The following is a 91,347-nucleotide window of genomic DNA, read 5'->3' on the forward strand; positions in this document are numbered from 1 at the left end:
GGCACAATTTAAGTTGGAGGGAAAACGTGAGCGAAGTTATCCGAGGTGTTTAAAAGCGTCTAAAAATCGATATCCAGTGGCGAAAAGTAAATATGCCGTTCACCTTAAGTGAACGGCATTAACTAAAAAGTCGCTTTTTTACATTCTAAAATAGGAAAGAGCTTAGCCCATGCCGTATTTTTTTAATTTTTTACGTAAAGTACCACGGTTAATACCTAGCATGGTTGCCGCGCGAGTTTGGTTACCACGAGTGTATTGCATGATGATATCTAACATCGGTGCTTCAACTTCTGCTAATACTAATTCGTATAATTCAGTGGTGTCTTGTCCGTTCAATTTTGCCACATAGCCAGATACAGCTTGACGTACTGAGTCACGTAGGGGACGTTGAGTTATTTGCCCTGTAGCTGGAATACTAGTGGTTGTTGTCAGTGCTTCTTGAGAAATATTTTGTTCAAACATGGGTATTAACTCTTTTAATTACAATTGATTTAAATAATTTTCTAATGCGTTTAATTGCTCGTGAGCACTTTCTATCGCATTAAAATTACGCTTAAAGTTGCCTAACTTGTCTTGTTCTTGCAAATACCACCCGACGTGCTTCCTAGCGATTCGAGGTCCCATTACATCACCGTAAAAAACATGCAAAGCTTGCACATGCTTCAATAGTATTTTTGTAATTTCCATTTGTGCTAAACCTTGAGCATGCTGCCCTGTGTTTAGAAAGTGGTTAATGTCATTAAATATCCAAGGTGCACCTTGTGCGCCTCGTCCAATCATGATGGCGTCTGCTCCTGTATGGTCCAGCACGTACTTAGCTTTTTCAACAGAAGTAATATCGCCATTTGCAATCACAGGGATTGTTATATTTTCTTTAATTGTTTTTATTGTGTCGTATTCTGCTTCGCCTTTAAAAAGGCATTGGCGTGTACGACCATGCACGGTTAGTGCTTGGATACCTGCTTGTTCAGCGATCTGTGCAATCTCTAATCCATTTCTACTTTCTGGATCCCAACCAGTGCGAATTTTCAAAGTGACAGGCACATCCACTGCATCAACAACACTTTCTAAAATAGCCTTCACTAGATCAGGATGTGGTAATAATGCTGAGCCTGCTTTCTTCTTATTCACTTTTTTGGCGGGACAACCCATATTTATATCAACGATCTGAGCGCCTAACTCCACGGTTAATCGTGCAGCATTGGCCATTTCCAGCGGTTCTGCGCCAGCAATTTGTACAGAGCGGATACCTGATTCATCATGGTAGTCCATTCGTAACTTAGATTTAGTACTATTCCAAACACGAGGATTGGATGACAACATCTCTGATACCGCTAATCCAGCGCCTTGCTCACGGCAAAGCTCTCTGAAAGGTCGATCAGTGACGCCCGCCATAGGTGCTAAAATAAGATTATTGTCTAATTGATACTGTCCAATGCGCATATTCTAAGCGTTCTCTAAGTTAAGGCGGCGTAGTCTACGCATTTTTTCATCCAGAATAAAGGTTAATAATTAACCATTTTGCAATTATTTAGCTTGCAAATTAAGCAACACTTTGTTCTCAGTAATTTATAACCGCTTTAAGCGTGCTTAATTCCTGATAAACGAGCCCATTCTTCCTTGATTTTTGCTGCATCCATATCAAACCATTGGCCATAAACTGCAATCAATTCTTCAGCCTGTTGTTCCAAAATGCCAGAAAGTGCTAACGCACCTTTTTCTTTAACTAAACATTCAATGCTTGTTGAAAGCTCACGTAACGGACCTGCTAAGATATTAGCGACTAATACGTCAGCCAAAATGCCTTCAGGTAAATCTTCTGGTAAATATAGCTCTAACTGGTCTGATACTTGGTTACGCTCTGCGTTATCACGGCTAGCGGTGATTGCTTGTGGATCAATATCAATACCAATCACACGTTTTGCGCCAAGTTTTAAAGCTGCGATGGCTAAAATGCCAGAGCCACAACCAAAATCGATAACTACTTTATCCTGTAAGTCTTGTGCGTCTAACCATGCTAAACATAATGCAGTTGTTGGGTGAGTACCTGTGCCAAAAGCTAGGCCTGGATCTAACATCACATTAACTGCATTTTCGTCAGGTACTGGTTTCCAACTTGGGCAAATCCATAGGCGTTCACCAAATTGCATAGGGTGGAAGTTATCCATCCATTCGCGTACCCAGTCTTTATCTTCTAGTTGTTCGATTTTGAAGGCAAAGTCATCGGGTAATAATGAACTTGTTTTTAATAGAGCAATGACAGGCAGTAAATCTACATCTGCTTCATATAGACCTGTTACATCAGTATCTCCCCATAGGCGTGTTTCGCCGGGCATGGGTTCAAAAATTGGTGTATCTTGAGAGTCGGTAAAGGTTGCAGACAGAGCGCCATTGTCCATTAACAGTTCACCAATTTCTTCTGCATTAACATTATTGGCATTTAATTTTAGCTGGATCCAAGGCATGACTTTTCTCTTTTAATTGAGGTAATAGATAAGGCGCAAGAATACAGGGATTTAATAAATTAATATACCCGTTAGCATTTAAGTGTCTTTATTCAATAATTAGTGAGCAGCAATAATTAAGAGCTATACTGCTCAATTTACCTCGGTATTTCAAATTGTGCGCGTAAGTTCAAAAAATATTGTTTATAATCTATTTGATATAGCAATTTCACATTGTTTTGCTTGCAAAAGAATACGTTAGCGTGAAAATGGCTAGGTATTGCAGAAAGGATGTATCGATGAACAAGATTGTGATTATTGATGATCATCAATTATTTTTATACGGTCTTAAACTGACGTTAGAAAATGAAGGTAATTTAGTAACTACTTTTGATAGTCCACTAAAAGCTTTAACTGAAATAAAAGATATTAACCCCGATTTAATCTTAATAGATTTATATATGTCTGAGATGAGCGGAATTGCCATGCTTGAAGCTTTAATGAAAGCTAAGATGGCTTCCCCCGTTGTCGTGCTGTCTGCAAGTGAATGTTATAGTGACGTTTATCATGCACTACAAAATGGTGCTATGGGTTTTATTCCTAAGTCTTATTCTCCACAGGAGCTAATCTATGCATTAGATAGAGTTTTTGCTGGCGATTTATTTGTACCTGAAGATATTATGGTTGAAATTGAATCTGTTGCTCAATTAGAAGAAAAGAGCAAACAAGATTACCACTTATCAGATAGACAAATACAAATTCTCAGATTGCTTCAAGATGGTAAAAAGAACCGAGAGATAGCTGACGCGTTATGTATTTCACAAGATACTGTGAAGTTTCATCAGAAAGGCTTATATCTAGCTTTAGACGTATCTGGTGCTTCTAGTCGCTTACAAGCCGTTGAAAAAGCAATTTCAATCGGCCTGCTTAAAGCTTAATTTTGCGTAACAACAATTAAAGCAACTGTTTCAACATGGATCTTAATGAAGCGGGTTTAACGGGCTTATTGAGGATCATATAATCTAGCGATTTACTCGACTCTTTAACTTCTTTTAGCTTTTCAGGATCGGCTTCACCTGTGAGTAAAATAGAAGGAGTACCATTTTTAATCTTTTTAAGTACATCCAATCCAGTCTTTTGATTGGGCAAGCGGAAGTCCGAAATAACTAAATCATATTCTGCTGCTGAATACTTGGCTAACCCTTCTTCCGCAGTATCTGCACAATCGACGTTATAACCCCAGCTCTCAAGTAGCATGCTCAATGCCATCAAAATACCTTGATCATCATCTATAAGCAGTATTTTACAATTAAGACATTGATTGGATAGCTCTTTTAACTCTTTGCGTTTCTGCGGTTTGAGCCCCGTATCTAGCATTAAACTAAAGCAGCTCCCTTTTTTATTCGTTTTAGCTTCAATACTTGTATTGCATAAATGCGCTTTGCGTTGTGCAATCGCAAGCCCCAAGCCAATCCCTTTGGTTTTATTGTTTAAAGGGTTTTCTGCTTGTGCAACTTCATCAAATAAGGTTTCAAAAATAGAACTCTCTATTTCTTCTCCTTGATTCCAAACCTGTATTTTTGCTTGTTTTTGATAATGGCGAGCACTTAATAAAATATGCGCATTTTTATCTTGGCTACCGTGCACCATTGCATTGCTTAACAACACATCAATGATGCTGGTGATTAATCGAATATCACCTTTTACTGTAATATCTGGTAAACGTGTAGAAAAGTTAATGCCTTTTAATAACGCTTGCTGTTGGTATTTTTGAATGATTGGCACTAAAGCAGAAGACAGCTTAAATTCAGTGATTGTAGGGGTGATTGCATTACTATCTAAACGAGAAAGATCTAATAAGCTTGATATCCAGCGTTCTAATTCTTCCGAAGAATGTTTAATACTTTGTGCTAACTGAAGATGTTGTGTATCAGTTAATTTCTTTTCTAATAAATGGCTATATAAAGATAAGCTACTAAGCGGTTGTCTAATATCATGAACGATACTATTTAGATAACGACTACTTTTTTTACTCATAATACTATTTTTTTCAAAATTACTAAGCGATTGGTTATTATGAGATTTATTCGCTCTGAATTGAGTGTAAATAGTAAGGTAACAAAGTGTGAGTAAAAATGCGCTGTTAAATAGGAACACTAAAGGATCGGTATTACCTAGTATTGATGCAAAAATATAACACAGTAATAAAAACACATTATTGGCGATTAAATAGCGAGTGTTATAAGCCAATAAATAAGAGTAAAAAAGTGGTAACAGTAAAACTAAATATAAAAAACTATTAAGGTAAGTTTGTTCTTGGAAGTGACTGTTAATGGTTACAAACAAGGTGAGCACAACCGTTGTGATAGGAGCGATACGGTGAGCTAAATCATCCATTTCTTTAACGATGACATATAAAGTTGCAGTGCATAATAATAAAACTAGAACAGGAACGACTATAGGTGCTGTAAAAGTAGGAGATGAGTCAAACAGAGTATAGCTTTGAGCAATACCAATCAGGAAGAAAAAAACAAATGAAGAAACGATGGTAATATTAAAAGAGCGTAATGATTGCCATCTTATTTGTTGTTTTAGTAATTCTTGGTGAGCATCCATATTCAAATCCGCTATTGATTAATCTTGTAGTATATCCGTATGTAATAAATAGATAAAGTTTACCTTTATCTTATTGTTTTTTATAGTGATTGTCTAAAGTAGAACCGTTGCTTATTATGATTGGTATAAAGTCTATTTACTGGTTTGTTAAAATCAAGGCAAAAAAAAAGCCTAACAAAGTTAGGCTTGCCTTTAACAGGTATTCTTATTACAAAGTAAATAAAAAACTTATTTATATGGCATCAAAATTAGGGTCACTACTATGTCTTAATTTCTTAGGACCCAGATAGAGTGCCTTAAGTTTTTAAAAAAAGTAACTACCCGCATGGGTAGTTTTGACATTTTCTTGCACATTTCGGCATAAGTATGCATAAATAATGAATTATTATTGCATTGTAAGTTATGTTTTAGTCGTTATTTAGGTGTTGTAAATTGTTTTGCGCTTTGTAAGGCGAATGAGTATCCCTGCGCTCCCATGCCACAAATTACAGCGCAAGCTACATCTGATAAGTAAGAATGATGTCTAAATTTTTCACGTTTATGGATATTAGATAAATGCACTTCTACAAATGGAATAGCGACACCTAATAAAGCATCGCGCAAAGCAACACTGGTATGTGTAAATGCTGCTGGGTTGATAATAATGAAATCAATTTCGCCGGCGCTAGCGTGAATTTTTTCTAGCAACTCGTATTCACGATTAGATTGTAGGTGCGATAATTCGATATTCAATTGTTCTGCTTCAGACTGTAATGACACAATAATATCGTCGAGTGTTTGACTGCCATAAACTTCAGGCTCTCGTTTACCCAGTAAATTAAGGTTCGGTCCATTTAATACCAATACTTTCACTTTCTACTCCTTTTAAATATAGGGCTCATAAAAAACTCCTCGAGAACAAATCTGTTAACGAGGAGTTTAGCGATAAAGCAGTCAATTGGCTATCTCTACACTGTAAGCAATTCTAATATTGCAGTGATAGCTATTGTTTAGATTAACTAATTTCTTGATTTTCTTTAATTAATTTATCCACCACACTTGGATCCGCAAGGGTAGATGTATCACCTAATTGGTCACTTTCACCGGTAGCAATCTTACGTAAAATACGACGCATGATTTTTCCTGAACGTGTTTTAGGTAGTCCTTCGGCCCAATGTAAAATATCTGGTGTTGCAATTGCACCAATTTCTTTGCGTACCCATTGTTTTACTTCTGCATATAACTCTGGTGAAGAAAACTCACCTGAATTTAAGGTGACGTAAGCGTAAATGCCTTGCCCTTTAATTTCATGTGGAACACCTACTACCGCAGCTTCTGCAATTTTAGGGTGTGATACTAGTGCGCTTTCAATCTCTGCTGTGCCCATACGGTGACCTGATACATTCAGAACATCATCAACTCGGCCTGTGATCCAATAGTAACCATCTTCATCACGACGAGCGCCATCACCCGTAAAGTACATGTTCTGGAAAGTTGAGAAATAAGTTTGTTCAAAACGCTCGTGGTTGCCATAAAGTGTACGCATTTGACCCGGCCAGCTATCAAGCATAACTAAATTTCCTTCAACTGCTCCTTCTAAAATAGCACCTTCATTATCGACTAAAGCGGGTTTAACACCAAAAAATGGGCGTGTTGCAGAGCCTGGTTTTAGATCCGTGGCACCAGGTAGTGGCGTAATTAAAATGCCACCTGTTTCTGTTTGCCACCATGTATCGACAATAGGGCAAGACTTATTACCAATCTTATCGTAATACCATTGCCATGCTTCTGGATTGATGGGTTCACCTACAGAACCGAGGATTCGTAATGAACTGCGATCAGTACCTTGAATTGCTTCATCACCTTTTGCCATCAATGCGCGGATTGCTGTAGGTGCAGTGTACAGTAGAGTTACTTTGTGTTTATCAACAACTTCACTCATACGTGCTGGTGTTGGGTAGTTGGGCACGCCTTCAAATAAAAGAGTGGTTGCGCCATTGGCGAGTGGGCCGTAAACCAAATAACTATGACCTGTGATCCAACCTACATCGGCGGTACACCAATAAATATCTCCTTCTTGATAATCAAATACATATTTGAAGGTCATTGCGGCATAAACCAAATAACCACCTGTAGTATGTAATACGCCTTTAGGTGTACCTGTTGAACCTGAAGTGTAAAGAATGAAAAGTGGATCTTCTGCGTTCATTGCTTCAGGTTCACAATCCGTTGCTTGTGATTGTGTTACTTCAGTCCAATCTAAATCACGACCTTTAACCCAATTCACATCACCGCCTGTATTTTTAAATACAATGACATGTTCTACGCAATCTGTTCCATCTCGAGTTAAGGCTTCATCAACGTTTGCTTTTAATGGAACCGTTCTTCCGCCACGGCGACCTTCATCGGCAGTGATCACTAACTTCGCACTACTATCGATAACACGGCCAGCAATCGCATCAGGAGAGAAACCACCAAAAACAATAGAGTGAACCGCACCGATACGTGTACAAGCTAACATCGCAACGGCCGCTTCTGGTGTCATTGGCATATATAAACAAACTACATCACCTTTTTTAATGCCTTGTTGTTTTAATGCATTCGCGAATTGACATACTTGTGTGTATAACTCTTGGTAAGTTATTTTTGCATCTTGGTCTGGTGAATCACCTTCCCACAGTAAAGCGACTTGATTTGCTCTTGTTGCTAAATGGCGATCAATACAGTTAACTGAAACATTTAACTCACCATCTTCAAACCATTTAATATTTACATTGCCTAGTTCATATGAGCTGTTTTTTACTTTAGTGTAAGGTTTTATCCAGTCTAAAATTTTACCTTTTTCGCCCCAAAATAGATCAGGATTATCAATTGATGCTTTGTAATCAGATAAATACTGTTCGTTAGTTAATAAGCTTTTTTGTGCTAGCTCAGGTGAAACCGGGTAAATATTATTTCCGCTCATCTTTAACTCCATTTATAGTTCGATTGCTTATAAATTCCATTTTGTTTATTTAAAAAATAACGAATTTATCGTAGTCGACAAACTAAATAGATATTGTGAGGAAGGGCAATGTTGTTAAATAAATGTTAATTATGGCTAATATGGCAACGAATTTTGAGATCAATATCATACCAATGAGGTGGGAAATAAAATCAATAAAGGTTAAATAAGAATAAATTTAAGCCATCATTTATGCCTCCCTTTTTTTGATTTTCAATCTAAACTTTAAGCTCTTGTTCTTATTTTTTTAACTTATGACTTGAGTTCATAAATATATTTAACTGAGTTTGTTAAGTTAAAAATTTTGTCATGATGTTGGTGATAAAATGGAAAAGTCGATTCAACATTTTAAGCAAAAAGGGTTTGCTGTATTAACAACTGTCGTGATACTAAGTGCAGCTGGGATCCTATATACCCTGAATATGGCTCAATCTCAGTTAATTGATAATCGAATCTTAGGCAATGTTTTTCGTAATAATGAAGCCTTAGCAAATGCAGAATCTGGTGTGAATTTGATACTGAATAAACTAAGCCATATAGACACCGCAGAGCAAGTTATTAACCAGCTTCCTTTTACTTATCCAGAACAATTAACAGAAGCGCATTATTACCTAGTGAATGTTAAAAGTATTAAAGATGATCAATTACAAATTACTTCGACAGGTTATTCTCAGGATAAAAGTGCCACAAAAATGGTTTCATTAAAGGTTGAACGTATTGAAGTTTTTGATATTCCTGTCACCACTCTCTCTGCTAATGGGCAACTTAAAATAAATTCAAAGGGCAATATTAATACTGGGTGTGAAGGACTGAGTAAAGAAGACTGTCGTTCTCCTGGAAACATTGCCGAACAAGCGGTTATAAGTGGCGTCTCTTCTCAAAGTAGCGAGCTTTGCTCAAGTGATTCAACAGAATCGTTATTAAATGATCAAATTGAAAATATTGCAGATCAACAATGGGGAAATGCAACTTCATTTGCTGGTACTGTTTTCGATAATGTCGATGCAATTGATGATATGAAACAAGCGACTTCCTTATTTGAAAGCACTTTTGGTATTCGCTTAAATGATGCAAAAGAAGCGTTAGCTTCTTCGGATCTGGTTGCTAATATTGATATGACAGAGTCTTCAGCGTTAAGTTGCTCGGAACAACTTAACGCAATAGATGAATCCATTAGTATTATTTACATTAAAGGTGATTGTAATATCGATGTAAATGACCCTGCATATCAAGCTTATCCAGAGACAGAGCGTTTTACTATTGGAACGATAGATAAACCTAAAATGGTGTTTTTTGAAGGAGGGACTTTTGTAACACAGCCCGAGTCAGGCGTTTCAATTAATGGTTTACTTTATTTTATACCAGCTTCCGAAGCCTTATTGGATGAGAATGGAAATGTGCTTTATAGCGATGGCGTTATACAAACCGTTGATCAACAAATTGTCGATATGAGTGGTGTGAGAGTTAATGGCGCTCTTTTAAGTGAATATAATTGTTCACACAATGAAACCGATAAAAACAAAAGCGCAAGTATGCAGCGTTTTTCGGTTCGTTACGATAAAACCGTGTTAAATCATTTATACGGTCAGCTAAATATGCAACCTTCGGCAATGCGTTATCAATTTGTTGTTGGATCGTGGAGGGACTTTAATGGTTCCTTGTAGAGTCAGGTGTTTAAAATATTTATCTCCAATAAAGAGAAAAGGATTTTCACTGATAGAGGTCTTGGTGTCATTAGTCATCATTAGCTTAACTGCAGTGAATATTACCGGACTGCAGAATAAAATTGCACAACAACAGCGTGATAATATTAGCCATGCCGCCGCGCTTTCAATGGCAATTGAAAAAATGGAAGAAGCATTAAGTTTTACCACGGTTGATAAATTAATGGCCATGAATAATGTGTCAGAAACAGTCATTCATGACACTATTGGCGAATTAACAATCCGTTGGCAAGTGACTGATGTTGAGGAAGATAGTTTGTTGACTGATGACTTCAAACGAATCTCGCTAACTATCACTTGGCTAGGGCGTGCAGCACAAACACAATCTTTTACTTATTCATCACAAGTTAACTTTGGAACCTTATTATCTACTGCTTCAACATTTGAACAGATCACAGAAATTGAACAAACATCGGGTATTATTGTCTCAGCTTTAAATAATAGTGACGTGATCTATTTCGAAGCCAATACAAGCTATCGAGCAGGGACCTTTGTTATTTTTGATAGTTATTTGTATCAAGCAACACAAGATTATCAGCTAGGAGATGAGTTACCTCATACAGCTCGAAACCCTGAATCAGGAAGCATTGAACTAGGAGAAGGATGGCAAAGTTTTGGGCCCATTAGCAACTCTGAATTAGCTAATATAGAAGGTTTGGCAACAATATTTTAGTTATTTATTTGATTAATAACGTAATAACGACTTTACTTAATAGGCCTTGGGGCCAAGATTTATTAGATACCGATGTTACTAAATTGTGATAAGTACTGTGACAAAATATGTTATTCTGCACAGATAATATACAAATACATACACTTAATACGTAAACACTTTTAATGCCAATTCCTTTAAGTAGCTGATTTTATATAACGTAATACATATAGAGTTAGACGAATCGATTATTTAATGGAATTAGTATCAAATTATTCAAGGAACAAATGGCAATGATTAAAAGCCAAATTATTATATTACAACAGGCACAACAGTATTTAGAGTCTGTGACTGAAGAGCAGTATACGGAAGTTATTGCGCCATTTTTTATGAGCTCTGCCGGTGCCCATATGCGCCATATTCTCGATCATTATTATTCAATCATAAATGGTTTAAAAGAAGGGCTTATTGATTACGATAAACGTAGCCGTGGTGGCACAATAGAAACAAAATTAACGGCAGCGAAAGGTGCAATCAGCGAAATTAGTGATTTCTTAAACAAGCTTTCTAATGATGATCTTCAACAAACCGTGAAATTATCAACGGAAATATCAGTTGAAGATAAAAACGTTGCTATTGTTGATACCACTGTTGCGCGAGAAATTATCTTTGCCGGTAGCCATACCGTACATCATTTAGCAACGATTAAACACATTGCACAAATGCAGGATATTGAAGTAGATAAAGGTTTAGGTATTGCACCTGCAACCGCTACCTTCTTGCGTGCAGGTTAAGTTGTTATGTGCACATTAACTTACCGATTAACTGAGCAGGGTTACCAGCTTTTTTTTAATCGAGATGAGCAAAGAACACGACCACAAGCAATTCAACCCACAGTTAATACATTATTGAATGCAATTTATCCCATTGACCCTAGTGGCGGTGGTACATGGATTGCAGCCCATCAAAGTGGCGTAAGTTTAGCATTATTAAACTATTATCAAGCCCAGATTGACCCAAGCCTTAAAAGTTTCACTAGCCGCGGCATCATCATTCCTCATTTATTGGCGCATTATGAAGATATTCACAAGCAACTAATGGGGATGGATTTAAGTGTCTTTCAAGCTTTTCAACTATGTGTTTTTGCTAGTGATTTATCCGCACAAAAAGGCAAACAAACACAAGCTACGCAATATGTATGGGATGGTAGAAAGTTAACTTACTCAACATTAGCGGTAGAAAGTGCATTGCCTATTACGTCATCGGGTGTTGATTATCCAACCGTATTGGCTGCACGGCAACAACAGTTCAACATCATGATTTCTGAACAATCTACAACAAGTGATTATGTTGCTTACCATAACCATCAAGGTGAATCGGGTAAATGCTCTGTGAAGATGTTTCGGGATGATGCACATACGGTGAGCTTTACGCAGATCAGTGTTGATCAAAGCAAAGCATTAGGTGAAAAAGTGAGTGTTGAGTATGTGGATCATCTTCTTGATGAAAACAATACGGCAACATTTCAACTTTAAATATTACCGCCTATAAAGAAAGTGGGTTTGACTTAATAATGCGGAGGACGCATCTCTTCTTTTTCAGAAGCTAATTGATTTGGTTCACTTTCTTTTAACTTAACTGCTAACAAAGCAACTTGCTCCGTTAATTGCTGTGTGCGACGTTGTTGCTCAAAAATCTCTTTATTTAACGTATCGATATTATCTTCCTGAAAGGCAACTTTCATCTCTAACTGTTCAATACGTTCTTCTAACTGTTGTTGGCTATCCATGGTTTCTCTTATAAAGGCGCTAATGGCCAAATCTCTAATAATCCAGCAGAACTTTCAGTGACAATCTCTGAATCGCTCCATAATGTTGCCGAGTATACTACAGCTGTTTTAGGACGTGTTTCTTTTCTTGGGGTAACTGACCAATGTTGCACCGCTAAACCTGTTTTTGACTCCCATAGCACCACTCTTTTAGAAGCGTTACCTGTTAATAAAAATTGTCCGTCTTTAATAAAGCGCACTGAAGAAAAGATTGATTGGCGTGCTTTATAAACTAAAGAACTCATTAATTTACCTGTTTCTAAGTCCCAAATTTGTGCCGCTTTTTGACTATCTGCTATAAAGGCAAAGCGACCACTTTTTTCTAGCCTTACCATGCTCACTCGCTCTGTAAATTGAAAGCTTTGTACTACTTGTGCGGTTTGTGTATCCCACAAAAATGCTTGATGATCATTACCACCAGATAACACATAGCGGCCATTACTAGACATATCAAGAGAACTTACTTTAGTTGTGTGTAGTGGCGCTTCTAAGCGGCGTCCCGTTTTTAGGTTAATATGAACTAACTTACCGTTAACTTGTCCATAAACCACATAGTCGCCATTACTTGAGACTTGAATATCAGTGATCGGAGATTCAGTCACCTTGTAAAAGCCTAATGATTTTCCTGTTTGGGTATCCCACAACACAAATTCATGGCTACTTGCTGATAGAGCAACACTATTATTTGCAGACAAGCGCACAATAAAAACATCGTTATTTTTGTTATTGTAGTGATGCCAATTAAACAGCAACTTATTGTTTCGATTATCCCACAGGCTGAGCCCGTGATAGATAGATGAAATAAAGGAATAATCGCCATTTTGCGAGATTTCAGAAGCGAACGCGCCATCAATAGCATGTTCGAATTGTTGAAGAGGTTGTGGCGAACGTTCGCAGGCACTCAGTAGAAGAGCGCTTGATAGCAAAAGAAATTTGAGCGTGTTAGTTAATCGCATAATTAAATTATCTTTGTTGATGAACAGCTTTAAGGTTAGTATAAACAAACTATTTAAGATACTCAGTTAAGTCTTTTTTGAGGCAAAAGTGAGATTATCTATTCAATTTATTATTTGGAGTAACAATGAAAAACGTTTTTAAAGTTTCTTTATTAGCAGCAACCGTTGCAATCACAGTTGGCTGTAATCAAACAGGGGCTGTTGAAGTCGATTTCGATAATGAAAACCAAAAAACAGCTTACGCAATTGGCTCTTCACTTTCTCAATACGTTGAAAACACATTAACAAAACAAGCGGAATACGGCGTAGAGTTAGATAAAGAAGTTATTTTACAAGGTTTCTCTGATGCAATTCGTGAAAAAGGCCATTTAACACAAGAAGAAGTGTTAACAACATTAAAAGCTTACGACACGAAAATGCAAGAAGTTGCACAAAAAATGCAAATTGAAAAAGCTGAAAAAGCGGCAGCAGAATCAAAAAAATACTTAGAAGATAACGCAAAACTAGATGGCGTGACAGTCACTGATTCTGGTTTACAATATTCGGTGATCACTAAAGCGTCTGGTCCTAAACCAAAAGCAACTGATACTGTAACTGTACATTACGTGGGTACATTAACAGATGGTACTGTGTTTGATAGTTCAGTTGAACGTGGTTCTCCTGCAACTTTCCCACTAGATCGTGTTATTCCTGGTTGGACTGAAGGTGTTCAATTAATGAGTGTTGGCGAGAAGTATAAATTCGTTATCCCTTCTGATTTAGCTTACGGCGATCAAGGTGCTGGTGAGAAAATTCCAGCTGGCGCAACACTTGTATTTGAAGTTGAACTGCTAGAAATCGCAGCAGCAGAATAAAACTTTTATATGAGATAAAAAGGTCGTCTTTACGGCCTTTTTTTGTGCCTTTATTTTTTGGTATCGCTACGTTCAATACTTTGCAACATCCAATTACCTTCGTTAAAAGATAAATGACAAACACTAGCATTGTGAATATTAAACATACGTGGCGCATCCACTGGAATATGTAAAACTTGCTTAATTAACATCGCAATAGACAAACCATGCGTCATGACGGCCACCGCTTCTCCACTATGTGCAGCTTCAATTTCAGTTATTTTATCAAATAAACGAGTTTGCACTTCTGCAAGTGTTTCACCTTCACCAATACGATAATTTAATTCACCTGAAAATAAGCGTTTTAGCTTTAGTTTATCGTCTTCAGACAAATCTTTTCTAGGTTGACCATCTAAATGATCATAACTGATTTCACGTAAGCGAGGACAAATTTGCAAAGGTAGCTGCTTCGATTGCACAAGCGGCGTTGCTGTCACAACAGCTCGACCTAAGTCACTGCTATAAATGTGTTGTAACGGGATATCCTGAAAATAATCCACTAAATTCAAGGCTTGTTGTTGCCCCTGTTCGGTCAAAGGACTATCGGAATGGCCTTGGAAACAATATTGTAAATTAGATAAAGTTTCACCATGGCGAATTAAATACAAATCAGTCATCAAAATCCTTTATTTTTAAAAACACAAATAGTGTATCCTTAGCGCTTGTTTTTGGATAGATATTTCAACAATCGCTTTCAATTAAGGTAACTCATGTTTGATGTAATTATTATTGGTGCTGGTGCATCTGGTTTGATGTGCGCAATCGAAGCAGGTAAGCGCGGACGCAAAGTACTTGTGATTGAGCATGCTAAACGTGTTGGACAAAAAATAATAATGAGCGGTGGTGGGCGTTGTAATTTCACTAACCTCTACGTCGAGCCTAGCAATTTTTTATGTAGCAACCCCCACTTTGTAAAATCAGCATTAAGTCGTTACACACAATGGGATTTTATTGCGCTGGTGGACAAACACAATATTGCTTGGCATGAACGCGATCACGGACAACTCTTTTGCGATGACAGCGCAAAACAAATTGTCGCGATGTTATTAGACGAAGCGAAAGCCGTAAATGTCACCATCAAAACACAATGTGAAGTGCTGGATCATCAAAAACTAGCCGATGATCATTTTGCAGTACAAACTTCACAAGGCGACTTTGAGTGTCAATCATTAGTGGTGGCAACTGGTGGGCTTTCATTACCTAAATTAGGCGCAACGCCTTTTGCTTACCAATTAGCTGAAAAATATAACTTACCTGTGAAACCAACGCGCGCAGGTTTAGTACCGTTTACCTTACAACCGGTATTAAAAGATAAATTGGTTGAACTCTCAGGTATTAGTTTTCCTGCAACAGCAACAAGCATTAGAAAAGATGCGAGTAAAAAAGAAACGCCAATGAGTTTTAGTGAAGCATTATTATTTACTCATCGTGGTTTAAGTGGCCCGGTTATTTTGCAGATATCTAACTATTGGCAAGCAGGCGATACCATTGTTATTGATTTATTACCTAGCCAAGATTTACACATTTTATTAAACCAAACACAGCAAGATCGCCCTGAATTAGCACTTAAAACACTATTGTCACAACACCTTCCTAAACGAGTGGTGGAATGTTTATTAGGCTTAGCTGAAATTGAAAGCCGTCCATTAAAACAATTTAATGAGAAAGAGCTTCAACAGGTCGTTGAGTTATTTCACCAATGGCAACCACAAATTAATGGCACTGAAGGTTACAGAACAGCGGAAGTCACACTCGGTGGTGTTGATACTGACGTACTGTCATCTAAAACCATGGAATGTAAATCCGTTAAAGGGCTTTATTTTGTCGGTGAAGCGATGGATGTAACTGGTTGGCTCGGAGGGTTTAATTTTGCATGGTGTTGGAGTTGTGGCTGGGCAGCAGGACAAGCGGTTTAGTTTTTTGTTATTGGGTCGAATTAACTCGTCTGCGCTCGTCGAGTTAGTTAGGTGTTTATTTATTGTGTTTTCGCGCTGTCGGTGACTTTACTTTCTCTCAACAGCAAGACCTTTTACCCACAACATGCAAAGAGACTGTCACCGACTCGCTTTCTAAGCCAAGCGTCCTATTTGGGGTTGCTTACCTCAATGAGTCGGTGTTCAGCACTTCATTCTGGCTTGTTTATTAAGCGTATTCACTTGGGTGCACAAATTCAACGTTTTTGTATTTCCCTAAACCTTCTATATAGTCTTTCAGCTCTTGTGATACAAGGATAGAAGACATTTTTCCAGCAGGTCTGAACAAATGATGACCTCCCGCTTTACTTTCGTTGATCACAATATCATCAAATAATAAGGCCACTTCAGGAGATGAACCGTCATTCAATGTAGAGGCTTGCATATCAAAAACATCTAACAAACCGATAATGTTACACAATTTGTAATTCGTCCAAACTTTCCCCGACTCACCATCGATAAGATGGCATTCATAAGCATCTATATTATCTATCCCGAAATTAAGAAGATCAGCAAGGAATTCATCACTGATTAACAGTGGGCTTTGAAAAATTTCAGGCATTACATCTTCGGGGTATCTTAAATCAACTAAGATGGGCTCTTCCACTTGATCGGTACGTAATTTCGCACCATCAATAAAATCTCCCCAACAGAGTCCATTATCCTGCTTATTCATTGAGGCGTCACATAATTGATAGTGGCCGCCTGGCCTTTCCATTAAAAAAAAGTGGGACATTATTCTTCCTAATATTAGCTATTTCGTCATTCAGCGGGAGGCTCATTCTGCATACTATCTAATTCAACCTTCGCTTTGAATCATCAAGCAACTTGAACCGCTATTAATTTAAGCCTCAAAAAACAAAGCTATTTTCGTAAATAAAAATAATAACGAAAATAGCTTATAAATTCGAACAACATCTTTTTATCACGACCAACGAATGAACGCCAATTTTCTGCTTATATGAGAATTAACGTCTTTAAGTTTACGTAGGTCTGGGCTCACCCTATCAGTTTGAATTTTATAGGCAGTGTTTTCGTTCTGTCGGCGACTTTACTTTCTCTGAACAGCAGATACTTTTTATTCACAACACGCAAAGAGAGTGTCACCGAATCGCTTCCTAATTCAACCAATGGCTATACATTAAAATTCAGTTTCTTAACACACCAGTTCATATGACACGTCTGTGTGTCGGATGAACTTACAGCAAGGAGGTTATCCATTGTTTGTGAAAACTCAACGGTGAGCGTTATCGTTCTGTATTGAGCATTGCTTATGTTCTTATTATCGTTATTGTTGTTATTTGGGGACGTGGCTTTTAAGCCACCTTTGGTAAGCAAAATTCTTCGTTCCTAAATAGATACTTTAGTATTTACTCTTTTTGCAGAAAATATAGGCTCGTCTTCGCTCGTCGTAGCGGTTTGGTATTCATTAGCTTTGGTTTCGCCCTGTCGGCGACTCAACTTTTTCTTGGTCAGAAGAAACCTTTTACCCACAACACGCAAAAAGACTGACACCGAATCGCTTTCTTGATCCAATCAACAAATACCTTCCTTAACGCACCAGTTCATAGGTTGCGTCCATGCGCCGAATGAACTTACAGCAAACGTCCTGTTTGTTGTTGCTGGAAGTTATTCATTGTTTGGGAAAGCTCAACGGTGAGCGTTGTTGTAGCCGCGTTGGGTATTGGTTTGATTGTTAACTAATTGATGAGTAGAGGTAAAAGGCAAGACCTTGCTCTCGAATTTTTACTACCGTTTCTATATAGTTAAGCAATGACCGTAAGTGTAATCTATGCTTTTGATATTATTTATTATTTCATGAGTCAGCTCAAAGTTGATTTAAATACATAACATTTTTGGGGAAATATGTGAATATTATATTATTAAGTAAACTGCTTTGTGATGAATTTGTAAAACTGAATATAGAAGAAAGTCTTTTTGATATATCTAACCACACTCAATTAAATGGTCTTTTATTAACAATCCAGAAAATACAGAATAAGTTGATTGAAGAACAGAATATAGAGGACCTTGATTTAGTTTCACGTTTAATGGCTGAACAAATTTTCAAAGAAAAAAATGATTCAAACCATTCAACAATTAACTTTATTATTCACTTTATAAGTTATATACCATTCAATTATTATTGCTGCATTGGAAACCATAATAAAGCCTTATCATATGTTTCATATTCTTTTTCTGACAATTTTAATGACGAACAATCGAAAGAGTTCAATTTAAATAGACCTTCTGATTTTATTAATAACTATTATGTCGCAAATAATGAGTCATTAGGTGAGCTATTCAACTGGATTGGTAACTTCTATTTTATATGCAGAAGGATTTCAGCTTATGAAAATATTGCAAATGAAATGCTTGATCTTTTTTATCTGGTTGTCAAAAATAGAATTAATGTAATTAGTTTCGGTTGGGCAATTGGAAGCATTGCTTGTTGGGCCAATTCGATAAACCATAAGCAAACGCCTGAAATTGTTTTATACATTCAAAACTTAGTCAAATCAGACGTATGTAATGGAGACACTACCATTGATCTATTATTGTCTCTTTCAACGGAGCTTGCTAAATACACTAAAGAACCAGCTCATTATTGGGCTAACATTGCTCTTAGATATTATGAGAAGTATTGTAAAAACCATCAAAAATTACACTTTTTATTTAATGTTATATCGCGAGATTTTGAAAACTTAGACAGGAATTCATTAAAAGAAATTTTATTAGAAATAACGGATATAAATAATAGTCATGATATCGACAGTGGCTATTCAAGTATCATAATGCAGAAAGACCGATTATTTGAAATGATAAAGCCAGCTATTTTAGCCTTGGCTGCCACTGGCAATATTAATGAGGTACTTCAAATTTTATCGACATGGTATGAAGTTGAAGAGCAGAATTTAATTGATGAGGAAGATGTATTCTTTATAGATCCTACGTATAAAGATTATTATAGGCTTTCATCATTAGAGTATAGTTTTCATTGCAAAAGAGATGTAACGCAAATTATTACCAATGTGACTAGAGGTTTCAGTGAGTTTAATCAAGTATCACATTCAGTTCGAGGAGTTTCTGGTTTTGAAGTCATTCCGAAAAATAAAGATAGATTTGGCGTTCCGAAACAGGAGCTGTCAGATGATTTCGAGTTACTCCTGAAGGAGTTCTATAACGTAAAGGGAATAAAACGCAGTATTAAGGAACTTAAAAAAAACATGTCATCAATAGTCATTCCATCAGACCATTACCCAATGCAATATATTTTTCAAAAATATTTAGGGAAATGCTATCCTCAGCTAGTTAGCCTTGAAGCTCCTCAAAAAGATAGAAGTATTGTCAAAGTGTGTATTTGGTCTGGTTCTAGTTCTTTAACAGAAGAAGTTGAGTATAAAGCTTTAAACAGCATTTTTAATCGAGAAAACGTTCAAGTCGATTATTTTTCATCAGTTAAAGCTAACAAGGCAAAGTTTCTGGATTGCTATCAAGATAATTCTTATGATGTTATCTGGATAATGTCTCATGGCATATATGATCATTGGAAACCATTAGGAGCTGAGATAGTTATAGGAAATGATGAAACTATTTCTTTAGATGAATTAAAGTCTATCTTTGTACCACAATTTAAGCGGAGGCTTTTATTTTTAAATGTTTGTGATGGAGCTGCCCATACAAGTTTTGATGGTTTACCTAAACTAGGCTTTGCTCCTGCTTTAACTAATAGAAATCAATGTTCAATATCGCATTTGTGGCCAGTAAATCCTTGGGTAGCATCATTATTCGGTGTTGTTTTTGCTGAAAATATATTAAAAACTAAAGATTTTTTTCAAGCCTATTCCAACACTTTAGGTATTTTATCGCTATCAAATGATAAAATTATTGATTACCTGTTTAATATTTCAAATTTAGATCCTGACTTTATCGATAGAATTAAAAATCAACGGATTAACTATAGTTTACTCGCACATTCTGGATCCGCTGCATTTTATCAATAATGTGAATTGTAAAGTAGTGGACATCCAATTGTTAAAGTCAATTGTTTAAAAATAAAATGAATACTCAACGTGCTTATACTAATCTAGGAAACTATCCCGTTGAGTTTTTTTATTAATGAGTGACAGTCTTATTCATAATATAGCTAAATTAGTCTGCATTAGTCCAAACGGTAAGGTAATACTCAAATAGTTTCAATATCGATCTGCCACCTTCCATTTAAATAAACAGGCTGGAAATGAAAAGTTCTACAGCTTCGTTATGTGCCGTAATGGTATCGCAGTTGAGCAATTAGCATTGTGTCATCTTTATGCTTGTAAACAATTCGATGTTCATCATTAATACGACGCGACCAATATCCTGATAGACCGTGTTTTAAAGGTTCAGGTTTTCCTATACCTTCGGTTGGATTTCGTTGAATATCTTTAATTAGCAAATTTATTCGTTTCAATATTTTTTTATCGGTTGTTTGCCAATATAAGTATTGTTCCCAAGCCTTAGTTGAAAAGGTGAGTTTCATTCAATGAGATCTCTTTCTGTCCCATTTCCTGATTCAAGTTCGGCAATGGAATCAAGTAGATGTCTTGCATTAGCAGGGGATCTTAGTAAATAAGTGGTTTCTTCCATTGCGTTATAGTCTTCTAAAGACATCATCACAACGGGAGCTTCACTTTTGCGAGTTATGATTACTGGGGCATGATCATTACAAACATGCGCCATTGTCTTTGCTAAATTTGCTCTAGCTGCTGTATAGCTTATTGCATCCATGTTGAACTCCAATATGTTCGTGTACGTTTATCTGTACAGTTTAGCGTGGTGGCACATGACAAGCAATTTAAAATGAAAGTAATAGATGTCTACTTATTAAAGTTACTAATATCAACGAGTTAAAAATAAAATCGATACTCAACGTGCTTATGCGAATCTAGGAAAGCTATCTCGTTGAGTTTTTCATTAATGAATCATAGTATTCTTCATAATATCGATAAATTATAAATAGTCTCAACGTTAATTTTCCACCTTCCATTTATGTTTAAATCTGAATACTTATCAATGAAAATAGAAACAACTTATTTAATCTTATTTAAATGTAAGTTAATGTGGCTTTCATTTAAATAAACTGGCTGGTAAATGAGGAATTGTACAGCCTTGTTAAATTTTACGGAGATTTTACATGAATGAAGATAATGTGATTTATTCTTTCGCGTGGTTTCAACCTAAAGAATGGCAACTATTAAAAGAGTCTGTAGATGATCCTACTAGCTTGGATAATTCATATGACGAATGGCGCAGGCAGGCGGAAAGTGCAATCGGAGAGTTTAGGGCAAATGGAAAGAAAGTTAAAAAAGTATCTATTAACGTTTCTGAGTTGTTGACTTGGTGTGAATCGAAAGGTCTTAAGCCTGATAGCAAAGCCAGATCTGAATTTACTGCTTTTAAAGCTGAGCAGAGAGCAAAGTAAATACTAATGTGCGAGATAGAGACTTCCAATTAACATCCAGTTTATGCATTGACATGCTTAATTTCTACAAACTTAATGTTTAAAATGAAACAACTGATTTTACTCTAAAGCTTTGACTGGTAATGATTTAATTATTGTTGGTGTTAATTTTTAACCATAATTCGTTACTATCGTGAATTATGGATAATATACTGTTATAAGTACTGAAAATGAAAAGTATCGAAACATTGCCTCTGCATGACGCAATTTTAAACACTATTAATATTGACTGGAAAAATCGAAGTGTAATATTTAACCTAAATGTTTTTATTGTTAAAGGTGGTGATGCATTAAGTCATCAACTTACATTTGAAAACATTTCGAATATTGAAGTTCCACATAATTCACCGTGGGGAGATTCAATTTTTATAAATGGTGTTTCAATAATTGAAGATAATTATGAAATTGAAATACAAAGTGGTGATGTAATAAAAATTACAGCTGAAAAGCATAGTTTTTCGCCTGTTGCCTCATAACAAAACTAATTAAAACCGACGCAAAACACTACGCTTTCATTGTGTTTCGCGTCGCGAATTATACACAATGAAAGCTCCGCGTTTTCTCGCGGCTTATTAGAGCGTTAGGTAACAATGATTATATTTGATGAGTATGATGACCGATTTGAAAAAAATCTATTCATAGATGGTGTTGATGTTTGCATTTCAATGGATAAGCCAACAACTAAATTAGCCCTTTCTACTTTCGGCAGTTTTGTTGATGAAACTGCATCTGATTTACTTACTAAATCCGTTGATTATATAAACCAATTAAAAGCTGAAAGTGGAATTGAATATATTGATGATTTATCAGATCCACAAATCATTGGTAATGAAGACACAATTTCTGTTTATTGGTCATCGGATAAAGGTGAGCCGAATGGTGAATCAGTTATTGGAGTGGATTTTAGAGTTACTGATTTAACTCCATATGATTTAACGATCGGCGATTAAAGTTAACATACAAGGCACTCAAACGAATAATGGATACAGAAGAACAACTCAAAGATAGTGAAAGGCTGAAGCGCTATATCTTTCTCGGTAAATTATGATGCTTCTATTGCTGATGAGCTTGGAGAAATATTCTGGCCTAATTGAACGCGGTCTTTAAAAGTAAGCATTCTATCATCGCGCTCAATCCTGATGGTTCTGTGCTTAAAATATGAATGCATGTAACAAGATAATAAATTGTGATTCACTTTACTTTGTCATTGTTAGTTGCAAATACCACAATAAAACTGTCAAACTAGTTTACACATTATTTAGGCGTTATGCCGCAAGAGGAATCTAAATGAGTTATCAACTATATTTTTGGAAACAAAGTGCAAATGTGAACGCTACGCCATTAGAAATAGTAGAGGCTATTTCTAATGGCGAAGAGCCTCAGTATTTGGAAAGAATCAATATTGAAGCATTATTAATCGATATTTTTGAGCAATGGCCTGAGCATGAAAAGAGCTTTGGCAACGATGGGCAGTTAAGTCAAGTATTGATCGAATTTAAAGATTCGAAAAGTTGTGTAGTATTAGATTGGAGTCTAAAACACTTGTTCGTTGAATCGCATAGCGCCCCTGGGGAGGAACTGAATACATTTATTGATCTAGCTGCAAAATACGAATGCCCTCTATTCGACCCTCAAACCAATCAAAGGTATGTAGGGTGAAGCATAACAAGTTTGTGAATTTGACTTATTTACGCTATCCAAAGATAAAAAGTAATGGACATCCACTTGTTGAAGTCAATCATATCAATGAGTTAAATATTAAATCGATACTCAACGTGCTTATGCGAATCTAGGAAAGCTATCCCGTTGAGTTTTTCATTAATGAATCACAGTATTATTCAGAATATAGATAAATTATAAATAGTCTCAATGTTAATCTGCCACCTTCCATTTATGGTTCAATTTGAATACTTATCAATGAAAATAAAAATAATTTATTTAATCTCAAGTAAATGTAAGTTAATGTGGTTTTTATTTAAATAAGTAGGCTGAAAATGAGAAATTCTACAGCCTCGTTAGTCATAAATGAGGTATCCATGAAATTTATAGACGCTTTCTCACCAACAGAAGAAGAGTTGCGCATATGGGCATCAAATCCTGAAGCCGAATACCCTGTGGAAATGAGTCAGGATTGGGACTTAATTTTGGCAGACATTAATTATGCAGAAATATTAATTAAATTAGCTTGTGAAGAAAGCCCAAATAAAGACTTCTTCCTCTCTTGTTTGTATATATTATCTGGTGCATCTCGCTCAGATGAGAAGGCAATTAGTGAATTAAAGGTAATGTTAAAATTAGTGCCTTTTAATGCGTCAGAAGATGTAAAACTTTGGGTGAAAAGATCAGAGAACTTGTTTAATAATCCAGCTCTATACAATTATGATGGGTGGGGTTGGGGTGATTTAGCCCAAGATAAAGGTGCCTAACAAGTCGTTGCATCGGAAAAGAGCACCCATCCACTTTTTACTTCAATGATTAGCTGTTTGGAGCTATCGAATCATTCAAAAGAAGGGCCATTATTTAATTGTTGCTCTATACCACTTCAATTGTCTCAAGGTTTAAATTGGTAACATTTGGCAACCTTCTTTTAATTTCATCCACAAGGCGTTGGTTGATAAAATACTTTTTTTCACTTTCTTTCACTCTGAAGATATCGGGCAATGTTGCCATTTTTTTCTGATCAAATACAAAATGCCTTACTGCAATGACTTTGCCTTCAGAATTATATTTTATAACTGATTCTTCTTTATCTAAGCAATCAAAGCTTCCTAAAGGGTTTATATAAAAATAGTTTTTCTTCTCAATTCGCTCACGGTGATTTGAATTTTAACCGGTAAATATTCACAACTTTCGCCACAGAACTCCTGAATAATCTCTTTTATTTCAGACACTACAATTAAACTTAATTCTGAATTTGCAATAATATCGCTAGGGTAAATTCCACCTTCTTCAGAGCTCATTTTAGCCATAACATCTTCGGGGTATCGTGATGTCGCTGATATACCTTTCACAATGTAAGAAGAGAGTAAGTTGATTTTTTCTGGTGGGCGAGTTAAAAAACAAAAGTCTTCGTCTTCTCTTCTGTACACATTAATTCGATAATAATTCATTAATACCTCATTTTGATTTAACTTCGTCAAATTGTTCAAAGAGTTATTTTTACCTTTTGATAAACCTTACGTTATTGATACTTATCTATTTTTTATATTACAGTTTTCATTTTCTAATTATTAAAATATTATCTTGTTAATTAATGCGCTATACCACTTCAATTGGCTCAAGGTTTAAATTGGTAAGATTTGGCAACCTTCTTTTAATTTCATCCACAAGGCGTTGGTTGATAAAATACTTTTTTTCACTTTCTTTCACTCTGAATATATCGGGCAATGTTGCCATTTTTTTCTGATCAAACACAAAATGCTCTACTACAATGACTTTACCTTCAGAATTGTATTCTATAACTGATTTTTCTTTATCTAAGCAATCAAAGCTCCCTAAAGGGTTTATATAAAAATAGTTTTTCTTCTCAATTCGCTCACGGTGATTTTGAATTTTAACCGGTAAATATTCACAACTTTCGCCACAGAATTCCTGAATAATCTCTTTTATTTCAGAGACTACAATTAAGCACAGATTTCTATTCGAAATAATATCACTAGGGTAAATCCCACCTCTATCTGCAGGCATCTTAGCCACAACATCTTCGGGGTATCGTGATGTCGCTGATATACCTTTCACAATGTAAGAAGAGAGTAAGTTGATTTTTTCTGGCGGGCGAGTTAAAAAACAAAAGTCTTCGTCTTCTCTTTTATGTACATTAATTCGATAATAATTCATTCTATTCCTTATCAGTGTATTCGAGTGAACGGTAGGATTCACAAGATCGCCAAGCTCCTTCAGCTAAAGGTGTCGTTTGACAAACTTGCATCGCTGAATCTGGCGCTAGCGCATATTTACTACCCAAGTCTATATTTTGAAAGCGAGCAAACCATAACCAAGCCATCACTTCTGTTGATACATCAGAAAGTATTGATGCTTCTTCTAATGTTCCTTCATATAAATCGCCCCCCTTGGCATAGCGGCCCAAACGTTCGTTTGTTAACAACTCAAGGCTATTGTGAAATGCTTTATCGTTTTTATCTAGTAAGGCAATGATGAGGTTGAAGCGTTCATCTGGATAGTCGTTATGAAATTTTTCATATTCATCAAGCATGATTTGTACATCTTGTCGTGTTTTTTCTAAGCCAAAAAAATCCATGAGAATACGCATATAAAGAAAATCTTCATCGTATTCTTTACGAGGGTTTAATTGTTGTGGTGCAAGCTGTGCGAGCTTTTCCATAGCAGTTTTATTTTGACAACAAACAGCATCAAAAAACACAGCAGTCTTTGATATCGCTTTTTCACTGTCTTCGGCTTTTTCTAAAAACTCAATATATGATTGAATACCGAGTTCAAGCATATCAAACATAGCTTGGGCATTATCCGTAATTAGATATGCACCAACGCCTATCTGGCGGTAAAGGCTAGAAATTTTATCGTAATACAAAAATTTATATTCTGCTCCTGAAATATGGCTTAAAATATCCTCTAAAGTGAGTCCGACATTTTTTACTGCCATGGGTAAGTACATTTCCATAATAGAACTTTCTCTCAAAATTGTTTATTAGTAATAAGTTGCGTACACCTCTCTACCGTTTATTTTACTTTGTACGCGCTGCTATAAAGTCTGTTTCAATCGGTTTATATACTTGAACCTACTTTCATTTCGACATTATAGATTATTAATTAATTTTGCGGTACTGGTCTGTCCTTTATGATGCAGTGTTAAATAATGGTCAGAGAAGTCATTTTAATTTACTGTCAGTTCTAGAAAAACAATGATTGCGTCTTACTTTTTGCCATTATTACGTTATTTATATTAAACAGAGACAGGTTTACGCGTACTCATAAATACGGTTGCCATGGCAATAAAAATAGCTGGAAGCATTAATATATTGAGCATTTCCCATCCTAAAACACTTTGCCAATAACCTGCCAATACACTTGCAACGGCGGCACTACCAAAGACTAAGAAATCATTAAGCCCTTGGATTTTAGCTTTATCAGCAGGTTGATAGGTGGTGGTTAATAAGTTGGTTGCGGCAATAAAGGTGAAATTCCAACCAATACCTAACAAGAGCAAGGCAGTCCAAAAATGCCAATAATCGACGCCAAATTGATTAAGCAAGGCACAAGCAATTAATAATAAACAACCTACTTGAATAATGATGTTGGTACCGAATTTAGCAATTAAACGACCTGTAAAAAATGAAGGCGCAAACATACCTAGCACATGCCACTGGATCACACTGGCTGTATGTCCAAAATGAAAGCCATGATGATGCATAGCAAGTGGTGTTGCGGTCATGATCAATACCATCACGCCATATCCGATAGAGCCTGAAACAATAGCTGCAATTAATGCAGGTTGTTTTAGTAACGTGGCATAACTTCTTGCCGTACCTGTTTGTTCTTCAATATCGTTATCTTGTAATGGCAATGAAGCAATTAATGGCATGGTGAAAATATATAACCCTAAAAGCGCAATAAAAGCACCTAAATAGTTAATGTCATAATTAAACCTTTCTGCCCATACTGCTAAGTTTGGACCTAGAACAGCAGCTAAAACACCACCGCCCATAATTAAACTAATAGCTTGGGGCGCTTTACCTTTAGGGCAATTTTCAACAGCAGCAAAACGATATTGTTGACCAATACCAATCGCCATACCTAATAAAAAAGTAGATAAAGAAAACAACCAAAAATTATTCTGGAACAACGCATAACAGGCGAGGCCTGCACCGATAATGCCAATCAGGTTGCCTAATAAAAATACTTTTTTTCTGTTTAATTTTTTTACTAATAAAGCTGCGGGTAGAGTGACACCCATTAGCCCAAGAAATTGTAAGGCAACCGGTAAGGTTGCAAGATCGGGAGTAGGGCTGATGTTCAAACCGATTAATGCCGTCACAGAAACTAATAAAATATTGCCTGTTATTAATAGCGCTTGCCCTAAAGCAAGCCCCCAAACCGTAACTCCTAACATCATGTATTCCTTAAACAAACTTTGTTGTTTTAATTATTGCGTTTAAAAAGTCATCATATAGGTGTTTCGTTGTTTCTGCACTTGCTTAGCGCCTCATATAACAATTTCCCTCAAAATATTTTCATTAATTTAAGAGGAAAAACATGAGTGAGAATAGCCAAAGAAATGCTTACTCAAGGTGCATCTTGCAATGAGAATGTGCATCAACACGATTTATCTACATGAACTTTATAAATATTAAAGAAGAAATGATGGTAAGCGTTTGAATCTATTTGTTTATTTTTGAAAATTAAAATATTGTCTCGATGGCATTAATATTGCTAAATTAATGTTACTAAGCTGTTAAGATGAGCGTGTTTAAATCGCTTAATCGTAATAAGTTTAAATAATACTGTTAAGTATCGTAATGGTAAATTTTTATTAAACAGCTTTTAAATACAACTTTTTATAAAGGTAAACTATAAAATGAACGTTTCACTCCTATGGCGATTAACGACTGAGCTGGTTTTAGAAGCTTGGTACAACATCGACTATAAAATTTCTTTTCTACTTTCTTCAGAATAAAAATTCCTAAAGTGCTTTATGCACTCATCTTCATTCATTATTTTTCGGGCCTTATATTACAACTTCATTTGAGCTTGTTTTTGTGTAAAAACCGTTAAATATTCGAATTAAAATCCTGTTGTATTAAAGTCATTGGCTTTATATACACAATAAAAAATGAGGTGCTTTCTTAATATAAGAATGACTCCTATTAACTTTAAAATTAAACATACCTAGCAACCTTAGTAAGTAGAGCGTTTCACTTTTTAATTAATGTCATCGCATTATGTAAAAAGAGAAAGCGAGATAATTGAAATCTAATAAAGATTGTTTAGTTGTGTTTAAAATAATTAACAATTTAAGGAAACATATATGGCATTGGCAAAAACATTAATAAACCACCGTTGGTTTGAAGATGCGATGGCCTTATTAATTGGTACCAGTTTGGTATCATTTGGAGTGGTTTTTTTAAAGCTCGCCGGCCTTTTAACTGGAGGCACTGCAGGGTTATCTCTTTTTGTCCATTACAAGACGGAATTAGAATTCGGATTAATATTCTTTCTCATTAATTTACCGTTTTATTATTTCGCAATACGCCGCATGGGGTGGGTGTTCACTGCGAAAACTTTTACCGCTGTTTTTTTAGTATCGGCTTTTTCTTCTTTGCATGAAAGGTTTATTGATATTCAAGCGCTTAACCCTATTTACGCTGCTGTATTTGGTGCTTTCCTTTTTGGTGTCGGCTTTATAATTTTGTTTCGTCATAAAGCGAGTTTAGGTGGTTTCAATATTTTAGCGCTTTATTTGCAAGACAAATTTGCCATTAAAGCGGGCTGGTTATTAATGGGAGCTGATTTGACTGTGATGTTGATTTCATTGTCCGTTGTATCGCCGTATCAACTCGTTTTATCAATTTGTTGTGGTGTTGTACTTAACTTGATCATCGCGTTAAATCATCGCAATGACAGATATACTGTTTAACAGGAGAATTTTTATGCTTACACATGTAACCCCTTACGCTGGCGATCCTATTTTATCGCTGATGGAGAAGTTCATGAAAGACGATCGCGCCGATAAAGTTAATTTAAGTATTGGCCTTTATTACGATGAAGCGGGAAAAATCCCAACATTAGAGTGTGTTAAATCTGCCGAGAAAAGCAATTATGAAGCGCCTAAAGCGCCGTGTTTGTATTTACCAATGGAAGGATTAGCGCCTTTCCGTGAAGCAGTACAAACCTTAGTATTTGGTAATAATCATTCAGCGTTAGTTGAGAAGCGCGTTGCCACTATTCAAACATTAGGTGGCTCTGGCGCATTAATGATTGGTGGTGATTTCTTAAAAAAATATTTTCCCACTGCAACGGTTTGGGTGAGTGATCCAACATGGGAAAATCACAATGCCATTTTTGCTGGCGCTGGTTTTGAGGTAAAGCATTACCCTTATTTTGATAGTCAAACTTGCGCATTAGATTTTGAAGGTATGTTGGCTAAACTGTCTTCTTTGCCTGAACAAGATATTGTACTGTTGCATCCTTGTTGTCATAACCCGACTGGGATTGATTTAACAGAAGCGCAATGGGATATTGTATTAGATCTACTTGAAAAAAATAAACTGATCCCATTTTTTGATATGGCTTACCAAGGCTTTGGTGAAAGTATCGAACAAGATGCCTATGTGATCAGAGCTTTGGCTAAACGCGCTTCGATGACTTTCTTTGTAAGTAATTCATTCTCAAAAATATTCTCGCTTTATGGTGAGCGTGTTGGTGGTCTCTCTTTAGTTTGTGAAAATGAAGAAACGGCAACGCGTGTGTTAGGACAATTGAAAGCAACGGTACGTCGTAACTATTCAAGCCCTGCGAAGCATGGTGCAGTGTTAGTTTCATCTGTACTTAATGATGACTTGTTGAATGAGAAGTGGTTGTCTGAAGTGGAAGGTATGCGCTCTCGTATTGACTTTATGCGCCATAGTTTGCATGACAAATTAACTGTTTTAGCGGGTGATAAAAACTTCGATTTTCTGATCACGCAAAAAGGCATGTTTAGTTACACTGGGTTTACTGAACAACAAGTTGATCAGCTTCGAGATGAGCATGGTATTTACTTGATTGCTAGCGGTCGTATGTGTTTAGCTGGTTTAAATCAAGCTAACTTAGACAAAGTTGCGATGGCATTTGCTGCATTGTAAGTAAGTGTTAAGTTTATCTTTTAATGGGCGTCACAGCTTTAACGTGGCGCCTTTTTTATGTCATCATTTTAATTCGGCTTTAAAACGTATGCTTAAAAACTACTATGTTATGGTATAACGTTTTATTGTAGCTAGACTTTACCTGCAAATAAAAGATCCTAAGAAGAGGCTTTGAATTAGAAGTGCTCTGTCAACGCGCTATTAATCAATGATAAAAATGGTTTTACGTTATGAAAGATATAAAAAATATTTTCCGAAATTTAGAAAAGTTATTACGAAATGCCAATTGGTTTGACGATGGTTGGGAGATATACAACCGCGGTCCTTATCTACAACTTTATAAATCAAGTTGGCATAATCATAATCAAGGGGGAGTTCATTTTGAGACTTATATTGAAGCGCCTCAAATTAAGTAGAAATCTTTTCCAATTTGTATGCATGCAGAGGAAGATTGCCCACAACAATCTGAGTTTATTGATAAATTTTTAGAGCGAGAAAGTGGGCGCATCAAAAGCTGGAAGGGATATCAAACTATTGGCAAAGGCTACAGTATTTGCGAGCGTACTTTACCGCTTAATTTTAAGAACTTAGAGCAACGTATTTTTGAGGAACTCAATCGTCTACGCCAATTGCAAGAGAGTGTCGAGCAAACCTTAGATGAATTATAAACTTGCTAACGACTATTAACTGAGAGTGAAATAGAGTGAAAAAGCACAAAAGCCCTTGTATAGAACGCTGTGATTTTTCTGGACCGAAAGGCTGGTGCTTAGGTTGCGCTCGTACTCGGCCGGAGTGTCAAACATGGAAAAATATGAAACCCTATGATCGTAATAAGGCTGAAAAAGAGCTTCAAAAACGAATGAATCAAATTAGTAAAATGTAATCAGTATAAGTTTCTTTTTAATAAAGTATCACAAACGTGTTTTCTAAAACAAAAAAAGTGACTATCAGCTTTATTCGTTTATTATTTTTACTTCGCATCATTTACTTTTAATGAATACTTATTAGAAGTGTTATCAAAAGTGTTTTTGAAGTGATCGCCCAGAAAAATAATTTAAAACATTACTTGAAGGTCAACATGGAAAATTTAATTAAATTTAAACAAACCTGCTTATTAGTTATTTTTGTTGCTGCTAATCTATTTGCTCAAAGTGTTTATGCACAATCTTCAGTTTGGAAGGTGAGTAAGGGAGGAAGTTATTTTTATCTTGGTGGTACTATTCATGTATTAACTGCGAGCGATCACCCTTTACCTGATGAGTTTATGACAGCTTATAATGATGCCGATTCCGTGATCTTTGAAACAGATCTCGCAGAAGTAGGAACGCCGCAATACCAATCTAAAATGCTACAAACCATGACTTATAATGATGGTCGAACTTTGGCGAGTGAGCTAACGCCTGAAACCTATGCTGAATTAGAAAAGTTTCTGGCAACACGTGATATTGCGATTGCTAATTTCTCAACATTTCAACCTTGGGGCGTGGCTTTAGTGTTATCTATTATGGAATATCAGCGGTTAGGCATGACTGGTGAGTTTGGTGTAGATATGCACTTTAACCACCGTGCGTTACAGGATAAAAAAGCTATTGCTAGTTTAGAAACGCCCGATGAGCAGTTAACAGCGTTAGCCTCTATGTCTTTACTGGAGCCTAACCAAGCGATTGCGATGGCGCTAAAAGATATTGAACGTTTACCTGATTTTATTAACACAATGAAAACGACATGGCGAAATGGCGATCTTAATGCGTTATTGAATATTCCATTAGTCTCGCAAATGAAAGTAGATACTCCTGCTATGTATAAAGCTTTAGTGGTTGATAGAAATAATAATTGGATGCAAGTACTGCCTAGTTTAATGAGCAGTGAAAGCATTGAGTTTGTGATGGTTGGTGCGATGCACTTGGGTGGGAAAGAAGGGCTATTATATTTATTGAAACAACAAGGCTTTAAGGTTGAACAACTCTAAAGCCTGTGGTTAAGAGGGAGTTGTTCTTTTTACTTCTTCCCTTTAATTCTATTTATAATTGCTCGGCGCTCTTCGTCCATAGGCTCGATGACAATGCCACCAAAACGGTATTCTGTTGCCCAGCATTCAACCCCTTGTATATAACAAATATGGCCATAAGCAATGTGGTTTTCACTGACTTCTTTTGTGTCTGCATATTTTGCTTCAAATCCACCAGATAAGTCTATGTTTGAAAAAAGTAAACCTCTGCCATTTTCATCTACTGGATTTTTATTGCATGAGCGACAAACATAATTAGGGTGTCGCTGGTTGTATTCAGTTTCGTTATTGCAGATTGGGCAGTATTGTTTCGGTTGCATGTTAATGGCTCCAATAATCAATGTGTTAATGTTTTATTCTAATCGTGTTCATTTATAAATAGTGAAAGTGCTAGTTGTTCAATTTCTTTTGCCATCGTGATTTGATTTCGCCATTCTTTTGGGATTTCAGTGAAACCATAATATGCCCCTGCAATTTGCCCACAAATTGCGGCGGTGGTATCTGCATCATTGCCTATGTTCGCAGCTAATAAAATACATTCTTTAAATGAATTGCCATTAATAAAACACCAAAGTGCCGATATTAATGACTCTACAACATAACCACTTCCTGTTAATTGGTCGTAGTCTAGCGTTATAAATTCTCTGTTTTTAATTGCGATAATTTTTTCACAATGAGGTTCATATTGATTGTTTTCAAAAATAGCTGATTTAGTCTCAGCGGTGAAGGCATTAAAGATCAAGCTTGCAAATAATTTTGAAGCATCAATACATTCAGCTGAAGCATGAGTCGTGCGCGAGCTTTCACCTGCATATTTAATACAGTCATCATAGTTGTGATGATAGAAAATAGGGATCGGGGCTAAGCGCATGATTGACCCGTTACCCGAAGAGTAAGGGTCGGTAGAACCACTAAAAGGATTACCGTTATTTATATAATCTTGTAAAGCTTGTGAAACGGTAATGCCAATATCAAAGCAATCTCCGTTACTGCTCATATAACCATCTTGATACCAACGACAATAACGATCCATTTGGTCTACCGGATCAAACTCCTGTTGTTCAACTAAACTATAGGCAAGGCATAAAGCCATAGACATATCGTCTGTCCATTGGCCTACCTTTAAATTAAATGGACCTCCACCCACCATATCGGTAAGTGGCTCAAAGGTGCCTTTTGCTTTGAATTCTAATGTAGTGCCTACTGCATCACCGCAGGCTAATCCAACGAGTGCGCCTTTGATTCTATCTTCCATTTTGTTATGCCATTTTCTAATTTTTTTGGCGTGAGCTTCTAAATATTGTAAAATTTCTAAACGTGATGCATGTGTTTCTTTTTGCCATTGTGAAAGGTAAATGCTGCCTTCTAATTTCTCACCAAATACAGCTTCAAGATAAAATTGATAGAGCTTACTATTTGATTCTTCTGACAATAAGACATCGAGCATTGATTCTACGCTATAAGCAGATAAGAACATCTTTTTTATTTTTGATAATAATGTCGCGTTTAATTCTGAAAATATTTTGGGTTGCATAAATGGATTCTTTATTCGTCTAGAGGAAGGTAATTTGCGGATGCGGCTTAAGTAAATTTAAAATACATTGAAACAATAACGTTTAACTTTTGAACTGTCAAAAACTCCTTTCTTGAATCTGCCTAGATTCGCATAATAGGTATAAATTTTTAAATAAATAAACTTGGCTTTATTTCTTTACTGTTTCTTTATATATAACTTAATAAATACTTGGTTCAATTAATTTAGTCGAGATAGCGGTTTATGTATCAGGCTTTTATTTTATGTTGATTGATGTAATATCTGTTAATAATTTACATGATGAGAAAGTGAATAAATGATTCCTAAAATAATAGAAAAACGAACGATTAAATTTTTTATTCGATGGAAGTGACTTTTCTTGGACAGCAGAGGCAGATATACGAACAGCTCGGTACTATGAAGAAGAAACTATTTTATTGGTGATATTGGAAGAAGGAGAGCAGCAATGGTTAATTGGATTAACACCTCAAGCTGAACAAATTTTCAAGGTGAAGCCACCTGAAAATTGGTCTTTTTATTATCTATCAAAACACACTAATATAAATACGGCTGTTGTATGTATTTCTGAATTGGAACGGTTTGATTGGTTTTTTGGTATCGATCCTAAAGATGGAGCATTGGCGCCATTGAATCGTGCTTATTAAAATGAATGATCGTATTGAATTGAAATAGATAATATTATTGATTTTTAATATGGCACAATCGTTTAAATAGAAATTGCACCGTTGTTAGTACTTGTTTGAGATAGGTATCTGAATGTTATATTTTTTATAGTAGAGCTAAAGTGATAGCAAAATTATGTATCACTTTAGCTTTATTTGAATTTTTATTCAAAAATTGGAATCCTTTGACCTTGTACTTTTAACTGAGTAGTTACTCCATTTGAATCGTTTATCACTTCAGGTAAAGTCATGGTATTTCGAATACAGCATACAACTAAGTTATGTTCTTTGCTTGGTGGTAACTCCCAATCAAAATGAGAGATCTCTTTGTTTGCATCAGATTCTATTGCTCTTTCTGGTAGGCTTAGTTCTCCTTCGTATCCATGCTCTATGGTTATGTCTACATTAGAATAGTTTAATAAATTACATTGGTATTGTTCTATGTCAGAGTTTGTATCAGACAGTAATACTGTATTTTTTCCTTCATTTAATGTTGTTGTTAATGGGCTATGTAAACGCCAATTCACTCTTTTATTTTCAGTTAATACGATTGAGTCAACAATGATCAGTCCGTACTCTTTAATTAATATTAATGTTCTATAAAAACATTTAAGGGGGGGGGAGTAAGATTGGCTTAAATCTAAAGTAACAAGTTGATAGTTTGATCTGTTTTTATTTTGAATCACTTGAGCGATCGCTCTTTGATCATCAAGTTTTTGCCCTTTCCCATCGACCAATGGGAGATTATGAGCCGTGGTTTGGCGTGTCCATTGACTATGATGTTTACTGCCAAAACGATATCCATAACTTCCTGTTGGTATTAGGATGCCAGTGCCTTTATCAAAAAAACCAAGATTACCTTGATCTGCATGACGGTGAGAACTATTGCCAAACGCACTTGCTCGATAGTAAAGCGACATCTGTTGTTGAACTGATTTTCCCAGACCAGCATGGGCATAATAATGGTCAAGAGAGTGTTGTTCTGCTTGTTTTTTCTTCGTTAAACTTTTACTTTGAACTGCTTTATTAAATTCGATTTGTTTAATCGTTGGTACTATGTCCAGCAGGTGTAATCGATAATCTGTGATCGCATTTTCTAGGGCAATGGATTGTTGAAAATCTTCTTTATCACCAAATCTTGCTGCATAAATTCTCAATGGATTTTGTGAAAAAAATCCAGGCCATTCTTTACCGTCTCTACGGCACCAAAACCCATCGCCAAAAGGGTGGATATTTTGCTCTGATATTATGAAGTCACGAGCAAAATGAACAAAATTTTTATAGAAAGGATGCTCGTAAAATGAGAAATTAGATAATCGTTCGATACTTAAAAATAATGGGTGAAACCATTTACTATAAGTCGATGCATAAAATGCACCTTCTACCCAACTACCATCAATTCCCCCATAAAATGGGAAAATGCCTCGGTATATTGTTAACGTTTCAGTTAACCATTGCTCGCACTCTTTTCTATCATGTTCACGGTAAAGCGCTAATGCAGCAAGCCCTAAATATGCGGGTAATCGTGATGTGTGAGAGTGTCCCGGATATTGTTTGAAGTTATCCTGTTCAAGCCGAATAACAATTTGTCGAGCAATTCTAACTAACATGGGTTTTATAAAAAAGTCTTTCTCATTCTCGTTTAATAGTGGACTTAACCAGTGGTACGCAAGAAATAGGTTACGTGCTAACGAGCAGCCCACTTCATCCCCCCATGTACAAGGTCGCAGTAAAGAAGCCGGACCTTCAGGACTCCATTCTGCGAGTAATAAAAGTCTGTTTATGGCTTCTTTACCATGCGACTCCTCTCCCCATATTTTATATAGGAGAGTATGAGTCATTAAATCACGGTCAATCCATAATCTTGCGTTGGCTATTGCTTCACGCTTTCCTTCTTCTTGGCCGCGTTGGTAATGTTTTGGATAACCGATTTTAGACAACGGAATAGAAAGGGATGCTGTTTGTTTTAGTTTGTTGTAACTCTCTTTGGAATTTTCTTGGATCGTTTCAATATCTTCATCAAAATACATCAGCCATTGTTCACGGCCATCGCAAAGTTCAAACAATTCTTCTGCAGTAGGAGGCACGTAATTTGAATGTTGTACTGTTATCTTAAAGTCAATCCATTCAGAAGTTTCTTCTTCGTTTGGTAAAGTGACTAAACGCCATTGATAATTTCCTTTTGGAAGCTGATAAGGAAGTTGCATAGGGGAATTTACATGCGTCCAATTCCATTTCTCTCCACTTGAAATGTTTTTTAATTCTAATTTGTATTGTTGAGATTCGATGTTCTCAGGCCAATTAAAGCTAGGTGGATTTACCGCTGCAGGGTAGTGTGGGCTAGGCGATAAATGAACTTGAAAGTCATGCGTTCTAGCAAGATTAAGCATTTTTATCTCCTTTCTTAAACCATTGATATTCACCTGTTTTAGGATCAATGTAACCAATAATTTTCGCTGGCGTTCCTGCTGCTATTGAGTAAGCTGGAATATCTTTAGTAACAACTGAATTTGCGCAGATCAATGAACATTTTCCAATACGACAACCAGGTGTAACCGTTACTCCACCTGTTAACCAAACTCCATCCTCGATGATCACTCTACCTGTAATTTCATCTGTTCTTCCACTGAAAAAATTGTCTTCGGATCTGAATAAGTGATTTGAGCCAACAATATTAGCATGGGGCCCAATTAATACATTTTCTCCTATGCGGATATCTCCATTGATATAACTGTATAATCCTACGTAGGACTTTTTACCAATTTGATTCCCTTTAATCCGAACAATGGCTCCTGGAGATATTCTGACGTCTTCTCCGTTTTGCCCAAGTATTTGTGCTCGTTTCGTATCATCATGATAATTGTTGCTTTGATTGCAATAGAGTGTGAACTTTCGAAATTCTTCATCACTTAATTCGCCACCATGCTTTTTTTGAACTGACATTTATCGACTCCAAAAGTTAATAGTAATTCCAGTAAATACATTATTAATTATTCGCTAATATACTTATTGGAATTATTATTTTTTAAAAAAGGGAGCTTACTCAATATAGAATAAGCTCATGGTTTTCCTTTGTTTATTCTGATATATAGTACTGCTCTTTATTGTGATAGAACGGACTTTTGTAAACAGAGTAAAGTTTTTTAGGGACATTTTTCATACGGTTACTAACAACTGCAGGAGAAGCTGTATAACGTAATAAACCAATTGCCCATAAGTTTTCAGCATGTAGTTTCATTACTTCATTTACTTTTTTCGCAAACACTTTTTTATCAGCTTCATTCAATAGCTCTTCATAATACTTAGCTAACGTCGCCATCTCAGGCGTTAGTTTTACACCACTTTGACCACTTGAAAGATAGTAGGCAGATTGTTTAGGTGCAAAGTTATTTGCAGACATAACAGGGAAGTAGTTATTTGCTCCAAATAATGGGTTTAAACCAGAGGTATTGTTGTGCAATACCATTTGATAATCACCACCACGACGAATTTGCTCAAAGTAACTCTTTTCATCTGATCGCATGATAAAACGAAGGCCTAGTTTGTCCATGTCAGCTTTGAGAAGAATTGCCCCCTCTTCACTGATCTTACGTCCTGCTTGAAAATGGACTAAGAAAGTTAAATTTTTTCCGTCTTTTCCTAAACGATATTTTTCATTATCTCGCTCTGTTAAACCTAATGCATCTAGCATTTCATTGGCTTTAGCTAAATCAGTTTTAGTATAAGCAGAGCTTGTTTCAACGCTACCACCAGGAGATGATGGTAAAATAACAGACTGAGCAGGTGTTGATAAACCAATGCCAAGAATCTGGTTTAAAGTATCGCGATCAATACCAATGGACAGTGCCTGACGGAAAGTTTTAGACCTCATTAAGCGTTGAACTTCTTTATCTTCACCATCATAATCTTGGTTTGGAAAAAGCACTAACATGTTTGCGTGATCATCTAATTCCATCATACGAGTTTTGTATTTACCTTGCTTTTCGCCTTTCTTTAATGCGGTGAAATCACTTGTTAATTTTGAAATGCGATCCATATCTACTTCACCAGCAAGCGCTTTTAAGATCCTAACTTGTGGCTCTGCAGTGAGGGGCCAAGACATGCCATTAATATAAGGTAATTGATTTCCTGCAGTATCAACTTTCCAGTAGTATGGGTTACGTATTGCTTGTTGTTGTAGTTCTTGAGGATCGGTATTGTAAACCCAAGTATAAAGAACGGGTAAATCAGGATTGGTATTCGCACGTGTATTCCAACGGTTGTGGAATAATTGACGCCAGTCAGTCATGCCTGCATCTGACACTTTTTTCTCAAGTTCACTGTCTGACACAAAACCAGGCAAGTAGTCCTTTAGGTAGTGTTTAGGGCTTTGTGGAAGACGGAATTCCATTGTTGAGCGTAAATGCATTTCGATAAAATTTGGGTTCGCTTCTTTGTAAGTTAATTCAAAAGTTTGCTTATCTATGATTTTCAGTTTTGCTGGTTCACCACCAGATGAAAATAATGACTTAACACTAGGTTCAAGGTCTGAATTTAATTCTAGATTGTTATACCAGAAGTCAACATCTTCGGTATCAAATGGTTCGCCATCAGACCATTTCATACCTTTACGTAATGTGAAACGATAAGTGCGTTTATCTGCGGATAACTCGAATGACTCTGCCAAGTTTGGTACATATTCTTGTTTGTCATCCAGTGTAACAAGTGGTTCATTACTCCATTCATGGAATTGATAGTTAGGCTCTATACGACGCCAAATACCACCATATTTTCCTACTTCATTAAGTGGTGTAATGACCATTGGGTTATCTGGTAATCGTTTGTCTACAGAGGGAAGTTCACCTTTATTAACTAAAGTTGTTAATGATGGGGCCTCTTGGTAAGCCCATGTGTTGAGTGAGCCCATTAATAGGCCCATTGCTATAAGTTTACGTTTCATCTGATTTCCTTATCATTATTTGTAGTATATCTCTTCAACAAAGTGACAAGCACTTTGTCTGAAGATCTCTTTACCATTGAAAGTGTCTGTAAACTCCCGCAGTTTTGGTGTTTCACTTTGACACTTATCTTTGGCGTATTTACAGCGATTATGGAAGGCACAGCCAGATGGTGGGTTGGCTGCATCAGGAATTTCTCCTGCCAGGATGTCGCTACGAATTTGTCGTTCGTTAATGTCAGGTATTGCATGCATTAACGCTTCGGTATAGGGATGTAAAGGTGTTTTAAATAGAATATCTGTTGGTGCGACTTCTACAATTCGTCCTAAATACATTACACCTACTCGGTCGCAAAGGTATTTCACAACACTTAAATCATGTGAAATGAATAAATAAGACAAATTAAATTTATTTTTAAGCTCAGCTAAAATTTCTAAAATCTGTGCTTGAACAGACACATCTAATGCACTGACGGCCTCGTCTGCCACAATGAATCGAGGGCGGGTTATCAATGAGCGGGCAATGCCAATTCGTTGACGTTGTCCACCTGAAAATGCATGTGGGTAACGCATTAAATGTGAGCTTCTCAATCCAACTTGTTGGATCATTTCTTTTGCTTGCTCATATAAATACTCTTTATCGGCATGGCCAGCTAATCTGAGTGGTTCTTCTAAAATTTGTTGAACCGTCATTCGTGGTGAAAGCGATGAATAGGGGTCTTGAAATATCATTTGTATTTCTTGGCGAAATGGACGAAGCTCCTTATTTGTCATCGGCACAAGATCAATTTTCCCACCGTTTTTACTGTTGTAAATTACTTTTCCTGATGTTGGTTGCATTGCTTTTAAAATGGCTCGGCCTACAGTGGTTTTACCGCAGCCAGATTCACCAACTAAACCAAATGTTTCATTAGGAAATATTTTAAAATCTACTCCATCAACGGCTTTGATGACACCTGCACGACGACTAAATGCGCCTCCTTTCATACTGAAGTGCATTTGTAGCCCTTCAACTTCAACTAATGGTGTTGTGTTATCGTTCATGATTTATGCCTCGAAACATCTGACTTTATGGTCATTTTCATGTGAAAAAAAAGGAGGGACTTCTTGACGACATTGATCTGTCGCTTTGTCACAACGCATCCAAAATGGGCAGCCTGTAATTTTAGTATAAGGGTCTGGTATGCTACCTTTGATTGGTTTTAGCGCTTCGCTGGTATGAAGCGTTGGAATTGAATCAATTAATGCTTTGGTGTAAGGATGTTTAGGTGTTTTTAACACCTGATCGGTTGTGCCTTGTTCGACAATATAACCAAGATAAAATACGGCGATTTCATCAACCATATTCGCCACGACTGCAAGATCATGAGTGATCAGCACTAATGCCATGTTTTCTTCGCGTTGTATATCTTTGATTAAACCTAATATTTGCGCTTGAATAGTCACATCTAATGCTGTTGTAGGCTCATCTGCAAAGAGTAGACGAGGGCTACAACTTACCCCCATCGCAATCATAACGCGTTGGCGCATACCTCCAGATAATTGGAAGGTATAATCATCGTAAACTTCTCGGGCACGAGGTACGCGTGCTCGTTCTAGCATATTGATAGCATGTTCTTTAGCTTGCTCTTTACTCATATCGGAATGTTGCATGATTAATTCACGCATTTGACTACCGACTGTATGAATAGGGCTTAAGCTACTCATTGGCTCTTGAAAAATCATGGATATTTCTTTACCACGGATTCTATTAATCTCTTTACCATTTTGTTTTACGCTAAGTACGTCAAATGGTTTATCGTCGCGATGATAAATTACGTCGCCATTAGTTATTTTAAACATTGGCTCTGGTAGTAAACGAATAGGGAGGCGTGCGGTCACACTTTTACCACAGCCTGATTCACCAACAATACCAAGACTCATGCCTTCATAAATGGTGAGGTCAATATCATTTAGTGTATTGGTTTGTCCCTCAATAGTATTGAACTGAGCGGCAACGTTTTTATATTCAAGTAGTTTTTTACGCATAATTTAAGCTCTATTCATGTATGGATCAGCAGCGTCACGTAGACCGTCACCAAGGAAGTTAAAAAATAATACAACTGCAATCACAAATAAGGCGGGATAAAGTACCCAAGGATTATTAGCAATAACAGTTACACTTTGTGCTTCTTGTAATAATACCCCCCAGCTTACAACCGGCGGGCGCAGGCCTATGCCTAAAAAGCTTAATGATGTTTCCGCAATGATCATGGCCGGAATACTTAATGTTGCTTGTGCAATAATGAAACTTGTTGCCCCTGGGAGTAAATGTTTACGAATAATATAAAAGTTACTTGCACCTGAAAGTAGTGCTGCTTCGGTATATTTTTCTTCTTTCAAACGCATCACGATACCGCGTACGACCCGTGCAATACCAGTCCATCCAATGAGTGATAAAATTAAAGTGATCATGAAATATACAACCAATGGAGACCATTGAGGAGGGAGAGATGCTGCGAGTGCCATCCATAATGGAATCGATGGGAAAGACATTAGTATTTCAATGACTCGTTGAATTAATGTATCGGTTCTTCCGCCGTAGAACCCTGAAATTCCACCTAAAATTGTCCCAAATATCAAACTCAGAAATACACCAATTAAACCAATTGAAAGTGAAATTCTTGCTCCATGGACGACCTTACTAAATATATCTCGGCCTAATTTGTCGGATCCCATTAGGAATAAAACACCTCCATCATCAACACCAATTAAGTGAAGGTTACTTTCAAAAAGCCCTAGAAACATATAAGAGTAACCTCGGTGAAAAAGTTTAATCGGATAAGTTTCTTCGCCAGTAGTATATTCAAACTCAAGCGTCTCCATATTTAATCTACGAGTGATATTTTTAATATAAGGCCAAGTGAAGTCACCTTCATTATCAACAAAATGAATCTCAGTAGGAGATACATATGTGTACTTTGCGCTAAATTTATTAATGTCTTGTACGCTAAAAAAGTGAGCGAAAATGGCAACAAAGTAGAATAATATGATCATGATCGCGCTAAATAACGCAACTTTATGTTGTTTGAATCTAAGCCACATCAAACGTTTTTTAGAAGCATAGAAAATGTCATTACCTTTTTGTTGTTTTTCTAAATCTGCTTCAGAGAAATCAGGAACAGTAGTATTTGTAGATGTCATGGTAATTCCTTAAGAAAGACGAATACGTGGATCTAACAACGCAAGAATAATGTCAGAAAGCAGCGTACCAATGATTGTCAGTACTGCTAACATCATTAAAAAAGTACCTGCTAAATACATGTCTTGACCTTGAAGAGCTTGTAATAAATAAGGTCCAGTTGTTGGCAAACTGAGTACAATCGCGACGATCGCACTACCCGATACAAGTTCTGGAAGCTGCCAACCAATGGTTGATGCAAGTGGCGTTACCGCATGTCTAACTGGATATTTGAGAATGACTTTGTAGGTTGGTAAGCCTTTCGAACGCGCTGTATCTACATAAGGCTTGTGTAATTCATCCATCATGGTTGCACGCATAATTCGTATTTGGCTTGCTGTACCTGCTGTGCCTACAACAATAACAGGAATCCATATATGGCTGAGCGCATCCCATAATTTGTCCATGCTCCAAGGAGCATTAAGATATTCTGGAGAGAATAGCCCTGAAAAAGGAGTTCCGAACCAATCAAGTGAAAGATACATTAATAATAATGCGAGCAGGAAATTTGGTACGGCTAGTCCTAAGAAACCAAAAAAACTGACAATATAGTCAAAAAGCGTATAGGGCTTCATTGCTGAGATGATACCAGTAATAAATGCTGTTATTAATGTAAAAACAAGTGTTACAAATGTAATTAAAAAGGTGAGGCCTAATTTTCCCCAAATTAAATCACTAACTGGTTTTTGGTGTTGAAATGAATAACCAAAATCGCCCTTTGGAAAACCGCTGATCCAGTTAAAATAGTTGACTATCATACTGTCACTAATCCCTAGTTCAGCTTGAATACTTGCTCTTAGTGCATCTACATCATTGATTGAACCATCAACAATTAATCTTTCAGAAATATAGGCATCAACAAAATCACCAGGGGGAAGCTGAATGAGTATGAATGACACAATCGATATAATGATGAGTGTCGGTATCGATATTAAACAACGTCGTAATATATATTGGAGCACGGGTTTCTCCTTAAAAAATAATTAAAATAACTTCTGCTTTATCTAATGAGTTCAATGTATTTTTAAATAGGTTTATATTTATAGTCATATGCACAAATATAAACTTATTACAGGCTTCGGGTTTACTCTTAATTCATCACTTTAGACTGAATAAATTTTAAGGTCTTTATTGTTGTCTTGATTTAATTACTAGGCTCTCTATTTTTACAAAGTTACGACTTGTGTTTGAGACTTAACCCACAAGAAAGATATAGTGAATTGAATAACTTGAGAAATGAGATTAACGTATAACCATAATACATAGTTTGTATAGGTTGCCTTTTGGAAATCAAAACACTTAAAAGCTTTATTGCAGTCGCAACGCTTAAGAACTTTTCTTTGGCTGCTAAGCAATTACATTCCACTCAACCGACAGTGAGTAGACAGATTTCTGAATTGGAAAGGTGCGTTGGCGTAAAACTTTTAGTGCGTACCACACATGGAGTGGAGTTAACGGAAGCCGGAAAGTGCCTGTTAATCGAAGGTACTAAAATCATTAATAATGATGTAAAGGTTATCGAGCAATTAAGATCAATTAGTGGAATTAATACTAAGTCTATTAACATTGGTTATCTCGCATCCGCATGTGCTGAGTTTTTACCTCGAATGATTAAAATATATTCAAGTTTATATCCAGATGTAAAATTAGAATTATTGGAAATGACCACCCCACAACAATTTGATGCGCTACAAAATAATAAAATAGATATTGCTTTTTGTAGGCAGTTAGCGGATATAGAGCCGCATGCTTTATTTGAGCGACATCTCTATACGGATAAAATGGTCGCTATGGTGCCAAGCCAGCATTCATTAGCAAATCGCTCTTCACTTGTTTTATCAGATCTTATTCAAGAAAAAATAATATTATTTAAGAGACAGGATGCAGCAGAGCTTTATGATAAAATTATTTTAAGTTGTAAAAGCAGCGGTTTTATCCCTATTATTAATGGGCATGCTGAAAATATGCGCAATCTAATTACCTTGGTTGCATCTGGTTTAGGTGTGTCAATTGTGCCTGAACTGACTCGTTATATTTGCCCTGCAGAATGCAAATATATTCCGATTTCTGATCTTTCTATTTCTTTGGAACTTAATATGTATTTTAAAAACAGAGCGTCTAAAAGACACATTAAGCAATTTACAGAAGTGTGTATTAAAGAGATGGCTATAGATAAAAAAATTGAATTGTTAAATGTTTGCTAAGTTGCATTTACTACGTGAATTTAAGAATTAATTAAGGGATTGTTAATTAACAATCCCTTAATTAAAAGTACTTATGCGTTCATTTTATAAAGATAAACGGCGCCAGCAATCACTATTGCAGAAACAATAACGGCGGCTGTAATTTTAAACACGGAATAAGGTCTTGTACCTTGAACTTCACCGGTTCTCGCATTCACCATAAACTGATAAACCTTACCTTTAAAGTTGTAGGCGCTCATCCATACCGGCAATAAAATATGTTTAAATTTTACATCATGGTAAGCGGTTTGCTCAGATATAATTCTCTGTTCATCTCCACCAATATCGCGGCGTATTGTTGAATTTATTGTTGGATCCATTTTTTTCTTCGCAACAACAAAACCACCTTCTAAACCGACAGAATAACTTTCAACCTGAAAGCCTGCTACATATGAGCTATTAAACACTTCAAGGTTATCAAGATCCCACGGCTCTAGCTTATCAACGTATTTCTCTTCCATACGCTCTGATGCATGCACAAGTAAATCATCAAAGTTATTTCGAACATGACCAGATGCACTGCGCCACCTTGTATGTCTGACTTGTCGAGTTTTAGTCACTGATTTACCATCTACAGTTTCCGTATAAGACTCGGTCGTGTAGTAGTAATCACCACGTTGTCCTCGATAATAAGTTTCAGTGTTTGCATCAAAGGTCCAAAAAGGAGTGTAAATACCTTTTAAACCATCCATTCGTGCATATTCTTTTAACTTATTAGGTGCAAACCAAAGCTTTTTAAGCCAAAGTTTAAAGTTGCTTGCGGCTTCATTCTTGTTAATTTTGAAAGGTAATAACGATTCTGGCTTGAGTACTTTTGCTGATTTACCAACCGCCACAATTGCAGACCCACAGAAAGCACATTCGCCACTGGTTTGGTTTTCTTCTAAGGCGACTTCTGCTGCACAGGTGTTACACTTTGTAATAATCATATCAACAGTTTCACCTGCTGATTCTTGTTCTTGTAAGCGTTTAATCGCTTTATTAAAGTCTTTTTCTTTGATCTCTATATTATCTATTGGTGCATCAATGATATTTTCAGTATCGCAGTAGGGACAAGTTAAATGCGACGTCCCAGGTTTAAATGTTAAATCAGCACCACAGTTACTACATGGAAATTTATCTACTTCGTTACTCATACTTTATTCGACCTTGTTCTGATAAACAGTATTGCTGACTACATTGGAATTGGTGGTGGAACTTGAGCAAAAAGATTGCTTAATTCTGCAACTTCGCCTGCTGCAGTCCATGCTGCCATGCCTTCTTTCCACACTAAGGTTTCACGCTTAAGTTCACCTGAAGTGGCCTTTTGTGAAAGAGTATTGGTGTCAAAAGGACCCGTTTGTGCTCCGTTTACAGCCATAAAGAAAGTCACTGAAGAGGGAAGTGGTGGAGGTGTTGCTGTTTGTTGTGCTGGAGCTTGCTGAGTTTGTTGCCCTCCCATGGATTGTCCCATTTGATTTGCCATTGCAAAACCCATTCCCATTCCCATTCCACCGGCTGCTGTACCTCCGGGATTATTTGCTGCCGCTTCCATTGAGTTGGCTGCTTGAAATTGTGTGTATTTGTTTAAATCTCCTATTACACCCATTGACGATCTTTTATCAATTGCTTCCTCTACGGCTTTTGGTAATGAAATGTTTTCAACTAATAGCTTAGAAAGCTCTAAGCCGTACTCTTGAAATTCAGGGGCGATTTTGTTGTTAATAAAATCGCCTAATTCATCATAATTAGAGGCTAAATCTAATACTGGAATTTTTGCTTCACCTAATGCATCTGAAAATCTTGCTACAACGATATTACGAAGTTGGCTAGCGATTTCATCCGAGCTGAAGTCACCGTCTGTACCAACAATTTCTTTAAGAAAAAGAGGGGCATCGGAGACTTTAAGGCAATATGAACCAAAAGCTCTGAGTCTTACTGGTCCAAAATCAGCATCTCTCAACATGATTGGGTTTTTAGTTCCCCATTTAAAATCGGTGAAGCGTTTTGTATTTACAAAATAAACTTCTGCCTTGAAGGGAGAGCTAAAACCGTATTTCCAGCCTTGTAATGTAGAGAGTACTGGTAAATTTGCGGTTTCAAGTTTATATCTTCCTGGTTGGAAAACATCAGCAATTTTACCTTCATTAACAAATACAGCTACTTGTGACTCTCGAACGGTCAGTTGAGCGCCATTTTTTATTTCATTCCCGTAACGTTCAAAACGGTGAACCATAGTATCGTTTGAGTCATCTAACCATTCGATGATATCTATAAATTCGCCAACTAATTTGTCAAAAAATCCCATGTACTTCTCCTTAAATAATTGCGGTCATCATATTTCATTTAAATGGAATTATCCATTTTTGATAAAACGATAAGTTTTAATTTGTAGTGTTCACGATAAGAAATTATATATATTTCTAATAGAATGGTGCCCTTATTGTGAGAATCTAAGTATAAATTTAGATGACTAAATAAGTATTTATTCGCTTTTAACCTGTTTTGAATTTTCGTAAAACTTCAAACGGTTTGCTAGGGTTTTTCTGAAAGGCTGCCATTTTAATACTTCATCAAATAACATGATTCCAAATACAACATATAGAGGTGCATCAAGGTAAATCATTAACGCACATAAAGGTAACGAAATGATCCATTGTGTAATGATGTTGATACGGACAATTAAATAACTATCGCCCATTGCCCGTATCATATTGCCGCAGAACATATTATTAGTGCGAACTAGTGGAAGAATGATATAAACAGGTGCAATAGTCGCCAATGCAATAATGGTTGCTTCAGATAAATTAGGATAGATCGCTGGCGCTAATTCACTAAAAGTATAGAAAATAAGTAATATAAAAAACGATATTATTCGCGCAACAAAGAGTGATTGGTAAACAAAAGGGGGAATAGCAGTGAATTCTTTTTTTCCTATTTGTTGGCTAACAATAATAGTACTTGCTTGCGTCCATGTATTTGCAAACATAGAGCCTATTTTTATCCAAGGTAACACTAATGTAATTGCCGCATAAGCAGGAACTGGAAGTTGTGCAAATAACATTTGGAATAATAATGCACCCGTCAATAATACGATGAAGTTAGCGACGATGGGGACCACTTCTTGAATATGTTCAATCACTGATGCTTTATTGACGACACTAAAACCTTCAACTTTGCCTCGTTGCTTTTCTTGGTTAAAGCGATAAGCGAGATAAGTAAAACGGATCACAATTGCAATTACACTTCCCCATGCTGCCCCTGCAAGCCCTAATTCTGGTGCTCCCCATAACCCGTGAATAAGAATAATACTGCAGATAACATTACAAGGAATTTCAATCATAAAACCATAAAGCGGAATACGTGTATTACGAGTAGAGTTAAAATAAACAACGACAACCTGTGAGGCAGATGAAAACAGCAGTAAAAGTAATGCGACTTGTACATAACTTTTGGCTTCTGCTGCTACTAACGGATCATGACTGATAAAGTCGATTAGTGGAGAACCAACGAGTAGTAATGTAATTAATGCTAATACAGAAAAACTGAGATTGGTGACCCAAGCAGACGCCATGACTAAGCCAATATGCTTTTTATTACCTGCGCCAACGGTTCTTGAAAGTACCAATTGTGTGCCATTAGCAATGGCAAATTGAATACCGATAAGGAAAGCGATAATTGCACCAGCGATACCAAAGGCGGCGACTTGTGTTTCACCTAGTGAAGCGATTAATAACAAATCGATAATGGTGACAGATTGCATCAATATTGCATTGCAGGTCATTGGCCATGCAAGCGATACATTTTGTAACAGTGTTTCTTTTGAGAATGTTATATTTGAGAACTTCATAAACCTTCGCATATTCTTTTAAATTGGTAAGTTGAAGAGGTTAATATTTTTAATAGTGCCGTCATTTTTATTGGCTAGTGTGTTTTTATAGTCAAAATTTGAGGAACGTTTAGTGAGTTTGGTTGTTCACTTTATTTGTTAAGCCATTAATTATATGAGGTAAAATATGCAGTGGAGTTTAAGCTAGAAAATGTTTTATGTCCGTGAGCATTCCGACAAAATGCTTGGCTAGTTTATTAGCTAAAACATTGCATCATTATTCATCTCGAGTTAGGAGTTGAAGCACTATAGTGTTAGAAACCCAATCACCATTAACCACTTGTATAGTATATTCAGAAGTTTCCCATTGTAAATTTAGCTTACTTCTAAGATTTAGAACTTCTATTGTATAGTGATGGCTTGCTGTTACAGCTGCTACTGGCTGTGGTATTTGTGCTGGTGGAATTTTATTCTTAATGGTATCAAATAATGGGGTTTCATTATATTGATTAGCGTTTATATTCTTCCATCTTATAAGTGCATTTTCGAACAAAGGTGTCGCAGATAGAGATTCTTCATCTAGCCCAATCAACACAAGCAAAGGGGCTGAATCGTATTGGGTAATATTAATTGGCGAATGGGCTTTTAGTGCAATCCCTTCTATCCTCTGCATTGGTAAATTTGCCGAAACTGCCGCTTTAAGTGTTTTTTCTTCTAATAATAATTGTGGATTAATACTATCAAGTACTTCCATTAATATTGTATTAGACACTATTGAATCTCCAACCTTTGATTTTATTAGATTTATATTATTTATTGCCGAGGCATAAGCGGAATAGCTTAGTAGTATCAAGGTGGCAATACGTATTATATTAACAGTAACATTAAATTTAACTTTAATTTTTTTATTTAAAAGTCAAAGTAGGCTCTTATTTTTTTATTTTATTGTGCTTATTTTGTTGACAGTAGGTAGGTGTTTGTCAATATTTTGTTTCCTTGTGGTGTTTGTTAATTTGCTTTTAGTTGATTGAGGCTTCTTAAGTTACTGTTTTTATATTGATTGTTTTGTTTTTGTGATTACATGCAAGCAAACTTTCATCGACAGGTTTATCTTGCTGAACTTGCTGAGTTAGCGCAATTGAGCGAGTATCATTTTTGTCGTATGTTTAAAGAAAGTTTGGCGCAAACTCCTCAAGCTTATTTACTTTCAGTTAGAATTGAACAGGTTAAATTACGTATAAGTAAGGTGGCGGATCAGGAAAGTTTATCGGATATTGCTTTACAGTGTGGTTTTTCAAATCAAAGCCATATGGGGCGTTATTTCAAAAAATTGGTAGGAATATCTCCTAGAGAGTATCGTTATTTAAGCGCAAGTTAAAAGCTCTTTAAACCGTATTGAAAACATATTCTCAATACGGTTTATCTTTATTATTTCAATTTAAAGTAACTGACTGAATTCAATAATTTATGGCTCAGTTCTGAAAGAGAAGAAGCTGATGCCATTGATACATGAGCACGATTAGTACTTTCTTTAGAAACTTGGTTTACATCATTCACGTTAGTTTGTATCTCATCTAATGTGTTTTTCTGTAATATTGCAGCTGATGATGTTTCTTTTGAAATCTCTTTGATCTGTTCAATAGACATATTGATTTCATCTATCACATTACCTGTATCGGATACGTGAGCCACACTTTCTAATGATTTACTGTGGCTATGGTTGATCATTGATACCGCTGATAATGTACTCTTCTTAAGTGTTTCGATGGTTGATTGAATTTCACCTGTAGAGTCTTGTGTACGTTGTGCTAGGTTTCTTACTTCATCTGCTACAACAGAGAAACCACGTCCATATTCGCCTGCTCGTGCTGCTTCAATCGCTGCATTGAGTGCGAGTAGGTTGGTTTGATCTGCAATGCTTTTAATAACTTCAAGAATACTTGCGATATTATCTGCTTCAGTATCTAGCTTTTTAATGGCTTGTACTGAAGTATCTATTTCATCGGCAAGCTCTTCAATAGAGGCGATGGTGATATCTACAATCTCTTTACCTTTGTGTGCGGATTCAATGGCATTGTCTGATTTAGCGACTGTGCTCTCGGCATGTTCAGATAATTGTGTTGAAACAGTATAAAGTTCATCAACAGAGCTTGATAGTTTCGCCATTTCTATATGTTGAAACTCGGCATCATCAATTCGTTGCTTATTATCATTAAGCAGACCATCTGTAGATTTATCTAGATTACTAGCTAATGATGTCACGGATTTAAATATTTTGTTCAGATTATCTGTCATGCTGAAAACAGAGCGTTTGATTTCACTTATCTCGTCGTTGTTTTTTCCAACGTCAATGCTTTTACTGAGGTCACCTTCAGCTAGAGAATGGGTTACAGATACAATGGACTGTAAATCTTTCTTCAAACGAGTCAGCATAAAGAATGAGAAAATAATGACGATAAAGAAGATGCTTGTGGCTAGAATGGTCGATTGAACCACAATTTTATTTTCTGCTTCAATGATTCCTTTTGAGCGTATATCAACTACTTGATCATGCATTAAGTTAATATCGTTAATGCTTTGTATAACGGGTTCAAAAGCTTGTCCTGCGGCTTTTTCTGCTTTTTTACGGTGTACAAATGTCGCTTGCGTTAACCAAACGTCAGTTAATGATGCCAGTGCTGAATTTAAATGTTCTGCTTGCTCTATTAGTAAATCTCTTTTAAAAAGAATGCCTTCTTCTTTTGGAAGTTGAAGTGCTGAATTCCATTCTTTTTCAAGGGCTGGGCTGGTGTCTTTTAAATCTTCAATATATTGACTAAGTAGGGTTTCAACTTTTTGAGTCGCATTTTCTAGATCTTTCTTTTCCACAGCCCTTGCTGAAAACCTCATTCCCATGTCTTCTGTGAATTGATATGCCTTTAAGATATCTTTCCATTCGTTATTGATATTGGAATAGAACTGTCTAATTTCAGAATCTAAAACAACATCGTTAACAACGGTTCTACTATTGGTGACGAGGTTAATGGAAACAAAAAGCAAGGAACACATTAATACAACAACAAGACTTGAAATCTTAAAAGATAGCGTTAAATTTCTGAATAGATTCATACTAAATACCTACTTTATTATTGTTTTTAAAAGGCGATTGATGAATGAGTGTCGAGATAATTCTCTCTGTATATTTTGTTTAGCGCGATTTCTTATACCCATTTTCATTTAATATTTACTCGCTTATTTCTCAGTTGATATTTGAATTTAAACTGAGTTAATAGTAGTTACTATTTGTAATACAGCTAGTAATAAAAAATACTACCTTAGATATAGAAAAAGTAGAAGTTATGACTGAAAAATATAAAATTTTCCAAGACTTCATTACCTTCGGTTACGTTTTGTTACTTTGTTTTTGTTGAAAATGGCTTTTTTAAAAAAAGAGGGGAGAAGATAGAGGAAAAACCTCTATCTTTTTATAAAGTTTGTAATTTAAATTGCTCAATAATATCTTTGTGTTTTTGAGCTAATGCTCCTGCTTGAACCGTTGGAATACGTTTTAAGTCAACTTCTTGATTGGTTTTTGAAAATTCGCTGGCAAAGTGTGCTGCTAATTCATGTTTACGTGTTTGTTGAGAAAGATCGGCAATGTCGATAGCAGGATCAAAACGATGAAAGCCTTGATAGCTAAAATGTTGATCAACATGTAAATCACTAAGACGAACAAACTCTTGCATTAAAGCGCGGCTAATTCCGTTAAGCGTTAATGATTCTACTTGTAGATAAAGCACTCTATTTTCCATTTCAGGTAATGTGCTACGTTCTGTTTGGTTGACTTTAATATCAACTAGCCACAATCCATTGCTTCTTTGTTGTACTTCCTGAAGGCTTACTGTGCTGTGATCATAAGTAATCAATGGTAAAATTTTCGCTATTTTCTCCTCTGGTGAGGTGTCAATATCAGGCGCAGGAGTGCATTGTTTTTTATCATAAAACTCAGCCATTAAAGGCAAATCTATATGAGTATTAAAAGGTGTTGTAATGCTTTCTTCTAGCGTTAGTTTAAAAAGCTCGCGGATTTCATGCTCTCGGGATTTTTTAATTGCTAAAAAAACGCTTTGAATAACTTCAGATGTAGGTAATTCAGATTCAACACGCCATTTTCGACCAAATAATAATTTTAAATCATTAGGTTTTTGAGTAGATTTTTTATGGTAATTATCATGGCCTACGACACCAATTTGAATGTAAATACCGCCTTGATCTTGAGTGGCAAAAACAACATACCTTGGATCATACTCAATATCACAGATAAGCGCTTCAACACTTTCTAAAGTATGGTGATAAGTTAAATAATGTTGTGGGATGCAGTAATCACCATTACTAAGCTGCACTTTGGGTGCTTTTGGCATTACTTTTTCCCCTAAACGTAGCGGAATTTCTTGGACCATCTGATCAACCTTATCATCGTAATTTAAACTATATACCCGTTATCATTCAGATTGTTGTGTTTTGCAATTGAATGATGATGGGTATATACGTGACTCGTTCTGTTTAAGTTCACTGAGTTAACTAAAAGTAGGAACAAGCGCAAATTTAGTCAATAAATATAGCACTTTGGCCTTTAATGTTTGCTCATTATAAAATCAATATTTATCTGTTTTCTGTGTGAAATGTATGTGATAAGTCATTAATTTTAATGCATTTAATAAAGCGTTTTGATACTTACATATTAAGCTATTTTGATGATAATAGTCGACAATCATTTGTCCTTTTATTATGCGTTGTTAAGTTTACTCATTTAATTTTTTATTAACGCCAAGTTTTTAGCATGAAATTTCAAATGTGAATCGATATAAGTACTAATGAAATAGTAACTATGGTCATAACCCTCGCGCATATTAAGCGTAAATTGGCCTTGCTTTGAACTTGCAATTGTAGATAGATTTTCAGGTTTTAATTGTTCTTGCAAAAAGGAGTCGTTGCTACCTTGATCTATTAAAATTGGTTGGTGATGAGCGAGTTTCGATAATATTTCGCAGCTGTCATAAGCTTTCCAATCTGCTTTGTTTTTACCTAAATAGGCTGAAAAGGCTTTCTCTCCCCAAGGGCAATTAACAGGATTACAAATAGGGCTAAATGCACTAATTGATTGATACAATTCAGGATTACGTAAACCAATCGTTAATGCGCCATGACCACCCATAGAATGACCACTGATCATTCGTTGTGTTGTCACTGGAAAGTTGGCTTCTATTAAAGCAGGTAATTCACTCACAATATAGTCATACATTTGATAATGCTTCTTCCATGGTTCTTGTGTTGAATTAACGTAAAACCCTGCGCCTAATCCTAGGTCATAGGCTTTATTCTCATCATCTGCAACACCTTCACCGCGTGGGCTTGTATCGGGAGCTACAATAGCAATACCCAGTTGAGCTGCTAATTTCTGTGCGCCTGCTTTTTGCATGAAATTTTCATCGCTACAAGTTAATCCTGATAACCAATACATTACAGGGACGGGTGTTTTGCTCGAAGCTTGAGGAGGCAGATAAATAGCAAAGCGCATTTCACAATTAAGTATTTCAGATTTGTGGCTGTATTGCTTATGCCAACCTTCGAATAGTTTGTTACCACTAATATTATTAAGGATCATAATTATTACCTATAGAAACAGTAAAGCAGCTTTTGAAGGCTGCTTTTAAATTTAATCATTTATTTACATGGGTTATTTATCGAAGTGAATAACACTTCGAATACTCTCACCGCTATGCATTAGATCGAATGATTTATTAATATCTTCAAGTGGCATTGTATGTGTAATGAAATCGTCTAATTTAAATTCACCTGCCATATAACGTTCTACTATTGCAGGTAATTCTGAACGGCCTTTAACACCACCAAATGCGGTTCCTCGCCATACTCGGCCTGTTACTAATTGGAATGGGCGGATCGAAATCTCTTGACCTGCACCTGCAACGCCAATGATCACTGATTCACCCCAACCTTTATGGCAACACTCTAAAGCGCTACGCATGACATCAACGTTGCCGATACATTCAAATGAATATTCAACACCACCATCTGTCATTTCTACAATTACATCTTGAATAGGTTTGTCGTAATCTTTTGGATTAATACAATCTGTTGCACCCAGTTGTTTAGCGAGTTCAAATTTACTTTCATTAATATCAATACCAATGATTTTATTAGCACCCGCCATTTTGGCGCCGATAATTGCTGATAGGCCAATTCCACCTAATCCAAAGACAGCGACATTATCGCCTTTTTCTACTTTCGCTGTATTTAATACCGCGCCCATACCTGTTGTTACACCACAACCTAATAAACAAACTTCTTCAAGTGGCGCTTCTTTGTTTACTTTAGCTAAAGAAATTTCAGGTAAGACTGTGTATTCAGAGAAAGTTGAACACCCCATGTAATGGAAAATAGGTTGGCCGTCTTTATAAAATCGAGTGGTGCCATCTGGCATGACACCACGGCCTTGAGTTTCGCGCACGGCACTACAGAGGTTGGTTTTACCTGATAGACAAAATTTGCATTCGCCACATTCTGCTGTGTAAAGTGGAATAACATGATCGCCAACACTAACGCTGGTGACGCTTTCACCGATTTTCTCAACAATACCGCCACCTTCATGACCTAAAATAACAGGGAATAAGCCTTCTGGATCTTCGCCTGATAACGTAAATGCATCGGTATGGCATACACCTGAAGCAACAACTTTAACTAAAACTTCACCTTTTCTAGGTAGCATTACATCAACTTCTTCAACAACAAGCGGTTGATTTGGGCCCCAAGCGATAGCGGCTTTTGATTTAATAAATTGATCTGTCATGTCGACTCCATTTGTTAGTTTTATAGCATTATTTAACTCTATTATATTTGTTTCTGTATTAATGATAATCTAGTTAAAATGAAAATTACTTTTACTGAGTGGTAACAATGAATTGGCAAGGTATTAATGAATTTGTAGCTGTTGCTGAAACACAGAGCTTTTCTTTAGCGGCTAAAAATCTTGCGATCTCAACGGCGCAAGTAAGCCGTCAAGTGAGTGCGTTAGAAAAACGGTTACAAGTAAAACTTTTCTATCGTACGACGCGTAAGGTTTCTTTAACTCAGGAAGCGCAACTGTTTTATCAGCATTGCCGCCATCTATTGGATGGATTAGAAACGGCAGAGCAAGCTATTACTAATCTACAACGCAACCCTCAAGGGAAAATTAAACTTTCTGTTCCCGTGACTTACGGAGAGCAAAAAATATTGCCGTTAGTTAATGATTTCGTAGCTTTATATAATGAAATCGAAGTAACTACTGAGTTGAATAATAATCGAGTTGATCTTGTTGATGGTGGATTTGACTTAGCTATTCGGTTAGGCCAATTACAAGACTCAAGTTTGATAGCAAAACAACTTAGTCAGCGTTCAAATTATGTTTGTGTTTCTGAAGGCTATATAAAGAAACATGGACAGCCGCATTCATTGTCAGAATTAAAGCACCATAATTGTTTATTAGGAACCAGAGATTATTGGCGTTTCAAAGAGCAGGACAAAGAAAAGAATATTAGAGTTAAAGGTAATATACGTTGCAATAGTGGGGTGGCATTAGTAGATGCTGCTATAAAAGGGATTGGGATTGTTCAGTTGCCTGATTATTATCTTCACTCCTATATTGAGTCAGGGAAATTAGTTACTATTTTGGATCAATTCAGAGAGCCCGCTGAAGGGATTTGGGCCGTTTATCCACAAAATAGATACTTATCGCCAAAGATTCGGTTATTAATTGAATACCTTGCAGAGCATTTGTAAGCAGTGTTTATTCAGTATTGAATAGAAGTTAATCTACTAAGGTTAATGTAAAACGTAGAAGTAGGTTTATATTTCTACGATTACTTTACCCATTCCAACGCCACTTGAAAAACGTGAGTAAACTTCGTCTAATACTAGTGTTAAACCGCCAGCTTCAGCTATTTCTGCTAATTTACATAGGATGATTGTATGTTGTTCATGTTTTTGATTGTTCAACATTGGAATAAGTAAGTTATTGAGTCTTATGTTATTGAATAAGATAAGAAAATGCCCAATGAATAAATCCATCGGGCATTTTTATTTTATAGGGAAATAAAATTTAATTCACTTGTATCGGGCAAGTGTTTATATTTTGTTACTGATCTAAATAACTGTCGTTGTTGATCATCTGCGTCATATCCATGTAAGTATTTCTATGTAGCAGAATAGGAATTATAAAGTTGAATTGTGTGAAAAATATGGAGAAACGATGGAGATTACACTTTTATGTTGTTTTTAAGGACTTTTTATTAACAGAGTTTTAACAAAGGCGGGGAAAATGGCGGAAATATAAAAAGAAGAATGAGCTTGATAAAACTTATCTTATTATTGGAAATTTATTTTCTATTCATTTAAAGACTTTAAAAGTAATTATGCTGTTTTAAAGTTAGTATAAAAATATATATCATGACTAAAACTGCATAATTACTCTATAAAAAAGTTAGGTTGCTACCATTCTACTTAAGTACTTTTTGAATCCAATCTGTAATATCACCTAATTGCTCTGCGATTAAGGTATGAGGCATTGGGTAGCTCTCCCACTCTGCTTGGTAACCATTTTCTAATAATAATCGGTTAGCCATTTGCCCTGCATCAAAGGGGACAACTTCATCTTGTTCTCCGTGATGTTGTAAAATGGGGGTTTGTTTATTGGCTATAGAGAGTTGTGGAGGTAATTGATCGCCATTAGGTAGATAACATGACATCGCCAGAATACCTGCTAATTTATGTGGGTATCTTAAGCCTGTAAATAGGCTCATTACGCCACCCTGACTAAAACCTGCCAATATTATTTTTTCGCTAGCAATCCCATTATCAAGTTGCTCTTGAATTAAATGATGGATCATTTCTTCTGAAACAAGCACATCTTTAAGATCGGCTCGATTATGCAAATCCATACTTTTAATGTCATACCATGAACGCATTACCGCACCTTGGTTAATCGTCACTGCTTGTTCTGGAGCATGAGGAAAAACAAAGCGTATTGTATGTCCTTGAGGTAGAGATAACACTGGAACAATGGGAGAAAATCCAGCGCCTGAATCACCTAATCCATGCAACCAAATAATACAACTTGTTGCTTCTGAACTTGGCTCTACGGTGATTCTTTCTAGTTTTTTTGTTGTCATTGCTCATGCCTTTATAGATTATTTTTGATTATGGACACTCTGTTTATTTATGAGGTGTTAATCTAAGGGTAATGCTGTTTTTTTAACAACTTCCCGTAAAACAAAGCTTGAGTGTACACCGGTTACACCTTCTAACTTAGTAAGATGACCCAATAAGAATTGTTCGTAATGTTGCATATCTCGTACGACCACCTTTAATAAGAAGTCTGCTGACTGACCTGTGACTATTGAACACTCAAGTACTTCTGGTAATGACGCGATAGCAGCTTCAAAATGGTCAAAACGTTCAGGCGTATGCCTATCCATGGTAATGCCAATCATAGCGGTTAAATTTAAACCTAATGCAGATGGTTTTAATAAGGTAACATGTTTATCAATAATATTAGATTCTTCTAAGCGCTTAACGCGTCGAGAACAGGGCGTTGGAGATAATCCAATACTATCAGCTAGTTCTAAATTACTAATACGCGCATTCTCTTGCATTAACTGCAATATTTTCTTGTCAGTTCTATCTAATTTGATGGCAGCTTGCATATAAAACTCCATTGTTGGTTTATATCTCTACATTATTTGTTTTATGTAGCTATTTATTGCATTACTTTGCCTTTTTGTCTGTTAATTTGCAACCATTCGCTACATAAAAAAGCTTATAGTTACAACATGAATAGCGAGCGATATTTCTTACCGGAAATGGGTGGCAATACTCTTACCATGATGAGCCAACTCGCTAATTCCTTACTTCTCCTATATAGAATTGTAGTTATCCCAAGGATTGCCTGATGCCAAGTAACAATATCCCTTCATCAAACTTTAACCATAAAAAATACCGTGCTTTTACGCCTATTCAAAAAAGCGATAGACGTTGGCCGAATCATGTAATCAACAAAGCGCCTGAATGGTGTAGTGTTGATTTAAGGGATGGTAATCAAGCACTGATAGAACCGATGACGCCAAGTCAAAAGTTAGAAATGTTTAAGCTATTAGTTGATGTCGGTTTTAAAGAAATTGAAGTTGGCTTCCCAGCGGCATCTGCACCTGACTTTGATTTCGTTCGTCAGCTAATTGAAGACAATTTAATTCCAGATGATGTGACTATTCAAGTATTAACACAAGCTAGAGAGCCGTTAATCGCACGTAGTTTTGAAGCACTTAAAGGTGCTAAAAAAGCGATTGTTCACCTATACAATTCAACTTCGACTGTGCAGCGCGAGCAAGTATTCAAAAAATCTAAACAAGAAATTAAAGCGATAGCAGTACAAGGCGCAGAATGGGTTCGTGATATGGCCGCAGCTGCGCCTGAAACTCGTTGGTCTTTTCAGTATTCTCCTGAGAGCTTTACAGGAACAGAAATGGATTACGCATTAGAAGTGTGTAACGCAGTGATCGATGTTTGGAAACCAACGTCAGACAATAAAGTAATTATTAACTTACCTGCAACGGTTGAAGTGTCAACACCTAACGTTTATGCAGATCAAATCGAATGGATCAACGATAATATTAACTCGCGTGAAGCAGTAAGAATTAGCTTACATACGCATAATGATAGAGGTTGTGGTGTTGCTGCTGCGGAGTTAGGTGTATTAGCTGGCGCAGATAGAATTGAAGGTACATTATTAGGTAATGGTGAACGTACTGGTAATATGGATATTGTAACCATGGCAATGAATATATACAGCCAAGGTATCGATCCTGAATTAGTTTTATCTGATATGGACCGTATTATTGCAACCGTCGAGCGTTGTACACAGTTAGCAGTTCATCCTCGCCATGCTTATGCAGGTGAATTAGTATTTGCTGCTTTTTCTGGTAGCCATCAAGATGCGATTAATAAATGTATGGCCATCGATGCGGAACAGCGCAAAGATGATCCTAATGCACATTGGCAAGTTGCTTATTTGCCGATTGACCCTCGTGATTTAGGCCGCTCTTACCAGCAGGTGATTCGTATTAATAGTCAATCAGGTAAAGGCGGTGTTGCTTATGTACTTGAGCAAGATTACGGTATTCAAATGCCGCGTTGGATGCAAGTTGATTTTAGTCCTCATATCCAAGCCTTTGCTGAAAAAAGTGAATCTGAAGTAGGCTCTGAAGCCATTCAAAGTATATTTGTAGATACTTATTTAAAACCACAAAATGCGGCTGTTATTGGTGGTTATCAACTTAATCGTGAAGGCTGTGTTGATACCTTGCAAGCCGAATTAAAAGCAGATAATGCGGTTGTTGAAATTGATGGTAAAGGTAAAGGTGTATTAGATGCCTTTGTTAGAGGATTAAGCAGCAAGATCGGACGTGATATTGTATTGCTTGATTATAGTGAGCATGCCTTACCAAGTAAAAAAGGTGCTGAAAATGAACAAGCTGAAGCGATGGCTTATGTTCAAATCAGTATTAATGGTAGCCGATACTGTGCTGCTGCACTTTGTGATGACATCGTAACGGCATCAATGCAAGCGGTATTAAATGCGTTAGGGCGTAGTTCAGTTAATTTATAATAAATTATTATTGAATGAGTAAAATCAAAAAGGAGGCTATATTGCCTCCTTTTTGATTGTTCTAACACGTAAATTATATCCCTACAGGCGTTTTTTTATATGTAATAAAGAACGTAGCTTAGATTGACGTGGCTGATCTGCTTTATCTTTGATCTTCGCTTCTCCTGCTTTTTCTATCTCAATAATCCCTGAACGATTTAAAGTCACTCTATAGCGTTCAAATTGAGCGAGGTATTGCCCTTGGTCTAAAGCCACAATAATATTAATTTGATAACGTCGCTCAATAGACGTCGTTTGGATCTTTTCTTTATTTGAGGTTTTTTCCAAACGTTCGAATATTTTTTCAGTACCGCCTTCAACAAAACGCGTTAATGGCCGTAAACTAAAAATAATATTTTCTTCCATCGTATCGTAACCGGCTTGAAAGCCATTTTTACTAACACGCGTTTCAATACGGTAATGTAACAACTCTGCACTTTGTTTATTTTGAGTATGACGCTCGGCTAATAAGTCGCGGCTTTGTTGTGGCAGTCTTTGTGTTTTAGTGTAATCCAGCCACACTTTTTGTTTAGCAATTTCATGTTGATTGGTTGAATCTAACAGTGTTCGAGACCATTTAGGCTTACCTCTGCGGATCCAACGCCATAAAATATTCTTAAAGTCATCTTTAAAAACTTCACGAACACCATAAATAATCGCAAGTAAAAAAACCATCACAGCGGTTAATTGGCTAAATGCACCTTGGGTTTTAATAATCAAAACCAGTATCACGCTCATTAATAAAGCGGTTGCTATGCCAGTAACAAATTTACGGGTGATATTCCCTAAGACTATAGTTCTACTTTTAAATATCACACCGTATTCAATTAAACGACGTAAAAGACGCATTTTATTAGCGATACGGTTTGCATCTTTTAAGGTGGCCTCTGAGTTATAAATATTCTTTTTACGGTATTGTTCTTCTTCATCACAAATTGCTAACAATGCTAAACGGTTTTCAGAAAACTCTGATTGGCGCGGTTTATTTGCCAGCATGCGCATTATGGTTTGCTCTGTATACCAAGAAAGATAGTTATCAACACTTTCATAGATAGCTAATAATTTAGGGCTAGTAGGTTTATGGCTACGGTGCTTTTTAAGGATATCTAAACAGTGTTCGGTGAGCTCATTCATTGCTACATAGAAATCAGCTAGACTTTCACTATCATCAATAGCGAGTACGTCATTTGCATCGGTATCTAGTGCAGAGATATATTGGTATGCGAAAAGGTTGAGGTTGCTTCGATATTCAGTTGTTGAACGTTTCATTCGACTTGCAAAACGACGGTGTAACAAGGGTAAATGTAATCCCTTCGTATGATAAGCACGCTTACCATTAATACCGGCATTAAAATAATCTGTTTCGCTTAAGGTGTTTTTATTGATCCCCATCTCTTTTGGTAGCGAGAAATATAAGTCAATGCGCCTAAAATCACCTTTCTTCATATGGTGAGTTAGCTTGATTGATAATTTATCGTCCTGCTTGAGAGTGAAGTTGGGCAATGATTCCTCCTTAGTGAATAATGAGTATATCTCTATTACTTTGAATTGTAATGATTTTGTATAGCAAAAATAGAAAATATACTTAATTTATTTAAAGCTCAATAAGTTGTTGAGAAAGCCTTTAAATTTGCGCTAAATGAGTGCTTGAATGCTTTTCTGAACACGATTAGTTTCTTTGTTTTTATACTTATTATTTGTAAGGTCATATAAAAACAATGACTTAACAATAAAATTAAAGGATAAACTAATACTTTAAGATTGGACTAAATTTGGCTATATTAACCATGCTTTTGGTGATTTTCGGTTGTTATTAATAAACTGTTGGAACAAGGACTTAGCTTTTTGCTAGTCAAAAATCATAGTTGGAACTTAACTTATTTAATTAAAAAACTATGGAGCCCCTTGTGAAACAAGACTTAAATACTACTGTGCCTGCAGTTAAAAAATCTAATCTACGTGCTATTCGTTCAAGCTTTCTACATTTCCTTAATGATCCTTCAAAAGTAGACGATAGTGCTCAAGCTTATCAATATATTGAAGACGGTTTAATGGTGATTGAAAATGGAAAAATACAATCATTACAAGTCTTTAATGAACAAGCGGCGAGTTTATATTCTCACGTTGAAGATAAAAGAGGGCAGTTAATTATGCCTGGCTTTATTGATACTCATATCCATTATCCACAAACAGAGATGATTGCTTCTTACGGAGAGCAATTATTAGAGTGGTTAGAAACCTATACTTTCCCCACTGAAAAACAATTTTTAGATAAAGATTACGCCCAGAAAATATCTCAATTTTTCATTAATGAACTACTAAAAAACGGCACAACAAGCGCATTAGTTTATGGCACGGTTCACCCCGAATCGGTTGATGCATTATTTGAACAAGCACAAAAAGTAGATATGCGGTTAATTGCGGGTAAAGTGATGATGGATCGCAATGCGCCTGATGACTTATTAGATACTGCGCAATCAAGTTACCATGATTCAAAAATGTTAATTGAAAAATGGCATAATAATGGTCGCTTACAATATGCGATTACTCCCCGCTTTGCACCCACCTCGACACCAGAGCAATTAACTCTTGCTGGTAAATTAAAATCTGAATATCCAGATGTTTATGTACAAACTCATTTATCTGAAAATAAAGATGAGATTGAATGGGTTAAATCGCTTTACCCTGAACGCGCTGGATATTTTGATGTGTATGAACATTATGGATTAACGGGAAGCAAATCTATCTTTGGCCATTCTATTCATTTAACTGAAGAGGAATGGGCATCTTTTACTCGTACTGAATCTGTGATTTCATTTTGTCCGACTTCGAATCTCTTTTTAGGTAGTGGATTATTTGATTTAAATAAAGCAGAAAAAAATAATATTCGTGTTGGTGTTGGGACGGATGTAGGGGCTGGCACAAGTTTTTCTCAATTATCGTCATTAAATGAAGCCTATAAAATAATGCAGTTACAAGGTAAGAAATTATCGCCATTTAAAGGATTTTATTTAGCGACATTAGGTGGCGCAGAATCACTTAGCTTAGAAGATAAAATTGGTAACTTTGAAGCAGGTAAAGAAGCGGATTTTGTGGTGTTAAATTGGGCGGCAACAGAGTTGCAAACATTACGTTATAAAGAAACTGCAAGTTTGGAAGATAAGTTATTTGCATTGATGATGTTGGGTGACGATCGTAATATTCATTCTACTTATGTTGCCGGAAAATTAGTTTATACTGCTAAGGCTTAATTTAACATTCATTATTAGAAAGGAACAACCATGAAACTAACTCAGCTAACAACGGCTATTTATGATCATTTATATAGTGATATTAGTCAGTTTAGAGAGACCTTTGATCTACCTTGCAATGCACCTGAAACCTTAGATGAAAAAGCAGATGCATTACATACTTCATTAATTATTGAAGAGCTCACTGAGTTAGCAGAAGCACCTTGTAAAGTAGAACAAGCCGATGCGATTGTGGATAGTGTTTATGTATTAATGGGGCGTTTAGTTCATTTAGGTAATAAAAATGTCGCTGATAATATTGCAATTAGTTATTTGATTGATTTGTTTTTAAATGTCGCTAAACAACGTGATATTGACTTTATGAGTTGTTGGAATGAAGTGCATTCAAGCAATATGAGTAAAGTTTGCCGCAATCAAAAAGAATATGCAGAAACAGAAGCTTTTTATGCGCAACAAGGCGTTAAATTAGTGGATAGCGTGAAAGGTGAGTTTATTATCGCTAAGTGTGCTGAAGATGTACAATTAGAAGGTAAGTTAGTCAGACAGGGGAAAGTGTTAAAATCAGTTTATTATCGTCCTGCGGACTTAGCGCCTTTAGTTGATAAGTAATTAATTGCTTCAATTATTATAAAACCCTCAATTGAGGGTTTTAATAAAAGTTAATTTCTACATAATGCCCTTTGCTTATACTTTCATTTTTATATTGCCATCCATAATGTTCAACCAAGCGTTCCGTTAACTCTAAGCCTAACCCAAATCCTAATGCTTCTTTTGTTTCATCTTCTGTTAAATTTTGATTAATGATAGTTAAGCTTGCGTCAGATTGTTTGACAGTAATAGATCCATCGTGAGTATGCTGTAATGCATTTCTAATTAAATTGGTGATCACTATTTGGCAAAGCGCTTCAGGTAATGAATGAGTACTTTGATCGGTTTTTATGGCAACCTCAACTGTTTTACCATTTAATAAATAGTTTAATTCTTGTAATAGTCTCTCTGTCATCAAGCCAATTGAAACGGGTTTGATAGGGATTGATTTATCCGATTGGCGATTTAACCAAAGTAAGGTTTCAGTCAAATCGGTCATGGTTAAGCTGGCACGTTCGATGCGGTCAACGACTTCAAGCTGTTTCTTGGTACTAATTCCTTTTATCATCATTTTTCGTAGAAGCTCTGTATTTGTGCGAGTCACGGCAATAGGCGTACGGAGTTCATGACTTGCATAGCCTAAAAATCGCTGTTCACGATCTAGACTTTCTTGTACCGATTGCAAACTGGATTGAACTATTTTGGCGAGGCTATTGAATTCGCTGTAATAAAAGTCTGGTGTTGGTTGTGAAAGTTGTTCTTTATTAAGTTGTTTTGTCCAAGCTGTTAATTTTTCAATCGGGTTAGCGACTTTGCGTAAAATAAAATAAGGCACTAAAGAGAATAACCCCATCGCGACTAATGCAATAAGCAGGATATAAGCAAAAGGAGGGATTTTATCTTCCTTTGGTGCTTGTGCGTCATTAACAAACATTGAGGCGATGTAACGTTTTTCTCCACCTCTGTTCACTAACATGACAAAGTAACCGGCTTTAGGCTGAGCAAATAGCGGATTTCCATCTACATTTTTAAGTAACTCTTCCTCTACAAGATTTTGTTCATCTAGATTTTCTCTAATATCTTTAGGTAAGTCTTGCCATCTACTGGCAACAAAGTAATCGTTAATGATTCGTGGTTGACCATCAACAATCGGATATTTATAAGCTTGCTCTCGCATAGAGTGGCTCATGGAAAAATCGAGGCCGGTAAAAAAATAATTAAAACTCACTAGAGACATAATAGAGATCGTGGTAAAGCCAGTGATAATCATCATGGCTAAAAAGTAGATCTTTAAGCTCGGTCTTATCTTCATGATTGAGACTCGTCTTTTAGTACAAAACCATGTCCTACAATCGTATGAATTAATTTTTGTTTGATGCCGTTATGATTACTTTCAATGACTTTTCTTAAATTAAACATATGTACTTTTAAACTATTGCTGTCTGGCTGTTCATCACCCCAAACACTTTGCATTAAGTTTTCTCTGCTAACTGGATTTGGGTAAGCTCGCATTAATGTTTCTAAAATTTTAAAGCTAATAGGGGAGAGTTTTAATGCTGTTGAATTTTTACTAATGGTCTTCTGTTTCGTGTTTAATTCTAAATCGTAGACTTTTAAGGTAGTGATTTCACCGCTACGTCTTCTTGATAACACCTGAACTCTTACAATTAATTCTTCCATGGCAAAAGGTTTGATTAAGTAATCATCTGCCCCTTTTGAAAAACCGATTAGTTTGTCATCAAGCGTGTCTTTTGCGGTTAACATTAATATAGGTACATCAATACCTAGCTCTCGAAGTTTTTCACAGACTTCTAAGCCGTTCATTTTAGGCATATTTAAATCGAGGATCACCACATCATAGTGATTTGTTTTAATCAAATTAAACCCTGATAGCCCATTGCTTGCATGTTCACAGTGAATATTTTCAAGATCAAAGTAATCAATCACAGCAGTTGCTAAGTCAATATCATCTTCTACTAATAATAACTGTAACTTATCTGAATCCATGATCTTCTCTCTTTGATTTGTTGATAACACTGTACTTGAGCAGACTAAAATAACAATAGCTAGGTTAATAGATGGTTAAGGTGTTCATTTTTTTTAACTAAAATAGCACTTATTATGTCAATTTAGCGCTCTATCAAATTACTCCATAAAATAAATAAGGTTTTTTGTTTTTATAGCTATTTCTTAACTACGTCTTAACCTCCTACTTGTTAATTTACTGACTATCTTATTTGGGCTACTGAGAGAATCCAAAGTATGGAAAATGTAAGCAAGTTAACTTTAATGTCAAATCGAATCACTTCATTTCGTTTAACGCATCAGAACATTCTGACGTTAGGTTATTTTATTTTATTGTTGTTACCTTTTGTCATCGCTGAAAGTTTAGGCATGTTATCGGAAGGGTTATATACGACTGTGCTAAGTGTATTGAACTTGATTGCCATGATGGCTTTTTTTGTTCAGTTTCCACTTGCAGGTCGTCTTAAACGTTTACCTCTATTCGCTAATATTGATTGGGGAATGACTAAACATAAACAGTTAGGTAAGTATTTAGGGATTTTTTTCTTCCTGCATCCATTATTGATTCTAGCCCCTAAATTCTTCGTTTCTTTTGATTATTTAACGGTAAGTATCATGGATGCGATCACGTCGCCACAGCTGCTGACTGGATTAATCGCATGGGCCGTGATGTCGGTTTGGGTAATGATGTCTATCTATAAAGATAAACTCTGTATGAGTTACGAAACTTGGCGTTTATTGCATGTAATTGGATTTGTTGTGATTGCTACTTTAGCGACATTGCATATCACCACAGTAGGCAGTCACGGGCAATATAATCAAACGTTCAATTTTGTTTGGTGGTCTTTGTATTTGCTCTCCATGAGTCTAGTTACTTATAACTATTTCATTAAACCGAGATTCATAAAAGGTAAACCATTCACTATCAGTTCACTAAAAAAAATCAGTGATGTCGATTGGCAATTAGATATTGAAGCTAAATCAAAACAAAGCTTTGCCTTTGAGGCGGGGCAGTTCGTTTGGCTGAATACCAGTGGCTCGGCTTATAACTTTGAACAACATCCATTCTCTATCGTTTCTGAGCAGAATAACAAAGGCAAGTTGTCTTTTATTATTCGTGAGTTAGGCGATTACACCAAAGCGCTTCATAAACTTAATATTGGGCAAACTATTTTTGTTGATGGTCCTTACGGCAGTATGAGTTTAGAGCGTAGTCGCACAGCACAAGGGATCACCTTAATTGCTGGTGGAGCTGGAATTGCACCCATGATGGGCTTGTTAAGAGAGCTTGCAAAACAAGGTGACCCCCGACCAATTCGTTTGCTTTATGGCAATCAAACCATACAAAAAATGGTTTGTTTAGATGAATTAATGTCATTAGAAAAAAGCATGAAGAATTTTAAATTAGTGTTGTTATGCGAGCAAACAGAAAGCTGCCCTGAAACATTACAGCCTTTTGTAAAACAAGGTTTTATTGGGAAGGAAGAAATACAACAGTCGATTGATTTTGATCTTACTCATCAACCATTAACGCAAGATTGGACTGTTTATCTTTCTGGCCCTCAAGGCATGATCAGTGCAACCAATCAACATCTTAAAGAGATTGGTATCACCGCTAATCATATCCATTTCGAACAACTTTCATTTTAATTAGGAGCTGAGACTATGCCTATTGCAGAAATATCCGGTTGTATTGGTTGCGAAGCTTGTGTGAAAAGCTGCCCAACCGATGTGATCCAAATGAATAAAGTGACCAATAAAGCGGAAATCGTTTATGCAGAAGATTGCCAAATATGTCACTTATGCCGTTTATATTGCCCCGTTGGAGCGATAACAATCACCCCTGAAAAAAGTATTCCAGTAATGGTTTCTTGGAGATAATGATGGACTCAAAAATGAATTTATCACGCCGTCAATTTATAGGTGTAGCTGGTGGCATTGCAGGAGCTGCAGCCATCGCAAGTATTGCATTCGATGCGCCTGCTGTTGTTAATAAGCCAGATATCGATGGATCAAAGTTCGCACAAGAAAAGCGTGAGTTGGATGTGTTAGTGATTGGTGGTGGAATGGCAGGACTGTTTGCTGCGGTCAAAGCACATGATGCGGGTGCAAAAGTATTAATGGTTTCAAAGGGGCGCTTGGGCAGTTCTGGTTTAACTCCCTTTGCGAAAGGGATTTTTAGTTACGATAAACAAAATGCATCAATGAGTATCGATGAGTTTGTGGCTAAAGTATCTGAGTCTGCTATTCAAACTAATAATCCTGTTTTTACTCGTCAACTTGCCGAGCACTCTCAAGCGCGTGTAGAAGAATTAAAAGAGTGGGGCTTCTTTGATTCACCACTTTACAATCATAGTTTTATGCGTCCAATGAATGAACGAAAAATTCCGCTTGAAGAACGTATTATGATCACGCATTTATTGAAACAAGATGGGCGGATTGTTGGCGCTTCTGGTTTTAGTTTAGATGAAAATAAAGTGATTCATTATCAAGCTAAATCAGTGATCTTGTGTACTGGCTCTGGTGGTTTTAAACCTAATGGTTTCCCGATGTGCGATTTAACCCATGACGGTACAATTATGGCTTATAAAGCGGGAGCAAAAGTCACAGGGAAAGAGTGGAATGATGGTCACCCAGGTTCAGCAGTTAACTCTGGATCTAGTTATGATAATTGGCATGGACAAGTAGAAGAAAAACCTTCAACAACCACTATTACCATCAATCATCATCTTGGTATGGATCTTAATTATGAAGGTTATAAATACGGCGCGCCAGTGACTATGGGGCCACCAATGCGAGGCAAAACTGGTGAAGTCAATAACGCTAAAGAAAGTGCTGCAACTGAATCTGTCATTGCGCAACTAATGCCTGCAGGGCCTTTTACACCGGAAGCATTTAGAATGACATCGCCACCACCGCCTCCAAGCCAAGGTTTTTTAGCTTCATTACTTTCCGATAAAGGGCATTCTGGTCCTCCGGGAATGGGAGGAGAGCAAGTGGGTGGTTCAAGTGCTGGTATGGCAATTCATAAAGCAGAAGGATTAGTGCCAATTAACGAACAAGGGCTATCAAATTTACCGGGCTTATATGCAGCAGGTGATGCTTTAGGTTCTTACATGTCTGGTGGTATTTATACTCAAATAGGTTCATCGCTTGCAGGTTCTGCTGTACAAGGGGCGATTGCTGGAGAAGCGGCAGCTAAAGAAAGCTTAAATAATGATGTAAAAGTTGATGTTTCAACAGCTTATTTAACTAAAGTCAGTGAAGAAATATTAGCGCCGTTAAAGCGGAAACGAGGTTACAGTCCGGCATGGGTAACGCAAGTATTACAAAGTGTCATGATCCCTAATTTTGTACTTTATATTAAAAAAGAGCGCATGATGCAGGGCGCTTTGGCTTATATCGAAGAGTTACGTGAACATCATGTGCCTATGTTATTAGCGAAAGATCTGCATAGTTTACGTTTAGCGCATGAAACTGAAAATATGATCATCACTGCGGAGATGAAACTAAAAGCATCAATGATGCGTAAAGAGAGTCGTTGTAGTCATTATCGATTGGATTACCCTGAAATCGATTATAAAAATTGGCAAGCGTGGATCAATATCGATCAAGATGAAAATGGTGAAATGCGTTTACAAAAACAAGGCTTTGATCAATGGCCTGCTTTTAGCTAATAAATTTAAAGTATAAAAAAGCGACTCGAAGGAGTCGCTTTATAATCAATGCAGATTATTTATTTTAACTACGTTTGAATCGTTCTTAGCGAATTCCAACTAAAATCAAACCCGGTAAAATAAAGAAAGTACCGACAACATAGCCTAGTGCTAGTAATTTGTTTTTTGTGCCTACATCCGCTAATTTTTCCGCGCCTTTTAGAGGTAATTCACGTAAAAATGGAATACCGTAAATGACCGCGACAGCAAGGAAGTTAAATAAGAAGTGTACTAAAGCAATTGTTAGTGCTGCTTCTGCCATTGGCCCTGAGATTGCCGTTGCCGCTAATAATGCTGTAATTGTGGTTCCAATATTTGCACCTAGCGTGAAAGGGTAGATTTGACGTGTAGTAAACATGCCGCTGCCCGCTAATGGAATCATTAAACTTGTCGTTGTAGATGAAGATTGTACCATTACTGTCATTAATGCACCTGAGCCAATACCTGCGATCGGGCCTTTACCTAATGCACTGTGTAAAATATTTTTAGCTTTACCGACTAATACTTTCTTAAGTACTTTGCCTAGAAAAGTAACAGAGAACAGGATAAGTGCAACGCCGATCACTACCATAGCAACGCCAGCCATTTTTCCAGGGATAATAGAAGCCATATCCGAGATGACATTCACGCCTGGCTTAGTTAAAGGTTTCATAAAGTTAAAACCTTTCATCGACATATCAGCACTGCCCACAAATAAATGTGCAAATGCACCTGCTAATTTTTCTAACAAACCAAACATGAGTTCAAGCGGTAAGAAAATAAACACGGCGATTAAATTAAAGAAGTCATGGACCGTTGCAGCACTAAAAGCACGTTTAAAATCTTCGTTATTACGAACGTGACCAATTGAAACGATTGAGTTAGTAATGGTTGTGCCTATGTTTGCTCCCATGATTAACGGAATCGCAATAGAAATAGGTAAACCGCCAGCCACTAAACCAACTGTTACCGCTGTTACTGTCGATGATGATTGCACAAGGGCAGTTGCTAATGTTCCTAGAATTAAAGCAACAAGGGGATTACTTGCAAACTGAAATATTTCAGCTGCGCCTGCCGCACCACCAGAGAATAATTTAAAACCACTACTCACACTGCTTACAGCAACAAGCATTGCGTAAACTAAAAGTACAACAGCAGACCAATTAATCCATTTGCTTAATGCAGTATTCTTGTCGATGTTGTCGGCTGCATTAGTTGCTGCGTTGTTATTTTCATTGTTCATTTTATAAACCTGTCCATTTGAATGTTTATGCCTACTTTGTTCATGCAAAATAGGGACTTGATGATATCGCAAGCATTAAAACAAAGTTTTGTTACAGTTATGTTTCAGCTGTCATAAAAATGAATAAAATAAAAGTGAATAAAGCTGATGGTGTTTATTAGATATGTTTTAAAAAGGCACAATGGGGGGATTTTGTGCCTTTTTAAAAGTGTGAATAAGGTACTAAAGCTGCTCCTTTAATTGATATAACATAGCCAATGCTTGCTTAGGTGTAAGGTCATCAGGGTCGATACCTTGTAACAATGTTACTGCTTTATGTGGCTCTATTGTTTGTTCTGGCTCTGAAAAATCTAGGCTCGTTTGCACATTCGTCAAGGGTACTTCGACTTTAGTAGATTGCGATTGTTGAGAAGAGGCTTCTAATTGTTGCAGTTTTAATTTTGCATTATTAAGCACATTTTTAGGTACCCCTGCTAAAGCTGCAACTTGTAAACCATAACTTTTATTTGCTGCACCTTCTTGTAATGCGTGTAAAAAGGCAATGCTATCACCGTGCTCTACTGCATCTAAATGCACATTCACTAATTCTGGAATCGTTTCTGGCAAACGTGTTAATTCAAAGTAATGTGTTGCGAATAAAGTATAAGCTTGAATTTTTTCAGCCAACTGTTCAGCACAAGCCCAAGCTAATGAAAGCCCATCAAAAGTACTGGTTCCGCGTCCAATCTCATCCATTAATACTAATGAGTTAGGTGTCGCGTTATGCAATATATTGGCTGTTTCAGTCATTTCTACCATAAAGGTTGAGCGACCACTGGCAAGATCATCCGATGCACCAATACGTGTGAATATACGATCGACAGGACCAATTTTTGCACTTTGTGCAGGGATAAAACTACCAATGTGTGCCATTAATACAATCAAAGCAACTTGACGCATGTAAGTGGATTTACCACCCATATTAGGGCCAGTAATAATTAACATACGACGTTGATTATGTAGACTAACAGGGTTCGCAATAAAAGGTGTTTTACTTACTTGCTCAACGACAGGGTGGCGGCCTTCTTCAATTTCAATACCGTTTTCTGCCTGTAACACTGGACGCACATAATTTAAGGTTAACGCACGCTCTGTTAATGTATTGAGCACATCTAATTCAGCTAAGGCTTTGGCTGTGTATTGTAAGCTTTTTAGATGCGGCAATAGTAAATCAATTAATTCTTCATAGAGTCTCTTCTCTAAGGCTAATGCTTTACCTTGACTAGAAAGTACTTTTTCTTCGTGTTCTTTTAACTCGGCTATTATGTAACGCTCTGCGCCTTTTAGTGTTTGGCGACGAATATAATGCTCTGGAACATGCTCAGATTGGCTTCGACTGATTTCAATGAAATAGCCATGAACTCGGTTATAACCGACTTTTAATGCACTAATTCCAGTCGCCTCTCGTTCGCGCTTTTCGAGTTCTTCTAAATAATCGGTTGCACCTTTTGATAAGTTGCGCCAATGATCTAAATCACTGTTATAACCTTCTTTAATGACGCCGCCATCACGAATCAATACTGGTGGATTATCGATCACTGCAGTTTCTAATAAGGCTAATAATTCTGGATAATTACCCATTTCTTCACTCAGTGTTGATACAAGTTCAGAAGGTAACTCTGCAATTAAATGTTGTAGTTCTGGCAATAACGAAAAGGCACAGCGTAAACGCGTTAAATCACGTGGACGAGCAGAGCGCAATGCGAGACGTGCAATCACTCGCTCAATATCACCGATTTGTTTAAGCGGTAAAGAGAGTGGCTCAGTTAAATCAAAATCCATTAGCGTTTGGATCATCGTTTGACGATAATTTAGTACTGTTAAATTACGGATTGGCTGATGGATCCAGCGTTTTAGCAAACGGCTGCCCATTGGCGTCACCGTTGTATCTAAAATTTGTGCGAGTGTATTATCTGTGCCACCAGATAAATTAAAAGTTAACTCTAGGTTACGGCGCGTCGCCGCATCTAAAATCACAGTATCTGTGCTTTGTTCTAAGGTGATGGATTGAATATGGATCAAGGCTGTGCGTTGTGTGTCTTTTAAATATTGTAATAAAGCACCGGCAGCACAAATGGCATAATGTGCTTTTTCAATGCCAAATCCAACTAGATCTTTAGTACCCAATTGTTGTGTTAAAATATTTCTACATGTACTTAATTCAAACTCCCATTCAGGGCGACGACGAATTGTTGGCAGATGGTCTATTAAATCAATATATTCAAAATTATCAGGATAAAGTAATTCTGCTGGATTAAGTCGTTGTATTTCTGCTTGCAAGGATTCTGTTTTATCAAACTCATTGACAATGAAACGGCCACTACCAATATCTAATGAAGCGATGCCAAAGGTTTCACCTTGTTGATAGACAGAGCATAATAAATTATCCTGTTTATCATCCAATAGGGCTTCATCAGTGATTGTTCCCGGTGTAATGATACGTACAATTTTACGTTCAACAGGGCCTTTACTAGTGGCTGGATCGCCAATTTGCTCACAAATTGCAATTGATTCGCCAAGTGCAATTAACTTTGCTAAATAACCTTCTACACTATGGTAAGGTACGCCGGCCATCGGGATAGCATTGCCACCTGTTTTGCCTCGTTGAGTGAGAGAAATACCTAAGAGTTGAGATGCCTTGCGAGCGTCATCAAAAAATAATTCATAGAAATCACCCATACGATAAAAAAGTAATGTGTCAGGCACTTCACTTTTTAATGTTAAAAATTGTTGCATCATAGGAGTATGTTGTTTTAATTCTTGCGCAGTTGGCTTCATAATGAATACACTTAATAACTATTTCTAAAAAAGGCGGAAACTATGTTTGCTAAAAGAAACATGCTTACTACAAAAACCGTTCAAGAACTGGCGATGCTGTTAGGAGAAAATCTCTCCAGTGCTGGCTTAGTTGCTGCAACCGCTGAATCTTGTACTGGTGGAGGTGTAGCATACGCTATTACAGAAATTTCTGGAAGTTCGCAGTGGTTTGATCGTAGTTTTGTTACCTATAGTAATAGTGCTAAAACACAAATGTTAGATGTTGATGCAAATGTGATTGAAGAATTTGGCGCTGTTTCTATACCCGTTGTAGAAGCTATGTCACTCGGTGCAGTCAATAATTCAGATGCGGATATTGCGGTTGCGATCAGTGGTATTGCAGGTCCCGATGGTGGAACAGCAGAAAAACCAGTAGGCACTGTATGCATTGCTTGGTATAGCAAAAAAAATGGACATAAAAGCGAAACTTATTTGTTGGCAGGCGATCGTGCCGAAGTTAGATATCAAGCCATTCGAATGGCTTTATTAGGCTTGATCGGAAATATATAAACACCTTTTTTAATAAAAAAACTTGATACTGTATATGCAATCAGTATACTGCTTGCATATACAGTGAATTTAAAGCGAACCATTGGAGACAATATGAGTCAGGACGCGAACAAAGATAAAGCATTAGCGGCAGCATTAGGTCAAATTGAAAAGCAATTCGGTAAAGGGTCTATCATGCGTTTAGGCGATGGCGCCAATGCAATGATGGAAATTGAATCTGTTTCAACTGGTTCGTTAGGTTTAGATGTTGCGTTAGGCATAGGCGGTTTACCGTATGGACGTGTTGTTGAAATCTATGGACCAGAAAGTTCTGGTAAAACGACATTAACATTACAAGTCATTGCAGAAGCGCAAAAACAAGGTAAAACTTGTGCTTTTATTGATGCTGAGCATGCACTTGACCCAAGCTACGCAAGAAAACTAGGCGTAAACGTTGATGAGTTACTTATCTCTCAACCTGATACTGGTGAGCAAGCATTAGAAATTTGTGACATGCTAGTACGCTCTGGTGCAGTTGGCGTAGTGATTGTCGATTCCGTTGCGGCTTTAACACCAAAAGCTGAAATTGAAGGTGACATGGGTGATTCACATATGGGTCTTCAAGCACGTTTAATGTCTCAAGCATTACGTAAATTAACGGGTAATATTAAACAAACCAATACTATGTGTATCTTCATTAACCAAATTCGTATGAAAATTGGTGTTATGTTTGGTAATCCTGAAACAACAACGGGTGGTAATGCATTAAAATTCTATGCATCTGTTCGTTTAGATATTCGTCGTATTGGCGCTGTTAAAAACGGTGATGAAATTACTGGTAATGAAACACGTGTTAAAGTGGTTAAAAACAAAGTTTCACCACCATTCAAACAAGCTGAATTCCAAATCTTATACGGTGAAGGAATTAACAACCACGGTGAATTGATCGATTTAGGCGTTAAGCAAGAGTTAGTTGAAAAATCAGGCTCTTGGTACTCATATAACGGTAATAAAATTGGCCAAGGTAAAACCAATGCTTGTAAATTCCTAGCCGAAAACCCAGCTGCAGCACAAGAATTAGATGCTAAATTACGCGCAATATTATTAGCGCCGCCAGCAGCTAAAGAAGAGAAACCAGCTGTTTCAGAAGAAGCGCCTGAGTAATAATAAAAAGCTTAAAAAAATAATGAATATTAAGGCGTGATTTATCACGCCTTTTTTGTATCTAAGTTAACCGACTTAAGCGCCTGAATATTCCTTTCGCTATCTATTTCCATTTCTTTGCAAGCTTTATTTTACTACTTTATATTTAGCTTATTATTATCACGATAACGTTAAATTAATGCCCAGATGTGATGAGTTTCTTATCAAATTAGACTAAGCTCATTGAATGAGTTAATTGAAAGTAATAGAAAGGAACGCCTGTGAGTGTAATTAAAGAATCAGATGAGTCATTGTTTTGTTTACTATTTGCCAGACAACAAATGAAAATGGCATTAACGATTTCTTTGATCGTTGGCACAATATTAAATCTTATTAATCAAGGTCACTTAATTTCAACACCTGAAAAAATAAATTTAGTTAATATAGTGCTCACTTATTGTGTGCCATATTGTGTTGCGACCATTTCATCTACGCTCTCCACATTAAAGCACCAGAAAAAATTACAGCTTATCGAAGAAAATAAACAAATCTGCGAAAATAACTTTTTAGATTATATTAGCAAGAATACACAGGGTTTTGATTCTATAAAAAACCATCAAGATAAAAATACCACTGAAAGTGTAATGCGCTTTATTAGTCATTTTGAAGCAATTGGAGAGTTAATTTCATTACCTTCAATAACAAAGAACAAAAGCGAATTAGATAAAATTAAAGCATTAATTGAAGCGGGGGATGTAACAGTGGCATTGCCTAGACTTAAAAAATTAGTGGATCAGTTTGCTAGTCAAAACACAGAACAATTAAGTCTAAACAAAAATCAAGTAGCGCTACTTAGTGAGCAGCGCGCATTATTAATAGAAGCGTTTAAAGTACTATAATGAAATGAATCGTTTTCTTAAGTAATAAAAAAATGAAGTATTAAAAAGACCAACATACCAAAAAAGATTGTTTTTAATAAGCTTTTAGTTACTAGACTAATTCCCACGCTAACTACCGCAGCAATTAAATAAACATTATTAAAACTTATATCTATTTCACCTAGCGGCATAACCACAGAAGGGACAATAATCGCAGTTAACACTGCTGGTGGAACAAACTTTAAGGATTGCTGTAACCAGATTGGAAAAGTGATTTTTCCTGCAAAAGCAAACATGATAAAGCGGATCCCAAAAGTGATAATAAACATGCCTAAGATTAACCAAAACTCATTCATCTTTTAGCTCCTTTATTTTTTTAAGTGGCATATTTTGGAAATGAATGACTAATAAACCTACTGCGACACCAATTAATGCACTCACAATTAAGCCTAGTTTATTAGGTAAATAGGCGAAATATAATGAAGCGGCTGCTGCACTAAATACCGCGCTAAGCATTGCTCTACTGTTTAAGTAAGGAACAACCATACCAATAAAAGTGACTGACATTGCAAACTCTAAACCCCAACTTGTCATATCTGGGATCATATTACCTAGTATCAAACCAATTGCTGTTGAAGAAGACCAAGTCGTATAAAAGCTTAAAATAGATCCAATATAAAAATAATGCGCATATCGATGATCATTTCCTAAAGGTGAGTCCGGTTGATACCGTTGGCTCATATTAGCAAAGCTTTCATCGGTTAATCCAAAAGCTAAAAATGCACGTAATGATAAGGGGAAATGACTAACATAAGGAACTAATGCTGTTGCATATAATAGATGGCGTAAATTGACCACAAAGGTTGTCAATAAAATCACCTGAAGTGGTGCTTGCACAGCAATAAGAGCCAATACTATAAATTGTGCAGAGCCTGCAAAAACAAACAATGACATGGCCATGGTTGCCCAAGCTGAAAGCCCACTTGTTGGCGCTAAGGTACCAAATAAAATACCAAAAGGAATCGCGCCAATAATTAATGGGATTGCAGCCTTTGAACCGGCTAAAAGTTCATTTTTTTTAAGTGCATGAATATTAATAATTACCTCCTAACTTTCACCAAGTCTTTAAACTATTCCATAAAAATAGTTAGCAGCTCGTTTAAATATCTATGCCCTAATGGGGTTACTCGGCAGACATCTTGACCTACTATCATCAGCTCTTTAGTGACAGCTTGCTGTAATAATTTATCTAATGATTGTTTTTTCAATCCGGTATAATTTTCAAATTCAGAAAAAGGAATATCTTCCATCAAGCGTAAACGATTCATCATATATTCAAATATTAATTCGTCTTTATCTACAGTATTGCATTCATCCATATAACTACGGGTAGGATCTAAATAACCCTTTGGATGTTTTATCTTTGTCGTTCGCAGTATTTTATTTTCTAGCGGGAAAGATATTTTCCCATGCGCACCACAACCAATCCCTAAGTAATCACCAAATCGCCAATAATTTAAATTGTGCTGACATTGCCAGCCTATTTGGCTGTAACCTGATATCTCATATTGCTCATAACCATGTGCAGCTAATAAGGCTAAACCTTTCTCTTGGATACTCCAAAGCACTTCGTCATCGGGTAATTTAGGAGGATGAGAGAAATACTGCGTGTTAGGTTCTATGGTTAATTGATACCAAGATAAATGCGTTGGTTTCAAATCAATTGCAGTCTGTAGGTCGCTCATTGCGTCTTCTAAGCTTTGCTCAGGTAAGCCATGCATTAAATCAAGATTGAATGTTTTCATTCCAACATTATGTGCTTGAATAGCTGCTGTTTTAGCTTCTTCTACTCCATGAATTCGACCTAATTTAGTGAGCTTTTCCTGTTGAAAACTTTGTACGCCAAAAGAAAATCGATTAATACCCGCTGTTTTAAAGTCTGCTATTTTTTGATTTTCAATCGCCCCTGGATTCGCTTCCAAGGTGATTTCCATATCTGCTTTGAAGGGGATAAGTTGTTGGATACTTTCCAATAACCATTTTATGCCTGATGCTGAAATTAAACTTGGCGTGCCACCACCAATAAAAATACTGAATAACTCACGGCCTTGAACGAAACTAAGATCCTGTTTCAAATCGTCAATCAATGCGGTTAAATATTCTGTTTCTGGGATTTCTCCACGTAATTTATGCGAGTTAAAATCACAGTAAGGGCATTTTTCAATACACCAAGGGATATGAATATAAAGACTAAGCGGTGGCAGTTGTAACATGGTTTATCCAATCTAAAAAGCGACCTAAAGGCCGCTTCAAAATATAATTCTGTAATGAAAAAAAGTGTAAAGCTAAATGTTAATTAAGCTGATAACTGCTGTTTTAGTAGTTTCACTAATTGCGCTAATGCTTTACCGCGATGGCTTAACTCGCTTTTTCGTTGCTTACTTAATTGTGCTGATGTTGATTGCTCACTCTCTACCCAGAAAACAGGATCATAACCAAAACCATTAGTACCGTTTTGGTTTTCAGTAATACTGCCTTCCCAAGTGCCTTGGCAAATGATCGGTGTTGGATCCAGCTCATGGCGCATATATACCAATACACATTGAAAGCGTGCTTTACGTTGCGCTGGCATTATGCCTTCAAGTTTATTTAATAACTTATCAATGTTATCTTGATCGGTTGCGGTTTCACCTGCAAAACGTGCTGAGTAAATACCGGGTTCACCATTTAAAAAATCAACTTCTAACCCTGAGTCATCTGCAATTGCTGGTAAGCCTGTTAACTTAGCTGCATGCCTTGCTTTGATAATCGCATTTTCAACAAAGGTTGTTCCTGTTTCTGGTACATCAGGCACATTAAATTGGCTTTGTGGTAATACTTCGATAGAGAAACTATTCAGTAATTCGCTCATTTCTTTTACTTTGCCTTGATTGCCGGTGGCAAGTACCCATTTTTGTCTCATCTTAATTCCTTTATTTATTCTAGAATCAATACATTATTCAACATAAAATTTATGTTGAAATTTAAGAGTATTAGATTCTTTTTCCGTTTTAATATTAATTTCAAAATTAACAATCTCTTCGTTTATATAAGTATAATCAGCTAAATAATAAATTGATTTACCTTCTTTAACTTCAGTAAAGGTTAATTGGTGAGTTTGTCCGATTAAGTTTCTAGCAGTGCCTGTTAAGGTTGCTGTAACCGCTGCTTTATCCTGTCTTTTATCAAGGATTGAAATATTTAATAAGCCATTATTTTTACTACGCTTAATGCCATATTGTTTTGCGATTTCAGGTTGTATGAACGTACTTGGTAGCGCAATGTAATGAACTTCATGATTAGTAAACGTTTTAAACTGTTCTGCATTCACAGCAAAATGAGTAAAAAACAATGTGCTGACTAAAGTCGTTTTAAAAACAGTATTTAAAATAGTTTTTAAAGAATTTTTTAATATTGAATGGAACATATTTATCCTTATTAGGAAAAGATGGAAGGTAGCTTTTTAGGTTGTTTAATGCGCACTAATTTGTGTCTATTTTGTAATCCTTTTTCAACAGTGACTGCGTTTTTAGCAACAGCAAATTGTTTGCTTAAAAATTTGATTAAATGCGAATTGGCTTTGCCATCAACAGGAGGTGCTGTGATCGCTATTTTAAGTTCTTCACCGTATTCTCCAACAAATTCATCTCGGCTGGATTTGGGTTGCAAATAAAGGCGAAGTAATAAATCTTCGCCTTGATAAGTATAATAACTCATGGGATTTATATGTTGCCCATTAACCGAGGAATTTACTAATAAAATCACGGAATAAAATTTCTAAAAATTGTATTCCTAAAATAACCACCACCATAGAAAGATCTAATCCACCCATTGAAGGCAGTCTGTTTCGAATCGGTCTTAATAAAGGCTCTGTAAGTTGAATCATTACTGCTTCAATTGGATTGTGGCCTTGGCTAACCCAACTTAAAATCGCACGTATTATTAGTACCCAAGTTAACATTTTAAATGCACTAGTGATAACAATGATAACTGACGATATCCCAATAACTAATAAATCGATTCCTGCATTAAGCATTAATGTTAATACAATAACTTTAAGCGCAGCTACTGCGATAGCAAAAACAACCGTTGCTGTATCTAAAGAACCAATCGCTGGAATAAAACGGCGTAATGGACCAACGACAGGCTGTGTGGCTTTAACTACAAATTGGCTGAATGGATTGTAAAAATCAGCTCGAGCAAGTTGTAACCAAACACGTAATAAAATCACCATGATATACAGGTCAAATAGTGTATCGATTAAAAAGTTAAACGCGTTCATTTATTACCTCTTTTTATAGATTGCTTACTAAAACTTAAGGGATTGTTAAAACAATTTTTCCATTTCTGCGCCGCGGTCAGATGCTGCTTGCATCGATTTAGCGACGATTTCAGGTAAATTTAATTCATTAAATGTGCGAATAGCTTCAGCTGTTGCACCACCTTTTGATGTTACGTTATTTCGTAATGTCATCAAATCTAAATCTGGATTTTCTTTGACCATTTCAGCACTACCAATCGCAGTTTGTTGGACCAGTAATCTTGCTTCTTGTTCAGTAAAGCCCATTTCCATTGCTTTTGCTTGCATCGCTTCCATAAATAGGAAGAAGTAAGCTGGTGCAGAGCCCGATGCCGCTATAATTGCATTTATTTGAGATTCTTCACTCACCCAAACGACTTCACCTACCGCAGATAACAATTCGCTTGCGAAGTTTTTATCTTCATCTGATACTTGTGGTGATGAAAATAAACCTGTCATGCCTTTTTGTAATAACGAAGGTGTGTTTGGCATAGTACGTATTACTGCGGTATCTGCGCCTAATAGTGATTGAAAACGTTCAACTGAAACACCTGCTGCAATCGAAATGACCAATTTTTTACTAAAATCGACACCATCTTTGATTAATGACTCACAAACCATCGCCATCATTTGCGGTTTTACTGATAATACTACGACATCAGCCCATATCGCAGATTCAGCATTGTTTTGACTATTTAATATTGAAAATTCATCTTTTAATTTTTGCGTGTTAGTTAAGCTAGGCGCAGATGCACAAATTAATTCAGCTGGATAACCTCCTTTCACTAAACCACTAATAATACTGCCAGCCATGTTACCTGCACCAATAAAGGTGATTTTTTTATGTTGCATTGTATTTTCCTTTGCTTATTTTTGTTTATTTCTGCGGTTATCGAGCACCAAAAATATCAGTACCAATACGTACCATTGTGCTGCCGCATTCGATTGCACTTTCTAAGTCTCCACTCATTCCCATAGACAAGGTATCGATATCTGAGTATTGCTGTTGTAGCTGTTTATAAATGAGTTCAAGTGCTTTGAATTGTTGTTTGATAACATCGGGATTATCACTTTTTTCAGGTATCGCCATAATGCCGCGTAATTTTAAACGAGGTAGATCTTGAACCTGCTCTGCAAGCTCCATGACTTCTGATAAGGTTGTCCCTGACTTACTACTTTCACCACTAATGTTGACTTGTAAGCAAATATTAATCGCAGGTAAATGCTCAGGTCTTTGTTGATCAAGACGTTGTGCTATTTTTAATCGGTCAACGCTTTGAACCCAATCAAAATTTTCAGCAACAGGGCGTGTTTTATTAGATTGTAATGGACCAATAAAATACCAAGTAAGAGGTCGGTCAAACTCCTTGTCATCTTTTATTTGTAGGATCTTCTCAACACTTTCCTGAACATAGTTCTCACCAAAATGAGTTAAACCTTGTAAAAAGGCTTGTTTAATTAAAGCGACAGGCTTAGTTTTGCTGACTGCTAATAATTGAACTTCATCAACACGTTGTGCTGCTTGGCTTGCATTTGCTATTTTTTGTTGAATAGCTACGATATTGTTAGAAATAGTAGTCATATGATTAGGATTTTAAGTTATGAGTATTACGGAATTATTAACCGCTAGTGTAAAGCAAAACGCATCAGATCTACACCTTTCCGCAGGTGTTCCTGCAATGATTCGAGTTGATGGCGAATTACGTCAATTAAATGAGTCGATATTAACTTCAGATGAGGTCAATCATCTTATTTATCAAGTCATGAGCGAACAACAACAAAAACAATTTGAACAAGATCTAGAAATTGATTTTTCTTTCGAAGTTGATGAACTATCTCGTTTTCGCGTGAATGTGTTTAAGCAACATCGTGGTGATGCCGCTGTTTTTCGAGTTATTCCTAATCAAGTGTCAACTTTAGAGGGTTTAGATGCGCCTAGCTTATTTAAAGATATTGCAGAATATAGTCGTGGACTAGTCTTAGTCACTGGCCCAACTGGCTCTGGTAAATCAACAACTTTGGCGGCCATGGTTGATTATATTAACACTACGCGAGCTGATCATATTTTAACCATTGAAGATCCTATCGAGTTTATACATAAACCCCAAAAATCCTTAATTAATCAACGAGAATTGCATGCCAATACATTGGGTTTTGATTTAGCATTACGTAGCGCCTTACGCGAAGATCCTAATGTGATTCTTATTGGTGAATTACGCGATGTTGAAACCATTAGGCTTGCTTTAACCGCTGCGGAAACGGGGCACTTGGTTTTTGCTACTTTACATACTGCTTCAGCGCCTAAAAGTATTGATCGCATTATTGATGTTTTTCCTGCGGCAGAAAAAAGCATGATCCGCTCTATGCTATCAGAGTCATTACGTGCAGTTATTTCACAAACCTTATTAAAGAAAAAAGCTGGAGGGCGGGTCGCTGCCCATGAAATCATGATTGCGATCCCTGCTATTCGTAATTTAATTCGAGAAGATAAAGTGCCGCAAATGTATTCAGTGATGCAAACGGGCATGGCGCATGGCATGCAAACCTTAGATCAGCATTTGCGTAAATTAGTGACCATGGGAATCATTTCAACAGAAGAAGCGGCTAAAAAATCAATAGACCCTAAAACATTTTGATTTACTCAGATTAATTTCGTATTTATTTAATAAATGCGGATTGAATGATTGGCTAAATAAAGCGACAATAATTTTCGCTTCGTTTTTATAGATTAGGATTAAATATGATAGTTGTTATCTCTCCCGCTAAAACATTAGATTTTGAAACACCTGCGACAACTTCCGAGTTTACGCAGTCGAATTTATTAACTGAGAGTCAGCTATTAATAAATCGTTGCAAACAATTATCGATGCAAGATATTGCATCATTAATGAAGGTCAGCGATAAAATTGCAGGTTTAAACGTTGCTCGTTTTACAGAATGGAAAACGCCTTTGTCTTTAGATGATAACGCGAAACAATGTTTATTTGCGTTCAAAGGTGACGTTTATACTGGTTTAGAAGCTGAAACATTACCAGAGAAAGCATTACAATATGCACAGAAAAATCTACGTATTCTTTCTGGTTTGTACGGCTTATTACGTCCTTTAGATTTAATGTTAGCGTATCGTTTAGAAATGGGAACACGTTTAGACAATGAACGTGGTACTAACTTATACCAGTTCTGGGGCAATATCATTACTGAGCAATTAAATGAAAACTTAAAGGCACAGAATTCCCAATATTTAATTAATTTAGCGTCTAATGAATACTTTAAAGCCGTTAAGGAAAAAGCATTAAATGCAACGGTTGTTACGCCTATTTTTAAAGATCAAAAAAATGGCCAATATAAAATCATTAGTTTTTACGCTAAAAAAGCACGAGGATTAATGGCGAGATATATTATAGAAAATGAAATTACAGATATTGAGCAATTAAAGAAATTTACAGTAGCAGGCTATTACTTTGTTGAAGCTTCATCGTCTGCGACAGAATTAGTTTTCCAACGAGATGAGCAGGCTTAGTTTCTAACTGACAATTAACGAGTTGTTAAAGCCGCATCTAATTAATATTCGATGCGGCTTTTTTATAAGTTATTGGTTATCTTGATTTAACAAAGCATCAAGTTTAACCGCTACGCCATGTTCTTTTGACGATACTGTCATCTCTGCTCCTACAATGGCTTCTATTAATTGCTTTTGCGAGTTAGCCATTAATATTGGTTTGCCTACTTCTTTAAGCATTTCAACATCATTCATCCCATCACCAAAGGCAATCGTATCAGCCATGGTTAAGTTTTTATGTTTAAGCAAGGCGTGAACCGCAGCGCCTTTATTGGTATTGGCATCCATGACCTCTAAACATTGTTTTAATGAGAAAGTGAGGTTAACTTTACCCGCTAGCTGTTGTTGAAGTTGTTCATAAATAATCGTTAGTTTTTCGTGCTCACCCCAAAAAACAATTTTGATAATTTCAGATTTATCTACAGTTTTTAAATCGGAGATCTGATGTTTAAAGTTTTTACCTAAACTTGAGCCTGCTAACTCTTCTATTGCAAAGTTTGTATGCCATTGTGTATCAGTAAATAAATTAACCTGTACCTCGCTATCGAAATCGATATCACAAATAGATTGTGCAATATGCGCAGGTAAGTTTTGCTTTAAGATCACTTCACCTTCTTTATTATGCACTCTCGCACCATTTGAAGAGATTAAATAAGTGGGCTGGTTCAGTTCGTTTTGTACATTAATGGCTTCTAGGTGATGTCGGCCTGTGGCAATTGCAAATTTTCTATCAGCCTGTAACCATCGGTGAATGCTCTCTTTGGTTTGGTTGGACATTCTATGGTCTGGGCCTAGTAAGGTTCCATCTAAATCTGAAATTGCTATTTTATACATGTCACTTTACCTTTTTAGAGTGGTTCAAAAAATCTAGCGCTGCAGTTAATGCAGGCAGTCGATATTGATCCTCTTCAATCATTAATTCATGTTTTGCATTATTTATACATAGAAAGTGATTATTAAAATTGTGTTTAATCCTACTATAAAAACGATGTTGCCCTTTACTTGTTACAATTTGATCTGCGCCTGATTGAATTATCATTATTGGAAGATTAATTTTTTCTGCATTATTAATCGCTTTTTCCATTGCAAATAAGCTTTCTTTAACCCAATGCATTGTTGGGCCACCTAATTGGCTTTCAACTATTTTATCAAAATTTGTAAATACAGATGTATAACGCTTAGCGCTATTACTAAATTTGTTTTCTTTAAATGGTAGTGAAGAGCGATAGCCTGTTACACCAAGCGGATAAGGGGGTATGGAGCTAAATAGTAAAGAACATCGGCAGTAGATAGAAGCAATCACCTTAGCGATACAAACAGGAAGGCCTTTAAAGTTGATTGAGAACATTGGGCTAAAAAATACAACTGCTTGAAAAGGGTTTTGTTGTTCCTCTAGATATAGAGCACTAATTGCACTCCCCATTGAATGAGCGATTAAAAATCGATTTTGATAGTTTTTTTCTAATTCTAAAGAATTTACAAAGAAAGCAAAGTCATCGACATAGTGTTGAAAACGATCTACATGTCCACGGTGAGGATCTCCTCCTAAACGGCTAGAAGAACCTTGGCCTCTATGGTCTATTAAGAAAACATCATAGCCTTGATTGTTTAAATCAAAAGCCACTTCTTTGTATTTTAAAACAGATTCATTTCGACCTTGACTGACCACAATGACATTGGAGTTGCCTGTATTGATATGGACAGTGTTAATGGTGCCGCCATGTTCACTTTCAAAAGTTTTTACATGGGCATGTTTATCCCAAAATTCATTAATTTCAGGTGAAAAGTCATTACTGAGTTTATCTTCAGTATTCAGTTGGTATTTATTATCTAACATAAATCAGAGCATCCATCTTGGCGGTAGAGTCAGGCAACCTATTCATAATTCTCCAATATTTAATACGACTGCTGACTAGCTTAATGTATTTTTGCAAAATGATGAATGCATTAGTAGAAATAATACCAATTGTATTAAATAACTGCTCTAAATTTTGCGCTGGAAAAATAGCTTAGTTTGAGGCGTAAGTTGATGTAAATGGTTGTTCCCTTTACGAAAATTACAACGAAAATTACAACGAAAAAACAAGTTATTTTAACAAGTAAAATAGATCAGTTACTTACTATGATTGGTATAAAATATAAAAAAACCACGCTTAATGAAGCGTGGTTTTAAGGTGAGACAAGGTTAATTGAGTTGGTTAAGTGTTACTTAAGCAAATTTAGCTTTAATAAACTCAATGACTTCTTCAATCTTAACTTCTTGTTTTTCACCTGATACGCGATCTTTGTATTCGATCACGCCGTTATCAATACTGCGATCACCAATCACTAAGGTATGTGGGATACCAATTAGTTCAGCATCGGCAAACATAATGCCTGGACGTTCTTTACGATCGTCCAATAGTACTTCAATGCCAGCGGCTTTTAACTCTGCATAATATTGTTCTGCTAAGTCAGCAACACGATGTGATTTTTTCATGTTCATTGGCACAATCACAACAGAGAAAGGGGCTAAAGCATCATTCCAAATAATACCGTTTTCATCATTGTTTTGTTCAATCGCTGCAGCAACAATACGTGAAATACCAATCCCGTAACAACCCATAGTCATTACTTGGTTTTTGCCTTGTTGGTTTAAAACTGCCGCATTCATTGATTTCGCATAGGTATCGCCGAGTTGGAATATGTGGCCGACTTCGATACCGCGAGCAATTGAAAGTGTTCCTTTGCCACATGGGCTTGGATCGCCTTCAACAACTTCACGTAAATCTGCAACTTCATAATCACTAATATCACGATCCCAGTTAACGCCTGTTAAGTGTTTACCGTTTTCGTTAGCACCACAAACAAAGTCTGCTAACTTTTCAGCGCTGCGATCAACGATAGTACGAATGCTTAATCCTTTCGGGCCAATAGAGCCTGCTTCACAATTTGCCGCATCTAAAATTTGTTGCGGGCCTGCAAAACGTAATGGGCTTGCAATGCCTTCGATATGTTCAACTTTAATTTCATTTAAATTATGGTCGCCACGTAACACTAATGCGATAACCGGTGCGATGTCGCCTTCTTCAGCATCACCTTCAACAAGTAATGTTTTAACTGTATTTGATGCTTCAACATTAAGTAATTTACATACTTCTTCAATTGTATGTGCGTTAGGCGTATCAACCACTGTTAGCTCAGCAGTTGCTGCAGGGCGATCAAAGGCTGGTGCTAATGCTTCTGCTTTTTCAATATTTGCTGCGTAATCACTTTGATCTGAGAATACAATCGCATCTTCACCACTTTGCGCTAATACATGGAACTCATGAGAAGCACTACCACCGATACTACCTGTATCAGCAATAACTGGACGATACTCTAATCCTAAACGATCGAATATTTTACAATAAGCATCAAACATATTTTGATAAGTTTTTTCTAAACACTCTTGCTCAAGGTGGAAAGAGTAAGCATCTTTCATTGTAAATTCACGAGCGCGCATCACACCAAAACGAGGGCGTGTTTCATCGCGGAATTTAGTTTGAATTTGAAATAAGTTAAGCGGTAATTGTTTGTAGCTACTCACTTCTTTACGTACAAGCTCAGTGATCACTTCTTCGTGTGTTGGACCTAAAACAAAATCACGACTGTTACGGTCTTTAATGCGTAATAATTCGCCGCCGAATTTATCCCAACGACCTGTTTCATGCCATAAGTCAGCAGGTTGTACGACTGGCATTAATACTTCAATCACGCCAGCTCGTTCCATTTCTTCACGAACAATATTTTCTACTTTACGTAATACACGTAAACCTGTCGGTAACCAAGTATATAAACCTGATGCTAACTTACGGATCATACCTGCACGTAACATTAGCTGGTGGCTAGCAATAACCGCATCACTTGGTGCTTCTTTTTGAGTAGATAATAAATAATTGGTAGTGCGCATGGTGATCCTTGTCGATAGATATTTATCGTATTAATAGTAAGGCGCTGATTTTAGCAGTCGATTGCGATGTACTAAAGCATTCTTAACGGATTTATATAAATAAGTTTGTTTTTTTTACTCTTATCTACACATAATCGGTACAATTTAGCCTTTAATAAAAGGGAACATCTATGCAGCGTTATTTTAAACCTTTAAAACACAGCGTAATAATTATCTTACTTTGTGTTGTTTTTTTATTATTAAATATAATTTTCCCTGTGAATCGCCTTGGTATTGCGCCGCGTGAAATGAGTCATTTTTCTGGGATCTTTTTCTCTCCATTTCTACATGTAGATTGGATGCATCTATTGGCAAACAGTCTTCCTTTTATTGTCTTATCAAGCTTAATTGGTTTGCATAGCTTAACTCGTTTCTGGTTAGTGTTTTGTTTATCGGTTGTTTCTTCTGGTTTACTGGTTTGGTTATTTGCTAGAGGAGGGACTATTCACATTGGGATGAGTGGCGTTATTTATGCAATGTGGGGGTATTTAATTGTCTATGGCTTTAAGCAAAGGCAGTTTCGAGATATCTTGATTTCAATATTAGTGTTGTTTTTATATGGCGGGTTGGTCTTTGGCGTATTACCTCAAGAAGCTAATGTGTCTTATGAAAGTCATTTTTTTGGTGCCTTGGTAGGTTGCTTCCTTGGCTACTTTTTCGCTAAGCGCCCTCAATAGAAAGCACTAAGGTTGACGTTAAACTGCATTGCCACTTTATATTAAAATCAGAAAGGTGCATGGCATAAACCTTATCATCTGATTTTGCTTTTTTATAAGCAGGGCGTGGGTCTTGTTGCAGCACTTCTATAATAAGTTGCTTTAAGCTTGGGTATTCACTGTTTAATTCTTTTAACTGGCTAGTCGCTTGATCAGAGAATACGACTAATGCATTTATTTCAGGAGAAACTTGTGCAAACCCTGCTCTTGCATCAGGCATCGCATCAGCATAGGGAATATAAGGTTTAATATCGAGAATGGGTGTGCCGTTTACTAAGTCTATATTACTAAGAGAAAGAAATAGCTTACCATCACGTTGAATAACGCCATGGTATTCAACCAAAGAAAGTCCCATGGAATTGGGGCGATTAGGGCTGCGAGTTGCAAATACTCCAACACGTTTATTACCTCCTAATCTAGGAGGACGTACCGTCGGATTCCATGAGTCATCTGTTGCTTTGTTTTTATGGAATGAAAAAACCAACCATAAATGGCTGAATTCATCTAAACCATTAAACGCATTAATATCATCATAGGGCGCTAACATTTCTAATTCAGCTGTTGCACTAGGTACTAAACCTGGTTGTCTAGGAACAGCAAACTTCTCTTTATAAGGAGACTGTAAAATTCCTATCGCATGATGTGTCAAATTAATCATCGTCAGAAGTTTTCACGTCAAGTGCTTGCCCGTAACAAATAATATTTGAAACACAGAAATTATCAGGCTCAAAGTTTAAACAAGTTTGAAAGATTATTCCGTTTGCATGCATATCAGCGGCATTAATTCTTGCGTTTGTTCTTGCTTCTTTAATACTCGCTGGTAAGTCTTTTTCTTCTTCCTGACAGCTACCACCATCTACCGCCCCTAATGTTGTATGTTTTAGGTTTAATAATTCATTTTTTTCATAGATAGTTACTTGAGATGGTTTAAAATACTGATCAAAGTTTTTCTTATCAAGATTAGACGTAAATTGAAACTGGCTACAACCAGAAAGGAAAGCGATAAAAGTTATTATAAAAAGCCTATTCATGATGACACTCTTATTAATAGTAGGAAAAAACAATGAATGGCATAATACCATTATTAATCAGCACTGAAATAGAGAAGTGAAAAATGAGTAAAGCAAAACCAGCAGTATTTTTAGATAGAGACGGTGTGATCAATAAAGATAATGGGTATGTCTCGCAAATTGATGACTTTGAGTTTATCGAAGGTGTAATAGAAGCTTGCCTAGCATTAAAAGAAAAAGGTTACTTAATTGTTGTGATCACAAATCAATCGGGTATTGCTCGTGGTTTCTTTTCTGAAGAACAATTTCATACATTAACGGAATGGATGGATTGGTCGATGGCTGACCGCGGTGTTGATTTAGATGGTATCTATTACTGTCCACATCATAGTGAAGAAGGGCAAGGCGAATTTAAAATCGAGTGTGATTGCCGTAAACCAAAAGCTGGCATGTTATTAAATGCGATTGAAGATTTAAATATAGATGTAGAAACATCAATATTAGTCGGAGATAAAGTATCAGATCTACAAGCTGGGATTGCTGCAGGTGTAAAAAGTAACTATTTAGTAAGAACAGGTAAAGAAATAACAGAGCAAGGTGAAAGTTTAGCATCGGGTGTTTTCGATGATTTAGCATCATTAGTTAAAAGTATTTAATAACTCTGTGGATAACTACTCGTTTTGTGTGTGTAACTTGTGTCCAAAACGAGTATAAAAATTAATTGCAATTAATCACAATAAAACGCTTGCCAATACGATCACAATCCCTATAATGCGACCCCACAGACACAGCAGCTAACGCAAGTTACTGTTGCCGTCTCAGAACAAAACTAAAGACGTAAGTGATTATTTAGAAAGATGTTTATCTCAATAAATAAAAAAGCAAAAAGACTTTGACATTGTTTGAAAGGCGCGTAGTATACGCCGCCTAGCCGAAAGGCACGCTCTTTAACAATTTAATCAAACAATCTGTGTGAGCACTTATTGTTGATGTGATTTCAAAAAAATCAAAGTCCTACTTGTTAG

Annotated in this window: 92 protein-coding genes and 1 pseudogene; 37 read left to right on the forward strand and 56 right to left on the reverse strand. The window is 36.4% G+C overall.

The features are described from left to right. Positions 1 to 162: 162 nt before the first annotated feature. The 3 genes from fis to prmA form a co-directional block, all read right to left on the reverse strand. Positions 163 to 462, reverse strand: coding sequence for a DNA-binding transcriptional regulator Fis (gene fis, locus E2R67_RS08255; protein WP_025563271.1), 300 nt, complete (start codon positions 460 to 462; stop codon positions 163 to 165). A gap of 18 nt (positions 463 to 480) precedes the next feature. Continuing rightward, positions 481 to 1,443, reverse strand: a complete 963-nt coding sequence (gene dusB, locus E2R67_RS08260; protein WP_134290475.1) for a tRNA dihydrouridine synthase DusB — start codon at positions 1,441 to 1,443, stop codon at positions 481 to 483. A 137-nt stretch (positions 1,444 to 1,580) separates the two neighbouring features. Beyond that, positions 1,581 to 2,465 (reverse strand): 50S ribosomal protein L11 methyltransferase, encoded by an 885-nt coding sequence (gene prmA / locus E2R67_RS08265; protein WP_134290476.1) that lies wholly within the window; start codon positions 2,463 to 2,465, stop codon positions 1,581 to 1,583. A 278-nt stretch (positions 2,466 to 2,743) separates the two neighbouring features. Here prmA and E2R67_RS08270 point away from each other — a divergent pair, with 278 nt between their 5' ends. Then, complete coding sequence (locus E2R67_RS08270) at positions 2,744 to 3,382, forward strand: response regulator (protein WP_166739344.1); 639 nt, start codon at positions 2,744 to 2,746, stop codon at positions 3,380 to 3,382. A 16-nt stretch (positions 3,383 to 3,398) separates the two neighbouring features. Here the strand turns inward: E2R67_RS08270 and E2R67_RS08275 are convergent, their stop codons facing one another. The 3 genes from E2R67_RS08275 to acs form a co-directional block, all read right to left on the reverse strand. Beyond that, positions 3,399 to 5,060: a hybrid sensor histidine kinase/response regulator gene (locus E2R67_RS08275; protein ID WP_134290478.1), complete on the reverse strand. Its 1,662-nt coding sequence runs from the start codon at positions 5,058 to 5,060 to the stop codon at positions 3,399 to 3,401. Between the two features lie 414 nt (positions 5,061 to 5,474). Then, entirely contained in the window at positions 5,475 to 5,912 is a 438-nt protein-coding gene (gene aroQ / locus E2R67_RS08280; protein ID WP_134290479.1) for a type II 3-dehydroquinate dehydratase, read from the reverse strand. A gap of 142 nt (positions 5,913 to 6,054) precedes the next feature. Continuing rightward, a complete protein-coding gene (acs, locus tag E2R67_RS08285) occupies positions 6,055 to 8,004 on the reverse strand; it encodes an acetate--CoA ligase (protein WP_134290480.1) in 1,950 nt (649 codons plus the stop codon). A gap of 365 nt (positions 8,005 to 8,369) precedes the next feature. Between acs and E2R67_RS08290 the strand changes: the two genes are divergently transcribed. The 4 genes from E2R67_RS08290 to E2R67_RS08305 all read left to right on the forward strand — a co-directional run bounded on the left by E2R67_RS08290 (position 8,370) and on the right by E2R67_RS08305 (position 11,954). Beyond that, positions 8,370 to 9,707 (forward strand): hypothetical protein, encoded by a 1,338-nt coding sequence (locus E2R67_RS08290; protein ID WP_134290481.1) that lies wholly within the window; start codon positions 8,370 to 8,372, stop codon positions 9,705 to 9,707. Next, positions 9,694 to 10,440, forward strand: a complete 747-nt coding sequence (locus E2R67_RS08295; RefSeq protein ID WP_134290482.1) for a type IV pilus modification PilV family protein — start codon at positions 9,694 to 9,696, stop codon at positions 10,438 to 10,440. The genes E2R67_RS08290 and E2R67_RS08295 overlap by 14 nt, the downstream gene beginning before the upstream one ends. Before the next feature lie 266 nt (positions 10,441 to 10,706). Then, complete coding sequence (locus tag E2R67_RS08300; RefSeq protein WP_243836981.1) at positions 10,707 to 11,213, forward strand: DinB family protein; 507 nt, start codon at positions 10,707 to 10,709, stop codon at positions 11,211 to 11,213. A 6-nt stretch (positions 11,214 to 11,219) separates the two neighbouring features. Next, complete coding sequence (locus E2R67_RS08305; protein ID WP_134290483.1) at positions 11,220 to 11,954, forward strand: NRDE family protein; 735 nt, start codon at positions 11,220 to 11,222, stop codon at positions 11,952 to 11,954. A gap of 32 nt (positions 11,955 to 11,986) precedes the next feature. Here E2R67_RS08305 and E2R67_RS08310 read toward each other — a convergent pair whose 3' ends face one another. Both E2R67_RS08310 and E2R67_RS08315 read right to left on the reverse strand, forming a co-directional pair. Then, the gene (locus E2R67_RS08310; RefSeq protein ID WP_134290484.1) at positions 11,987 to 12,208 is read right to left on the reverse strand and encodes a SlyX family protein; all 222 of its coding nucleotides are present in this window, start codon (positions 12,206 to 12,208) and stop codon (positions 11,987 to 11,989) included. Between the two features lie 8 nt (positions 12,209 to 12,216). After that, positions 12,217 to 13,203, reverse strand: a complete 987-nt coding sequence (locus E2R67_RS08315; RefSeq protein ID WP_134290485.1) for a WD40 repeat domain-containing protein — start codon at positions 13,201 to 13,203, stop codon at positions 12,217 to 12,219. Between the two features lie 125 nt (positions 13,204 to 13,328). Here E2R67_RS08315 and fkpA point away from each other — a divergent pair, with 125 nt between their 5' ends. Beyond that, on the forward strand, positions 13,329 to 14,057 hold the full coding sequence (fkpA, locus tag E2R67_RS08320) for an FKBP-type peptidyl-prolyl cis-trans isomerase (protein ID WP_134290486.1): 729 nt from the start codon (positions 13,329 to 13,331) through the stop codon (positions 14,055 to 14,057). A 50-nt stretch (positions 14,058 to 14,107) separates the two neighbouring features. Here fkpA and E2R67_RS08325 read toward each other — a convergent pair whose 3' ends face one another. Next, a complete protein-coding gene (locus tag E2R67_RS08325; protein WP_134290487.1) occupies positions 14,108 to 14,713 on the reverse strand; it encodes a histidine phosphatase family protein in 606 nt (201 codons plus the stop codon). Positions 14,714 to 14,806: 93 nt separating this feature from the next. Between E2R67_RS08325 and E2R67_RS08330 the strand changes: the two genes are divergently transcribed. After that, the gene (locus E2R67_RS08330; protein ID WP_134290488.1) at positions 14,807 to 16,012 is read left to right on the forward strand and encodes a BaiN/RdsA family NAD(P)/FAD-dependent oxidoreductase; all 1,206 of its coding nucleotides are present in this window, start codon (positions 14,807 to 14,809) and stop codon (positions 16,010 to 16,012) included. A gap of 226 nt (positions 16,013 to 16,238) precedes the next feature. Here E2R67_RS08330 and E2R67_RS08335 read toward each other — a convergent pair whose 3' ends face one another. Beyond that, entirely contained in the window at positions 16,239 to 16,805 is a 567-nt protein-coding gene (locus E2R67_RS08335; protein WP_134290489.1) for an imm11 family protein, read from the reverse strand. A 1,132-nt stretch (positions 16,806 to 17,937) separates the two neighbouring features. Here E2R67_RS08335 and E2R67_RS08340 point away from each other — a divergent pair. Then, positions 17,938 to 20,073: a CHAT domain-containing protein gene (locus E2R67_RS08340; protein ID WP_134290490.1), complete on the forward strand. Its 2,136-nt coding sequence runs from the start codon at positions 17,938 to 17,940 to the stop codon at positions 20,071 to 20,073. Between the two features lie 257 nt (positions 20,074 to 20,330). Here E2R67_RS08340 and E2R67_RS08345 read toward each other — a convergent pair whose 3' ends face one another. Beyond that, positions 20,331 to 20,591, reverse strand: coding sequence for a Txe/YoeB family addiction module toxin (locus E2R67_RS08345; protein ID WP_134290491.1), 261 nt, complete (start codon positions 20,589 to 20,591; stop codon positions 20,331 to 20,333). Next, on the reverse strand, positions 20,588 to 20,839 hold the full coding sequence (gene yefM / locus E2R67_RS08350) for a YoeB-YefM toxin-antitoxin system antitoxin YefM (RefSeq protein WP_134290492.1): 252 nt from the start codon (positions 20,837 to 20,839) through the stop codon (positions 20,588 to 20,590). The genes E2R67_RS08345 and yefM overlap by 4 nt, the downstream gene beginning before the upstream one ends. A gap of 406 nt (positions 20,840 to 21,245) precedes the next feature. On the opposite strand from yefM, the gene E2R67_RS08355 reads away from it, so the two are divergent. The 5 genes from E2R67_RS08355 to E2R67_RS08375 all read left to right on the forward strand — a co-directional run bounded on the left by E2R67_RS08355 (position 21,246) and on the right by E2R67_RS08375 (position 23,998). Further along, positions 21,246 to 21,533, forward strand: a complete 288-nt coding sequence (locus E2R67_RS08355; RefSeq protein ID WP_134290493.1) for a hypothetical protein — start codon at positions 21,246 to 21,248, stop codon at positions 21,531 to 21,533. 209 nt (positions 21,534 to 21,742) lie between these two features. Further along, positions 21,743 to 22,048: a hypothetical protein gene (locus tag E2R67_RS08360; RefSeq protein WP_134290494.1), complete on the forward strand. Its 306-nt coding sequence runs from the start codon at positions 21,743 to 21,745 to the stop codon at positions 22,046 to 22,048. Positions 22,049 to 22,162: 114 nt separating this feature from the next. Beyond that, a complete protein-coding gene (locus tag E2R67_RS08365) occupies positions 22,163 to 22,522 on the forward strand; it encodes a hypothetical protein (RefSeq protein ID WP_134290495.1) in 360 nt (119 codons plus the stop codon). 337 nt (positions 22,523 to 22,859) lie between these two features. Next, complete coding sequence (locus E2R67_RS08370; RefSeq protein WP_134290496.1) at positions 22,860 to 23,231, forward strand: hypothetical protein; 372 nt, start codon at positions 22,860 to 22,862, stop codon at positions 23,229 to 23,231. A gap of 377 nt (positions 23,232 to 23,608) precedes the next feature. Further along, positions 23,609 to 23,998: a hypothetical protein gene (locus tag E2R67_RS08375; RefSeq protein ID WP_134290497.1), complete on the forward strand. Its 390-nt coding sequence runs from the start codon at positions 23,609 to 23,611 to the stop codon at positions 23,996 to 23,998. A 106-nt stretch (positions 23,999 to 24,104) separates the two neighbouring features. On the opposite strand, the gene E2R67_RS17000 is transcribed toward E2R67_RS08375, so the two are convergent. The 5 genes from E2R67_RS17000 to E2R67_RS08395 all read right to left on the reverse strand — a co-directional run bounded on the left by E2R67_RS17000 (position 24,105) and on the right by E2R67_RS08395 (position 27,660). Further along, positions 24,105 to 24,377 (reverse strand): imm11 family protein, encoded by a 273-nt coding sequence (locus E2R67_RS17000; RefSeq protein ID WP_445177035.1) that lies wholly within the window; start codon positions 24,375 to 24,377, stop codon positions 24,105 to 24,107. Continuing rightward, on the reverse strand, positions 24,350 to 24,682 hold the full coding sequence (locus tag E2R67_RS08380) for a hypothetical protein (protein ID WP_134290498.1): 333 nt from the start codon (positions 24,680 to 24,682) through the stop codon (positions 24,350 to 24,352). The genes E2R67_RS17000 and E2R67_RS08380 overlap by 28 nt, the downstream gene beginning before the upstream one ends. Before the next feature lie 148 nt (positions 24,683 to 24,830). Further along, the gene (locus tag E2R67_RS08385; protein ID WP_134290499.1) at positions 24,831 to 25,409 is read right to left on the reverse strand and encodes an imm11 family protein; all 579 of its coding nucleotides are present in this window, start codon (positions 25,407 to 25,409) and stop codon (positions 24,831 to 24,833) included. Position 25,410: 1 nt separating this feature from the next. Beyond that, complete coding sequence (locus E2R67_RS08390) at positions 25,411 to 26,193, reverse strand: Imm49 family immunity protein (protein WP_166739346.1); 783 nt, start codon at positions 26,191 to 26,193, stop codon at positions 25,411 to 25,413. A 300-nt stretch (positions 26,194 to 26,493) separates the two neighbouring features. Further along, on the reverse strand, positions 26,494 to 27,660 hold the full coding sequence (locus E2R67_RS08395; protein ID WP_134290558.1) for an MFS transporter: 1,167 nt from the start codon (positions 27,658 to 27,660) through the stop codon (positions 26,494 to 26,496). 465 nt (positions 27,661 to 28,125) lie between these two features. Between E2R67_RS08395 and tnaC the strand changes: the two genes are divergently transcribed. The 7 genes from tnaC to E2R67_RS08425 all read left to right on the forward strand — a co-directional run bounded on the left by tnaC (position 28,126) and on the right by E2R67_RS08425 (position 32,360). Then, on the forward strand, positions 28,126 to 28,224 hold the full coding sequence (gene tnaC, locus E2R67_RS08400) for a tryptophanase leader peptide (protein ID WP_134290501.1): 99 nt from the start codon (positions 28,126 to 28,128) through the stop codon (positions 28,222 to 28,224). Positions 28,225 to 28,575: 351 nt separating this feature from the next. Next, positions 28,576 to 29,184, forward strand: a complete 609-nt coding sequence (locus E2R67_RS08405; RefSeq protein ID WP_134290502.1) for a YitT family protein — start codon at positions 28,576 to 28,578, stop codon at positions 29,182 to 29,184. A 13-nt stretch (positions 29,185 to 29,197) separates the two neighbouring features. Continuing rightward, on the forward strand, positions 29,198 to 30,391 hold the full coding sequence (locus tag E2R67_RS08410; protein WP_134290503.1) for an amino acid aminotransferase: 1,194 nt from the start codon (positions 29,198 to 29,200) through the stop codon (positions 30,389 to 30,391). A gap of 230 nt (positions 30,392 to 30,621) precedes the next feature. Continuing rightward, positions 30,622 to 30,807: a hypothetical protein gene (locus E2R67_RS16860; protein ID WP_243836982.1), complete on the forward strand. Its 186-nt coding sequence runs from the start codon at positions 30,622 to 30,624 to the stop codon at positions 30,805 to 30,807. Positions 30,808 to 30,825: 18 nt separating this feature from the next. Further along, complete coding sequence (locus E2R67_RS16865; protein ID WP_243836983.1) at positions 30,826 to 31,059, forward strand: hypothetical protein; 234 nt, start codon at positions 30,826 to 30,828, stop codon at positions 31,057 to 31,059. 35 nt (positions 31,060 to 31,094) lie between these two features. Continuing rightward, entirely contained in the window at positions 31,095 to 31,274 is a 180-nt protein-coding gene (locus E2R67_RS08420; protein WP_134290504.1) for a DUF1289 domain-containing protein, read from the forward strand. Between the two features lie 195 nt (positions 31,275 to 31,469). After that, positions 31,470 to 32,360 (forward strand): TraB/GumN family protein, encoded by an 891-nt coding sequence (locus tag E2R67_RS08425; protein ID WP_134290505.1) that lies wholly within the window; start codon positions 31,470 to 31,472, stop codon positions 32,358 to 32,360. 29 nt (positions 32,361 to 32,389) lie between these two features. Here E2R67_RS08425 and E2R67_RS08430 read toward each other — a convergent pair whose 3' ends face one another. Both E2R67_RS08430 and E2R67_RS08435 read right to left on the reverse strand, forming a co-directional pair. Further along, positions 32,390 to 32,719, reverse strand: coding sequence for a hypothetical protein (locus tag E2R67_RS08430; RefSeq protein WP_134290506.1), 330 nt, complete (start codon positions 32,717 to 32,719; stop codon positions 32,390 to 32,392). Positions 32,720 to 32,757: 38 nt separating this feature from the next. Further along, on the reverse strand, positions 32,758 to 33,933 hold the full coding sequence (locus E2R67_RS08435) for an ADP-ribosylglycohydrolase family protein (protein ID WP_243836984.1): 1,176 nt from the start codon (positions 33,931 to 33,933) through the stop codon (positions 32,758 to 32,760). Between the two features lie 440 nt (positions 33,934 to 34,373). On the opposite strand from E2R67_RS08435, the gene E2R67_RS08440 reads away from it, so the two are divergent. Then, the gene (locus E2R67_RS08440; RefSeq protein ID WP_134290507.1) at positions 34,374 to 34,598 is read left to right on the forward strand and encodes a hypothetical protein; all 225 of its coding nucleotides are present in this window, start codon (positions 34,374 to 34,376) and stop codon (positions 34,596 to 34,598) included. 182 nt (positions 34,599 to 34,780) lie between these two features. Here E2R67_RS08440 and E2R67_RS08445 read toward each other — a convergent pair whose 3' ends face one another. From E2R67_RS08445 to E2R67_RS08475, 7 genes are all read right to left on the reverse strand, one after another. Further along, positions 34,781 to 37,006 (reverse strand): heparinase II/III domain-containing protein, encoded by a 2,226-nt coding sequence (locus E2R67_RS08445; protein WP_134290508.1) that lies wholly within the window; start codon positions 37,004 to 37,006, stop codon positions 34,781 to 34,783. Continuing rightward, positions 36,999 to 37,559, reverse strand: a complete 561-nt coding sequence (locus E2R67_RS08450; protein ID WP_134290509.1) for an acyltransferase — start codon at positions 37,557 to 37,559, stop codon at positions 36,999 to 37,001. Before E2R67_RS08450 ends, E2R67_RS08445 begins: the two co-directional genes overlap by 8 nt. A 133-nt stretch (positions 37,560 to 37,692) precedes the next feature. Further along, positions 37,693 to 39,555 (reverse strand): ABC transporter substrate-binding protein, encoded by a 1,863-nt coding sequence (locus E2R67_RS08455; protein ID WP_134290510.1) that lies wholly within the window; start codon positions 39,553 to 39,555, stop codon positions 37,693 to 37,695. Positions 39,556 to 39,570: 15 nt separating this feature from the next. Beyond that, on the reverse strand, positions 39,571 to 40,596 hold the full coding sequence (locus tag E2R67_RS08460) for an ABC transporter ATP-binding protein (protein WP_134290511.1): 1,026 nt from the start codon (positions 40,594 to 40,596) through the stop codon (positions 39,571 to 39,573). Positions 40,597 to 40,599: 3 nt separating this feature from the next. Next, positions 40,600 to 41,580, reverse strand: a complete 981-nt coding sequence (locus E2R67_RS08465; RefSeq protein WP_134290512.1) for an ABC transporter ATP-binding protein — start codon at positions 41,578 to 41,580, stop codon at positions 40,600 to 40,602. 3 nt (positions 41,581 to 41,583) lie between these two features. Further along, a complete protein-coding gene (locus E2R67_RS08470) occupies positions 41,584 to 42,735 on the reverse strand; it encodes an ABC transporter permease (RefSeq protein WP_134290513.1) in 1,152 nt (383 codons plus the stop codon). A gap of 9 nt (positions 42,736 to 42,744) precedes the next feature. Beyond that, positions 42,745 to 43,734, reverse strand: coding sequence for an ABC transporter permease (locus E2R67_RS08475; protein ID WP_134290514.1), 990 nt, complete (start codon positions 43,732 to 43,734; stop codon positions 42,745 to 42,747). 321 nt (positions 43,735 to 44,055) lie between these two features. On the opposite strand from E2R67_RS08475, the gene E2R67_RS08480 reads away from it, so the two are divergent. Then, a complete protein-coding gene (locus E2R67_RS08480; protein ID WP_134290515.1) occupies positions 44,056 to 44,976 on the forward strand; it encodes a LysR family transcriptional regulator in 921 nt (306 codons plus the stop codon). A 71-nt stretch (positions 44,977 to 45,047) separates the two neighbouring features. On the opposite strand, the gene E2R67_RS08485 is transcribed toward E2R67_RS08480, so the two are convergent. The 4 genes from E2R67_RS08485 to E2R67_RS08500 all read right to left on the reverse strand — a co-directional run bounded on the left by E2R67_RS08485 (position 45,048) and on the right by E2R67_RS08500 (position 49,595). Beyond that, the gene (locus E2R67_RS08485; RefSeq protein ID WP_134290516.1) at positions 45,048 to 46,151 is read right to left on the reverse strand and encodes a TFIIB-type zinc ribbon-containing protein; all 1,104 of its coding nucleotides are present in this window, start codon (positions 46,149 to 46,151) and stop codon (positions 45,048 to 45,050) included. Between the two features lie 38 nt (positions 46,152 to 46,189). Then, positions 46,190 to 47,302 carry an SPFH domain-containing protein gene (locus E2R67_RS08490; protein ID WP_134290517.1) on the reverse strand — a complete coding sequence of 371 codons (1,113 nt, stop codon included), beginning with the start codon at positions 47,300 to 47,302 and terminating at the stop codon, positions 46,190 to 46,192. Positions 47,303 to 47,479: 177 nt separating this feature from the next. Further along, entirely contained in the window at positions 47,480 to 48,844 is a 1,365-nt protein-coding gene (locus tag E2R67_RS08495; protein ID WP_166739347.1) for an MATE family efflux transporter, read from the reverse strand. 256 nt (positions 48,845 to 49,100) lie between these two features. Then, positions 49,101 to 49,595: a hypothetical protein gene (locus E2R67_RS08500; RefSeq protein ID WP_134290519.1), complete on the reverse strand. Its 495-nt coding sequence runs from the start codon at positions 49,593 to 49,595 to the stop codon at positions 49,101 to 49,103. Between the two features lie 303 nt (positions 49,596 to 49,898). On the opposite strand from E2R67_RS08500, the pseudogene E2R67_RS08505 reads away from it, so the two are divergent. Continuing rightward, a pseudogene (locus E2R67_RS08505) lies at positions 49,899 to 50,201 on the forward strand (helix-turn-helix domain-containing protein); the annotation flags it as partial. Between the two features lie 50 nt (positions 50,202 to 50,251). Here the strand turns inward: E2R67_RS08505 and E2R67_RS08510 are convergent. From E2R67_RS08510 to E2R67_RS08525, 4 genes are all read right to left on the reverse strand, one after another. Further along, positions 50,252 to 51,931: a methyl-accepting chemotaxis protein gene (locus E2R67_RS08510; RefSeq protein WP_134290520.1), complete on the reverse strand. Its 1,680-nt coding sequence runs from the start codon at positions 51,929 to 51,931 to the stop codon at positions 50,252 to 50,254. A gap of 356 nt (positions 51,932 to 52,287) precedes the next feature. Further along, the gene (locus E2R67_RS08515; protein WP_134290521.1) at positions 52,288 to 53,262 is read right to left on the reverse strand and encodes a hypothetical protein; all 975 of its coding nucleotides are present in this window, start codon (positions 53,260 to 53,262) and stop codon (positions 52,288 to 52,290) included. A gap of 350 nt (positions 53,263 to 53,612) precedes the next feature. Beyond that, positions 53,613 to 54,467 carry an S-formylglutathione hydrolase gene (gene fghA / locus E2R67_RS08520; protein WP_134290522.1) on the reverse strand — a complete coding sequence of 285 codons (855 nt, stop codon included), beginning with the start codon at positions 54,465 to 54,467 and terminating at the stop codon, positions 53,613 to 53,615. A 72-nt stretch (positions 54,468 to 54,539) separates the two neighbouring features. Beyond that, the gene (locus tag E2R67_RS08525) at positions 54,540 to 55,670 is read right to left on the reverse strand and encodes an S-(hydroxymethyl)glutathione dehydrogenase/class III alcohol dehydrogenase (protein ID WP_134290523.1); all 1,131 of its coding nucleotides are present in this window, start codon (positions 55,668 to 55,670) and stop codon (positions 54,540 to 54,542) included. A gap of 107 nt (positions 55,671 to 55,777) precedes the next feature. Here E2R67_RS08525 and E2R67_RS08530 point away from each other — a divergent pair, with 107 nt between their 5' ends. Further along, complete coding sequence (locus tag E2R67_RS08530; protein ID WP_134290524.1) at positions 55,778 to 56,641, forward strand: LysR family transcriptional regulator; 864 nt, start codon at positions 55,778 to 55,780, stop codon at positions 56,639 to 56,641. A gap of 66 nt (positions 56,642 to 56,707) precedes the next feature. On the opposite strand, the gene E2R67_RS08535 is transcribed toward E2R67_RS08530, so the two are convergent. The 3 genes from E2R67_RS08535 to E2R67_RS08545 form a co-directional block, all read right to left on the reverse strand. Further along, positions 56,708 to 56,929: a hypothetical protein gene (locus E2R67_RS08535; protein ID WP_134290525.1), complete on the reverse strand. Its 222-nt coding sequence runs from the start codon at positions 56,927 to 56,929 to the stop codon at positions 56,708 to 56,710. A 428-nt stretch (positions 56,930 to 57,357) separates the two neighbouring features. Continuing rightward, positions 57,358 to 58,029, reverse strand: a complete 672-nt coding sequence (locus E2R67_RS08540) for an alpha/beta hydrolase (protein ID WP_134290526.1) — start codon at positions 58,027 to 58,029, stop codon at positions 57,358 to 57,360. Positions 58,030 to 58,086: 57 nt separating this feature from the next. Further along, the gene (locus E2R67_RS08545; protein ID WP_134290527.1) at positions 58,087 to 58,563 is read right to left on the reverse strand and encodes an Lrp/AsnC family transcriptional regulator; all 477 of its coding nucleotides are present in this window, start codon (positions 58,561 to 58,563) and stop codon (positions 58,087 to 58,089) included. 245 nt (positions 58,564 to 58,808) lie between these two features. Here E2R67_RS08545 and leuA point away from each other — a divergent pair, with 245 nt between their 5' ends. Further along, entirely contained in the window at positions 58,809 to 60,521 is a 1,713-nt protein-coding gene (gene leuA / locus E2R67_RS08550; RefSeq protein ID WP_134290528.1) for a 2-isopropylmalate synthase, read from the forward strand. 81 nt (positions 60,522 to 60,602) lie between these two features. Here the strand turns inward: leuA and E2R67_RS08555 are convergent, their stop codons facing one another. Then, the gene (locus tag E2R67_RS08555) at positions 60,603 to 62,063 is read right to left on the reverse strand and encodes a hypothetical protein (protein WP_243836985.1); all 1,461 of its coding nucleotides are present in this window, start codon (positions 62,061 to 62,063) and stop codon (positions 60,603 to 60,605) included. 428 nt (positions 62,064 to 62,491) lie between these two features. On the opposite strand from E2R67_RS08555, the gene guaD reads away from it, so the two are divergent. Then, complete coding sequence (gene guaD, locus E2R67_RS08560; protein ID WP_445177036.1) at positions 62,492 to 63,811, forward strand: guanine deaminase; 1,320 nt, start codon at positions 62,492 to 62,494, stop codon at positions 63,809 to 63,811. Positions 63,812 to 63,841: 30 nt separating this feature from the next. After that, positions 63,842 to 64,420 (forward strand): nucleoside triphosphate pyrophosphohydrolase family protein, encoded by a 579-nt coding sequence (locus E2R67_RS08565; RefSeq protein ID WP_134290530.1) that lies wholly within the window; start codon positions 63,842 to 63,844, stop codon positions 64,418 to 64,420. A gap of 40 nt (positions 64,421 to 64,460) precedes the next feature. On the opposite strand, the gene E2R67_RS08570 is transcribed toward E2R67_RS08565, so the two are convergent. Next, positions 64,461 to 65,588, reverse strand: a complete 1,128-nt coding sequence (locus tag E2R67_RS08570) for a sensor histidine kinase (RefSeq protein ID WP_243836987.1) — start codon at positions 65,586 to 65,588, stop codon at positions 64,461 to 64,463. Positions 65,589 to 65,707: 119 nt separating this feature from the next. Continuing rightward, positions 65,708 to 66,406 (reverse strand): response regulator transcription factor, encoded by a 699-nt coding sequence (locus tag E2R67_RS08575; protein WP_134290532.1) that lies wholly within the window; start codon positions 66,404 to 66,406, stop codon positions 65,708 to 65,710. Positions 66,407 to 66,688: 282 nt separating this feature from the next. Here E2R67_RS08575 and E2R67_RS08580 point away from each other — a divergent pair, with 282 nt between their 5' ends. From E2R67_RS08580 to E2R67_RS08590, 3 genes are read left to right on the forward strand one after another with little or no spacing between them, the layout of a single operon-like run. After that, entirely contained in the window at positions 66,689 to 68,074 is a 1,386-nt protein-coding gene (locus E2R67_RS08580; RefSeq protein ID WP_166739348.1) for a ferredoxin reductase family protein, read from the forward strand. Positions 68,075 to 68,089: 15 nt separating this feature from the next. After that, on the forward strand, positions 68,090 to 68,305 hold the full coding sequence (locus E2R67_RS08585; RefSeq protein WP_134290534.1) for a 4Fe-4S dicluster domain-containing protein: 216 nt from the start codon (positions 68,090 to 68,092) through the stop codon (positions 68,303 to 68,305). Between the two features lie 14 nt (positions 68,306 to 68,319). After that, a complete protein-coding gene (locus E2R67_RS08590) occupies positions 68,320 to 70,101 on the forward strand; it encodes an FAD-dependent oxidoreductase (RefSeq protein WP_208379500.1) in 1,782 nt (593 codons plus the stop codon). Positions 70,102 to 70,186: 85 nt separating this feature from the next. On the opposite strand, the gene E2R67_RS08595 is transcribed toward E2R67_RS08590, so the two are convergent. Both E2R67_RS08595 and mutS read right to left on the reverse strand, forming a co-directional pair. Further along, positions 70,187 to 71,362, reverse strand: a complete 1,176-nt coding sequence (locus E2R67_RS08595) for a Na/Pi cotransporter family protein (RefSeq protein ID WP_134290536.1) — start codon at positions 71,360 to 71,362, stop codon at positions 70,187 to 70,189. A 222-nt stretch (positions 71,363 to 71,584) separates the two neighbouring features. After that, complete coding sequence (mutS, locus tag E2R67_RS08600) at positions 71,585 to 74,179, reverse strand: DNA mismatch repair protein MutS (protein WP_134290537.1); 2,595 nt, start codon at positions 74,177 to 74,179, stop codon at positions 71,585 to 71,587. Between the two features lie 60 nt (positions 74,180 to 74,239). Here mutS and E2R67_RS08605 point away from each other — a divergent pair, with 60 nt between their 5' ends. From E2R67_RS08605 to nrtS, 3 genes are all read left to right on the forward strand, one after another. Next, a complete protein-coding gene (locus E2R67_RS08605) occupies positions 74,240 to 74,728 on the forward strand; it encodes a CinA family protein (RefSeq protein ID WP_134290561.1) in 489 nt (162 codons plus the stop codon). Positions 74,729 to 74,821: 93 nt separating this feature from the next. Beyond that, positions 74,822 to 75,871: a recombinase RecA gene (gene recA, locus E2R67_RS08610; protein ID WP_134290538.1), complete on the forward strand. Its 1,050-nt coding sequence runs from the start codon at positions 74,822 to 74,824 to the stop codon at positions 75,869 to 75,871. Between the two features lie 260 nt (positions 75,872 to 76,131). Beyond that, positions 76,132 to 76,749, forward strand: coding sequence for a nitrate/nitrite transporter NrtS (nrtS, locus tag E2R67_RS16625; RefSeq protein ID WP_208379501.1), 618 nt, complete (start codon positions 76,132 to 76,134; stop codon positions 76,747 to 76,749). A gap of 17 nt (positions 76,750 to 76,766) precedes the next feature. On the opposite strand, the gene E2R67_RS08620 is transcribed toward nrtS, so the two are convergent. The 9 genes from E2R67_RS08620 to E2R67_RS08660 form a co-directional block, all read right to left on the reverse strand. Beyond that, positions 76,767 to 77,084 (reverse strand): AzlD domain-containing protein, encoded by a 318-nt coding sequence (locus E2R67_RS08620; protein WP_134290539.1) that lies wholly within the window; start codon positions 77,082 to 77,084, stop codon positions 76,767 to 76,769. Next, positions 77,077 to 77,829 carry an AzlC family ABC transporter permease gene (locus E2R67_RS08625; protein ID WP_347876780.1) on the reverse strand — a complete coding sequence of 251 codons (753 nt, stop codon included), beginning with the start codon at positions 77,827 to 77,829 and terminating at the stop codon, positions 77,077 to 77,079. The genes E2R67_RS08620 and E2R67_RS08625 overlap by 8 nt, the downstream gene beginning before the upstream one ends. A gap of 29 nt (positions 77,830 to 77,858) precedes the next feature. Continuing rightward, the gene (hemW, locus tag E2R67_RS08630) at positions 77,859 to 79,001 is read right to left on the reverse strand and encodes a radical SAM family heme chaperone HemW (RefSeq protein ID WP_134290541.1); all 1,143 of its coding nucleotides are present in this window, start codon (positions 78,999 to 79,001) and stop codon (positions 77,859 to 77,861) included. A gap of 83 nt (positions 79,002 to 79,084) precedes the next feature. Further along, positions 79,085 to 79,690, reverse strand: a complete 606-nt coding sequence (locus tag E2R67_RS08635; RefSeq protein ID WP_134290542.1) for an XTP/dITP diphosphatase — start codon at positions 79,688 to 79,690, stop codon at positions 79,085 to 79,087. Between the two features lie 33 nt (positions 79,691 to 79,723). Next, on the reverse strand, positions 79,724 to 80,194 hold the full coding sequence (locus tag E2R67_RS08640; RefSeq protein ID WP_134290543.1) for a DUF4426 domain-containing protein: 471 nt from the start codon (positions 80,192 to 80,194) through the stop codon (positions 79,724 to 79,726). An 11-nt stretch (positions 80,195 to 80,205) separates the two neighbouring features. Then, on the reverse strand, positions 80,206 to 80,484 hold the full coding sequence (gene yggU, locus E2R67_RS08645) for a DUF167 family protein YggU (protein ID WP_134290544.1): 279 nt from the start codon (positions 80,482 to 80,484) through the stop codon (positions 80,206 to 80,208). A gap of 19 nt (positions 80,485 to 80,503) precedes the next feature. Continuing rightward, positions 80,504 to 81,049: a YggT family protein gene (locus tag E2R67_RS08650; protein WP_134290545.1), complete on the reverse strand. Its 546-nt coding sequence runs from the start codon at positions 81,047 to 81,049 to the stop codon at positions 80,504 to 80,506. Positions 81,050 to 81,094: 45 nt separating this feature from the next. Then, the gene (proC, locus tag E2R67_RS08655; RefSeq protein ID WP_134290546.1) at positions 81,095 to 81,919 is read right to left on the reverse strand and encodes a pyrroline-5-carboxylate reductase; all 825 of its coding nucleotides are present in this window, start codon (positions 81,917 to 81,919) and stop codon (positions 81,095 to 81,097) included. A gap of 37 nt (positions 81,920 to 81,956) precedes the next feature. Continuing rightward, positions 81,957 to 82,649 carry a YggS family pyridoxal phosphate-dependent enzyme gene (locus tag E2R67_RS08660; protein ID WP_134290547.1) on the reverse strand — a complete coding sequence of 231 codons (693 nt, stop codon included), beginning with the start codon at positions 82,647 to 82,649 and terminating at the stop codon, positions 81,957 to 81,959. Positions 82,650 to 82,668: 19 nt separating this feature from the next. Between E2R67_RS08660 and E2R67_RS08665 the strand changes: the two genes are divergently transcribed. Then, positions 82,669 to 83,703, forward strand: coding sequence for a type IV pilus twitching motility protein PilT (locus E2R67_RS08665; RefSeq protein WP_134290548.1), 1,035 nt, complete (start codon positions 82,669 to 82,671; stop codon positions 83,701 to 83,703). A 104-nt stretch (positions 83,704 to 83,807) separates the two neighbouring features. Then, on the forward strand, positions 83,808 to 84,587 hold the full coding sequence (gene yaaA, locus E2R67_RS08670; RefSeq protein WP_134290549.1) for a peroxide stress protein YaaA: 780 nt from the start codon (positions 83,808 to 83,810) through the stop codon (positions 84,585 to 84,587). A 69-nt stretch (positions 84,588 to 84,656) separates the two neighbouring features. Here the strand turns inward: yaaA and E2R67_RS08675 are convergent, their stop codons facing one another. The 3 genes from E2R67_RS08675 to E2R67_RS08685 form a co-directional block, all read right to left on the reverse strand. After that, positions 84,657 to 85,460: a Cof-type HAD-IIB family hydrolase gene (locus E2R67_RS08675; RefSeq protein ID WP_134290550.1), complete on the reverse strand. Its 804-nt coding sequence runs from the start codon at positions 85,458 to 85,460 to the stop codon at positions 84,657 to 84,659. A 1-nt stretch (position 85,461) separates the two neighbouring features. Further along, a complete protein-coding gene (locus tag E2R67_RS08680) occupies positions 85,462 to 86,463 on the reverse strand; it encodes an alpha/beta fold hydrolase (protein WP_134290551.1) in 1,002 nt (333 codons plus the stop codon). Between the two features lie 372 nt (positions 86,464 to 86,835). After that, positions 86,836 to 88,557: a proline--tRNA ligase gene (locus E2R67_RS08685; RefSeq protein ID WP_134290552.1), complete on the reverse strand. Its 1,722-nt coding sequence runs from the start codon at positions 88,555 to 88,557 to the stop codon at positions 86,836 to 86,838. Positions 88,558 to 88,727: 170 nt separating this feature from the next. Here E2R67_RS08685 and E2R67_RS08690 point away from each other — a divergent pair, with 170 nt between their 5' ends. Further along, positions 88,728 to 89,273 carry a rhomboid family intramembrane serine protease gene (locus tag E2R67_RS08690; RefSeq protein ID WP_134290553.1) on the forward strand — a complete coding sequence of 182 codons (546 nt, stop codon included), beginning with the start codon at positions 88,728 to 88,730 and terminating at the stop codon, positions 89,271 to 89,273. Here E2R67_RS08690 and tsaA read toward each other — a convergent pair. Both tsaA and rcsF read right to left on the reverse strand, forming a co-directional pair. Continuing rightward, complete coding sequence (tsaA, locus tag E2R67_RS08695) at positions 89,257 to 89,970, reverse strand: tRNA (N6-threonylcarbamoyladenosine(37)-N6)-methyltransferase TrmO (protein ID WP_134290554.1); 714 nt, start codon at positions 89,968 to 89,970, stop codon at positions 89,257 to 89,259. The genes E2R67_RS08690 and tsaA overlap by 17 nt on opposite strands. Then, complete coding sequence (gene rcsF / locus E2R67_RS08700) at positions 89,963 to 90,343, reverse strand: Rcs stress response system protein RcsF (protein ID WP_243836988.1); 381 nt, start codon at positions 90,341 to 90,343, stop codon at positions 89,963 to 89,965. The genes tsaA and rcsF overlap by 8 nt, the downstream gene beginning before the upstream one ends. 83 nt (positions 90,344 to 90,426) lie before the next feature. On the opposite strand from rcsF, the gene gmhB reads away from it, so the two are divergent. Then, positions 90,427 to 90,978: a D-glycero-beta-D-manno-heptose 1,7-bisphosphate 7-phosphatase gene (gene gmhB / locus E2R67_RS08705; protein ID WP_134290556.1), complete on the forward strand. Its 552-nt coding sequence runs from the start codon at positions 90,427 to 90,429 to the stop codon at positions 90,976 to 90,978. Positions 90,979 to 91,347 lie beyond the last annotated feature (369 nt).

Origin of the sequence: Psychromonas algicola (assembly GCF_004378355.1) — a bacterium.
Lineage (GTDB): Bacteria > Pseudomonadota > Gammaproteobacteria > Enterobacterales > Psychromonadaceae > Psychromonas.

Bases quoted from the DNA above. Each gene is read 5' to 3' on its own strand.
- fis (WP_025563271.1), bottom strand. From the start codon at position 462: ATGTTTGAACAAAATATTTCTCAAGAAGCACTGACAACAACCACTAGT.
- prmA (WP_134290476.1), bottom strand. From the start codon at position 2,465: ATGCCTTGGATCCAGCTAAAATTAAATGCCAATAATGTTAATGCAGAA.
- E2R67_RS08620 (WP_134290539.1), bottom strand. From the start codon at position 77,084: ATGAATGAGTTTTGGTTAATCTTAGGCATGTTTATTATCACTTTTGGG.
- E2R67_RS08605 (WP_134290561.1), top strand. From the start codon at position 74,240: ATGCTTACTACAAAAACCGTTCAAGAACTGGCGATGCTGTTAGGAGAA.
- acs (WP_134290480.1), bottom strand. From the start codon at position 8,004: ATGAGCGGAAATAATATTTACCCGGTTTCACCTGAGCTAGCACAAAAA.
- E2R67_RS08370 (WP_134290496.1), top strand. From the start codon at position 22,860: ATGAGTTATCAACTATATTTTTGGAAACAAAGTGCAAATGTGAACGCT.
- proC (WP_134290546.1), bottom strand. From the start codon at position 81,919: ATGCAACATAAAAAAATCACCTTTATTGGTGCAGGTAACATGGCTGGC.
- E2R67_RS08425 (WP_134290505.1), top strand. From the start codon at position 31,470: ATGGAAAATTTAATTAAATTTAAACAAACCTGCTTATTAGTTATTTTT.
- E2R67_RS08680 (WP_134290551.1), bottom strand. From the start codon at position 86,463: ATGTTAGATAATAAATACCAACTGAATACTGAAGATAAACTCAGTAAT.
- E2R67_RS16860 (WP_243836982.1), top strand. From the start codon at position 30,622: ATGAAAGATATAAAAAATATTTTCCGAAATTTAGAAAAGTTATTACGA.
- leuA (WP_134290528.1), top strand. From the start codon at position 58,809: ATGCCAAGTAACAATATCCCTTCATCAAACTTTAACCATAAAAAATAC.
- E2R67_RS08385 (WP_134290499.1), bottom strand. From the start codon at position 25,409: ATGAATTATTATCGAATTAATGTACATAAAAGAGAAGACGAAGACTTT.
- E2R67_RS08570 (WP_243836987.1), bottom strand. From the start codon at position 65,588: ATGAGCCACTCTATGCGAGAGCAAGCTTATAAATATCCGATTGTTGAT.
- E2R67_RS08515 (WP_134290521.1), bottom strand. From the start codon at position 53,262: ATGGTCCAAGAAATTCCGCTACGTTTAGGGGAAAAAGTAATGCCAAAA.
- E2R67_RS08330 (WP_134290488.1), top strand. From the start codon at position 14,807: ATGTTTGATGTAATTATTATTGGTGCTGGTGCATCTGGTTTGATGTGC.
- E2R67_RS08635 (WP_134290542.1), bottom strand. From the start codon at position 79,690: ATGAGACAAAAATGGGTACTTGCCACCGGCAATCAAGGCAAAGTAAAA.
- E2R67_RS08585 (WP_134290534.1), top strand. From the start codon at position 68,090: ATGCCTATTGCAGAAATATCCGGTTGTATTGGTTGCGAAGCTTGTGTG.
- E2R67_RS08435 (WP_243836984.1), bottom strand. From the start codon at position 33,933: ATGCAACCCAAAATATTTTCAGAATTAAACGCGACATTATTATCAAAA.
- E2R67_RS08540 (WP_134290526.1), bottom strand. From the start codon at position 58,029: ATGACAACAAAAAAACTAGAAAGAATCACCGTAGAGCCAAGTTCAGAA.
- E2R67_RS08675 (WP_134290550.1), bottom strand. From the start codon at position 85,460: ATGTATAAAATAGCAATTTCAGATTTAGATGGAACCTTACTAGGCCCA.
- E2R67_RS08575 (WP_134290532.1), bottom strand. From the start codon at position 66,406: ATGGATTCAGATAAGTTACAGTTATTATTAGTAGAAGATGATATTGAC.
- E2R67_RS08510 (WP_134290520.1), bottom strand. From the start codon at position 51,931: ATGAATCTATTCAGAAATTTAACGCTATCTTTTAAGATTTCAAGTCTT.
- E2R67_RS08300 (WP_243836981.1), top strand. From the start codon at position 10,707: ATGGCAATGATTAAAAGCCAAATTATTATATTACAACAGGCACAACAG.
- E2R67_RS08685 (WP_134290552.1), bottom strand. From the start codon at position 88,557: ATGCGCACTACCAATTATTTATTATCTACTCAAAAAGAAGCACCAAGT.
- E2R67_RS08640 (WP_134290543.1), bottom strand. From the start codon at position 80,194: ATGTTCCATTCAATATTAAAAAATTCTTTAAAAACTATTTTAAATACT.
- tsaA (WP_134290554.1), bottom strand. From the start codon at position 89,970: ATGATTAATTTGACACATCATGCGATAGGAATTTTACAGTCTCCTTAT.
- E2R67_RS08270 (WP_166739344.1), top strand. From the start codon at position 2,744: ATGAACAAGATTGTGATTATTGATGATCATCAATTATTTTTATACGGT.
- E2R67_RS08660 (WP_134290547.1), bottom strand. From the start codon at position 82,649: ATGACTACTATTTCTAACAATATCGTAGCTATTCAACAAAAAATAGCA.
- recA (WP_134290538.1), top strand. From the start codon at position 74,822: ATGAGTCAGGACGCGAACAAAGATAAAGCATTAGCGGCAGCATTAGGT.
- E2R67_RS08525 (WP_134290523.1), bottom strand. From the start codon at position 55,670: ATGACAGATCAATTTATTAAATCAAAAGCCGCTATCGCTTGGGGCCCA.
- hemW (WP_134290541.1), bottom strand. From the start codon at position 79,001: ATGTTACAACTGCCACCGCTTAGTCTTTATATTCATATCCCTTGGTGT.
- E2R67_RS08355 (WP_134290493.1), top strand. From the start codon at position 21,246: ATGAATGAAGATAATGTGATTTATTCTTTCGCGTGGTTTCAACCTAAA.
- fghA (WP_134290522.1), bottom strand. From the start codon at position 54,467: ATGATCCTTAATAATATTAGTGGTAACAAACTATTCGAAGGTTGGCAT.
- E2R67_RS08365 (WP_134290495.1), top strand. From the start codon at position 22,163: ATGATTATATTTGATGAGTATGATGACCGATTTGAAAAAAATCTATTC.
- E2R67_RS08360 (WP_134290494.1), top strand. From the start codon at position 21,743: ATGAAAAGTATCGAAACATTGCCTCTGCATGACGCAATTTTAAACACT.
- E2R67_RS08460 (WP_134290511.1), bottom strand. From the start codon at position 40,596: ATGAACGATAACACAACACCATTAGTTGAAGTTGAAGGGCTACAAATG.
- E2R67_RS08465 (WP_134290512.1), bottom strand. From the start codon at position 41,580: ATGCGTAAAAAACTACTTGAATATAAAAACGTTGCCGCTCAGTTCAAT.
- E2R67_RS08380 (WP_134290498.1), bottom strand. From the start codon at position 24,682: ATGAATTATTATCGAATTAATGTGTACAGAAGAGAAGACGAAGACTTT.
- E2R67_RS08530 (WP_134290524.1), top strand. From the start codon at position 55,778: ATGAATTGGCAAGGTATTAATGAATTTGTAGCTGTTGCTGAAACACAG.
- E2R67_RS08445 (WP_134290508.1), bottom strand. From the start codon at position 37,006: ATGCTTAATCTTGCTAGAACGCATGACTTTCAAGTTCATTTATCGCCT.
- E2R67_RS08295 (WP_134290482.1), top strand. From the start codon at position 9,694: ATGGTTCCTTGTAGAGTCAGGTGTTTAAAATATTTATCTCCAATAAAG.
- dusB (WP_134290475.1), bottom strand. From the start codon at position 1,443: ATGCGCATTGGACAGTATCAATTAGACAATAATCTTATTTTAGCACCT.
- E2R67_RS08665 (WP_134290548.1), top strand. From the start codon at position 82,669: ATGAGTATTACGGAATTATTAACCGCTAGTGTAAAGCAAAACGCATCA.
- E2R67_RS08315 (WP_134290485.1), bottom strand. From the start codon at position 13,203: ATGCGATTAACTAACACGCTCAAATTTCTTTTGCTATCAAGCGCTCTT.
- E2R67_RS08490 (WP_134290517.1), bottom strand. From the start codon at position 47,302: ATGGGATTTTTTGACAAATTAGTTGGCGAATTTATAGATATCATCGAA.
- E2R67_RS08275 (WP_134290478.1), bottom strand. From the start codon at position 5,060: ATGGATGCTCACCAAGAATTACTAAAACAACAAATAAGATGGCAATCA.
- E2R67_RS08410 (WP_134290503.1), top strand. From the start codon at position 29,198: ATGCTTACACATGTAACCCCTTACGCTGGCGATCCTATTTTATCGCTG.
- E2R67_RS16865 (WP_243836983.1), top strand. From the start codon at position 30,826: ATGCATGCAGAGGAAGATTGCCCACAACAATCTGAGTTTATTGATAAA.
- fkpA (WP_134290486.1), top strand. From the start codon at position 13,329: ATGAAAAACGTTTTTAAAGTTTCTTTATTAGCAGCAACCGTTGCAATC.
- E2R67_RS08375 (WP_134290497.1), top strand. From the start codon at position 23,609: ATGAAATTTATAGACGCTTTCTCACCAACAGAAGAAGAGTTGCGCATA.
- gmhB (WP_134290556.1), top strand. From the start codon at position 90,427: ATGAGTAAAGCAAAACCAGCAGTATTTTTAGATAGAGACGGTGTGATC.
- E2R67_RS08450 (WP_134290509.1), bottom strand. From the start codon at position 37,559: ATGTCAGTTCAAAAAAAGCATGGTGGCGAATTAAGTGATGAAGAATTT.
- yaaA (WP_134290549.1), top strand. From the start codon at position 83,808: ATGATAGTTGTTATCTCTCCCGCTAAAACATTAGATTTTGAAACACCT.
- E2R67_RS08470 (WP_134290513.1), bottom strand. From the start codon at position 42,735: ATGACATCTACAAATACTACTGTTCCTGATTTCTCTGAAGCAGATTTA.
- E2R67_RS08565 (WP_134290530.1), top strand. From the start codon at position 63,842: ATGAAACTAACTCAGCTAACAACGGCTATTTATGATCATTTATATAGT.
- E2R67_RS08290 (WP_134290481.1), top strand. From the start codon at position 8,370: ATGGAAAAGTCGATTCAACATTTTAAGCAAAAAGGGTTTGCTGTATTA.
- E2R67_RS08430 (WP_134290506.1), bottom strand. From the start codon at position 32,719: ATGCAACCGAAACAATACTGCCCAATCTGCAATAACGAAACTGAATAC.
- mutS (WP_134290537.1), bottom strand. From the start codon at position 74,179: ATGAAGCCAACTGCGCAAGAATTAAAACAACATACTCCTATGATGCAA.
- yggU (WP_134290544.1), bottom strand. From the start codon at position 80,484: ATGAGTTATTATACTTATCAAGGCGAAGATTTATTACTTCGCCTTTAT.
- rcsF (WP_243836988.1), bottom strand. From the start codon at position 90,343: ATGAATAGGCTTTTTATAATAACTTTTATCGCTTTCCTTTCTGGTTGT.
- E2R67_RS08580 (WP_166739348.1), top strand. From the start codon at position 66,689: ATGTCAAATCGAATCACTTCATTTCGTTTAACGCATCAGAACATTCTG.
- E2R67_RS08690 (WP_134290553.1), top strand. From the start codon at position 88,728: ATGCAGCGTTATTTTAAACCTTTAAAACACAGCGTAATAATTATCTTA.
- E2R67_RS08310 (WP_134290484.1), bottom strand. From the start codon at position 12,208: ATGGATAGCCAACAACAGTTAGAAGAACGTATTGAACAGTTAGAGATG.
- E2R67_RS08485 (WP_134290516.1), bottom strand. From the start codon at position 46,151: ATGAGTAACGAAGTAGATAAATTTCCATGTAGTAACTGTGGTGCTGAT.
- E2R67_RS08305 (WP_134290483.1), top strand. From the start codon at position 11,220: ATGTGCACATTAACTTACCGATTAACTGAGCAGGGTTACCAGCTTTTT.
- E2R67_RS08595 (WP_134290536.1), bottom strand. From the start codon at position 71,362: ATGAACAATGAAAATAACAACGCAGCAACTAATGCAGCCGACAACATC.
- yefM (WP_134290492.1), bottom strand. From the start codon at position 20,839: ATGGATGCAATAAGCTATACAGCAGCTAGAGCAAATTTAGCAAAGACA.
- E2R67_RS08545 (WP_134290527.1), bottom strand. From the start codon at position 58,563: ATGCAAGCTGCCATCAAATTAGATAGAACTGACAAGAAAATATTGCAG.
- E2R67_RS08495 (WP_166739347.1), bottom strand. From the start codon at position 48,844: ATGAAGTTCTCAAATATAACATTCTCAAAAGAAACACTGTTACAAAAT.
- E2R67_RS08590 (WP_208379500.1), top strand. From the start codon at position 68,320: ATGAATTTATCACGCCGTCAATTTATAGGTGTAGCTGGTGGCATTGCA.
- E2R67_RS08390 (WP_166739346.1), bottom strand. From the start codon at position 26,193: ATGGCAGTAAAAAATGTCGGACTCACTTTAGAGGATATTTTAAGCCAT.
- E2R67_RS08650 (WP_134290545.1), bottom strand. From the start codon at position 81,049: ATGAACGCGTTTAACTTTTTAATCGATACACTATTTGACCTGTATATC.
- E2R67_RS08395 (WP_134290558.1), bottom strand. From the start codon at position 27,660: ATGTTAGGAGTTACGGTTTGGGGGCTTGCTTTAGGGCAAGCGCTATTA.
- E2R67_RS08535 (WP_134290525.1), bottom strand. From the start codon at position 56,929: ATGGATTTATTCATTGGGCATTTTCTTATCTTATTCAATAACATAAGA.
- E2R67_RS08335 (WP_134290489.1), bottom strand. From the start codon at position 16,805: ATGTCCCACTTTTTTTTAATGGAAAGGCCAGGCGGCCACTATCAATTA.
- E2R67_RS08405 (WP_134290502.1), top strand. From the start codon at position 28,576: ATGGCATTGGCAAAAACATTAATAAACCACCGTTGGTTTGAAGATGCG.
- E2R67_RS08325 (WP_134290487.1), bottom strand. From the start codon at position 14,713: ATGACTGATTTGTATTTAATTCGCCATGGTGAAACTTTATCTAATTTA.
- E2R67_RS08455 (WP_134290510.1), bottom strand. From the start codon at position 39,555: ATGAAACGTAAACTTATAGCAATGGGCCTATTAATGGGCTCACTCAAC.
- E2R67_RS08345 (WP_134290491.1), bottom strand. From the start codon at position 20,591: ATGAAACTCACCTTTTCAACTAAGGCTTGGGAACAATACTTATATTGG.
- tnaC (WP_134290501.1), top strand. From the start codon at position 28,126: ATGAACGTTTCACTCCTATGGCGATTAACGACTGAGCTGGTTTTAGAA.